The following is a 115,343-nucleotide window of genomic DNA, read 5'->3' as shown; positions in this document are numbered from 1 at the left end:
TGTTTCGGCCGGCCGTAGATATCCGCTTTGATGTTTTCACCCTGCATGGCCCGGCGCAGGTTCCCGACGAAATCGTCGATGTACTGCTCGCGGTCGATGCGGCGTTCATGCAGCAGTTTGGCGATGCGTTTGTATTCGTCCGGGTGCAGGTAGCGGAAGCAGAAATCCTCCAGCTCCCACTTCAGCTGGCCGATGCCGAGGCGGTTGGCGAGCGGCGCATAGATATTGGTACACTCTTTGGCCGCCAGCACGCGCTCATCTTCCGGCGCGTCTTTGACTTCACGCAGGTGGGCGATGCGCTCTGCCAGTTTCAGCACCACGCAGCGGAAATCTTCCACCATCGCCAGCAGCATCCGGCGCACGTTATCGACCTGCTCTGAGGCCATCGAATCATTTTGCGTGGCTTTCAGCTGGCGGATGGCATCCATGTCGATCACGCCGTGCACCAGCGAGGTGATGCCCTGGCCGAACGCGGCGGTCAGGGTCGCTTCGTCAACGATGCCCTCATTGACCAGCGGGAACAGCAGCGCGGCGCGCATACTGTCGTTGTCCATGCTGAGGGTCGACAGGATCTCCACCATCTCCAGGCCGCGCCATAACAGCAGCGACGCCTGCGGGTGGCCCTGGGTTTGCTGTTCGCAATATCGCCAGGTTTCGGCCAGACGCTCACCTGACTGGGGGCTGGACAAGCCTAAACTTTCGATCCACGCATCCAGCGCAAATTCGCCCGCCGTATTCAAATGCGCACTTCTTACCGCAACCATATCGACTCCCTACTTGTCCGCTCGCGCAGACCGGTTGATAAACAGACCCTCAGTGCCGGATGCCCGGCCTTTTCGCCTCTGCCGGCGGATTGCCTGTTTCCAGCAAACCTGGTGTCCCACCCCAGCGGGCGGCTACAGCACAGATAGACACTTCACGGCGGGGAAAGTTTGGCGTGATGAGGCACCCCCCCTGCCCGCGCGCCGGGCGGCACCCTGTGATTCCTTGTGCCGCGCCGGCCCCGGTAAAAACCGGGAAATATTCAGTGAATTTATAGGTGCATTATATTGCCCATTCGCCACCAGCGTGGCAATACCTTCCACGCCCGCGCCGCGTCTGCCTGCAACGCGGGTTTTGCCGGGTCGTCACACGGCGCTTTGCAAGGTAGAATCAGGGCTTGTTGCCGGGGTCACTGATGTTGACCACGCGGTTCTGCGGCCAATTCTCCCACAGTGGAATCTCATGACCAAATATAGCCTTCGCGCCCGGATGATGGTGTTAATCCTGGCCCCCACATTGTTGATCGGCCTGTTGCTCAGCACATTTTTTGTGGTGCACCGCTACAACGAATTGCAGGATCAGCTGGTGGATTCCGGTGCCAGCATCATTGAGCCGCTGGCGATCGCCAGTGAATACGGCATGACCTTCCACCACCGCGAGTCGGTGCGCCAGCTGGTGAGCCTGCTGCACCGCCGCCATTCCGATATTGTGCGATCCATCACGGTGTTTGACCGCGATAACCGGCTGTTCGTCACCTCCAATTACCACCGCAACTACAGCCAGCTGCAAATCAGCCAGGGTGAGCCGATGCCCACCGAGCTGATGCTGAGCCGCTACGGCAATGAGCTGATCCTGCGTACGCCTATCACCTCGGAAGAGAACGCCCCGGATGAAACCGACAGCATCCCGGCGCTGAAACCAGACAACCTCGGCTACATCGCCATTGAGCTTGACCTCAATTCCGTGCGCCTCCAGCAATACAAAGAGGTGTTTGTCGCGACCCTGCTGCTGGTGCTGAGCCTCTGCATCGCCATCCTGTTCGCCTACCGGCTGATGCGTGACGTCACCGGGCCTATCCGCAACATGGTGAATACCGTGGACCGCATCCGCCGCGGCCAGCTCGACAGCCGGGTGGAGGGCTATATGCTCGGCGAGCTGGACATGCTGAAAAACGGCATCAACTCGATGGCGATGTCACTGACCGCCTACCATGAGGAGATGCAGCAGAACATCGACCAGGCGACCTCTGACCTGCGCGAAACGCTGGAGCAGATGGAGATCCAGAACGTTGAGCTGGATCTGGCGAAGAAGCGGGCGCAGGAGGCGGCGCGCATCAAGTCGGAGTTCCTGGCGAATATGTCCCACGAGCTGCGCACCCCGCTTAACGGCGTGATCGGCTTTACCCGCCAGACGCTGAAAACCCCGCTGACGCCGACCCAGAGCGACTACCTGCAAACCATTGAGCGCTCCGCCAACAACCTGCTGACCATCATCAATGACGTGCTCGACTTCTCCAAGCTGGAGGCGGGCAAACTGGTGCTGGAGCATATCCCGTTCGCCCTGCGGGAAACCCTGGATGAAGTGGTAGTGTTGCTGGCGCATACCGCCCATGAGAAGGGGCTGGAGCTGACGCTGAATGTGCAAAACAACGTGCCGGAACAGGTCATCGGCGACCCGCTGCGCCTGCAACAGGTGGTCACCAACCTGCTCGGCAACGCCGTGAAATTCACCGAAAGCGGCAATATCGACATCAATGTGGAGCTGCGCTCGCACGACAACATGAAAGCGGAGCTGGAGGTGCAGATCCACGATACCGGCATCGGCATTTCCGAGCGCCAGCAGTCGCAGCTGTTCCAGGCATTCCGCCAGGCGGACGCCAGTATTTCGCGCCGCCACGGCGGCACCGGGCTGGGGCTGGTGATCACCCAGAAGCTGGTCAAGGAGATGGGCGGCGACATCAGCTTCTACAGCCAGCTCAACCGCGGCTCGACCTTCTGGTTCCACATCAATATTGAACTCAACGATCATTTCCTGCCGAGCGCCCAGCCGATGGACGCGCTCCAGGGCAAACGGCTGGCCTATATCGAAGCCAACGACGCGGCCGCCAAGGCCACGCTGGAAATTCTGGCCACCACGCCGTTGCAGGTGACGCACGGCACCCAGCTTGCGCAACTGCCGGAGGAGCATTTTGACATCCTGCTGATTGGCGTGCCGCTGAACAAACGCCATATGCTCGAAGAGTACAAAACGCGGATGCCGGGCATTCTGGCGCTGGCAGACCGCGTCATTATGGCGGTGCCTTCCCAGTTGCAGATTGACGCCGAAGCGCTGAAAAAGCTCGGGGTCCAGGGCTGCCTGATCAAGCCTATCTCCAGCGTGCGTTTGCTGCCGCTGCTGCTGGATGACAGCCAGGCCGGGCTGCTGGGCCACAAGCCCCACCGCCCGCCGCGCCTGCCGCTGACGGTGATGGCAGTGGATGACAACCCGGCCAACCTGAAACTTATCGGCACCCTGCTGGAGGAGCTGGTCGAGCACACGCTGCTGTGCGAAAGCGGTGCGGATGCCCTGGCGCTGGCACGCGAACAGGACCTGGATGTGATCCTGATGGATATTCAGATGCCGCACATTGACGGCATCCGCGCCGCCGAGCTGATTCACCAGTTGCCGCACCATGCCCGCACGCCGATCATCGCGGTGACGGCCCATTCGCTCTCCGGCGAACGTGAACACCTGCTGAAAGCCGGCATGGACGATTATCTGGCAAAACCGATTGATGAGGCGATGCTGAAACGGGTGCTGACGCGCCACCACGCCCCGGCCTGCGCCGAGCCGGACGTGCCGCCGCCGATGGTCAGCCCGGCGTCCGGGGAGCCGCTGCCTTCGCTGGACTGGTCACTGGCGTTGCGCCAGTCGGCCAACAAAGAGGATCTGGCCGGCGACCTGTTACAGATGCTGATCGACTTCCTGCCGCAGGTCAGCGAGCGGGTGCAGGCGATCGTTGACGGGGCCAATGACGACGCGATCCTCGCGCTTATCCACAAGCTGCACGGCAGTTGCAGTTACAGCGGCGTGCCGCGCCTGAAGCAGCTCTGTGGCTATCTGGAACACCAGTTGCGGCAGAATGTCAGCCTCCATGCGCTGGAGCCGGAGTGGCTGGAGCTGCTGGACGAGATTGAAAATGTCACCAATGCGGCGAAGATCCACCTGCGGGGCGGCTGATCGCCCCGTTGTTTAACGATCGTCATCCAGTTGCAGCGCCACATAGAGCAGCAAACGATCGTCAAAATTCCCAAGGTTAAGGCCGGTCAGCTCTGAAATCCGGTTCAGCCGGTATTCCAGCGTATTGCGGTGGATATAGAGCGCCCTGGCGGTGGCGGTGGGCTGCACATTATGGGCAAACCAGGCGGTCAATGTGCGGCGCAACAGGCCGTTGTTGTCCATGGTTTTCAGCCGCGCCAGCGGGCGCACCAGCTCGTTGGCCTGCCAGCCGCCGCGCAGGCTGTCGAGCAGCACCGGCAGCATCAGATCCTGGTAAAAATAGCTGCGCTGATCGGGCATCCGCTGTTTGCCGACGCTCATGGTGGTGCGGGCGGTACGGTAGGATCGGGCAATGCCGCCCGGCCCCGGAAAATAGTTGCCCAGCGCCAGCCGGATGCGCAAACGGCCGCGCTCCGTCATCCGCGCCAGCAGGTTATCAATGCGCGTGCGGTGTGCGTCGGCGTCCCAGCGGCCGTGGTTATTGAGCGCCGGTTTCAGCACCACCATTTCCGTCAGCGAGACAATGGCGATCAGGTTGTCACGCTCCGGCGAGGTGAGCAGCGTCTGTAGCTGCTGCAACTCCGCCATCGCGCTGTCCACCCCCAACTGGCCGCTGTCCACTTCCACCACCGCCACCACGCGCGGCAGGCTGAGATCGATGCCGAGCCGCTGCGCCCATTCGCCCAGCGCCGGGGAGAGGCTCTCCGCGCGGATCAGGTTCAGCACCAGCTCCTCACGCAGGCGGCTGTCCTGCGCCAGCATATGCAGCAGCCGCGCCTGCTCCAGCATCATTTCGGCGGTCATCCCCACCAGCTGCCCATACTGGCGCAAATCGGTGGGGTTGCCGGTCAGGCCGATGACGCCGACGATATCGCCGTCGAGCCGCAACGGCAGGTTCACACCGGGCCGCACGCCGTGCAGATGGCGCGCCACCGCGTCATCGATGTCCACCACCCGGCCCTGGGAGATCGCCAGCAGCGCCCCTTCGTGCAACTCCCCCAGCCGCTCCCGGTCACCGCTGCCGATAATCCTGCCGCGCCCATCCATCACGTTGACATTGCTGTCAATAATGCGCATGGTACGGGCCACGATATCCTGTGCCAGTCTGGCATCCAGATGATATGCTGCCATTCCTTTCCTTCTCCGCCTGACGGTTGACCCTCTCTTCCTCAGCATACTGAGCGCGCCCTACTCCTGCATTGTGCAAACGCACAAAGCACCGGGATATGCCCAAAAGCTGTGGCAGCTATCACAGATTTTTTGCAACGCAACAGAATGAAAGAACGCCTGCCCGGCCTGGAAGAGGTGGTAAAAATAGTGGCCGGGGCGGAAACGGGCGGATCGCGGCCATAAAAAAAGGCACGGTTTCCCGTGCCTTCCAGCGTATTGCCGGGAAAGCGATCCCGGCAGAAGAGACTATTACTGCATCAACAGATAGAGTGAGCTGTCGCCGCGCTGGATCGACAGCGCCAGCACCGACGGTTTGGTGTCGAGGATCTTGCGCAGCTCGCCGAGGTTGGCCACCGGCTGCTGGTTGACGCCCAGGATCACGTCGCCTTTTTTCAGGCCAATGCGCGCCGCGGCTGAGCCGGGTTTCACATTGTCCACTTTCACCCCTTTGTGGCCGTTCAGGTCGGTGTTGCTCAGCTCCGCCCCCTCAATGCCGGTGTAAATGGTGCCGGAATCCACCTGCGCCTGCTGGCTCTGCTCCAGCGTGACCTCAACGGTGACCGGTTTGCCGTCACGTTGCAGGCCCAGCGTCAGTTTGGAGCCGATCGGCAGGGTGCCGATCTCTGCCCGGAACGCGGCGAAGCTGGAGATCGCTTTGCCGTTCATGGTCAGGATCACATCCCCGGCCTTGATCCCGGCTTTGGCTGCGGCAGACTTCGGCATCACCTGGCTGACGAACGCCCCGCGCTGGGCGTCGACTTTCATCGCTTTCGCCAGCTCAGAGTTCAGTTCGGTACCCATAATGCCCAGTTCGCCGCGTTTCACCTGGCCGAATTCGATCATCTGCGCGGTCAGGTTTTTCACCATGTTGCTTGGGATGGCGAAGCCGATGCCGATGTTGCCGCCGTCCGGTGCCAGGATCGCGGTGTTAATACCGATCAGTTCACCGTTCAGGTTCACCAGCGCGCCGCCGGAGTTACCCCGGTTGATCGCGGCGTCGGTCTGAATAAAGTTCTCGTAGTTCTCGATGTTCAGGCCGCTGCGGCCAAGTGCGGAGACGATACCGGAGGTGGCGGTTTCACCCAGGCCGTATGGGTTGCCGATCGCCACGGTGTAGTCACCGACGCGCAGGGATTCGGAATCCGCCATTTTCACCGCGGTCAGGTTTTTCGCGTCCTTGATCTGCAACAGGGCGATGTCAGAACGCGGATCTTTGCCGATCACTTTGGCCTCAAATTTACGGCCGTCGTTGAGCTGCACCACGATTTTGGTGGCGTTGTCGACCACGTGGTTGTTCGTCACCACATAACCTTTGCCTGCGTCGATGATCACGCCGGAGCCGAGTGCCTGGAAGGCCTGTTTCGGCTGTGGCGCAACGTTGCCGCCGTCACTGCCGTCACCACCGCCCTGGCACAGCGGGGATTGCTGGAACGGGGAACCGTCCTGGCAGAAAGGCGAGTTGTCCCCGAAGAATTGCTGGAAGTTCTGCCCCATGCGCGGGGTATTGATGGCGGCGCTGCCTTCCACGTTAATGCTGACCACCGAAGGCATGACTTTTTCCAGCATCGGGGCCAGGCTGGGCAGCTGGGCGCTGCTGGAGGAGGCGGTTTCCGCCGCGTTAGCCGTCGAAACCGGGCCAAGGGCCATTCCAATACTTAGCGCCAGGGCGCTCAGGAACAAAGATGATTTTTTCATTTGTCTGTATCTCTTTAATTTATTGATGCGACAAGAACAATACTGACGGTGTAGCCGTGCTGAATAAGATGTACTAAATCACCTTAAGTTCACCGGCGTCGATTCAGCAATGGTAAAAAAGTGTGCGATGTCTTTACAAAAGGCCATTTTCTCATCACCCCCGGACGGCGGCCCCCGGCCCTGCCGCCCTACTCCGCCGCCGCCAGCCGCCGGTACTCATCATAGGCGTGCAGATCGGTCATGCCGCTGATGTAATCCTGAATCAGCCGGGCGCGGAAGTAGTATTCCCAGATCGGCTGCTCGGCCGCCGGTAAGGTCGCGATGTCGCTGACCGCCTGGGTGTAGGCGAGCCGGTATTTGCCGGAAAGCTTATGGAACAACCGCGTCTCGATCGGGTAGCGCCGGTGGGTATCCTGCTCATTAAGCTTCTGGAAATCCTCCGGCGGCATCTCCAGAAGCGGGCTGTAAATGTCCAGCAACCCGCTGATCACCCGGTAGCCCTGCAACTCCAGCTCCTCGACCTCGTGGTGGTTGAACACCCGCCGGAACGCGACATTCTTGAAGATCTCCAGCAGCCGGTTGGCCTGGCTCTGATCCTCCAGCAACGCCTGGTTCAGCGTGCCCTCGTAGATCTGCGGCAGGTTATCAATAAAGCGTTGCGCCGCATGGGGCACCAGCCGTTTCACCGTCTGCACCCGCAGTTCCATAAAGAAATAGTCGATCGGGTGGCGGTAACTCTGCGCCGCCATCATTTTTTTATAGGCGGTGCCTGCCACCAGATCAAACAGATCGCCGGGCTGCGCACTGCCCCACTCCTGTTGCAGATGGTGGTAAAGCTGCTCAACGGTGAAAATTTTCTTCTCCACCGCGTCTTCCAGATCGGCGATACAGTAAGAGATGTCGTCGGCCGCCTCCATGATGTAAGTCAGCGGGAAGCGCTGGAATTCGCCGAGCTGTAATTTTTCGCGCAACTGGGCGATCAGCGGCTCCTCCGCCAGGTAGTAACCCGGCTTTTTCATCAGGTAGCTGTACGCCGGCGGCACCGGCCCGGCCCAGTACGCCGGGCGGGTATATTTCAAAATGCAGGCTACCTGGGTATGGGTCAGGTTGAGGCGCAACAGGTTGAACACCAGCCGGATCGCCTGCGCATTGCCTTCAAAATGGCTGAGGTCGTGGCGGATGCGGCAACGCAGGGCGTTCAGCTTCTCCTCCCCGGCGCGCAGTTGCAGCAGCGGCACCCGGCATGCATCCTGTTCCGGCAGCGGCTCCCCGGCATCCCTCCTCGCCATACGCCGCCCGAACCAGTCATTGATCGCGGATTCGCCAAAGTGGCCGAAAGGCGGGTTGCCGATGTCATGCATCAGGCAGGCCATCTCCACCACGCTCTCAAACGGGGCCAGCAGTGCCGCCAGGCCGAGCGCCTCCAGTTGCCCCTGCCGGCCGAGCTTGTGCAGGATCTCCTTGGCAATATGCCGCCCCACCTGCTGCACCTCCAGCGAGTGGGTCAGGCGGCTGCGCACCGCGGCGTTGCGCTCCAGCGGGAACACCTGGGTTTTCTGTTGCAGGCGGCGGATGGCCGCAGAGTTGATAATGCGCCCGCGATCGCTCTCAAACTGGCGCACAATGTCATAGGCATCGAGCCCGGCCAGATCATCGCGCGGCGGGCTGAAAGGGCGTTCTATGCTGAATTTTTTTCTGAAATCGATTTCCGACATGCTGCATCCTCCGCCGGTCGCAGTCTATTACCGTTAGCGCTCGCCAGTAGCCATGATAGACTATTCGCCTTTATAAACATGTCGCCTTTATAAACATGTTGTCTTTATAAACACGTTGTCTTTAATAAACATGCCCGTCCGCATCAACCTGCGGGCCACGCATCCTCATCTGCGAGTCTCCCTATGAAAGTTGGCATCATTGGCGCAATGGAGCAGGAAGTCACCCTGCTGCGCGACAAGATTGAAAACCGTGAAACCCTGCAACGCGCCGGGTGTGAAATTTATACCGGCACGCTGCACGGCGTCGAGGTGGCGTTGCTGAAATCCGGGATTGGTAAAGTCTCCGCGGCGATGGGCACCACCCTGCTGCTGGAGCACTGCCGCCCGGACGTGGTGATCAACACCGGTTCCGCCGGTGGGCTGGCCGCCACCCTGAACGTCGGTGACATTGTGGTCTCCGATGAAGTGCGCTACCACGACGCCGATGTCACCGCCTTTGGCTATGCACCGGGCCAGATGGCCGGTTGCCCGGCCGCGTTCACGGCAGACGCCGCGCTGATCGACCTGGCGGCACGCTGCATCAGCGACCTCGGCCTCAATGCCGTGCGCGGGCTGGTGTGCAGCGGCGATGCCTTCATTAATGGTGCCGAGCCGCTGGCCCGTATCCGCGCCACCTTCCCGCAGGTGGCGGCGGTGGAGATGGAAGCGGCGGCTGTCGGCCATGTCTGCTACCTGTTCGGCACCCCGTTTGTGGTGGTGCGCGCCATTTCTGACGTGGCAGACCAGGCTTCCCACCTGAGCTTTGAGGAGTTCCTGGTGGTGGCGGCCGAGCAATCCACCCGCATGGTGGATGCGATGGTGCAGGCGCTGGCGCAGCGCGGCTGATGATGCACCTGTTGCGTACCCTGAAGGCACTGCTGTTGGCAGTGCCTTTTTTTGTCGTGGGTGTGGCGGCAGCCCAGCCTGCCCAGCGGGTCATCGCCCTGGCACCGAACCTCACGGAGCTGGCCTATGCCGCCGGGCTGGGGCCGCAGATGGTGGCCGCCAGTGAGTATGCTGACTACCCACCCGCCGCAGAAAAGCTGGAGCGGGTCGCCAACTGGCAGGGGATCAACCTGGAGCGGATCGTGGCGCTGAAGCCGGACCTGGTGCTGGCGTGGCGCGGCGGCAACCCGCAGCGGTCGCTGGATCAACTGCGCGCGCTCGGGGTGCCGGTGATCACCCTCGATCCGCAGAGTATTGATCAGGTGGCGGCAGCGTTGGATCAGCTGGCGGGCTACAGCGCCGCCCCGGATACCGCGCACCAGGCGGCACAACAGTTGCGCGCGGATCGCGATGCCTTACAACAGCAGTATGCGCGCGCCGCGCCGCTGCCGGTGCTGTTGCAGTTCGGCACCCGGCCACTGTTCACCGCCTCGGGGCAGACGCTGCAAAGCGAAGTGCTGCGGCTTTGCGGCGCGCAGAACCTGTTTGCTGACAGCCGCGTGCCGTGGCCGCAGGTGAGCCGCGAACAGGTGCTGATGCGCCGCCCGGCGGCGATTGTCACCCCCGGCGATCGCGCGGCGCAACAGGCGGTGGCGGCGTGGTGGCAGCCGCAGTTAAACGTGCCGGTGATCGCCCTTAATTCAGACTGGTTCAGCCGGGCCGGGCCGCGTATTATGCTGGCCGCGCGGCAACTCTGCCCGCAGTTGGCGGCGCTGCCCGCCTCCCCTTCCCCGGCACGGAACGATCGTTGATATGCTGCTCTACATTCTGGATATTTTAGGCACGGCGGTGTTTGCCATTTCCGGCGTCTTGCTGGCGGGCAAATTGCGCATGGACCCGTTTGGCGTGTTGGTGCTGGGCGTGGTCACGGCGATTGGCGGCGGCACCATCCGCGATATGGCGCTGGACCACGGCCCGGTATTCTGGGTGCGTGACCCGACCGATCTGGTGGTGGCCATGGTGACCTGTATGCTGACCATCGGGCTGGTGCGCCAGCCGCGGCGGCTGCCGAAATGGGTGCTGCCGGTGCTGGACGCCGTCGGGCTGGCGGTGTTTGTCGGCATAGGCGTCAACAAGGCGCTGGCCGCCGGCACCGGCCCGCTGGTGGCGGTCTGCATGGGGGTGATCACCGGCGTAGGCGGCGGCATTATCCGCGATATTCTGGCGCGCGAAATCCCGATGATCCTGCGTACCGAGATCTACGCCACGGCCTGTATTGCCGGCGGCATTGTGCATACCGTCGCTTACGCCTTAGGGATGCCGCTGTCGCAGGCGACGCTGCTGGGCATGGCGATCACGCTGGTGATCCGGCTGGCGGCGATCCGCTGGCATCTGAAACTGCCGACCTTTGTGCTGGAAAATAATGGCGGATAATTACCCATTAACAGTTCTTATTTGCTTAACTGATATTTAACCCGATATCGATTAAAAAGCATTCACCAAACTGATCGATTCTGTTATATTCATTCGCATTGAGAAGCGGCCCTTCACTGTTTCGCTTCTCAATACCCCTTCTGTCGCCCTCCTGATTCCCTTTTTGTGACTCATGACGGCGCAGAAAACGATGCATCAGTAAACCGGTTTACTTGAGGGATGCCCAGATCGGCTAAAGCCGGCACCGTCCCGTGCCGATAGTAAGGTAACTGATGCGTTGAGCACCTTTTCAACACCAGGATCATGACCTATGCGACAACACCTTTTCAGCGCGCTGTTTGCGTTGTGGGTATTGCCGGCGGCGGCCATCGGAAGTCAGGGCGTGGGTGCCCAGGGCGTGATAAATGTTCGCATGGTGATTGTGCCGACGTGCGCAGTGACCGTGACCAACGCCACACCCACGGCAGAATGCGGCAGCGATGCACGCTATCAGCCGGTTATCCGCACCCAGGCACTGAGCCAAGAGGCCCATCTGGCGGGCAACGTGGCACAACAGACGCAGCTTATTACCGTTGAATGGTGAGGCTGCGGCGGGGTTCCACACTACACACAGCTATGCGTTTTACCCAAAATCAGTGTTATCACTGCAATAAAAAAAATAATCCTAATAAAAAACCCGTCTGCCACCGGCACACGGGTTTTTTTCTGCCTGGCGTTTGCTGCGTCAGATACTGAAGGACGACCCGCACCCGCAGGTGGTTTTGGCATTCGGGTTGGTCACGATAAAGCGCGACCCTTCCAGCCCTTCGGTATAGTCCACGGAGCCGCCCACCAGGTATTGCAGGCTCATCGGGTCTACCACCAGCGCCACGCCGGCTTTCTCAATGGTCATGTCACCGTCGTTGATCTGATCGTCAAAGGTGAAGCCATACTGGAAACCGCTGCAACCGCCGCCGGTAATATAGACCCGCAGTTTCAGGTTCGGATTCTCTTCGTCCGCAATCAGGTTTTTCACTTTGTGTGCGGCTGCTTCAGTAAATTGCAGGGGCAGTGCTACGACGTCATCACTCATTTTTATACTCCAACCGGTTTTACTTCAGGGTGCACCAATAGCCGCCTGAATAATACCCTGATTATCTAATACCTGAGTAGTCTGTTCAAGTATTCGCCGCAGGGGGGCGGTTTCCCTGAGGATTGTCAGCCGTGTGCGGCGCGTTCGCCGCCTGTTCACGACCCTGACGTTCTAACGTGCGGGCCAGCAGGGTGGAATACAAGGGCTTGCCGCCGAGAAATTGCGCCACCAGCGTCGCGCCCAGGCAGGTGATGATCATCGGCAGAATCAGCTGGTAGTTGTCCGTCATCTCCAGCACCAGCACGATGCCGGTCAACGGCGCGCGCACCGTGGCGGCGAACAGCGCGCCCATCCCGGCAATGGCGAAGGTGCCTGCCTGCAAGCCGTAATGCGGGAACAGCGTACCGCAGGCCAGGCCGAACGCGGTGCCGCCCAGCGTGCCCAGCGCCAGCATCGGCGCGAAAATCCCCCCCGGCGCACCGGAACAGAAACAGAGCAGCGTGGTGACAATACGGCTGAAAAAGAGGGCCAGCAGCATCCCCAGCGAGTAGTGCCCGAGCGCCGCCTGCGGAATCAGCCCAAAGCCGCCGCCCGCGGCCGCCGGCATCACCAGCCCCAGCACACCGCACAGCCCGCCCAGCAGCCCGCCTGTCAGCAGGATCTTGCGTAACCGGCCGCCATGCAGCCGCAGGAACAGATCCTGGGTGCGGAAGATCAGCGCGTTAAACACCACACCAACCAGCCCGAACAGCATCCCCAGCAGCAGATAGAGCCACAGCGTGTTCATGGCCGCTGCCTGCAATTTGCCTATCTGAATCACCGTCGCGCTGCCGTTGAACGCCTGGTACACCACACTGGAGGCGATAACGCCGATGAACACGGCCTTAATGGAGATCAGGCTGTAGCGGAACTGTAACCGCATCTCCTCGATAATAAACAGGATACCGGCCAGCGGCGCGTTGAACGCGGCAGACAGCCCGGCCGCCGCGCCGGTGGCCAGCAGCGAGTGGCGCGCCTCCGCACTTTTCAGGCGGAACAGATCCACCAGCATTTTGCCGACGTTGCCGCCAATCTGCACCGTCGGCCCCTCGCGCCCCAGCACCATCCCGGCCCCCAGCGTGCCCATGCCGCCGATGAATTTCACCGGGATCACCCGCCACCAGCGCACCGGCCGCAGCTCCTCCAGCGCGCCCTCAATCTCCGGGATGCCGGAGCCGCCCGCTTCCGGCGCATAGTGGCGCACCAGCAGGTAGCCGACCATCGCCAGCAAGGCGGAGAGCACAAACGCCAGCGGCCACAGCAGCCACGCCTGCCCCGCCACCGTTTGCAGCGCACCAAGCCGTTGCTGCGTCACCCAGCCGACCGCCCGCTCAAACCCCACGCCGAGCAGGCCGGTCACGCCGCCCACCAGCGCCGCCACCACCAGGATAGCCACCGGGGTTTTGTCACGCCGCAGGAAGTGCCGCAACAGGTCACTGCGCCGCAGGCGGAGGGGGGAAAGCGGGCGGGTCTGGTCTTGGGTTATCATCCGGATTCTTCCAATAAGGATTAAGGAAAACAACGCGCCGCGGCGGCACGTCCCACACAGCAGCGCCGGTTATCCTACCCTGCCGCGCCGCGCCTGCAACAAAATGGCACGTTTTTCTCGCGGCCAGAGGCCGTCCACCGCCCGGCAACGATTTCATAACGCGCCCCACTTCACTAGAATAACGGGGTTATCCTCTGCATCCCTGTGATGCGAACCTTTTCAGGAGCCGATTCATGAGCCAACACAGCAAGTCCGAAAGCCTGTTCACCAAGGCGCAGAAACTGATCCCCGGCGGCGTCAACTCGCCGGTACGTGCCTTTACCGGCGTCGGCGGCGTGCCGCTGTTCGTCGAACATGCGGACGGGGCTTACCTGTTTGATGCCGACGGCAAAGCCTATATCGATTATGTCGGCTCCTGGGGGCCGATGGTGCTCGGCCACAATAACGCCGCCATCCGCGAGGCGGTGATTGAAGCCGCATCCCGTGGCCTGAGCTTCGGCGCGCCTACCGAAATGGAAGTGACCATGGCGGAGCTGGTCACTGAGCTGGTGCCGACCATGGACATGGTGCGGATGGTGAACTCCGGCACCGAGGCGACCATGAGCGCCATCCGTCTGGCGCGCGGCTTCACCCACCGCGACAAAATCATCAAGTTTGAAGGCTGCTACCACGGCCATGCCGACCACCTGCTGGTGAAAGCCGGTTCCGGCGCGCTGACCCTAGGCCAGCCGAACTCGCCGGGCGTCCCGGCTGATTTCGCCAAACACACCCTGACCTGCACCTATAACGATCTGGCCTCAGTGCGCACCGCGTTCGAACAGTACCCGGATGACATCGCCTGCATCATCGTGGAGCCGGTGGCCGGTAACATGAACTGCGTGCCGCCGCTGCCGGAGTTCCTGCCGGGGCTGCGCGCGCTGTGTGACGAGTTCGGCGCGCTGCTGATCATCGATGAAGTGATGACCGGCTTCCGGGTGGCGCTGGCCGGTGCGCAGGCGCACTACGGCGTGGTGCCTGACCTCACCTGCCTCGGCAAAATCATCGGCGGCGGGATGCCGGTAGGTGCGTTTGGCGGCCGCAGTGATGTGATGTCCGCACTGGCACCGACCGGGCCGGTATACCAGGCCGGGACGCTCTCCGGCAACCCGATCGCGATGGCCGCCGGCTACGCCTGCCTGACGCAGATCGCCCAGCCGGGCACCCATGAAACGCTGACCGAGCTCACCGAAAACCTCGCCACCGGCCTGCTGGCAGCGGCAAAAGAGGAGAACATCCCGCTGGTGGTGAACCGTGTCGGCGGCATGTTCGGCATCTTCTTCACCGATGCGGAGCGCATCACCTGCTATCAGGATGTGATGGGCTGCGACGTGGAACGCTTTAAACGCTTCTTCCACCTGATGCTGGAAGAGGGCGTCTACCTGGCACCGTCTGCCTTCGAGGCCGGGTTTATGTCCCTGGCACACACCCAGGAAGACATCCAGCGCACCATTGATGCCGCGCGCCGCTGCTTCGCGCAGCTCTGAATGCCACTCCTGTAAAAAAGGGGCCATCTGGCCCCTTTTTGTTTTTGTGTCCTGCTGTCCGGCTACCCTGCCCTACGCGGCCTGCTTGCGCAGCAGGTAGATAAAGTACGGCGCGCCGATAAAGGTCGCCAGCAGCCCGGCCGGGATCTGGTTCGGGAACAGCAGCATCCGCCCGCCCCAGTCCGCCAGCATCATCAGCATCCCGCCCAGCAGCGAAGCCATCACCAGTTGCGGCAGCGCCCGTCGGAAGCCCATCATGCGCGCCATGTGCGGCGCCATCAGCCCAACGAAGCTCAACGGCCCGATGGTCAGCGTCGCCACTGCCGTCATGACCGCGGCCAGCAGCAAAATCACCAGCCGTGTCGGGGCCAGCGCCAGCCCCACCGAGCGCGAGGTGGCACTGCCGAGCGGCAGGATCACCAGCCAGCGGCGGCAGAACGGTGCCAGCGCCAGCAGGAGCACGCCCATCAGCGCGCTGTGCCACGCCTGCTCCGGCGTCACCGAGTAGGTCGAGCCGGAAATCCAGGTCAGCAGGCGGCCCATGCGCGGGTCGCCGCTTGCCATCAGCAGGGTAATCAGCGTGGTGAACGCGGTGCTGAGGCCAATCCCTGCCAGCAGCATCCGCGCCGGGGAGAAATTGCCGCGCGCCGCCACCAGCATAATGATCAGCAGTGTCCCTGCCGCGCCGAGGCTGCCCGCCGGCAGCAGCCAGCCGAACGCGTCACCCGGCACCAGGAACAGCATCAGCACCACGCCGAATGCCGCGCCGGAACTGATGCCCAGCACTTCCGGGCTGGCCATCGGGTTGCCGGTGAGCTTCTGCATCAGGGTGCCTGCCGCGCCCAGCATCACGCCGGCCGCCAGTGCCGCCATCACCCGCGGCATCCGCCACGGCAGGAGTTGTGTGAAGAGGTCGCCGTGCGCCCAGACCCAGCCGTTCATGTCGCGGCCAAAGGCCAGCGCCACCCACAGCCCGGCCAGCAGGCAAAGCAGCCCGCCGGCTATCCAGCGCGACAGGTGGCGGCGCTCTGCCGGCACGCTGCCGCCCTGGGCCATCGGCGGCGGCGCGGCGCGGTGGCGCAGGCGCGGCAGCAGCCATAACAGCAGCGGCGCGCCGACCAGCGCCGTCGCGGCCCCGGTCGGCACATCCTGCCAGACGTGGCTGAGCCACAGCATAATCTGGTCGGTCAGCCACAGCAGCAGCGCCCCCAGCAGCGGGGCCAGCAGCACACGGCTCACCAGGCGGCGGGCGCCGAGCAGTGTCGCCAGCAGCGGCGAGAACAGCCCGACAAAACCGATCACGCCGACGGCATTGACGATCTGCGCGCTGAGCACAATCGCCACGCCAAGCGCGCCGAGCCGCGCGGCAGACAGCCCCAGCCCGAGGTTACGGGCGATGCCGTCATCCAGCCCCAGCAGCGTCATCGGCCGCAACAGCAGCAGCGCCAGCACCAAAGCCAGCACCAGCCGCGGCCACAGGAAACCGGCGATATGCCAGTCCTGTTGGTTGAGCGCGCCGCTGCTCCAGAGGAACAGGCTCTGCAACTGGTCGTAATTGAACAGCGCCAGCAGGCCGTTGACCGCCCCGCAGTAGAGGCTGAGCACCAGCCCGGCGAGGATCAGCGTCACCGGCGACATGCGTTTGCCCCAGGCGACGCCGAACACCAGCACGCCGACCAGCAGCGCCCCGGCCATCGCCGCGAATTGCTGCGTCAGGGTACCGCCCGGCATTGGCCACAGGGTGACAATCGCCAGCCCGAGCTGCGCCCCGGCGGAGACGCCCAGCGTCGCCGGTTCCGCCAGCGGGTTACGCAGCACCTGCTGGAACAGCACCCCGGCCAGCGCCAGCCCGGCCCCGGCCAGCAACGCCACCACGATGCGCGGCAGCAGGCTGTAATGGAACACCATCTGGCGGACGTCATCCACATCCGGGTGCAGGAAGCCCTCCGGCCAGAGCGGGAGCGGCAGTTGCCAGCGCAGGTTATAGCCGCTGAGCGCCAGGCAGGCCGCGATCAGCAGGCCGAAGGTCAGCAGGGCCACGGCAGGGAAACGGCGGCTCATGGGCGGCCTCCCAGCACCTGCGGCAACATACGGCAGAAGCGCATGGCCGAGTAGGTGGAGCCGTAGAACCAGATGGCCGGCATCTCAGTGACCACGCCGTCACGCGCCAGCGGCAGTGACTGCCAGAGCGGCGTGGCGGTGATCTCATCACGCAGGCGGTGGTCGCCGTGGTCAAAACAGAGCGCATGGGCCGGTTTCACCGCGGCAAGTTGTTCAATCCCCACGATGGCGCTGCCCCAGAAGTTGGTTTCGCCGGGCCAGGCATTGGGGATCCCCAGTTCATCCAGAACATTCATAAACAGGCTGCCTTTGCCGAACACCAGCACATGGCGGGCGTCAAGGAATGAGAATAACAGTACCGGCCGGCGGGCGGCGGCGGGCAGCTGCGCGCGCGTCTGCGCCATCAGCGCATCAAACTGCGCCAGGTGGCGGTCAGCGGCAGGCCGCAAATCGAGCCGTTCCGCCAGTTGGTGCAACGCACGGCGCGCCAGTTGCAGCGGCGGCTGTTGGCCGTCGTAAAAGGCGAAGCCCATCGACGGCGCAATGCGTTGCAACGCCTCCGGTGACGGGCCATACCCGGCGGAGAGCATCAGCAGCGACGGCCGCAACTGTTGCAGCATCTCCAGGTTTGGCTCGGTGCGGGTGCCGACGTCCACGACGTTTGGCGGCAGCGCCGGTTCTTTCACCCACAGGCGGTAGTTGTAGACATCTGCCACGCCCAGCGGCGCGACACCCAGCGCGAGCAGCAGCTCGGTCGGCGACCACTCCAGCGTCACGATCCGGGTGAGGTCCGGCCGGGCGGCCGCCAGTGACGGCCAGGCCGGGAGCAGCGGCGAAAGCGCCATCGCCTGCAACAGGCGGCGGCGGGTGGTGTCAGGTTGATTACATTTCATCAGCAGACAAAGCTCACCGGGGCACCGCCGCCGGGGTGCGGCAGCACGCCCATCGGGATACCGTAAATTTTCTCCAGCACCGGCCCCTGCATGATGTCCAGCGGGCTGCCTTCGGCGATCATCTGCCCTTCACGCAGGGCGATCAGGTGATCGCAGTAGCGCGCCGCCACGTTGATGTCATGCAGTACCGCGATCACCGTCAGCCCGCGTTCGGCGGTCAGCCGTTTGATCAGCGCCAGCACCTCGACCTGATGCGCGATGTCGAGCGCGGAAGTCGGCTCATCCAGCAGCAGGCAGCGCGTCTCCTGCGCCATCATCATCGCCAGCCAGGCGCGCTGGCGCTCGCCGCCGGAGAGGCTGTCCACCAGCCGGTGGGCGAACGCGTTGAGGCCGACCAGCGCAATTGCCCGGTCTACCGCCTCGCGGTCATGATGGCGGAAACGCCCCAGCGCGCCGTGCCACGGGTAGCGGCCAATCGCCACCAGCTCCTGTACCGTCATCCCTTCGGCGGGCGGCAGTTGCTGCGGCATATAGGCCACTTCCCGCGCGAACGCTTTGCTGTCCCAGTTTTCCAGCGGTTTGTCGTTCAGCAGCAGTGCGCCACCGGAGGGCGGCTGGTGACGGCCGAGCATTTTCAGCAGGGTGGATTTACCCGAGCCGTTGTGGCCAATCAGGCCGCAGAATTTTCCCTGGGGAAAGGTCAACGTCAGAGGGGCAAGCAGCGTACGGCCGGGAACGGAGAAGCTGACCTGTTGCAGGCACAGCGTGGCATGGGGAGCTTCAGCGGACGGGCCGCCGACGGGGTGAGTGTTGTTATCCTGCATAATTCCCTGTCTTGAAAACGGGCACGGCATGCCGTGCCCGAAGGTCAGTGTGATATGTCAGGGCGGCACCGGGTTCATCATGAACGCAAGGCTGTCCTTTAGTTAGAAGCGGAAGGTGGCCGTCGCCACCACCTGGCGATCGCTGCCCCAGTAGCAGGCGTAGTCGCGGTAGCAACTGGAGACATATTCGCGGTCAAACAGGTTGTTGATGTTCAGCCCTACCGTGGAACCCGGCAGGCCGACGCGCGCCAGATCGTATTTCACGGTGGCATCCACCAGGGTATAGGCCGCCACGTTGTATTGCTGGTTAGCGGCGTCAATGGTGTTGGTCGCGCCCACATAGCGCACACCGCTGCCGAGGGTCAGGCCGCTGAGCGCCGTCTCATGGAAGGTGTAATCCGCCCACAGCGACGCCATGTTACGCGGCACTTCCACCGGGCGCTGGCCCTTCAGGTTGGTGTCTTTGGTGTATTCCGCGTCGGTGAAGGTGTAAGACGCCGTCAGGTTGACGTTGGCATTGACTGCGGCTTTCGCTTCCAGCTCGATGCCGCGTGAGCGGATTTCGCCGGACTGCACGCTGAAGCTGCTGTTAGTCGGGTCGGCCGTCAGGTTGTTGTCTTTGGTCAGCTGGTAAACCGCCGCCGTCAGGCTGATCGGCTGGTCTTGCGGGATATATTTCACCCCGGCTTCATACTGCTTGCCGTGGGACGGGTCGAACGATTTACCGCTTTGGGTGGCACCGCTGACCGGCTCAAAGGATTCGCTGTAGCTGAAGTACGGCGAAATCCCGTTGTCGAACAGGTAGTTCAGGCCGCCGCGCCAGGTGAACTGCTCATCGCGGTCTTTGTCGGTGGCACCGCTGCTGCGGGTCAGCACCGTGCTTTTGGCGAAGTCATAACGGCCGCCCAGGGTCAGCAGCCAGTGGTTCCACTCTGCCTGATCCTGCACGTAGAGGCCGGTCTGCTCCTGGCGGTTCAGGATGTTGTAACGGAAGTAGACATCGTAGTCATCATTGCCGTACTGCGGTGCGGTCATATTGATGCTGCTGGTGGACGCGTAGTCCGCGTTGATGTCGTTACGCATCCGCATGTAGTCCACGCCCATCAGCAGGGTGTGGTCAACCTGGCCGGTGCCGAATTTGGCCTGCGCCTGGGTGTCCACGTCGAAGTTACTCAGCTTCTCGCTGGAGTCGACAAAGGCACGCTGGATGGTCGCCGGGGCGACATAGCCGTTACCGTAGTGGCCGATGTAGTGGGTGCTCAGCATGGTGTAGCGCAGGTTCTGGCGCACCGTCCAGGTGTCGTTGAACGCGTGCTCGGCGCTGTAACCCACCATCTTCTGGTTGCGGGAGAACTTGTCCTCCTGCTCGCCTTCGGTGTAGTTCACCGGCAGTTTGCGCTGGTTGCCGTTGGCATCGGTGTACGGCACCACGGTGCCTTGCAGCGGCAGCCAGCCGTAGTAGCCCGCTTCCGGATCGTTCTGGAAGTTGCTCAGGAAGGTGAAGGTGGTGTTGTCATCCGGGTGCCAGGTAAAGGACGGCGCGATGGCGTAACGCTTCTCCTGGGACATCTCCTGCTGGGCATCCTGGCTGCGCGCCAGCCCGGTCAGGCGGTAGCTGTAAACGCCGTTGTCATCGATGGCACCGCCGAAATCAAACCCGGTCTGGTAGAGGTTGTCAGTACCCATCGAGAACTGCACTTCACGCAGGGTCTCGGTGGTCGGGCGTTTGCTGACCATAGAGACCAGGCCGCCGGGGTTGCTTTTGCCGTACAGCACGGAGGACGGGCCGCGCAGCACTTCCACCCGCTCGAGGAAGTACGGGTCCATCGACACTTCGGAATAGTTATCGCCCTGGAGTTTAATGCCGTCCAGGTACTGGTTGGTGTTGGTATTGGTAAAGCCGCGGATGGACACCGCATCAAGAATGTCGGAGCTGCCGCGGCTGGCGAACACGCCCGGCGTGTAGCTCAGCGCCTCTTTTACCGTGTCCGGCTGGCGCATTTCCAGCTCGTCACTGGTCACGACAGAGACGGACTGCGGTGTTTTCACCAGCGGTGTATCGGTTTTGGTGCCGGTAGCACTCCGCTTGGCCGCCACGGTCGCGGCCGGCCCCCATGCGCTTTCCTGCGCCACATCCGGCCCGCTGCCGACGACGGTAATGGTATCACCCGTTTGCGCCGGGTCGCCCTCTGCCGCCGTAGCGGGTAATACGAACGTGCCTAACGTAACCGCAATGGCAAGGGTCACTTTCCCAAGAGGAAAGGCCGCCGGGATCATGGTGCCTGAGTGTGTGCGCATGGTCGCTTCTCTGATGATGGTAAACAGGAATGTAAACGAGAATTATTATTATGAAGGCAGAATCATATTCGGATGAAATTTTAAACTCAAGCAGAAATAGAGTGTCCCCGGCGGATATGCTGAAGAAATGGCCTCATGAAATACGAGGCTATTTTTTATTAACCTATTTGTCGCACATAAATAAAAACCCGTAACTTTATGGTTACGGGTTTCACGATTAATAAATAGCGTGCGTATTATTTTTTAAATCCCTGCAACATTAATATCGGCGGGTTGGGGCTTTCGGCTGAACTGAAGGCGTACGCATGGCCCTTACGTTCGCCGCCAATGCAGAAAGAGATGGTGGTTTGTTTGTTTTTAATCGCCTCTTTGACGGCGGCATCCACCGGAATATAACGGTAAGACTGTTTGTTATTGGCATACAGCGATCCGGCGGCATTGCCATTACAGGCCGGGCGGCTGTTCCAGGTGGTGGTGTGCTCGTCCCATTCATTGGTGGTGCCGTAGAGATAAATAGTTCGGGCATTGGCATCAGAGACATTGCCGCCAAACAGCCGGATTTTATACGTGAACTCCGTGTTGTTATTGATATCCAGCTCCGGCGGCCAGGCCGGGATCGTGAACTGGATAAGCCCAATCTCCTCTTTGTTCCGGCTGCGGGTGCCCTGCCAGTTATCCTGCACGTGCAGCGTCTCTTCCCCGGCAAAATTTTTGTCTGCCTGATCAAGGTTGCTGATTGTGACGTCCTGCAACGCCATCTCGTAGGCAAACGGGATGTTGGTGTCGCAGGAGAGGCCGAGGTTCATGCAGTGGTTCGCCATAAAATCCGCGCCCTGCGTCGTCCAGCCATTCATAAAATCGCCGTGGGCGCTGTAGATAGAGCCCCACTGTTCAACCACCTTGCCGTTCACGATCACCGGGTCCAGCGACAGCTCGACTTTGGTCATGTCTATCGGCGTCGAGTTGGGGATCAGGTAAGCGATGTTCATGTTCACCATCGGGATCTTGACCGGGTACGCCGCCGGGCAGACATCATTTACCGCATAATCGGCATTTTTTACCCCGATGGCGGGGTGAAGGTTGACGCCGTCCCAGCAGTTGGGGAACTTCAGCGCAATGTTCATCTGCACCGTGCCGTTAGGCTGCGGCGGGCAGCTGCTTTTGGGAATGTCCGAGTAGCCCAGCCCCTGGCAGAAATAGTCCACCGCGAGCTTGTTCGGGCTGGTGCCGTTGTGGGTGCCGGCCAGCAGTTGCAGCCCGGCCGGGAACGGCTGGATCGGGTACTTCTCTATCTGGCTCGCCTGGTAGTAGGTTTTCTGGTACGCCGGGCGTACCACCGTGCCGTCAGGCAGCCGCAGCGACGGCGCCCAGTAGGCGGAGTGATCAGAACTGTTGTTGCAGGTGGTGGAGAAATCCGTCAACAGTTGTTCATTGGTGGTGTAGGCGTTGGCATGGGTGTTGCCGAAGAAATCATGCGACATCGCCATGCCGGGCATCCCCGGCATCATGATGGCATCGTCCGGCAGGGTATGGCTGTAGTCACACTCGACGTTGGTCTGCCCGTTGAGTGCCTGGCTGTGAAACGGCACCAGCGCGGCGAGGCCAAGGAGGGTACAGGGAAAAAAGGGGCGCATAGGGAACTCCTTATTGTGCTGTTGGGAATCGCACAGACAGAAATACCCACGCCACGGGCGCGTCAGCCAATCATCAACTCACATCGTCCGTCATTGATAAGGCTGATAAAAAAAGGGTGCGATGCGTGGTTATCACGCATCACACCCGTTTATCAGTGACGGCGCAGCCCGTTACTGGCCGAACATCTCTTTCAGCCAGCCGGCCATGCCGTTGCCCTCTTTCTGCTCATCCTGCGGCGCTTGCTGCTGTTGCTGTTGCTGCTGCATCTGCTGTTGCTGCATCTGCTGCTGTTGCAATTGCATCTGCTGTTGCTGCGCCGCCAGGCTGGCCTGGCAGAGGCTGTCCGGGTCACTGGTCCAGACCGGCATACTGCGCACCACGCCGCCGGTCAGCCCACCGGTCAGGCCGCCGCCACAGACGAAGTTGCCCGCGGAATCCACACGCATTTCGGTGATGTCTTCCGGTGCCTGCAAGTCCAGCGGCTGCGGCGTTTCGTTGGCCAGGTAGCGGCTGTAGAGCGCCATCGCACCGGTAGAGCCCCAGAGTTTGGACGGGCCGTTATTGTCGCGGCCGACCCAGGTGATCGCCACCTGATCGCCGTCCACCCCGGCAAACCAGCTGTCACGCAGGTCGTTGGAGGTGCCGGTTTTCGCCGCCAGGTGCAGGTTGGGGAATTTCACCGCCAGCGCCCGTGACGTCCCTTCGTTAACCACCTGCTGCATCGCGTAGAGCGTCAGGTACGCGGCCTGTGCCGGGACGGCGCGTTCCGCCTGCGGGAAGCTCTGGTAGAGCACCGAACCATCTTCAGCGATCACCGAGCGCACCGCCGACAGCGGCGCTTTGTTGCCGCCGCTGGCGATGGTCTGGAACTCCTGCGCCACTTCCATCGGCGTCAGCGCAATCGCGCCGAGCAGCATTGACGGCACCGGGTTCAGCACGTTTTCCGGCACGCCCAGCGCCACCAGCGTTTTGGTTATCTCATCCAGCCCGACCGCCATGCCGAGGTTGACCGTCGGCACGTTCATGGAACGCGCCAGCGCATCCACCAGCAGCATCTGGCCGCGGAACTGGTGATCGTCGTTCTGCGGTTTCCAGGTCTGGCCGTTGGAGAGCTTCAGCGCCAGCGGCTGGTCTGCCAGCAGGGTGTTAAGGCGGTATTTGTCCGGCTGCGCCAGGGCCGTCAGGTAGGTGGCCGGTTTCGCCAGCGAGCCGACCTGGCGGCGTGCCTGCATGGCGCGGTTAAACCCGGCGAACTGCGTCTCCGCGCCGCCGACCATCGCCCGCACCTCACCGGTGAAGCGATCCACCACCACCATCGCGGTTTCAATGTCTTTCAGGCCGCTCTTTTTGCGCAGTTGCGGCACGCCCTCCTCCACCGCCTGCTCGGCGGCGTCCTGCGACACCGGGTCGAGGGTGGTGAAGATTTTCACGCCGGACATCTCATTGACCTTGTCGCCGAGGCGCTGTTGCAGCTCCTGGCGCACCATCTGCATAAAGGCCGGTTGCGGTGAAATCACCCCGCCCTTCGGCTGCACGCCCAATGGGCGGGCGCTCAGCATGGTGTACAGCTCGTTATCAATGATCTTCTGTTTTTCCAGCAGCTTCAGCACCACATTACGGCGCTCCAGCGCCAGTTTCGGGTTGCGCCACGGGTTATACAGCGACGCCCCTTTCACCATGCCCACCAGCAGCGCCTGCTGGTCGAGGCTCAGCTCATCCACCGGGCGGCCGAAATAGTAGAGGCTGGCCAGCGGGAAGCCGCGGATCTGGTCGTTGCCGCTCTGGCCGAGGTAAACCTCGTTCAGGTACAGCTCAAGGATGCGATCCTTGCTGTAGCGGCTGTCCACCAGCAGCGCCATGTAGGCTTCGTTGATTTTACGCCAGTAGGTGCGCTCGTTGGTGAGGAACAGGTTCTTCACCAGCTGTTGCGTCAGGGTACTCGCCCCCTGCACCGTGTGGCCCGCCGTCAGGTTCGCCAGCACTGCGCGGCCAATCGAGTAGAAGCTGATGCCGTCATGCTCGTAGAAATGGCGGTCTTCGGTCGCCAGCAGCGTATCCACCAGCAGATCGGGGAAACCGGCACGCGGCACAAACAGCCGCTGCTCGCCGTTAGGCGACTGCAACATGGTGATCAGGCGCGGGTCGAGGCGGAAGAAGCCGAAATTGCGCTGGTTATCCATGTTCTGGATCTGCGTCAGCCGGTCGCCCTTGAACGTCAGCTGGGCGTGGATCTGCCCCTCTTTACCGTCCGGGAATTCAAACGGGCGGCGCAGCAGCTCAATGCTGTTGGCGTGCACGGTGAACTCGCCCGGCCGGGTGATGCGCGTGACTTCGCGGTATTGCGTGCCTTCCAGCAGCGCCACCATCTCTTTCTTGCTGTAGTTCATGCCCGGCTCGAGGTTGACCATCCGGCCATACACCGCGGCAGGCAATTGCCACACTTTGCCGTCAATGCGGCTGCGGATCTGGCCGTCGAGGTAGAAGCCGTAAATGGCCATCCCCACTGCCAGCACAATCCCTATTTTAACCAGCAGGCCCAACCAGCCGCGCTTTTTACGCGGTTTGCCCGCCTTTACCTTACGTGGCATACGTTGCTTACCTTTATTCACATTGTCCTGTTCAGCCATACCGGCTTCAACATCGTCCTCAATCTCTTCAACATCCTCATCCCGGCGATTACGCGGCCGCTGCCGTAAGGGCTTGCGGACGGGAGGCGGCGTTTTCCCCTTACGCCCGATGGGTTCGCGGTCATCACCTGACATTGTCGTTCTCCACGCTACTGTTTTCTTTCATCATTTACATTTCCAGAGAAAAGTCGCGGCGTCCTGCGGTGGCTTTTCAGATTGCTGTGCTTATCGACGGGGCCGGGAAAGGCGCTACTCTGTTATCCGCCGCCCGGCCCGGCCAGCGGAAACATCTGAAAATAAGGGGTCACGGTGACCGGTCAGGGCTGATATTTCTTGGTGCGCCGCGTCGGCAATGCCTGCGCCGGGTCATCCGGCCAGGGGTGCTTCGGGTAGCGCCCTTTCATCTCTTTCTGTACCTCGCGGTATGCGCCGCGCCAGAACGCCGCCAGATCGGCGGTGATTTGCAGCGGCCGGTGCGCCGGGGAGAGCAGCTCCAGCACCACCGCCACCCGCCCTTCGGCGACGCGCGGGCTGGCTTCTTCGCCGAACATCTCCTGCAACCGCACCGCCAGCACCGGCGGTTTTTCCGCATCATAGCGCAGCGGCAGGCGGCTGCCGGTCGGCACAGTGTAATGGCTCGGCAGCGCACTATCCAGCCGTTGCCGCTGCGGCCAGGTCAGCAAGCGGCCCAGCGCCTCGCTCAGGTTGACCTGCCGCAGCGCGCGCAGGTCACGCACCTTGCCCAGCGACGGCAACAGCCACGTTTCAAGGTTCGCCAGCAGGTCGGCCTCCTCTGCCGGCGGCCAGTCGCCTTCCGGCAGCCAGCGCCGGGCGCAGCGCAACCGCAGCAACAGCTGTTCTGCCGCCGGTTCCCAGTTCAGCACGCTTAACCCCTGCTGGCGTATCCAGCCGATCAGCGCCTGTTGCAGTTCGTCATCCGAGGGTTTCGCCAGCACCCGGGCGCTCAGCACCAGCCGGCCGATCATCTCACGCTGCCAGGCGCGCAGCGTGCCTTTTTCCTCGTCCCACTCCACGGCCGCCCGCCGTTCCACCAGCGCAGGCAGGCGGGCGGCCAGCGCCTCGATGGCGACCGGCAGCGCCAGCAGGATGCGGGCATCGGGGCTGTTGCTGTTTTGCAACAGGGAGGGGGCCACCAGCCAGCCGTGGCGGGTCAGCGCCTCGTCCTGCGGCAGTGACGCGCCCAGCCCGTTGGCCAGCAGGTAGCGCCCGTCGTCACCGCGCCGCTGGGCGATGCGGTCCGGGAACGCCTGCGCCAGCAGCCAGCCCGCCTCGTCCGGCGACGGCTGCCCGGCCGTGCGGCCGCTGCGTTTCGCCAGCAGCGCAGCGCGGCGTTGCCAGTGCGGTTGCGGGCGGCTCAGCCAGTCACTGAGATCCGGCGAGCCGCTGCGCGGCGGTTCTTCCAGGATCGCCGCCAGCAGGGCCGCCGTCGCCAGTGCGTCCGCGCTGTGGGTTGCCCCGGCCACCAGCATCGCCGCCAGCCGCGGCTCCACGCCGAGCGCAGCCATACGCTGCCCGATGGCGGAGAGCCGCCCCTGGTCGTCCAGCGCGCCGAGGCGCCGCAACAGATCCTGCGCGGCGGCCAGCGCCGGGGCCGGGGGCGCATCCAGCCAGGTGAGATCGTCCGGTGAACGGCAACCCCACTGCACCAGCTCCAGCCACAGGCTGCTGAGGTCGCTTTGCAGGATCTCCGGCTCGCCCTGTTCGGCGGCGCGCTCCGCCTGCTCGCGGCTGAACAGGTGCAGGCAGATCCCCGGCGACAGCCGCCCGGCACGGCCTGCCCGCTGGGTCATTGATGCCTGGCTGATGCGCTGGGTCACCAGCCGGGTGACGCCGGTGCGCGGGTCAAAACGGGTGCTGCGCTCCAGCCCGCTGTCTACCACCAGGCGGATGCCCTCAATCGTCAGGCTGGTTTCCGCGATGTTGGTCGCCAGCACCACTTTGCGCCGCCCGGCGGCCGCCGGCTGGATCGCCTGCTGCTGCGCCGCCAGCGGCAGTGCGCCGTAAAGCGGGCAGAGATCCGTGTCGGTGGGGAGGTTTTCCGCCAGCCGCGTCTGTACCCGGTGGATCTCCGCCACGCCGGGCAAAAACAGCAGCAGCGAGCCGTGTTCGCCTTGCAACAGCCGCCGCACCGCCCCGGCCACGCCCTCCTCCAGCCGTTCATGGCCGGCGAGCGGCTGGTAACGCCGCTCCACCGGGAAGGTGCGCCCCTGCGAGACAATCACCGGCGCACCCGGCAACCGTTCTGCCAGCCGGGCATTGTCGAGGGTGGCGGACATCACCAGCAGTTTCAGGTCATCCCGCAGGCCTTGCTGCACATCCAGCAGCAGCGCCAGCGCGGTGTCGGCCTGCAGGCTGCGTTCGTGGAACTCATCCAGGATAACCAGCGAGACGCCGGAGAGTTCCGGGTCCTGCTGCACCATGCGGGTCAGGATACCTTCAGTCACCACTTCCAGCCGGGTGGCGGCGCTGGTTTTGCTCTCGGCGCGCATCCGGTAGCCAACCTGCTGCCCCGGCACTTCGCCCAGTTGCTGCGCCAGCCGGTGCGCGACGTTTTTCGCCGCCAGCCGCCGTGGTTCCAGCATGATGATGCGGCCCGGCAGCCCGGCGCGCGCCAGGATCGCCAGCGGCAGCCAGGTGGATTTACCCGCACCGGTCGGCGCATTCAGCAGCACCTGCGGGGACGCCGCCAGGGCCGCCAGCACGTCATCCACCACCTCGCTGACCGGCAGCGCCGCCTGCGCGCCCTGTGTCACCGCACCCATACCTTTCCCCTCACATCGGTTAACTTTCTCAGCCGCGCATTGTAGCATTGCGCCCGATCCCCTTTGGACAATTCATTCAGGAGCGCTTATGCCCGACTCACGCCGCCTCTTTTTCGGCCTGCCGCTGCCGGATGCCCTGCAACAGGCGGTGATCGCCTGGCGCGCCACGGCGTTCCCGGCGGAGGCCGGGCGGCCGGTTGCCGCAGCGAACCTGCACCTGACGCTGGCGTTTCTGGGTGAGGTCAGTGACCGCAAGGCGGAGGTACTGGCCGCGCTGGCGGGCAATATTGTGCAGCCGGGCTTTCCGCTGACGCTGGATGACCTCGGCCACTGGCCGCGCCCCGGCGTGGTGTGGCTCGGCACCCGCCGCGCGCCGCGCGGGCTGTTGCAGCTGGCGGCCCTGTTGCGTGCGCAGGCGGCGCGTAACGGCTGCCCGCAGAGCGCCCAGCCGTTCCACCCGCATATCACCCTGTTACGCGGCGCGGTGCACCCGGTCGCGCTGCCGCCTGCCACGCCGGGCTGGACGCTGGACGCCACCCATTTCTGTCTGTACGAATCCCGCACTGAACGCGGGCGCACCCGTTATCACGTGCTTCAGAGCTGGCCGTTTACCTGAAGCCGGGCAAGGAGAGTCATGTTATTTACCCCCCCACTGCAACACGCCACCCTGATTAAGCGTTACAAACGTTTTCTGGCCGATGTGATCACCCCTGACGGCACCCTGCTGACGCTGCACTGCGCCAATACCGGCGCGATGACCGGCTGCGCGACGCCGGGTGATACCGTCTGGTACTCCACCTCACCCAACCTGAAACGCAAATACGCCCACACCTGGGAGTTATCTGAAACGCAACAGGGGCACTGGATTTGCGTGAATACTCAACGGGCTAACGGGCTGGTGCGCGAAGCGGTTGAACAGGGGCGCATCCCTGAATTATCCGGTTACAGTCGCGTGCAGAGTGAAATAAAATATGGTGGCGAAAACAGCCGTATCGACCTGTTATTACAGGCGGAAAACCAACCCGACTGCTATATTGAGGTGAAGTCTGTAACGTTATTGCAACATGATCGTGGTTACTTTCCTGATGCCGTGACAGTACGCGGCCAGAAGCACCTGCGGGAGTTGCAACACATGGTGGCCGAAGGCCGGCGGGCGGTGCTGTTTTTCGCGGTGCTGCACTCCGGCATTCAGGAGGTGGCTGCCGCCCGCCATATCGACCCGCGTTACGCCGGCTTGCTGGCAGAGGCGCAAAATCAGGGGGTTGAGGTGATTAGCTATGGAGCGCAGCTTTCACCGGCCGGCATTGCCCTGATGCAACCCATTCCGTTGGTATGCGAATAAAAAGCCTAAGGCCGGACACCCCACAGCGAGGCTGATGTGTGTCACGCGGCGAAGCCAAAAACGCCGCGGCTCACAGGGTTGTCAAGCAGGTGAGAGGAATAATTGCCATCTACCTTCCCATCTGTTATTTATAGCGGCCTGATTTTTCCCCACGTTGGGGATCGATAGTGCGTGTTATGAGGAGAAGCAACATGCAAGAAGGGCAAACCCGTAAAACATCCTCCTTGAGCATTCTCGCCATCGCTGGGGTGGAGCCGTATCAAGAGAAGCCAGGCGAAGAGTATATGAACGACGCCCAGCTCACTCACTTCAAGCGTATTCTTGAAGCGTGGCGCAATCAGCTCAGGGATGAAGTCGACCGTACTGTGTCTCATATGCAGGACGAAGCCGCTAATTTCCCCGATCCGGTAGACCGTGCTGCCCAGGAAGAAGAGTTCAGCCTGGAACTGCGTAACCGCGATCGCGAGCGTAAGTTGATTAAGAAGATCGAGAAAACGCTGAAGAAAGTAGAAGACGAAGATTTCGGCTTCTGCGAGTCCTGTGGTGTTGAAATTGGTATTCGCCGCCTTGAAGCGCGTCCGACTGCTGATTTGTGTATTGACTGCAAAACCCTGGCTGAAATCCGCGAAAAGCAGATGGCCGGTTAAGCAAGCCTGTCACGACGACGGCCGCGGTGCCCCGGCACCGCGCTGTCGTCGCCACTCTTATTATGCCTGACGCCCTGACGCCCCCCTCCCCTTATATTGGCCGCTTTGCGCCGTCGCCTTCCGGTGAGCTTCACTTTGGTTCGCTTATCGCTGCGCTGGGCAGTTATCTGCGCGCCCGTGCCTGCGGTGGCCGCTGGCTGGTGCGTATCGAAGACATCGACCCGCCGCGTGAAGTGCCGGGTGCTGCCGCGCGTATCCTGAATCAGCTGGAACAGTATGGTTTGTTATGGGACGGCGAGGTGCTCTACCAGTCAGATCGCCATGACGCCTACCGCGCCGTGCTGGGGCAGCTTATCGCCCGCGGGCAGGCCTATTACTGCACCTGCACCCGCAGCCGCATCCAGTCCCTCGGCGGGTTTTATGACGGCCATTGCCGCTTGCTGCACCACGGGCCGGAGAATGCCGCCCTGCGCCTGCACCAGACGGCACCGGTCTACGGGTTTGAGGATGGCCTGCGCGGCTGGCTGGCCGCCGATGCGCGCATGGCGGAAGAGGATTTCATCATCCACCGGCGTGACGGGCTGTTTGCCTATAATCTGGCGGTGGTGGTGGATGACCACTATCAGGGCGTGACGGAAATTGTGCGCGGCGCGGATCTGATCGAGCCGACGGTGCGCCAGATGGCGCTTTATCAGCAGCTGGGCTGGCAGCCACCGCACTATATTCACCTGCCGCTGGCGGTCAACGAACACGGCGACAAGCTCTCCAAGCAGAACCACGCCCCGCCGTTGCCGCCGGGCGACCCGCGCCCGACCCTGGTGGCGGCGCTGGCCTTCCTGCACCTGCCGGTGCCGGAGGACTGGCAGGATCTCAGCCTGCCGCAATTGCTGGCCTCTGCCGTTGCCCATTGGCAAGTGGCGGATATCATGCCATAAACGCCCGGCAACCCGCAGAAACCGCGGCAACCGGGCATTGACAGCTGTATAACATTATTCTCAAACCCCCCGGCATGAGCTATGATTAGCCGCTGTTTTTTGCTCTGTCCATTTTAGTCACTATCGAGGTGTCCCATTTTTACCCGAGTAGCCAATTTTTGCCGAAAGGTACTGGCCCGCGAAAACGACGTTCCTGACACGGTTGAACCCGTGCCGGCGCCTTTGCCGACTGTCACCATTATTCCGCGCGATCAGCATGCGATCTCCCGCCGGGATATCAGTGAAAATGCCCTGAAGGTGTTGTACCGTCTGAACAAATCAGGTTTTGAGGCCTATCTGGTCGGCGGCGGCGTGCGTGACTTACTGCTCGGTAAGAAGCCCAAAGATTTTGACGTGACCACCAACGCCACCCCGGAGCAGGTGCGCAAGCTGTTCCGCAACTGCCGTCTGGTCGGGCGTCGTTTCCGCCTGGCGCATGTGATGTTCGGCCCGGAAATCATCGAAGTGGCGACCTTCCGCGGCCACCATGAGCAGGAACAGGAGCAGTCCGACAAGAACGCCTCCCAGCAGGGCCGGAACGGTATGCTGCTGCGCGACAACATTTTCGGCTCGATTGAGGAAGACGCGCAACGCCGTGACTTCACCATCAACAGCCTTTATTACAGCGTGGCCGATTTCTCGGTGCGCGATTACGCCGGTGGCCTGCGTGACCTGGATGACGGCATTATCCGCCTGATTGGTGACCCGGAAACCCGCTACCGTGAAGACCCGGTGCGGATGCTGCGCGCCGTGCGTTTCGCTGCCAAGCTGGATATGGAACTCAGTGCGGAAACCGCCGAGCCGATCCCGCGCCTGGCCCCGCTGCTGCATGAGATCCCGCCGGCGCGGCTGTTTGAGGAATCCCTGAAGCTGCTGCAGGCCGGCTACGGTTACCCGACCTGGCGCCTGCTGTGTGAATACCAGCTGTTCCAGCCGCTGTTCCCGCTGATTGCCCGCCAGTTCACCGAAAGCGGCGACAGCCCGATGGAGCGCATCCTCGAGCAGGTGCTGAGGAATACCGACCACCGCATCCAGACTGACATGCGCGTCAACCCGGCGTTCCTGTTTGCTGCGATGCTCTGGTACCCGCTGATTGAACACGCGCAGAAGCTGGCGCAGGAGAGCGGGCTGGCCTATTTCGACGCCTTCGCGCTGGCGATGAATGATGTGCTGGACGAGCAGTGCCGCTCACTGGCGATCCCGAAACGCATCACCACGCTGGTGCGTGACATCTGGGCGCTGCAACTGCGCCTGTCACGCCGCCAGGGCAAACGCGCCCACAAGCTGATGGAGCACCCGAAATTCCGGGCCGCCTTCGATCTGCTGGCGCTGCGTGCTGAAGCGGAAAACAGCCGCGACCTGCAACAGCTGACCCAATGGTGGAGCGAATTCCAGGAAGCCACCCCGATGCGCCAGAAAGGGATGCTGACCAACCTGGGTGACGATGCCGCCCCGCGCCGCAGCCGTGCCCGCCGCCCGCGCAAACGCGCGCCGCGCCGCGATAACAACGTATGATCCGCGTCTACCTTGCGCTGGGCAGCAACCTTGCCCAGCCGCTCGATCAGGTCAACGCGGCGCTGGCAGCGCTGGACGCCCTGCCGCAGACGCGGCGGGTGGCCTGCTCCTCGTTCTACCGCAGCACACCCCTCGGCCCGCAAGATCAGCCCGATTACCTGAATGCCGTGGTGGCGCTCGACACCACGCTGTTGCCGGAAACCCTGCTGGACGCCACTCAGGCTATCGAGCAGCAACAGGGGCGGGTACGCAAGGCGGAGCGCTGGGGGCCGCGCACGCTGGACCTCGACATGCTGTTGTATGGTGACCAGGTGATCAACACCCCGCGCCTGACCGTGCCGCACTACGACATGATGAACCGCGAATTCATGCTCTACCCGCTCGCGGAGATCGCCCCGGATCTGGTGTTCCCGGACGGCACGGTGCTGCAACAGCACCTGGCCGGGGTCGATCGCAACGGCCTCACCCGCTGGTAATGCCTCAGGCGGTGATCACCACCGCCAGCCCCCCGGCGGGCCGGTTTTCCACCCGCAATGCCAGGCCATGCAGCGCCGCGATGCGCAGCGCAATCGACAACCCCAGCCCGCTTCCGTTCTCCTGCTGCCCCGGCGGCCGGTAAAACCGTTCGCCCAGCCGGGCAAGGTGTTCTGCCGTCATGCCCGGCCCCTGATCCTCGACCCGGATTTCCGGCCCCAGTGTCACCGTGACGGTAGTGCCGCCCGGCGAGTAACGCACCGCATTATCCAGCAGGTTACGCAGCATCAGTGACAACAGCAGCGCCTGCCCGTGCGTCACCGGCGGCGTGCCGGTGTTGTGCAGATGCAGCCGGATCTGTCTGGCGCGCGCCGCAGGTTCCACCTCTGCCAGCGCCTGTTGCACCAGCCCCGCCCACGCCACCGGCTCACGCGCTTCCGGCCCGCTGAGCGCTTCCAGCCGCGAGAGCGTCAGCAACTGATCCACCAGCCGGGTGGCGCGGTCAATGCCCTCGGTCAGGTTCGAGAGCGCGTGAGTGCGCATCGTCTCATCATCCCCCGCCAGTTGCGCCACTTCGGTCTGCACCCGCAATGCTGCCAGCGGGCTGCGCAGTTCATGGGCGGCATCCGAGGTAAAACGCCGCTCACGCACCAGCATCGATGAGACGCGCCCAAACAGCGCATTCAGCGCTGCCGCCAGCGGCAGCACTTCCGCCGGCAGCCGTTGGGTCGCCAATGGGCGGCCATCTTCCGGCGCACGTTGCCGCAGCTCCGCCGCCACCTGCCGCAGCGGCGCGAGCTCACGGCCGGTAAGCCAGGCCATCAGCAGCACCAGCAGCGGCAGTGACACCAGCCACGGCAGAAACTGCCCGGACACCACCGCCCACGCCATATCCTCGCGGTACTCCACCTCCTGCCCCACCGCGATGCGATCACCGCCCGGCGTGGTCAGCCAGAGCAGCCGCCAGCGGTCATCATCCCCGGCGAGCGTGGTGTCCATAAACCCCTGCGCGCGCGCCTCAAAGCGGATCTTCCGGCCGTTTTCCCCGTCATTCAGCCGCATCCCGCCGTGCGGGTCGAAAATGGCGAACGCCAGCGCATCATCTTCCAGCTCCCCCCGGCTGCCGTGGCGCACCAGCGTGCTGGTTTTCGGCAACCGCACCGCCTCCCCACCGGCGATGTCCCCTACCCCGGAGGTGGCCAGCCGTTTGGCGAACAGCATCTGCTGGGTGTCGAACAGCTCGTTAATCGTATGCTGGGTACGCACCCACGCCAGCGTGCTGGCGACGCTCCAGACCAGCAGGGCGACCACGCTGAACAGCAGGATCAGCCGGGCGCGCAGGCTCAGTGACGTCATGCTTCCTCCCCCAGTGTATAACCGACGCCGTGCACGGTGCGGATAAGCGCATTGCCCAGCTTGCGCCGCAGGTGGTGAATATGCACTTCCACCGCATTGCTGCTGACCTCCTCGTCCCAGCTGTAGAGCTTGTCCTGAATCAGTGAGCGCGGCAGCACCCGGCCTTTGTGGCTGAGCAGCAGCTCCAGCACCGCCAGCTCTTTGGGCGTCAGCGTGACCGGTTCGCCCGCCAGCGTGACGCTGCGCGCCGCCGGGTCGAACGCCAGGGCGCCGTGCGTCAGGTGCGGGGTCAGGTGGCCGTGGCGGCGGCGGATCAACGCCTGCAACCGCGCGGCCACCTCGACCAGCGCGAACGGCTTGCAGAGGTAATCGTCCGCGCCCGCCTGCAACCCGGCCACCCGCTGGTCGAGCGCATCGCGCGCCGTCAGGATCAGCACCGGCGTGTCCTGCCCGGCGGCACGCCACTCACGCAGCAGCGCCATGCCGTCCAGCCCCGGCAGGCTTAAATCCAGGATCACCGCGTCATAGGGCGCGGCCCGCAGCGCGTCGCGGCCGGTCGGGCCGTCGGTGAACCAGTCCAGGCTGAACCCCAGTTTGCCCAGCCCGGCGCGGATGCCGTCGCCAATCAGCCGGTCATCCTCAATCAACAAAATGCGCATCGTCACTCCCTTTCATCTGCGGTTAGCTTTACAGTTAAGCACGATCTTCTTAACAGGATCTTAAGGCGGCTACCCAGGTGAGGTGCTTATCATTAGAATGACCCACCAGGTGAATACCACTATAAAGACGTCTAAGAGGTTATTATGAAATCCACCACAGTCAGCCATTTACGGCAGTGGAAACAGCAGCAGCGCAAATTTGCGACCATCACCGCCTATGATGCCAGCTTCGCCCAACTGTTTGAGCAGCAGGGCATCAGCGTGATGCTGATTGGCGACTCCCTGGGGATGGTGGTGCAGGGGCACGATTCTACCCTGCCGGTCACGGTAGAGGAGATTGCCTACCACACCCGCTGCGTGCGCCGGGGTGCACCACACAGCCTGCTGATGGCGGATCTGCCGTTTATGAGCTGTAACACGCCGGAACAGGCCTGTGAAAATGCCGCCACGCTGATGCGCGCCGGGGCCAACATGGTAAAGCTGGAAGGCGGGAGCTGGCTGTGTGACACCGTGAAAAAGCTGACCGAGCGCGCGGTGCCGGTCTGCGGCCACCTCGGCCTGACGCCGCAGTCGGTGAACATTTTCGGCGGCTATAAAGTCCAGGGGCGCGATGACGCGGCGGCCGACCGGCTGTTGCAGGACGCGCTCAACCTCGAGCAGGCAGGCGCGCAACTGATGGTGCTGGAGTGTGTGCCGGTGGCGCTGGCGGAGCGCGTCACCCGCGCGTTGCAGATCCCGGTGATCGGCATCGGGGCCGGTAACGTGACCGACGGCCAGATTCTGGTGATGCATGACGCCTTCGGCATCACCGGCGGCCACGTGCCGAAATTTGCCAAGAACTTCCTGGCGGAAGCGGGTGACCTGCGCAGCGCGGTGCAGGCGTATGTGGATCAGGTGGCGTCCGGCGCTTACCCGGCCCCGGAACACACCTTCAACTAATGATGCCGCAAGGCACAGACTCAAGGAGATGTAACGTGGTAATCATTGAAACGTTGCCGCTGCTGCGCCGTCAGATCCGCCGCTGGCGGCAGGACGGCCAGCGCATTGCGCTGGTGCCGACGATGGGTAACCTGCATGAAGGCCATATGACCCTGGTGGACGAGGCCAAAGCCCGTGCCGATGTGGTGGTGGTGAGCATCTTTGTCAACCCGATGCAGTTCAATAACGCCGACGATCTGGCGCGTTACCCGCGTACCTTGCAGGAAGACAGCGAACTGCTGAAGCGCCGCGGGGCGGATCTGGTGTTCGCCCCGGCAGCGGCCGACCTCTACCCGCAAGGGCTGGAGGCACAGACCTTCGTCGAGGTGCCCGGCCTCTCCGCCATGCTGGAAGGTGCCAGCCGCCCCGGCCACTTCCGCGGCGTCTCCACCATCGTCAGCAAACTGTTTAACCTGGTACAGCCGGATCTGGCCTGTTTCGGCGAGAAGGATTACCAGCAGCTGGCGCTGATCCGCAAAATGGTGGCGGACATGGGCTACGACATCGAGATTGTCGGCGTGCCTACGGTACGCGCCAAAGATGGGCTGGCCCTCAGTTCGCGCAACGGTTACCTTACCGCCGACGAACGCAAGCTCGCCCCGGCGCTGAGCCGGGTGATGAATGGCCTGGCGGAACAGCTGTTGCAGGGCGAGCGCCACGTAGAAGAATTGCTGGAACAGGCCGCCGCGCAGTTGCGTGAGGCCGGTTTCACGCCGGATGAGCTATTCATCCGGGACGCCGACACCCTGCAACCGCTGACCGTCTCCAGCACCCGCGCGGTGATCCTGATGGCGGCGTGGCTCGGCAAGGCACGCTTGATCGACAACCAGCAGGTTGACCTGCTGGTCTGATCCGCCCTACCGCTGAACGCAGGACGCACCCAGCAAGAGACCGGCCGCTTTACCGGCCGGGCGTATAACCCACTGTTTTCTTTTTGGCTATTAAGGTAACAACGTTATGGTACGCACCATGCTGCAAGGCAAGCTTCACCGGGTCAAGGTTACGCAGGCTGACCTGCACTACGAAGGCTCTTGCGCGATCGATCAGGATTTCCTCGATGCCTCCGGCATCCTGGAATATGAAGCCATTGATATCTACAACGTCGACAACGGCCAGCGTTTCTCGACCTATGCGATTGCCGCCGAGCGCGGCTCCCGCATTATCTCGGTCAACGGCGCGGCCGCCCGCCTCGCCTGCGTCGGTGACAAGCTGATCATCTGCTCCTATGTGCAGATGGCGGAGGCCGAGGCCCGCACGCACAAGCCGAAAGTGGCCTACTTTGAAGGTGACAACCAGTTACAGCGCCAGGCAAACGCCATTCCGGTGCAGGTGGCCTGACGCCGCCTGCCGTGACAGAGGGGGAGCCGGAAGGCTCCCTTTTTTGTGATTATTAATCAACAAATTGCAATTAAGCAGTTATCCTTATTTTCCAGATGTTCTGCGTGTATAGCTCTTCATTCTTCTGCTGCGGATGTCACTTCTAGCCAACATTATTTCCTGGATAAATGAAAATGGCAGATCTGGGTTGTCTTCAACAATGCGGCCAATTTTTACCCAGTATTCGAGTTGTTTCGCTACACTGCGGCCCGATGCCGCTGCATGTTTTTTGACGTCATCAACAAATGTTTCATTCAAACTTACATTCATTGTCATGGTGATCTCCCCGGTTATCGCCTGTGACATCATTAAAAAGCGTTATCCCGATGTTTTGCAAATCAGGACGTATTTCACCCATAAAAAAACCGCCCGCAGGCGGTTTGATGATGTGAGTCTGGCCCCTTACGAGCGCAGCCCGCGGCCGCGCTGGATCAGGTACCAGGCGAGCAGGTAGAACACCACGATGAAGGCCACCAGCACCGCCATGGTGAACGCCAGCGGCACGTCGCTGATGCCGAGGAAACCGTAACGGAAGCCGCTGATCATGTAGACGATCGGGTTCAGCTTCGATACCGCCTGCCAGAACGGCGGCAGCAGCGTCAGTGAGTAGAACACGCCGCCCAGATAGGTCAGCGGTGTCAGCACAAAGGTCGGGATCAGGCTGATGTCATCAAAGGTGGTGGCAAACACCGCGTTCAGCAGCCCGGCCAGCGAGAACAGGATCGCCGTCAGCAGCAGCGTCGCGGCAATCACCCACCAGGCGTGGACATGCAGCGGCACAAAGAACAGGGAGACCACCGTCACCAGCACCCCGACGCAGATGCCGCGCGCCACGCCGCCGCCGACATAGCCGGCGATCACCACGTGGGTCGGCACCGGGGCCACCAGCAGCTCCTCAATGTTGCGCTGGAATTTGGCGCTGAAGAACGACGACGCCACGTTGGCGTAGGAGTTGGTGATCACCGCCATCATGATAAGCCCCGGCACGATAAACTGCATATAATCAAAGCCGTGCATCTCCCCAATGCGTGAGCCGATCAGGTTGCCGAAAATGATGAAGTAGAGCGTCATGGTGATCACCGGCGGCACCAGCGTCTGGATCCAGATGCGGCCGAAGCGGTTAATCTCTTTGTACCAGATACTTTGTAGTGCCACCCAATAAAGACGGGTCATACGTTTTCTCCCTCGTTGCCGTTCACCAGGTTAACGAACAGCTCTTCCAGCCGGTTGGCTTTGTTACGCATACTGAGCACCTGGATGCCCTGCTTGCTCAGCTGGCTGAACAACCCGTTCAGCCCCTGCTCGCGCATCACGTCCACTTCCAGGGTGGAGGTGTCCACCAGTTTGCTCTTATACCCTTCCAGCTTCGGCAGCGGGCTTTTCGCCGCTAAGTCCAGCACGAAGGTCTCTGATTTCTGCGTCGCCAGCAGCGCTTTCATGCTGGTGTTTTCCACCAGTTCGCCGTTCTGGATGATGCCGATGTTGCGGCACAGCATCTCCGCCTCTTCCAGGTAGTGCGTGGTGAGGATAATGGTGGTGCCCTGCGCGTTGAGGTCTTTCAAAAAGCCCCACATGGAGCGGCGCAGTTCAATGTCCACCCCGGCGGTCGGCTCATCGAGGATCAGCAGTTTCGGCTCGTGCATCAGTGCGCGCGCAATCATCAGCCGGCGCTTCATGCCGCCGGAAAGCATCCGCGCCCGCTCGTCACGCTTGCCCCATAAATCGAGCTGCGTCAGGTATTTCTCCGCCCGTTCCAGCGCCTCACGGCGTTTTACGCCGTAATAGCCGGCCTGGTTGACCACAATCTGCATCACGGTCTCAAACGGGTTGAAGTTGAATTCCTGCGGCACCAGCCCAAGCTGGCGTTTGGCGTTGACGATATCGTGGTCAATGTCATAGCCAAACACCCGCACCTTACCGGCCGTTTTGTTGACCAGTGAGCTGATGATGCCGATGGTGGTGGATTTCCCGGCGCCGTTCGGCCCAAGGAGGGCATAAAAATCACCGGCCTCGACCTTCAGGTCAATGCCGCGCAGCGCCTGTATCCCACCTGCGTAGGTTTTGGTCAGCTGCGTGAGTTCCAGTGCATATGTCATAAACGTTAAATCACCTTGTGCTGTTGTTTCTCTGATCCCGCCGTCAGGATCAGATTTCAAATTCGTGATGTATGTCCTATATTAAAGCTGCAATCTGCGCGTTACAGATTGTTCACACTTCATATGAGATTGATGATATCCCATGAAAGAAATCGAAAGGCTTATTGCCAACAACCGCGCCTGGTCTGAAACCATCACCCAAGATGATCCTGCTTTCTTTGAGCGTCTGGCCCAGGCCCAGAAGCCGCGCTTCCTGTGGATTGGTTGCTCTGACAGCCGGGTACCGGCGGAACGCCTGACCGGCATGGAACCGGGCGAGCTGTTTGTACACCGCAACGTGGCCAACCTGGTTATCCATACCGATCTCAACTGCCTCTCCGTGGTGCAGTACGCCATTGACGTCCTGCAGGTGGAACACGTGATTGTCTGCGGCCACTACGGCTGCGGCGGTGTCGCGGCGGCGGTCGAGAACCCGGAACTGGGCCTGATCAACAACTGGCTGCTGCACATCCGCGACCTGTGGTACAAGCATAGCGCGTTACTCAGCGAACTCCCGCCTGATGAGCGCCTGAATACCCTGTGCGAGATCAACGTGGTAGAGCAGGTGTATAACCTCGGCCACTCCACCATTATGCAGGGTGCCTGGAAACGCGGGCAGAAAGTGATGCTGCACGGCTGGGTTTACGGCTTGCAGAACGGTCAGCTTAATGACCTGAACGTCACCACGGCCAACCGTGAAAATCTGGAAATGAACTACCACAACGCCATTGCCAAGCTGTTGCCGGGCGTCTGACCGGCAAGCACGGAGCATAGCCAATACCGCAGCGTAAAAATTAGCTTTCCAAGCGCTTTTACCCTGCGGTTTTTCAGGATGAAACAAGGGCGTAAAGGGGGTTACTCCGCAGCCGGCACCACATTGCCGATGTAGGGCAGGTGGCGGTAACGCTGGGCGTAATCGATTCCGTACCCGACCACAAATTTGTCCGGGATCGAGAAACCGACATACTCCACCGTCACGCTGACTTCCCGGCGTGACGGTTTATCCAACAGGGTGCAGATGGCCAGCGATTTTGGCTCACGCAGCGCCAGGATTTCGCGCACCTTGCTCAGGGTGTTGCCGGAATCGATGATATCTTCCACGATCAGCACATCCTTGCCCCGGATATCCTCATCCAGATCTTTCAGGATTTTCACGTCGCGGCTGCTGGACATGCTGTTGCCGTAACTGGAGGCGGTCATGAAATCGACTTCATGCGGCACCTCAATCTGGCGGCAGAGATCGGCCATAAACATGAACGAACCGCGCAACAGCCCAACCAGTACCATATCGCTGCCGCTGTCGCGGTAGTCATGGGTGATTTGCCGGCCCAGCTCAATGATGCGCTGCCTGACTTCCTGCTCGGAAATCATGATTTCTACGGTGTGTTTCATAAATAATTTGTCTGTTACCTGTACGGGGTATCAGAGTTTAACATAGCCCCTGCGGCGGATCGACGCGGCGGCTTTTCAGACTCCCGGCCTGCGGGTTATCGCCCGGAGCCGCTATACTCAAGGTATCTTTCCGCTCCAGACCCCCCTTTCCCGGCACGACCGCCGGGCGCGCAATAAATTTGGTGCGTGAATAAGTAAGTGTGATAACGTCTGCTAACCATGAATAAGTCACTGATGGCAATGAAACGAACGACACTGATGATGCTGCTGCTGGGGCTGCTGGGCTTCTCCTCTGCCAGCCAGGCACTGAGCGACACCGAAGCGGAAGACCTTGCCGATTTGACGGCGGTGTTTGTCTACCTGAAAAATAATTGCGGCTACCATGACCTGCCGAACAACCAGATCAAGCAGGCGATTGTCTATTTCGCCCAACAGAACAGCTGGGATCTCAGCAACTACAACACCTTTAACATGCGCAAGCTGGGCGAAGAGAGCTACCGCGACCTGAGCGGCATCGCTATCTCCACGCCAAACAAGTGCAAAGCCCTGGCCAGGGATTCTCTGGGCCTGCTGGCTTACGCACAGTAACCCGCCGGTTGCCCGTTACGCGGGCACTTATTCCTTTTTTCACACCACGCCCCCGGTCTTTTTCAGCATAAACTCCTGCGGCGGGCCGCCCTGCCCTGCGCCTTGATGGGGTGCGTTGCCCGCCTCTCCTGCGCCTGCCGCTGCCAGCGCAAGGGATTACAATTTTTTCCAGCGTTTATGCAACCGGTTTACTAAAACAGTGTTTCTTATTGGTCGATTAGCGCAAAAAGAACCACTTATTTCTTGTTAAATATTTGTTGATTTAAGTTGGTTATTTTCTGGGGAAGTTAAGTTTTAAATGCTTGTGCCCGGCGTTAAATCAGGATAGGTTATTACTAACTATTTATTAACACTTAACCGGCCTTAAGTTAAATTTATTTTTCTTCCTGTTAACGTTATTTCTTTTAATTAAGTCAAATTTATTTCCCCCTCTCAGCCCGCGATCTTTGCAGTAAGTTAAATTAACAGCGTATTGCAGATGCCCTAAGTCAATTAATCAGCCATATGGCCGGTTTATTTGCGTTACAGCCATTGTTAAGCGACTGTTTTTATTGATTTTAAATTAAGCTATTTATCCCGCCTTATTCTGCCGTTAGCATTCCCGCTCTTTTTTTACACTCACCGCTCCCGTTAATTACTCTAAAGAATGCTAATGATGAAAACATCCTTTTGCACTGCGTTTGCCGCCACCTTCGTGACGACCGGCGTATTGCTTTCTGGCGTCGCCAACGCCGGGGAAAATCCGTTCAGTGCCTCTACCCGTAATTACGCCAGCGCCGGCGTGGAATATTTCAAATGGGATGAAACCGTCGATAATCTCGACCGGAAATATGTGCAGGAGCACGGCCCGCGTTTCCGGGTGAATACCGGTGCGAATAACTACGTGGATGCCCGCAGGGGCCTGTTGAAAGGCTGGGAAATGAGCCTGATGGCCGGGGCAGTCAGCTACCGCGGCGGCGCGCTCGACCCGAAATACAATCTGCCGCCCGGCTCACTGAAAGGCACCACCTGGTACACCGGTTACAGCGCAGACATGACCCGCGGCTACCGGTTCCGCGCCTCAGACAGCGTCTCATTTGACCTGAAAGGGTCGCTGGGTGCCCAGGCGTGGCTGCGTAACATTCATTCGGACGAGGTCTATGTGGCGTCTGAGCAGCGTACCCGTCGCTTTAGTGCGGTAGAGGTCTCGCTTCAGCCTTACGCCAAAGCCGGTGCCGGAATGAACTGGCAGATGACACCGTCAACGCAGGTGAGCCTGGAAGGCGGCGCGCTTTACCCGATCAAGACCTGGACCCACAGCAACGCCGGGGATGTCTGGTTGCAGCCGAAATCACGCCTGTCACCGTACGCAGCCCTGACCTGGAACGTGACGCGCGATGTGTTTGTGAAAGCCTATTACGTGCACCAGAAATTTGGGAAGTCGGATAGCGAACGCGGCATGTTGGGCGACAAAGCGGTAAACTTCTACCAACCTGCCACCACCAGTTCGTCAGCAGGCCTGGAGTTTGGCTTCTACTACTAAGGAATCACAGGTCATGGATGCCGGACACCGCCGGCCAGTTACTGGCCGGCCCCTTCAGCGCCCGCTGATGAAAGCACGGTATTTCGCCACCACCTCCAGAAAGTCCTCCAGGCCACACAGCGACAGGCTCTCCTCGTTGTAGTAACTCATCCCCTCTTCCATCTCGTCGCCTTCAAACTCCAGCAGATTGGCACGCACCATCACCTCTTCCCCATCCAGCCAGAGCGTATACTCGCGCCCTTCACGCTGCCACTGGCGCTCGGTGCCTTTGACGTTGGCCGCCTGCTTCTCCACCTCGTCCAGCAAGGCCAGATCGCCTTTTACCTCTTCATTGAACCAATGGCCCACCACTTCGTGGCCCATTGAGAACCGCACCTGCACCTGGCCGGTGATATCCCGTAAAAATTCGTAGTCCATGATGTTCTCTCCCCGGTTGATCCGCTAAGTGTAACCCGTTGCTGCCCGGCAAAGCGCTGTACCGCGCCCATTTCCGTGCAGGGCAACGCGGCTGCCCCGTAAACATAGCGCATAAAAAAAGGAGGCCCAGGTGGGCCTCCTTGTTGCGTCGCGCACTATAGCGGCTTACACCGCGGTTTGGAAGATAACGCCATCCGCTTTTTCGGTGTACTGGTTCAGCTGGTCAAAGTTCAGGTAGCGGTAGGTATCCACTGCCGTCTTATCGACCTGCGCCATGTACGCCTGGTACTCCTGCGGGGTCGGCAGGCGGCCCAGCAGTGAAGCGACTGCCGCCAGCTCAGCGGACGCCAGGTAGACGTCAGCACCGTTGCCCAGGCGGTTCGGGAAGTTACGCGTGGAGGTGGAGACCACCGTCGCGCCGTCCGCGACCCGCGCCTGGTTACCCATGCAGAGCGAGCACCCAGGGATCTCGATGCGCGCACCGCTCTTACCGAAGACGCTGTAGTAGCCCTCTTCCGTCAGCTGTGCGGCGTCCATCTTGGTCGGCGGGGCGACCCACAGGCGGGTCGGCAACTGGCCTTTGTGCTGGTCCAGCAGTTTACCGGCCGCACGGAAGTGGCCGATGTTGGTCATGCAGGAGCCGATGAACACCTCGTCAATGTGGCTGTTGGCCACGGTGGAGAGCAGGCGCGCGTCGTCCGGGTCGTTCGGCGCACACAGGATCGGCTCTTTGACGTCGGCCAGATCGATCTCGATCACCGCCGCGTATTCGGCGTCGGCATCCGCTTCCAGCAGTTGCGGGTCAGCCAGCCACTTCTCCATGCCCTGGATGCGGCGCTCCAGCGTACGGCGGTCGCCGTAGCCTTCGGCAATCATCCACTTCAGCAGCACGATGTTGGAGGTCAGGTATTCGATGATCGGCGCTTTGTCCAGCTTGATGGTACAGCCGGCCGCAGAACGCTCTGCGGAGGCGTCCGCCAGTTCGAAGGCTTGCTCTACCTTCAGCTCCGGCAGGCCTTCGATCTCCAGAATACGGCCGGAGAAGATGTTCTTCTTACCCTTCTTCTCCACGGTCAGCAGGCCCTGCTGGATCGCGTAGTAAGGGATGGCGTGCACCAGGTCACGCAGGGTGATGCCCGGCTGCATTTTGCCTTTGAAGCGCACCAGCACGGATTCCGGCATATCCAGCGGCATGACGCCGGTCGCCGCGGCAAACGCCACCAGACCGGAACCGGCCGGGAACGACAGCCCGATCGGGAAGCGGGTGTGGGAGTCACCGCCGGTGCCGACGGTGTCCGGCAGCAGCATACGGTTCAGCCAGGAGTGGATGATGCCGTCACCTGGGCGCAGCGACACGCCGCCACGGTTCATAATGAAGTCCGGCAGCGTGTGGTGGGTGGTCACGTCCACCGGCTTCGGATAGGCCGCGGTGTGGCAGAAGGACTGCATCACCAGGTCTGCGGAGAAGCCGAGGCAGGCCAGGTCTTTCAGCTCGTCACGGGTCATCGGGCCGGTGGTGTCCTGCGAGCCGACGGAGGTCATTTTCGGTTCGCAATATTCACCAGGGCGCACACCGGCAACGCCGCAGGCGCGGCCCACCATTTTCTGCGCCAGGGAGAAGCCTTTGTCACTGGCCGCTACCGGGCGGGCGCTGCGGAACACGTCGCTGTGCGGCAGGCCGAGCGATTCGCGCGCACGCGAGGTCAGGCCACGGCCGACGATCAGCGGGATACGGCCGCCGGCGCGGACTTCATCCAGCAGCACGTCGGTTTTCAGCGCAAAGGTGGCGATCAGTTCATTGGTGTCGTGGTTGCGCACTTCCCCTTTGTACGGGTAAATGTCGATCACATCACCCATATTCAGGTTAGAGACGTCCAGCTCGATCGGCAGTGCGCCCGCATCTTCCATGGTGTTGAAGAAGATCGGGGCGATTTTGCCGCCCAGCACCACGCCGCCGCCGCGTTTGTTCGGCACGAACGGGATGTCGTCACCCATAAACCACAGCACCGAGTTGGTGGCGGATTTACGGGACGAACCGGTACCGACCACGTCACCGACGTAGGCCAGCGGGAAACCTTTCTGGCTCAGCGCCTCGATCTGTTTGATCGGGCCGACGCTGCCCGGCTGGTCCGGCTCAATGCCTTCGCGCACGTTTTTCAGCATCGCCAGCGCATGCAGCGGGATGTCCGGACGCGACCAGGCGTCCTGCGCCGGGGAGAGGTCATCGGTGTTGGTTTCACCGGTAACTTTGAACACGGTAACGGTGAGTTTGTCCGCCAGTTGCGGGCGGCTCAGGTACCATTCGGCTTCCGCCCAGGATTTCATCACCTGCTGCGCATACACGTTACCGGCCTGCGCTTTCTCTTCCACGTCATAGAAGTTGTCGAACATCAGCAGCGTGTGGGACAGGGCCTTGGCCGCGATCGGGGCCAGTTGCTCATGGTCCAGGGCTTCAATCAGGGGCTGGATGTTATAGCCGCCCTGCATGGTGCCCAGCAGTTCGATGGCTTTTTCCGGGGTAATCAGGGGAGAATGGGTGTCGCCTTTAGCGACCGCGGCCAGGAAGCCGGCTTTTACGTAGGCAGCTTCATCAACGCCCGGCGGTACACGGTTAATCAACAGGTCTAACAGGACTTCTTCTTCGCCCGCGGGCGGATTCTTCAGTGACTCAACCAGCGCGGCCATTTGGGAAGCATCTAATGGCTTGGGGGCAATGCCCTCTGCAGCACGCTCGGCTACGTGCTTACGGTATTCTTCTAGCACGACTCTCTCCTCGCTCTCATTGTCATTTATTGTGCCTGGCTATCCATATTCATACCGGTGTAAAACCTGCCGCCCTGCGCACAGGGTTTTTCGCCTGATGAGATTCTTTGCCTTTTCAACGCTCGACTTCATGAAACGCCACAGCACTGCGGTCAATCACCTGGGCTGTTAAGGGTACAGCGCCCGGTTCCGCCCAGCCAGCATATCAGGATTTGAATCGGTTGTTAATTCGTTCACATAAAAGCAACATTAAATCTTTGCTGAATCGTTGACCACAGGGGAATCCTCTGCGGCACAGGCGGGCGGGGGAAACGATGAATAAAGCTACAGCGGACAGAGACAAAAAAACCGCCATAACGGCGGTTTTTTTATTCCCTTCGGTGTTAGCAGGCACCTCAGGGAAACTTATATCACTATACGATACAAGCGCTACAGAGCAGCCGGATCATGCGCTATTTTCAGTCGGATTGCAATCTGAAACCGGCGATAAATGCAACATTAACCCTTCATTTTGTGTACCATTGCGCGGGGCTGTTCCGCCTGTTTAGCAGCGGGTCGCCAGGCTCTGGGAACAGATCTGTTCTGCCGCGATACAAGTGCTACAGAGCGCTTGTTTCGCCCCTTTTTTCCTGGTGGAAAATGGGCGGTCGTGGTCCTGTAAGGAACACGCAATGAGAAGGAGTTCGCTTTATCTCCTGATTGTTGTACTGGGAATGGCGTTAGGTGCAGGGAATGGCGGATGGTCAATATCTGACATTTCTTTCTCGGTTAACGTTATTCATCAGAGCAAGTAAGCTACCGGCCACGCTTCGGCGTGGCCTTTTTTATCCATAAAAAAACGGCGCCTTTCGGCACCGTTTTTACCATGCTGAACCGCGGCGGGAATTACTTCTTCTTCGCTTTCGGGTTCGGCAGGTCAGTGATGCTGCCTTCGAAGATCTCAGCAGCCAGACCCACGGATTCGTGCAGGGTCGGGTGAGCGTGGATGGTCAGCGCGATGTCTTCCGCATCACAGCCCATCTCGATCGCCAGGCCGATTTCGCCCAGCAGCTCGCCGCCGTTGGTGCCGACGACCGCACCACCGATCACGCGGTGAGTCTCTTTGTCGAAGATAAGCTTGGTCATGCCGTCTGCACAGTCAGAGGCGATGGCACGGCCGGAGGCCGCCCACGGGAAGGTGGCGGTTTCGTAGCTGATGCCCTTCTCTTTCGCTTCTTTCTCGGTCAGGCCGACCCATGCCACTTCCGGCTCGGTGTAAGCGATGGACGGGATCACTTTCGGGTCGAAGTAGTGTTTCTTACCGGAGATCACTTCCGCCGCCACGTGGCCTTCATGCACGCCTTTGTGTGCCAGCATCGGCTGGCCGACGATGTCACCGATGGCGAAGATGTGCGGCACGTTGGTACGCATCTGCTTGTCCACATGGATGAAGCCGCGGTCGTCCACTTCCACGCCCGCTTTGCCGGCATCCATGAGTTTGCCGTTCGGCACACGGCCGATCGCCACCAGCACGGCGTCGTAACGCTGTGGTTCAGCCGGGGCTTTCTTACCTTCCATCGTGACGTAGATGCCGTCTTCTTTGGCTTCTACCGCCGTGACTTTGGTTTCCAGCATCAGGTTGAACTGCTTGCTGATACGTTTGGTGAAGACTTTCACCACATCTTTGTCCGCCGCCGGGATGACCTGGTCAAACATCTCAACCACGTCAATTTTGGAACCCAGTGCGTGGTAAACGGTGCCCATTTCCAGGCCGATGATACCACCGCCCATGACCAGCAGGCGCTCAGGCACTTCTTTCAGTTCCAGGGCAGACGTTGAATCCCACACGCGCGGGTCGTCGTGCGGAATGAATGGCAATTGGATCGGACGGGAACCCGCCGCGATGATGGCATTGTCGAAGGTGATGGTGGTTGCACCATTTTCGCCTTCAACCTGCAGGGTGTTGGCACCGGTGAATTTACCGAAACCGTTCACCACTTTAACCTTACGCTGTTTGGCCATGCCGGAGAGGCCGCCGGTCAGCTGGTTAATGACTTTCTCTTTCCAGGTACGGATTTTGGTGATGTCTGTTCTCGGCTCACCGAACACCACGCCATGTTCCGCCAGTGCTTTGGCTTCTTCAATGACTTTGGCGACGTGCAGCAGCGCCTTGGAAGGGATACAGCCCACGTTCAGGCAAACCCCGCCCAGCGTGGAATAGCGTTCAACCAGAACCGTTTCAAGACCTAAATCAGCGCAACGAAAAGCCGCAGAGTAACCTGCAGGGCCTGCCCCAAGTACCACAACCTGGGTTTTGATTTCTGTACTCATCATGACCTCTTAATTGATTGTCCGGCGGGTCAGACGTCAGTTTTGTCGCTTGTAGAATTCATAACGCCCTTCATCCACCGGGACGCTTACACCGCGAGCAGTTTACAGAATTGTTAACAACCTGCAAAGCAAGTTCGAGTGTTCAGTGTCTTAGCGATCGGGTTACACCAGGTGAGACACCTGCTGAAACCGGCGGCGACCATGCCGATGCCAAAAAATTCAGGCCAGCCCGAAGGCCGGCCTGTGTGCTTACATCACCAGACGGCGAATGTCAGACAGCATGTTATTGATGATGGTGATGAAACGTGCCCCATCCGCCCCGTCAATCACCCGGTGGTCGAAGGAGAGTGACATCGGCATCATCAGACGCGGTGTGAACTCTTTGCCGTTCCAGACCGGCTCCATCGCGGATTTGGATACCCCGAGGATCGCCACTTCCGGTGCGTTAACGATCGGCGCGAAGTGCGTCGTCCCGATACCGCCCAGGCTGGAGATGGTGAAGCAACCGCCCTGCATTTCGCCGGCCGTCAGCTTACCGTCACGCGCTTTTTTGGAGATGGTCATCAGCTCGCGGGACAGCTCCGTGATGCCCTTCTTGTTCACGTCTTTGAACACCGGTACTACCAGGCCATTCGGGGTATCCACGGCCACACCGATGTTGATGTATTTCTTCAGCGTCAGCTTCTGGCCATCTTCGGACAGGGAGCTGTTGAAGCGCGGCATCTGCTCCAGGGCAGCGGCTACGGCTTTCATGATGAAGACCACCGGGGTGAATTTCACGTCCAGCTTGCGCTTCTCGGCTTCGGCGTTCTGCTGTTTACGGAACGCTTCCAGCTCGGTGATGTCGGTTTTGTCGAAGTGCGTGACGTGCGGGATCATCACCCAGTTACGGCTCAGGTTAGCACCGGAGATTTTCTGGATGCGGCCCAGCTCGACTTCTTCAATCTCACCGAACTTGCTGAAGTCCACTTTCGGCCACGGCAGCATACCCGGCAGGCCACCACCGGTTGCCGCAGCGGCAGCCGGGGCAGACTCGGCACGTTTCACCGCGTCTTTCACATAGCTCTGGACGTCTTCGCGCAGGATGCGGCCTTTACGGCCGGTGCCTTTCACTTTGCCCAGGTTAACGCCGAACTCACGCGCCAGGCGGCGGATCACCGGGGTGGCGTGGACGTAGGCATCATTTTCCGCGAACTCGCCTTTGGCTTCCGGCTTGCTCTCGGCTTTCGCCGGGGTCGCTTTCGGCACGTTGGAATCCTGCTCAGCTTTCGCCGGTGCCGCGGTTTCCTGCTGCTTCGCGCCGCTCTGTGCGGCCGGGGCTGCGCCTTCGACCTCGAAGATCATGATCAGGGTGCCGGTTTTCACTTTGTCGCCGGACGCGATCTTGATCTCTTTGACCGTACCCGCGAACGGGGCCGGGACTTCCATGGAAGCTTTGTCGCCTTCCACGGTGATCAGGGACTGCTCAGCCGCCACCTTGTCGCCGACCTTGACCATCACTTCAGTGACTTCCACTTCATCACCGCCGATGTCCGGCACGCTGACTTCTTTGCTGGCAGAACCGCCCTGCGCTTTTGCAGGCTCGGTTTCACCGGCAGGTTTCGGCGCGCTCTGCGGCTGCTCTGCCGCGCCCGCGACCTCGAACACCATGATCAGGGAGCCGGTGCTGACTTTGTCACCGGTCGCAATCTTGATCTCTTTCACGGTACCGGCGAACGGTGCCGGCACTTCCATGGAGGCTTTGTCACCTTCCACGGCGATAAGCGACTGGTCGGCTTCTACTTTGTCACCGACTTTCACCATCACCTCGGTCACTTCCACTTCATCGGAACCGATGTCAGGAACGTTAACCTCTTTGCTGGCGCCAGCGGCGGCGGCGGCCGGTTTCTCGTCGGCTTTCGCCTCAGAGGCCGGGGCTGCTGCCGGGGCTTTCTCTTCAGAGGCCGCACCGGCCTCTTCAAAGGTCATGATCAGTTTGCCGGTTTCGACTTTGTCGCCCACGGAGACTTTGATCTCTTTCACCACACCCGCCTGCGGGGAGGGCACTTCCATTGAGGCTTTGTCACCCTCAACGGCGATCAGCGATTGTTCAACCTCAACCTTATCGCCAACCTTCACCATCACTTCGGTGACTTCAACTTCATCTGCACCGATGTCCGGTACGTTGATTTCGATAGCCATCTCTTCTTTACCCTCTTATGCCAGACGCGGGTTAACTTTGTCAGCATCGATGCCGAATTTGGTAATCGCTTCTGCCACTACCTTGGTGTCGATGTCGCCACGTTTTGCCAGTTCACCCAGTGCAGCCACCACCACGTAGGAGGCATCCACTTCGAAGTGGTGACGCAGGTTTTCGCGGCTGTCGGAACGGCCGAAACCGTCGGTACCCAGAACGCGGAACTCGCTGGCCGGGATGAAGCTGCGCACCTGCTCGGCAAACAGTTTCATGTAGTCGGTAGAGGCCACGGCCGGGGCATCGCTCATCACCTGGGCGATGTACGGCACACGCGGTTCTTCAGACGGGTGCAGCATGTTCCAGCGCTCACAGTCCTGGCCGTCACGGGCCAGTTCGGTGAAGGAGGTGACGCTGTAAACGTCAGAGCCCACGCCGTACTCTTTCGACAGGATCTCTGCCGCTTCACGCACATGGCGCAGGATGGCACCGGAGCCGAGCAGCTGCACTTTGCCTTTGCTGCCTTCCAGGGTGTCGAGTTTGTAGATCCCTTTACGGATCCCCTCTTCCGCACCTTCCGGCATGGCCGGCATGTGGTAGTTCTCGTTCAGCGTGGTGATGTAGTAGTAAACGTTCTCTTGCGCTTCACCGTACATACGCTCCAGGCCGTCATGCATGATCACCGCCACTTCATAGGCGTAGGCCGGGTCGTAGGAGATGCAGTTCGGGATGGTCAGCGACTGGATGTGGCTGTGGCCATCTTCGTGCTGCAGGCCTTCGCCGTTAAGCGTGGTACGGCCGGAGGTGCCGCCGACCAGGAAGCCGCGCGCCTGTTGGTCGCCCGCCAGCCAGCAGAGGTCACCGATGCGCTGGAAGCCGAACATCGAGTAGTAGATGTAGAACGGGATCATCGGCAGGTCGTTGGTGCTGTACGACGTGGCCGCAGCCAGCCAGGAGGAGGCAGCGCCCAGTTCGTTGATCCCTTCCTGCAGGATCTGGCCCTTCTCGTCTTCGCGGTAGTAGGCAACCTGCTCGCGGTCCTGCGGGGTGTATTGCTGGCCGTTCGGGCTGTAGATCCCGATCTGGCGGAACAGCCCTTCCATCCCGAAGGTACGCGCTTCGTCAGCGATGATCGGCACCAGACGATCCTTGATGGAGTCGTTTTTCAGCATCACGTTCAGTGCACGCACGAAGGCGATGGTGGTGGAGATCTCTTTCTTCTGCTCTTCCAGCAGGGCGGAGAAATCTTCCAGTGCCGGCAGTTGCAGCGACTGGGTAAATTTCGGCAGACGGGTCGGCACATAGCCTTGCAGGGCCTGGCGGCGCTCATGCAGGTATTTGTGTTCTTCCGATCCTTCTTCGAATTTGATGAACGGCAGGCTTTCGATGTTTTCGTCAGTGACGGTGACATTGAAGCGATCGCGGAAGTAACGCACGCCTTCCATGTTCATTTTCTTCACCTGGTGGGCAATGTTCATGCCTTCCGCGGTGACACCCATGCCGTAACCTTTCACGGTGTGGGCCAGGATCACAACCGGCTTGCCTTTGGTGTCCTGGGCTTTTTTCAGTGCAGCGAAGATTTTCTTCGGATCGTGGCCGCCACGGTTCAGTGCCCAGATCTCGTCGTCGCTCAGATCTTTCACCAGCGCGGCGGTTTCCGGGTATTTGCCGAAGAAGTGCTCACGCACGTAAGCGCCGTTTTTGGACTTGAAGGTCTGGTAGTCGCCGTCCACGGTTTCGTTCATCAGCTGGATAAGCTTGCCGCTGGTGTCTTTACGCAGCAGCTCGTCCCAACGGGAACCCCAGATGACTTTGATCACTTCCCAGCCGGCGCCGCCGAAGATGCCTTCCAGCTCGTTGATGATCTTGCCGTTACCGGTCACCGGGCCATCGAGGCGCTGCAGGTTACAGTTGATCACGAACACCAGGTTGTCCAGCTTCTCACGGGTGGCGATGGTGATCGCGCCCTTGGATTCCGGCTCGTCCATTTCGCCGTCACCCAGGAAGGCGTACACGGTCTGCTCGGAGGTGTCTTTCAGGCCGCGGTGCTCCAGGTATTTCAGGAACTTCGCCTGGTAGATGGCGCTGATCGGCCCAAGGCCCATCGACACGGTCGGGAACTGCCAGAATTCCGGCATCAGTTTCGGGTGCGGGTAAGAAGACAAGCCCTTGCCGTGCACTTCCTGGCGGAAGTTGTTCATCTGCTCTTCGGTCAGGCGGCCTTCCAGGAAGGCACGTGCGTAAACGCCTGGGGAGATGTGGCCCTGGAAGTAGACCAGGTCGCCGCCATCTTTCTCATTGCGTGCACGGAAGAAGTGGTTGAAGCAGACTTCATAGAAGGTCGCGGAAGACTGGAAGGACGCCATGTGGCCGCCCAGCTCGAGGTCTTTTTTCGACGCGCGCAATACGGTCATCACGGCGTTCCAGCGGATGGCGGAACGGATGCGGCGCTCCAGTTCCAGGTTGCCGGGATACTCCGGCTGGTCTTCCACGTTGATGGTGTTGACGTAGTTGCGTGCGGCAGCACCGGCAGCGACCTGAACGCCGCCTTTACGTGCCTCTCCCAAAACCTGATCAATCAGGAACTGAGCACGCTCAACACCCTCTTCACGGATGACCGATTCGATCGCCTGTACCCAGTCGCGGGTTTCGATCGGATCCACGTCATTATTTACACGTTCTGACATGGTGGGATTCCTTATCTTCTCTATACGTTGGTGTAATGGAGCCTGTCTTCCTGTGCTCTGGGGCAGAACACACGAAGACAGGCCCGTTATGGGTTGCCGCTATCAGTGCTTTAACTAAGCGCTTAATCCCTGCGTTGCTGGAGACGGCGCAGCGAACGCTCTCGCCGGCTGTGTTCTCTGCTGAGATCCAGCAAAATTTCCTCAATAAAGGCCAGGTGCCGGTGCGAGGCCTCGCGCGCCTTTTCCGGCTCGCGGGCCACAATCGCCTCAAAAATCCCGGCACGGTGGCTGCTTACTTTCGCCAGCATTTCGCGGCGCGAGTAGAGCAATTCAAAGTTCTGCCGGACGTTCTTTTCCAGCATCGGGCCCATACAGCGTAACAGGTGCAACAGCACCACGTTATGCGCCGCCTCGGTGACCGCCACCTGGTACTGCATCACTGCGTCTGCCTCGGCATCCAGATCGCCGCTGTCCTGCGCCTGCTGGATAACCAGATGGCAGTCGCGGATGCGCAGCAAATCTTCCTCCGTCCCGCGCAGGGCCGCGTAGTATGCGGCGATCCCCTCCAGCGCGTGGCGGGTTTCCAACAGGTCGAATTGTGATTCAGGGTGGTCGGCCAGCAGTTCAGCAAGCGGGTCGCTGAAGCTTTGCCACAGATTTTTTTGGACGAAGGTGCCGCCGCCCTGACGCCGCAGGAGCAGGCCCTTGGCCTCCAGACGCTGGATGGCTTCTCTGAGAGAAGGACGCGACACATCAAACTGTTTCGCCAGCTCACGCTCCGGGGGCAATTTCTCGCCGGGGCGCAGCGTCCCTTCCAGAATCAGATACTCCAGTTGCTGCTCTATCACATCCGATAATTTGGGCTGGCGGATTTTGCTGTAGGCCATGTTATTCTTCTCACCGGCAAGCGCGTAGTAAATTGGTAATACCAATTTATAAAACGTGCCCGTAAACTAACAAAGTATTCACCTTCTGTCCATATCGCACGAATGAAAAGCGCCTTGCTCGCACAATTTAACAAAGATTTTACCTAACCCGATCAAAGCCCCCGCCAACGCTTGGTATGACCAATTTTGATGCAGATCAATTTTTAACGTTTACGAAACAATTAAGCCCCGCTGCTGAAACGTAACAACCTGCATAACCCCGCCTGAATCCGCCGAAATTACGCATAATCATGCAATGGTCATGTTGGGGGGCAAAATCACGGATACCGGGGCCCGCAAAAAAGCGGTCATACCATTAATAAACTTTAAGCGGATTATTCATGCGGGTGATGAACATTCGATGACCGCTGCCCTGTCGCAGGCGGTTTTTCCGGCGGCGGTACTAACCGGTCGCTAATTAGGCAGTTACATTCAGAAACCAGGTGCAAACTTTTTCGCTTACCACTATTCTGGCCGCAACGGTAGCGTACGGCGTCTCTTCCTTATTTCCGCTCCGTAAACCTATTAATACAATAACTGTAACTATCTTCTTACAAGTGGCGGGTCACGCCCCCTGTAAGACGTTTGCCCCAAGTGACAGAGGACAGTAAATGGTTGATAAACAGCATGGTGATGAGCTGAAACGTGGGCTGAAAAACCGCCACATTCAGCTTATTGCCCTGGGTGGTGCAATTGGTACCGGGCTTTTCCTGGGCATCGCACAGACAATTAAAATGGCAGGCCCTTCCGTGCTGCTGGGGTACGCGGTCGCGGGCTTTATCGCCTTCCTGATCATGCGTCAATTAGGGGAAATGGTGGTTGAGGAGCCGGTCGCCGGGTCGTTCAGCCATTTCGCCTATAAATACTGGGGTAACTTTGCAGGCTTTGCCTCCGGCTGGAACTACTGGGTGCTGTATGTGCTGGTGGCGATGGCAGAGCTTTCCGCCGTCGGTATCTATATCCAGTACTGGTGGCCGGAGATCCCGACCTGGGTCACCGCCGCGGTGTTCTTTGTGCTAATCAACGCCATTAACCTGACCAACGTCAAAATCTATGGCGAGATGGAGTTCTGGTTCGCCATTATTAAAGTCGTGGCGATTGTCGGCATGATCGTGTTTGGCGGCTGGCTGCTGCTGAGCGGAAACGGCGGCCCGGAAGCCACCGTGACCAACCTCTGGGCGCAGGGCGGCTTCTTCCCGAACGGTATCGGCGGGCTGGTGATGGCGATGGCGGTGATCATGTTCTCCTTCGGCGGGCTGGAGCTTATCGGCATCACGGCGGCGGAAGCGGATAACCCGGACGTCACCATCCCGAAAGCCACCAACCAGGTGATTTACCGTATCCTGATTTTCTATATCGGCTCGCTGGCGATCCTGCTGTCACTCTACCCGTGGGGCAAAGTGGTGGAAGGCGGCAGCCCGTTCGTGCTGATCTTCCACGCGCTGAACAGCAATGTGGTGGCGACGGTGCTGAACATCGTGGTACTGACGGCGGCGCTGTCGGTGTACAACAGCTGCGTCTACTCCAACAGCCGGATGCTGTACGGCCTGGCGAAACAGGGCAACGCCCCGAAAGCGCTGATGAGCGTGGACCGCCGTGGCGTGCCGGTGGCCGCGATTGGTATCTCCGCGCTGGCCACCGCACTCTGTGTGCTGATCAACTACCTGATGCCGGGCAAAGCGTTCGAATTGCTGATGGCGCTGGTGGTGTCCGCGCTGGTGATTAACTGGGCGATGATAAGCCTCGCGCACCTGAAGTTCCGCAAGGTGAAACGCCTGCAAGGCATTGAGCCGAAGTTCAAGGCGTTCTGGTACCCGTTCAGCAACTACCTCTGCCTGGTCTTTATGGCCGCGATTCTGGTGATCATGTACCTGACGCCGGGCATCCGTATCTCGGTGATGCTGATCCCAGTCTGGCTGGTTGTTCTCGGCATCGGCTTTATGTTTACCCGTAAACGCGGTTAACACCCCCCTGTTTGACAGCCCGGCTCCGGCCGGGCTTTTTTATGCCCGTTTTCTTCTGTCGCCGGTTAACCCTGTTAATAAATAACCAAGTTTGTTGTTAACTTGCTAACAATCTCACACTTTCACCAGCGTGACTGATTTGTCCATCTCTATAACCATCGGCTTCTGCATAGTGTGCGGCAGAGGGCGCAATAATCGTCGCCTGACGCAGTTTTTATCCATCACGGAGAAAAGATCCATGAAAGGTGGGGCGCTTTCGATTAAAGAGAAGATTGGCTATGGGATGGGCGACGCCGGCTGCAACATGATTGGCGGCGCCATCATGCTCTTTCTCAACTATTTTTATACCGATGTGTTTGGCCTGGCACCGGCGCTGGTGGGCGTATTGCTGCTCTCCGTGCGGGTTATCGATGCCGTCACAGACCCGATTATGGGGGCGATTGCTGACCGCACCGAAAGCCGTTGGGGGCGTTTCCGCCCTTACCTGCTTTGGATTTCCGTGCCCTATGTGCTGTTCAGTGTGCTGATGTTTACCACCCCGGAGTGGAGCTACAACAGCAAGGTGATCTATGCCTTTGTCACCTATTTCCTGATGTCTCTGACCTATACCGCCATCAATATTCCTTACTGTTCACTGGGCGGGGTGATCACCGCTGACCCGCATGAGCGCGTCTCCTGCCAGTCCTACCGCTTCTTTATGGTCGGCATCGCCACCCTGATCCTCTCCTCTACCCTGCTGCCGATGGCAGAGTTTTTTGGCGGTGATGACCGGGCGCGCGGCTACCAGATGTCGATGGGCGTGATGGCAGTGATTGCGCTGTTTATGTTCCTGTTCTGCTTTGCCACGGTGCGTGAGCGCATTCAGCCGGCGGTGCCGAGCCGTGATGCGCTGAAATCAGACATGAAAGATGTGTGGAAAAATGACCAGTGGGTGCGCATTCTGCTGCTGACGCTGTGCAACGTCTGCCCCGGCTTTATCCGCATGGCGGCCACCATGTACTACGTCACCTGGGTGATGGGGCAATCCGCCTCCTTCGCCAGCTTCTTTATCAGCCTGGGCGTGGTCGGCATGATGATTGGCGCCGCGCTGGCCAAGCCGCTGACCGACAAGTTCTGCAAGCTGAAAGTCTTCTTCTGGACCAACATCGTGCTGGCGATCTTCTCCAGCGGCTTTTACTTCCTTGACCCGCACCTCACCCCGTTGATTCTGGTCGCCTATTTTGTGCTGAACATCCTGCACCAGATCCCGTCCCCGCTGCACTGGTCACTGATGGCTGACGTGGATGATTACGGCGAGTGGAAAACCGGCAAACGCATCACCGGCATCAGCTTCTCCGGTAACCTGTTCTTCCTGAAAGTCGGGCTGGCGATTGCCGGGGCGATGGTGGGCTTCCTGCTCTCGTTCTATGGTTATGATGCCGGGGCGAAACAACAGAGCGCGTCTGCCGTGAACGGCATTGTGCTGCTGTTCACCGTGATCCCGGGGGTGGGTTACCTGATCACCGCCGGGGTGGTTCGCCTGCTGAAAGTTGACCGCAGCCTGATGGCACAGATTCAGCTTGATTTGGAAAAACGCCGCCAGAACTACCGTGAGCTGGCGCAGTACAAGGGCAGCAAGCACCCTGGGGGTGCCGCCCTGATTGCCGCAGATAAGGAGCCGCAGGCATGACCGTAACACGTTACCCTAACCCGCTGATTACCCAGCGTGCCGACCCGTTTATCTATCGCCATGATGACGGACACTACTACTTTATTGCCTCGGTGCCGGAATATGACCGGCTGGAGCTGCGCCGTGCGCCTTCACTGGAGGCGCTGGCGACCGCCGAGCCGTACATTGTCTGGCGCAAGCCGGAAAACGGCCCGATGAGTGCGCTTATCTGGGCACCGGAACTGCACCGGGTCGACGGCAAATGGATCATCTACTTTGCCGCTGCGCCGTCAAAAACCATCGTTGCCGGCCTGTTCCAGCACCGGATGTATGCACTGGAGTGCGCGGAGGATGACCCGCTGCGCGGCCGTTGGATTGAGCGCGGGCGCATCTATACCCAGTTCGACAGCTTTTCACTGGATGCCACCACCTTTGAGCACCAGGGGAAACGTTACTATCTGTGGGCGCAGAAAGACCCGGCGATCCGCGGCAACTCCAACCTCTACCTGTGTGAAATGGAGAATGCCTGGCGGCTGAAAGGCACTCCGGTCATGCTGAGCAAACCGGAGCTGGAGTGGGAAACGCGCGGCTTCTGGGTGAATGAGGGGCCGGCGGTCATTGTGCATGGCGAACGGATTTTCATCAGTTATTCCGCCAGCGCCACCGACGAGAACTACTGCATCGGCCTGCTCTGGGCGGATATTCACAGTAACCTGATGAACCCGGCCAGCTGGCAGAAATCCCCCACGCCGGTCTTTACCACCAGCTGGGAAAACCGCCAGTTCGGGCCGGGGCATAACAGCTTTACCGTGAATGCGCAGGGTGGTGATGTGCTGGTTTACCATGCCCGTAACTACACCGAGATTGAAGGCGATCCGCTTTACGATCCTAACCGCCACACCCGCATTAAAGATCTCGAGTGGGACAAACAAGGGATGCCGGTATTCGGCGTGCCGCCTGCGGATAACCGCTGACGGCGCACGGCGTCGCATCAGTGAAATGAGCAGACTGATGCAACGCCCCCGCATCCTGAGAAGGCCGGTTAACGCCGGCCACAAAAAAGCACGGCGCGCCGTGCTTTTTTATTTGTTGCCCGTTACCTGCTGCCCGGTTCCGCCGTCAGGTCAGGTCAGGTCAGGTCAGGTCAGGTCAGGTTAATGTGCCGTAGATGGTCAGCAGCGCCACCACGACTACGATGATCATGGTCACCTTTTTCGCCATCGCTACCGCCGCACGTGGGGTCTGAATCGGGTCCAGATGCGGCTCACGCGCCAGCGAGAACTGGGCCAGCCCGGTCAGCACGGTATATTGCGACGTACGACGATCCCAGATTGAGGCAAACCACGCCGGCAGCGCCCGTTCACCGTGCCCCAGCAGCGCATAGGCAACCCCGGCCAGCCGCACCGGCACCCAGTCCAACAGATGCAAAAGCGCATCAATGCCGGATTGCGCCCGCAGCAGCGGCGAGCCGTAGCGCGCCAACCAGCTCTGGTAAGCGCGCAGGAAAGCGTACCCGGCCAGCGCCACGGGCCCGTAAGGCCCGCACAGCACAAACCAGAACAGCGGGGCCAGGTAGTAGCGGAAGTTAATCCACAGCAGCGCATTTTGCAGTTCACGCAACCGCAGCTCCTGGGAGCAATCCACCGGCAAGCCGTGGATCAGCGCCAGCTCACCTGCCAGATTTTCACAGGCACGGGCATCCCCCTGCCGGGCGGCTTTCAGGTACGCGCGGTAGTGGCGGCGTTTACTGCCGGCACCAATGCACAGCAGGCCAATCAATACCCACAGCAGCAGCGTCAGCACACCGAAGAATAACCCGTGCACCACCCATAAAATGCCCCACACCACACCGAGCCAGCACAACAGCATCAGCACCGTTTTCGGCCATGACGCGCCCCGGCTGCGCTGGAAAACCCGCTCCAGCCGGTGATCGAGCTGCCAGTGTTCGCCCAGTTTAAACAGGCGCTCCCATGCTAAAACCAGCAATAAAGTAAAAAGCGTCATCTGCCGAAGTATCCCCTTATTTCACGCGTATCCAACCGGGTGCCTTATGGCTGCACGGCACTGAGTCGCTGACGATAACCCGCCCAGTCAAATGCCGGGCCGGGGTCGGTCTTGCGCCCTGGCGCCACATCACTGTGGCCGGTAATGTTTTCTACAGTAATAGGATACGCGCTAATTAACAATTCGCTGACATCAGTCAGGCTCCGGTATTGTGCCTCGGTAAACGGCAGCGTGTCGGTGCCTTCCAGCTCAATACCGATGGAGAAATCGTTGCAGCGCTCACGCCCCTGCCACTGTGACACCCCCGCGTGCCAGGCACGATCGTTGAAAGAGACATACTGCACGATCTCGCCATCACGCCGGATCAGGCAGTGGGCAGCGACCCGCAGGGTATGGATCTCTGCAAAGAACGGGTCCGCCTGCGGATCCAGCGTGCCGGTAAACAGCTGGTCAATATACGGGCCGCCAAACCGGCCGGGCGGCAGGCTGATATTATGAATAATCAACAGGCTCGGCACGGTATCCGCCGGGCGTTGATCATAATGCGGCGACACCACTTTTCTGACCCCGGTCAGCCACCCTTTTTCCAGTTCCATCCTCTCCCCTCCCCGTGGCCGGGTATTGCCTGTGGCCGGTACGCGTCACGGCCCGATATGGTACTTATCCGGGCAACAGGGTAGCATGTTTCCCCTACCCCCTAATCCGCCATTTCGGAGATTTTCATGCCAACCCGCAGCTACAGTGCCGAGAGCCGCCGGACTGAATTACTCAACCGTATCCAACATGATATTCCATACCTGGTTGCACAGGCGTTACGCGAAGATCTCGGCGGCGATGTGGATGCCGGCCGTGATCTGACTGCGCAATTACTGCCGGCAGACAAGCAGGCAGAGGCCACGATCATCACCCGCGAGGCAGGTATTTTTTGTGGTGCGCGCTGGCTGAATGAGGTGTTTATCCAGCTCGATAATCAGGTGCACGTCACCTGGCATGTCAAAGACGGCGACCAGGTCACGCCTGACCAGCTCCTGTGTGAACTCAGCGGCCCTGCCCGCCTGTTGCTGACCGGTGAGCGCACCGCCCTTAACTTTGTCCAGACCCTTTCCGGCGCGGCCACGGAAGTCAGCCGTTATGTCGCGCTGCTGGAAGGCACCCGTACCCAGTTGCTCGACACCCGCAAAACGCTGCCCGGCCTGCGCACCGCGCTGAAATATGCCGTGCTGTGCGGTGGCGGCGGCAACCACCGCCTCGGCCTCTCTGATGCGTTCCTGATCAAGGAAAACCACATCATCGCTTCCGGCTCCATCAAACAGGCCGTGGAAAAGGCATTCTGGATGCATGCGGACGTGCCGATCGAGGTCGAAGTCGAAACCCTCGATGAGCTGCGTCAGGCTCTGGATGCCGAGGCAGACATCATCATGCTGGACAACTTCAGCCTGGAGATGATGCGCGAGGCCGTCGCCCTGGCCCAGGGGCGCGCCAAGCTGGAAGTCTCCGGCAATGTCACTGATGCCACCCTGCGCCAGTTTGCCGAAACCGGGGTAGATTACATCTCCGTCGGTGCGCTGACCAAACACCTCCGGGCGATGGATCTCTCCATGCGTTTCCGCTGAGTGACCGGCTCCCGGCCGCCATACCGGGAGCTGTTGCGCTGTTATACGCCTCTTTTTCTCCTGCGGTTTTCCATTCCTCACAGCCTGCGATCCTGATTCCACTCTTTTTTGTAACCCGCTGAATACCGGTTTTTTATTCCGGGCCACGCCGAACACTGAAGCCTTGCCGCTGGCACCCCGCAGCCCGGATGCTTACCGTGGCGGCACCTTAATCCAGCGGAGTGAACATATGCATTACCAACAAGGGTTTACCCTGATCGAGTTGATGGTGGTGATTGCCATCATCGCAATCCTGAGTGCCGTCGGCATACCGGCCTACCAGAGTTACATCCAGAAAGCCGCCCTGACCGACATGCTGCAGGCGATGACCCCTTACAAAATGGCGACGGAACTTTGCGCCATTGAACAGGGGGCGTTAACCGGCTGCAACCTCGGCACAGCGGGGATCCCAGCCAGTAAATCCACTCACTATGTCAGCGGTGTGACGGTGACTAACGGCGTTATTACCCTGACCGGGCAGGCCGCATTGAATGGCCTGAGTGTGACCATGACCCCGGTGCCGGACGCGCAGGCCGGCGGGCTGGTATGGCAGCGCCGGTGTGCGGCAACGGGTGAGTTGCAAACGCTGTGCGAAGAGGTATTCCGGTTTGAGGCGGGGAATGCATGATGCCGGTCACCGAAGAACAAACGGCCGCGCTGCGCCGGATTTGCGCTCGGTATCAGGCGGTGATTATCCGCCATGATGCGCAGCATCTGCATGTCGCGGCGCAGGCTGACGTGCTGGACGCGCTCAGCGAAGCCCTGCGCTTTGCCTGCCCACAGGCGTTGCACACGGAGTGCTGGCCTGCGGCACGCCTGGAACAGGCCCGGCAGACAGCACCTGAGACGACGGCAGCGTCGCCTGGCCCCTTTCATGCTCCGGCAGATGCCGCACCGACGGATGACAATACCCCGGCAGCCCTCTTTATCCGGGAGATGTTGCTGCTGGCGTTGCAGCGACGAGCCTCAGACATTCACCTTGAGCCGTATGCCGGGCATTATCGCCTGCGGCTGCGGATTGACGGCGTCTTACAGGAGAGCGCCCCGCCACCGGCTGAGTTGGGCAACCAGATCATTGCGCGCCTTAAAGTAATGGGCAAGCTGGATATTGCCGAGCGACGCCTGCCGCAGGATGGGCAGTGTACCGTGCAGTGCGGTGGGCAGCCGCTCGCCCTGCGTCTCTCTTCTTTACCGACCCTGTACGGTGAAAAATTGGTGTTGCGCCTGCAACAAGGGCCGCAACAGGCACCGGATATAGCGCAGTTAGGCATGACGCCGGAGGCGCTGGCCTGTTTCCGGCGCGTGCTGGCGCAGCCACAGGGGCTGGTTCTGGTCACCGGCCCGACCGGCAGCGGCAAAACCGTCACGCTCTACAGTGGGCTGAAGCAGCTCAACAGCCCGGCGCATAACCTCTGTAGTGTGGAAGATCCGGTCGAGATTCCGGTGGAGGGCATCAACCAGACGCAGGTCAACCCGAAAGCAGAACTGAGCTTTGCGCGCATTCTGCGGGCGCTGCTGCGCCAGGACCCGGACATCATCATGGTGGGTGAAATCCGTGATGCGGAAACCGCAGAGATTGCGGTGAATGCCGCGCAGACCGGGCATCTGGTGCTGTCGACGCTGCATACCAACTCAACAACTGAGACGCTGGTGCGGCTGAACCAGATGGGCATTGAGGGCTACCTTATCGCCTCCTGCCTGAAGCTGGTGATCGCCCAGCGACTGGTGCGCCGCCTCTGCCCCTATTGCCGCACCCGCAGCCCTGACCCGTCGCCCCTGCCGCCGGGAAGCACCGGCGGGCCGCTGTTTCCCTGGCGGGCGGCAGGCTGTGACCACTGTTGTGCCGGGTACTATGGCCGTACCGGTTTATATGAAATGCTGGTGGTCACCCCGGAAATTCAACAGGCGTTAACCCGGCAGGCCACGGTACAGGAGCTGGCAGAGATTGCCCGGCATCAGGGCCAGGCCTCGTTATTGGATGTGGGCCTGGCCCTGGCGGCAGAGGGCACCACGTCACTGGAGGAAGTGTACCGGGTGGTGGGGGCACAAGATGGCTGACCTTTGCCTGTTCCGGTGGCAAGCCATAGACCTTCAGGGGCAGTTTCAACAGGGCGATCTGCTGGCTGCCGGTAAGCAGGCGGTGCTTGAACAGATTATCGATCAGGGGCTGCAACCGCTGCGGATCGTGTCTCTGGGCCGGTTACGTAAACGCGACTGGACACCTACGGAGCGCACTGCGCTGTTTCAGCAACTGGCTACCCTGCTGCAAGCCGGGCTGCCGCTGATGGAGAGCCTCACCCTGCTGGCGGAGGGGCACCCCAGGCCGGGCTGGCGCTGTGTTTTGCAGGACGTGGCGGCCCGGATTGCAGACGGCCTGCCGCTCTCAGTGGGGCTGGCACGTTACCCCGCGGTGTTTCCGGCTATCTGTCTCCAGATGATGGAAGTCGGTGAGCTGACAGGCAATATCGATCACTGCTGCCAGCAATTTTCTCAGCTGGAGGAGCGGGCCCAGCGGTTGCGCCAAAGGATCAGCAAGGCGGTACGTTACCCGCTGATTGTCAGTGCAATTGCGCTGTTGGTTTGCATCCTGATGCTGACGCTGGTGCTGCCGGCTTTTGCAGCGATTTACCAGAGCTTTAATACCCCGCTGCCGTGGTTTACCCAGGTGCTGATAAGCTGTTCTCACTGGCTTATCACACAAGGACCGTGGCTGCTTATGCTGCTGGTGATGGCAGCACTGGGGTATGGTTTCCGGCTCCATCCCCAGCCGCGCTGGCAACAACGGGAACAGCAACTGCTGTTGCGCCTGCCCCTGATGGCCGGGCTGATTCAGGGCGGCAGCATTGCCCAGATTTTTTCGACGCTGGCCCTGACCCAGCGGGCCGGGCTGGACTTGCTTACCGGTTTGCAGGCGGCAGCCAGAGCCGTTCCCAATCTCTGTTACCAGCAGGCCGTGATGCGGGTTCAGCAACAGGTGAGCCAGGGTGTGCCTCTGCACCAGGCGATTGCCGCAGAGCCGCTGTTTACCCCACTGTGCCGGCAGCTTACCCGGGTCGGTGAGGAGTCCGGCTCACTGGACACCCTGCTGGCAAGGCTGGCGCAATGGTACGAACAGCAAACCATGCAACAGGCTGAGGGGCTGGCGCAAACGCTGGAGCCGCTGATGATGGTGGTGATGGGCTGCATCGTGGGTGGGCTGGTGATCGCCATGTACCTGCCGATTTTCCAGCTGGGCAGTGTGATGGGCAATGGGTAAATGAAGTGAGTAGTGGGTAAATGCAATGATAGCGGTTACCAAACGCGTACACAGCGCAGGAATCAGGGTGCCGGGCGCAGGAATCAGCGATTAAACATCAGGAACCAGTGAGAGGAGACATCGGCAGCCGGGCGTTGCCTTCCGGCTGCCGATGCAAAGAGGCGTTACTGCCCGAACAGACGGTTTTCCTGCTCGGCCACCCGGATAAAGGTGGTGCGCTTGGTCAGCTCTTTCAGCCGCTCAGCCCCGACATAAGTGCACGCGGAGCGCAGCCCGCCCAGAATGTCACGGACGGTATGGTCAACCGGCCCGCGCAGGGGCAGTTTTACCGTTTTGCCTTCAGCAGCGCGGTACTCTGCCACGCCGCCGACGTGGCGTTTCATGGCGGACTCAGAACTCATGCCGTAGAACAGCATAAACTCCTGGCCGTTCTCTTCCACGATGGTGCCTTCGCATTCATTATGGCCGGCCAGCATCCCGCCGAGCATGACGAAATCCGCGCCGCCGCCAAATGCTTTGGCCACATCACCCGGTACGGCGCAGCCCCCGTCACTGACAATCTGCCCGCCCAGCCCGTGGGCAGCATCCGCACATTCGATAACGGCGGAGAGTTGTGGGTAGCCTACGCCGGTTTTTACCCGCGTGGTGCAAACAGAACCGGGGCCAATACCGACTTTGACAATGTCAGCCCCGGAGAGGATCAGCTCCTCCACCATTTCACCGGTAACCACATTCCCGGCACAGATCACTTTATCCGGACAGGCTTCGCGCGCCCGTTGCAGGAAGGCAACAAAATGCTCGGAATAGCCGTTAGCCACATCGATGCAGATGAATTTTAATGCCGGGGAGAGTGCCAGAATCTGCTTCATTTTAACAAAGTCAGCTTCTGAGGTGCCGGTAGACACCATCACATGGTTCAGCACCTCGTCTGTTGCCCCTTCAATAAAGGTGCGCCACTGCTCAACGCTGTAGTGTTTATGCACAGCCGTTAACAGATCAAATGAGGCCAGAACGGTTGCCATACGGAAGGTGCCGACCGTGTCCATATTGGCGGCAATAATCGGTACGCCCGACCAGGCGGCACCGGCATGTTTAAAGGTGAAGCGGCGTTGCAGGTCAACGTCAGAGCGGCTTTTCAGCGTAGAGCGTTTCGGGCGGATCAAGACATCTTTAAAGCCGAGTTTTACATCTTCTTCAATACGCATAGTGACGGTTTCCTGGTCGTAGGCGACGGATCGCAAAAAGGTGATCGGGCAGAAAGGTGCGCGAAAAGTCGTGCTGCCATTCCCAGTGACGTCATCATACGCCGGAATAATCGCCGAACAAGTCTGCGAATTTGACTTTATTTACGCTACAATCACAGAAATTTAACTAGATAAATCCGGCGTGACACTGCTCACGATTATTACTGTACGGCAGTCCAAAAAAACGCCCTGTGCACACTGCCGCAGTAAAAGGTTCCATTAGGTATCATGATGTTTCGTCTATCCTTCTTAGTGAGAGCATGACCATGAGCTACCTTGTTGCACTGACAGGCGGCATCGGCAGTGGCAAAAGTACCGTGGCAAATGCGTTTTCCCGCTTAGGTGTAACGGTGATTGACGCTGATGTGATTGCCCGTCAGGTCGTGGAACCGGGAACGCCGGCCCTCGCCGCCATTGCGGCGCATTTCGGTGAGGCGTTGCTGCACCCTGACGGCAGCCTTAACCGCGCCCGCCTGCGCGAGCTCATCTTTGCCGATCCCACGGAAAAAACGTGGCTGAACAACTTGCTGCATCCGCTGATCCAGCAAGAGACACAACGCTGTATTCAGCAGGCCACCACGCCCTATGTGCTGTGGGTGGTGCCGTTGCTGATCGAAAATGGCCTCCAGACCCGCGCTGACCGGGTGCTGGTGATCGATGTTGACCGTGAGACGCAGCTGGCCCGGACCACTGCGCGCGACGGGGTAACACGCCGGCAGGCCGAAAATATTCTTGCCGCACAGGTGACACGCGAACAACGCCTGGCCTGTGCCGACGATGTGATTGATAACAGCGGCGATCCCTCAGCGATCGAACCGCGCGTTGCTGCCCTTCACCAGTATTACCTGCAACTGGCGGCGGCAACCCAACAGGATTAATAGACATGAGTGACCTTTCCCCCAGCGTTCTGTTTGAACACCCCCTGAATGAGAAAATGCGCACCTGGCTGCGTATTGAGTTTTTACTGCAACAACTGCATCAGTACCCGGTGTTGCGTGATATTGCTACCGCCCTCGCCTTCTTCCGTACCATCTCTGACCTGCTGGACGTTCTGGAGCGCGGTGAAGTCCGCACCGAGCTGGTCAAAGAGCTGGAACGTCAACAGCAGAAGTTACGGGTATGGGCAGACGTGCCGGGCGTGGATATGAGCCGGGTTGAAGCCTTGCGCCAGCAACTGAAACAACGCTCTACCGCCCTGATGGCTGCCCCGCGGCTGGGGCAGTCACTGCGTGAGGATCGGTTAATCAGCCTGGTTAAACAGCGGTTGAGCATTCCCGGCGGCTGTTGCAGTTTTGACTTGCCAACGCTGCATATGTGGCTGCATCTGGATCAGGAAGCGCGTAACAGCCAGGTAAACAGCTGGCTGGCGACCCTTGCGCCATTGAGCGACGCACTGACGATTATCCTGGATTTGATCCGCCAGTCCGGCCCCTTCAAAAACCAGATCAGCCTGAACGGCTTCTTCCAGGATAATGCGGAAGATGCAGACCTGTTGCGGTTACGGGTGGCGTTGGAGCACCAGATTTACCCACAGATTTCAGGCCACAAAACCCGTTACGCCATTCGCTTTTTATCACTGGATAGCGAACGCGGACAGGTACCGGCGCGCCTTTCCTTCACCCTTGCCTGCTGCTAGGTGCTGCCCGGTTTATTTTTAGGAGAACACATGGATACCGAACAGACTATCGTCAACTGCCCGACCTGCCAGAAACCGGTGGTCTGGGGTGAAGAGAGCCCCTACCGCCCATTTTGCAGCAAGCGCTGTCAGTTAATTGACCTCGGTGAATGGGCAGACGAAGAGAAACGAATCCCCAGCCAGACCGACATCAATGATTCTGAAAAGTGGAGTGAAGAGGACGAGCGCTGAGGCCGGCTGACGGCGCTGCCCGACAGGGCGCGCCGGACAGGATAATCAGGCTTTCAGTAAGGCGATGATGGCCGCATTGGCCGGGGGGAAATCCTCTTCCCGTAATGCGTGCTGCGGGACCCAGCGCATCGGTTGCCCTTCACGGCCATAGGGTTCGCCCTGCCACGCCTCGACAAGAAAGAAATGGAGGGTGACGCGGCGATCGTCAAACGCGTGCTCCACGCTTTTCAGCGGCTGCACTGAAACCGGCACAATGCCGGTCTCTTCGTCCAGCTCACGTATCAGGGCCTGTTCCGGCGTCTCACCGGCTTCAACTTTGCCGCCGGGGAACTCCCAAAAGCCTGCCATATGGGAACCGGCATCACGCTGGGTAATAAAGATTTCATGGCGAGGGTTACGGATGATACCGACGGCAATCGTCAGGTGTTTTAATGTCACACGCGTCTCCTTTTGTTGTGAGCGCCAGCCTTGTCTGGCCACCGCTCTTCTCTGAACACCAAGCAAAAAAACAGGGGCTCAGCGCGCTGAACCCCTGTGTCTTAGCGGTTGTGCCGCCCCTTTGCGGGGCGGCGCAGTCATCAACGCCGCCTTATTTTTGCAGGCGCCCGTGACACTGTTTGTATTTTTTCCCTGAACCGCATGGGCACGGGTCGTTACGGCCGACTTTGCGCTCACCCACGGCGCCGCTGCGTGCGGCTTCCGCTTCGATCGCGGCGTCAGTCTGGTGGCTCAGTTGCTGTTGCTGGGCCAGACGCTCTGCCTCTTCACGACGCTGTTGCTCCAGCGCTTCGACTTCTTCCGGCAAACGCACCTGCACCTTGCTCAGGGTACTGATGACTTCATATTTCAGTGATTCCAGCATCGCCGCAAACATGGCAAAGGACTCACGCTTATATTCCTGCTTCGGATCTTTCTGCGCATAACCACGCAGGTGGATGCCCTGGCGCAGGTAATCCATAGCCGCCAGGTGCTCTTTCCACAGGGAGTCCAGCGTTTGCAGCATCACGCCTTTCTCGAAGTTGCGCATCATCTCGATGCCGACCACTTCCTCTTTACGCTGGTAAACCTCAATCGCATTTTGCAGGATGCGCTCGCGCAGGGTTTCTTCGTGCAGTTGCGGTTCTTTGTCCAGCCAGTCGGCGATCGGCAGGTCGAGATCAAAGTCCGTTTTCAGGCGCTGTTGCAGGCCGGGGATGTCCCACATCTCTTCCAGGGATTGCGGCGGGATGTAGCCGTCGAGCGTAGCCTTGAAGACATCTTCACGGATGCTGGCAATGGTTTCGCTGACGTCAGACACATCCAGCAGCTCATTACGCTGGGTGTAGATCGCGCGGCGCTGATCGTTGGCGACATCATCATACTCAAGCAGCTGTTTACGGATGTCGAAGTTACGGCTTTCCACTTTGCGTTGGGCATTGGCAATCGCTTTGGTCACCCACGGGTGCTCAATCGCTTCACCTGGTTTCATGCCCAGTTTACGCATCATGTTGGACACACGGTCGGAGGCGAAAATACGCATCAGCGCATCTTCCATCGACAGGTAGAAGCGGGAAGAACCTGCGTCACCCTGACGACCGGCACGGCCGCGCAACTGGTTGTCGATACGGCGGGATTCATGGCGCTCAGTCCCGATGATATGCAGGCCGCCGGACGCCAGTACCGCGTCATGGCGTTTCTGCCAGGCGGCTTTAATGGCGTCAATCTGTTCCTGGGTTGGGTTTTCCAACTCTTCGACTTCGGCATGCCAGCTGCCGCCCAGCATAATGTCCGTACCACGGCCCGCCATGTTGGTGGCAATGGTGACGGCACCCGGCTGACCGGCCTGTGCCACGATTTCCGCTTCGCGGGCGTGGAACTTGGCGTTCAGCACGTTGTGCTTGATACCGGCTTTCGTCAGCTCATTGGAAACCACTTCCGATTTCTCAATGGAGATAGTCCCCACCAGCACCGGCTGCCCGTTGGCGGTACGCTCACGGATGTCTTCGATGATCGCGCCAATCTTTTCCTGCTCGGTCATGTAGACCAGATCCGGCAGATCTTTACGGATCATCGGGCGGTTGGTCGGCACGACAATGGTGTCCAGCTTATAGATGGAGCTGAATTCGAACGCTTCGGTGTCAGCCGTACCGGTCATCCCGGCCAGTTTTTCATACAGGCGGAAGTAGTTCTGGAAGGTGATGGAGGCCAGGGTCTGGTTCTCGTTCTGGATCTCCACGCCCTCTTTGGCTTCCACTGCCTGATGCAGGCCATCAGACCAGCGGCGGCCCTGCATGGTACGGCCGGTGTGTTCGTCAACGATGATGACTTCGCCATCTTTGACGATGTAATCAACGTCACGCGTGAACAGCACATGGGCACGCAGGGCAGCGGTCACGTGGTGCATCAGCATGATGTTGGTCGGGGAGTAGAGTGACTCGCCCTCTTCCATGATGCCGGCGTCCATCAGCAATTCTTCAATCAGAATCAGGCCGCGTTCAGTGAGATGCACCTGGCGGGCTTTTTCATCCACGGAGAAGTGGCCTTCGCCCTGGAAGGTGTCTGAGTCCTCTTTTTCCTGACGAATCAGTTTTGGAATCAGCTTGTTAACCTTGATGTACATTTCCGAACTGTCTTCAGCCGGGCCGGAGATAATCAGCGGAGTACGCGCTTCATCGATGAGGATGGAGTCCACCTCATCCACCAGCGCATAGTGCAGTTTACGCTGCACGCGCTCTTCCGGGCTGAAGGCCATGTTGTCGCGCAGGTAGTCAAAACCGTATTCGTTGTTGGTGCCGTAGGTGATGTCAGCGGCGTATGCGGCGCGTTTGGCCGGCGCAGGCATACCCGGCAGGTTGATCCCGATGGACAGGCCGAGGAATTCAAACAGGGCGCGGTTGTTTTCGGCGTCACGCTGGGCCAGATAGTCGTTGACGGTAATGACGTGCACGCCCTTGCCGCTCAGCGCATTCAGGTACGCCGGCAGGGTAGCGGTCAGGGTTTTACCTTCACCGGTACGCATTTCAGCGATGCAACGATCGTTCAGTACCATGCCGCCCAGCAGCTGGACGTCAAAGTGACGCATACCAAAGACACGTTTACTGGCTTCACGCACAACGGCGAACGCTTCCGGGATCAGGCTTTCCAGCACTTCCCCTTTTGCCAGGCGGGCGCGGAACTCGTCCGTTTTCGCCTTCAGCGCGTCATCGGAAAGCTTTTCCATTTCCGGCTCAAGACGGTTAATTTGCTCTACCGCTTTACGCATACGGCGCAGGGTGCGGTCGTTGCGGCTGCCAAATACTTTGGTCAATAATTTGATTAACATAATTCTTAATATCTCTCAGCTGGCTAATTATTAGCCACTACTTTATTGATTTATCAATTGTTTTAAAGGTATTGGGGGAATTATGCAATCGGACCGGCACGAATACCTTGCACCTGCGCCAGCCACAAGCCCGCCTGGTAGCGGATGACCGCCATAAAAAGACGGGCAGAGGTGAAGCGGATAATCGTCGGTGGTTTGGGTTCATGCGTCAGTAAAGCATTGAGCGTGACCAGCAAAGCGAGGCGCTGTGCCTGTAACGGCTCGGCCTGAATGGATTCAGCATCGGTAGCGGTCTGGTAGACAGCGGCCGGTGCCAATGCAAAGGAAAGGTGACGGATAACCGTACGGATGGCATGCTGGTGCCAGTAGTCGACACTGAAGGAAGGGCGGCGATGCGCCTCTTGCAACAACATCAGGCGCGTAAAGGCTGTACTGGCGCTGTTCTGACGGTTTAAGCTGGACGACGGGTTAGGCAGCGCGGATTGATCAGAAGAGCTGGTTAACCCTGACGACACGCCAAAGCTCGCCGCGACCATCCCCAGCAGAAGATGCGGCCAGAAATAACGTCTGCCAAATTGTCGCCAACGATTTAGAATACCGATCACGAGTTTAGATCCGCCGGAGCCCCGCCATGCGTGATAGCCGCCCACAATTATTAGATGTCCTGTTCGACGATGCCTCGGCAGGAGGGAAAAGCCCGCTGCAAAGCGTACAACAACGCGCTACCGCGCTGTTAAAGCTTAACCGTGCAGTGAAAGGTCTGTTGCCTGTTCAGTTGCATCCCTGGTGCCGTGTCGCTAACTACCGACAGGGTATTTTAGTGCTTGAAACGGCGAATGCCAGTTGGATGATGCGATTACGCTACGAACAGTCCAATCTTCTCTCTGCACTACGAGCGCAAATATTACCATCATTGTCCGCGATCGACATCAGGATTAATCCGTCGTTAATGGCAAAAGCGGAAGCTGCTGCGCAAAAACCGCAGAATGCAGAGACGAGCGAGGTTTACCGGCAATTAAGCCCGCAGAGTGCGGATGCGTTACGCGGTGTCGCGGATCGCAGCCCGGAAAAATTGAAAAAGGCGTTAGAACGGCTGGCTGCCCTGGCCGGAGAGAGTACCAGTGCAACCAGTCGTGATAAGAAAAACTAAGCTAAGGTCAGGCCCACACAGCAGACGGCGCTTTGAATGCCAGCGGCATTTCCGCTTCGTCCTGGAAGGTCACATATTCCCACGCTTCCTGTTTCGCCAGCACAGCCTGCAGCAGTTTATTGTTCAGCGCATGGCCTGACTTGTACGCCGTCAGGGAGCCAATGATGTTATGGCCGCACATGAACAGGTCACCGATGGCATCCAGCATTTTATGACGCACGAATTCGTCTTCAAAACGCAGGCCGTCTTCGTTCAGGACGCGATAGTCATCGACGACAATCGCGCAGTCGAAGCTGCCGCCCAGGCACAGGCCACGGGACTGCAGGTATTCGATGTCACGCATGAAACCGAAAGTACGTGCCCGGCTGATTTGGCGCACAAACGCGTCGGCCGAGAAATCCATACGATAACGCTGTGAACTGCTGTTAATCGCCGGGTGATTAAAATCGATGGTGAAGTCGAGGCTGAAACCATTATGCGGTCGCAGTTCGGCCCACTTGTCACCCTCTTCCACACGGACAGTCTCTTTAATCCGCAGGAATTTCTTGGCTGCATTCAGCTCTTCGATACCGGCATCCAGCAGCAGGTAGACGAAAGGCGCGGCGCTGCCGTCCATGATCGGAACTTCCGGCGCATCGACCTCAATCACAATGTTGTCGATGCCCAGACCGGCCAGGGCAGCATTCAGGTGCTCAACCGTAGAAATACGTACGTCATGCTCATTGACCAGGCAAGTACAGAGCATGGTATCACGCACGGATTTGGCATCTGCCGGGAAATCTACCGGTGGATTCAAGTCAGTGCGACGATAGATGACCCCGGTATTGGCCGGTGCAGGGCGCAGAGTCAGCGTGACCTTCTTACCGGTATGCAAACCGACGCCTGTCGCCTGAACAATACGTTTTAATGTGCGTTGTTTGATCATCGTTTTATCTCGCAATGTTATCCATCCTACCAACCCCAGCTTATACCAGGATCGGCGGGACAGTTTAGCACAAAGAGCGGAGATGCTAAAGCAGCGACAATTAATCAGCCTGCTTACGCAGGAAAGCCGGAATATCTAAGTAATCAGGCTCTTTGTTCGACTGCGTATTCTGCTCGTTGACCACTTTGGCGGCAGGTTTGTTCTCCTGCTGCTGCGGCAGCGGCGACAGACCATGCTGCTGGTAACGGTGATCCATAACCGGCTGCTGTTGGGTCTGCTGCTTGTTGGTCACCAGCGTAATTTCCGGACGTTTGTCCATGCCGATGCCGGTTGCCACTACGGTGACGCGCAGTTCGTCATTCATCTCCGGGTCAAGGGACGTACCGATAACCACGGTCGCGTTATCCGAGGCGAAGGCGCGGATCGTGTTACCCACGGTTTCGAACTCATCCAGACGCAGGTCGAAGCCGGCAGTGATGTTGACCAGCACGCCGCGCGCACCGGAAAGGTCGATGTCTTCCAGCAGCGGGCTGGAGATCGCCATTTCGGCTGCTTCTTCTGCACGGTCTTCCCCGCAAGCCACGCCGGAACCCATCATGGCGTAACCCATTTCGGACATCACGGTGCGCACGTCGGCAAAGTCGACGTTCATCAGGCCCGGGCGGGTGATCAGCTCAGCGATGCCCTGTACCGCGCCTTTCAGCACGTCATTGGCTGCGCCGAAGGCGTCCAGCAGGGAGATACCGCGGCCCAGGACTTTCAGCAGCTTGTCGTTCGGGATAGTGATCAGGGAGTCAACGTGCTTGGACAGCTCAGCAATCCCCTGCTCGGCGAAGGCCATACGTTTCTTGCCTTCAAAATTGAAAGGCTTGGTCACAACGGCCACGGTCAGAATACCCAGATCTTTTGCCACTTCAGCGACAACAGGCGCAGCACCGGTACCGGTACCGCCGCCCATGCCGGCCGCGATGAAGACCATATCGGCGCCTTCCAGGGCCGTACGCAATGCCTCGCGGTCCTCTTCGGCAGAGTTGCGGCCCACTTCCGGGTTGGCGCCTGCGCCCAGCCCTTTGGTGATCCCGCTGCCGATCTGGATGGTTTGGCCCACCGCCGTCTTACGCAGCGCCTGGGCGTCTGTGTTTACGGCGAAGAATTCAACACCTTCGATGCGTTCACGCACCATATGTTCAACGGCATTACCGCCGCCACCGCCGACGCCGATGACTTTAATCACCGCGTCATTGGTTAATTCCATAGGTTCAAACATAATTTCTCTCCGTTTTGTGCCTGTCGCTTCGAGATCAAAAAAAGAGGATCAGCTTGATCTCTTGTTAAACATTAAAATTCTTTTCTCAGCCAGCTGTTGATTCGTTTGAACCAGTTGCCCACTGAGGCGCGTTTTTCCACTTCCGCCTCACCGCTCAGGTGAGACTCTTTTCCGTAGTGCAGTAACCCTACCGCTGTGGAGTAGTAAGGCTCCTGCGCATAATCCGTCAGTCCGGTAATATTCAGCGGCTGGCCGATGCGGACCTGGGTGTGAAACACCCGTTGGGCACAGGCTGCCAGACCATCGATTTGTGCCGCGCCGCCGGTCAGGACAATGCCGGCGGCCAGATGATGCTTAACGCCCTGCTGGCGCAGCTGCTCCTGCAGTTGCAGGATCTCATCGTTGACCAGGTTCAGCAGCTCGGTATAACGCGGCTCGATCACCTCAGCCAGTGTCTGGCGTTGCAGGCTGCGCGGCGGACGACCGCCTACGCTCGGCACCTCAACGCTCTCATCCTTACTGACGATGGAACCCAGCGCACATCCGTGGCGCACTTTAATGGCTTCAGCATCGGTCGGCGGCGTACCAAAGGCATACGCAATGTCACTGGTCACCACATTGCCGGCGTAAGGGATCACCTTGGTATGGCGCAATGCCCCACCGGTATACACGGCGATATCCATCGTGCCGCCGCCGATATCCACGACGCACACGCCCAGTTCACGTTCATCTTCTGTCAGCACCGCATAGCTGGCTGCCAGACCGGCAAAAATCAGTTGGTCAACTTTCAGGCCGCAACGTTCCACGGCTTTAACAATATTCTTTGCCATGTCGTTATGGCAGGTAATCAGATGCACTTTTGCCTGCATCCGCACGCCGGACAACCCCACCGGGTTTTTAATCCCTTCCTGGTAGTCGATGGCGTATTCCTGCGGGATCACGTGCAAAATGCGGTGTTCATCACGTACACGTACCGATTTAGCGGTATGTACCACATTTTCCACATCTTCCTGCGTGACTTCCTCTTCCGAAATAGGAACCATCCCGATTTCGTTCTGGCAACTGATGTGTTTGCCGGATAACGCCAGGTAGACTGACGATATCTGGCAATCTGCCATCAGTTCGGCCTGATCGATGGCGCGTTGCACGCATTTTACCACCGACTCAAGATCGTTGACGCCACCTTTATCCATACCGCGGGACGGGCAACTGCCCACCCCAATAATGTTGACCATGCCATCGGGCAGAACTTCCCCTACCAATGCCGCAACCTTTGCCGTACCGATTTCCAGTCCAACTACCAGTTTTCTGTCCGTCGACTTGATCATTGTTGTTTTGCCTGTGCCTGATTTTGTTGCTGATTACTGTTTTGCTGCTCAACGAATGCCGGAGCCCAGCCCACTGCCGCACCGGTGTCATAACGCAGATCGACATAGCTGACGCGCTTGTTGTCGGTCTGTGCCTGCTGCTGCAATACCGGGAACAGCTCAATAAAGCGCTGCAAGCGTCCTGCACGGTCATCACGGCCCAGATCAATACGGATATCGTTATCCAGCGCCAGTTGCCAGGAGTGCCGCGCGGTCATAGAGACCATCTTCAGCGTAAACTTACCGGCAGCCAGCGTCTGGCTCATCGTTCTGTAACCTTGCAAAACATCCTGTTCACTGCCTTCCGGCCCGTAGAGCAACGGCATCTTCTGGTTGCTCATCCGTTCCGACGGCACGCTGAAGGCTTTTCCTTCAGCATCGACCATATGCAGGTCGTTCCAGCGGGCAACGGGCACATACTCCACCACATGGATCTTCAGTTCATCCGGCCACTGCTTGCGGACACTGGCCTGTTTGATCCACGGCAACCGCTCAATCTGCTGCTGGATGACGTTCACATCCTGCGTCATAAACGTGCCCGGCGACCCCAGGGCCATAATGGCCTGCCGGATGTCGTCATTGGTGGTGAAATGGCGTTCACCCGTCACCACCAGTTTGGAGAGCGGCAGCCGGTTGGCATCTTTCATCCACCCCAGCACTGCCCAGCCGCTCCAGCCGATGGTCCCCAGTACCATCAGCAGGAAAAGAATACCTGCCAGCTGAGTACCGTTACTGCGGCGCAGGCTACGGCTGACCGTAGGCTCATCGCGCTCGCGTGAATTCAAGGCCGCCTGCGACATATCAGTCAGCAAGCTCCAGAATGCGCGCCGTCAGCTGGGCGAAACTCAGGCCATGCTGACGGGCGGCCATCGGCACCAGGCTGTGGCTGGTCATCCCCGGCGATGTATTCACCTCCAGCAGGCAGAAACCACCGTCACTGTCCTGCATGATGTCCACCCGGCCCCAGCCGCGGCAATCCAGCGCGCGGTAAGCGCGCAACGCCAGGGCCGCCAGATACGCCTCATCAGCCTCACTGACGCCGCTTGGGCAGAAATACTGTGTCTCATCTGACAGGTATTTCGCCTCATAATCGTAAAATACGCCGGCCGGCTGGATACGGATGGACGGCAGAACCTCGTCCCCCAGAATCGCCACCGTGAACTCCGGCCCGCTCAGCCACTTCTCCACCAGCACGTCATCGTCATGGCGGAACGCCTCTTCCAGCGCCGGCTGCAACTGCTCAATGCTGTCTACTTTGCTCATCCCGACGCTGGAGCCTTCGCGGCTCGGCTTCACAATCAACGGGAAGCCCAGCGCTGCCAGGGTCGTGGCATCTTCGCCCAGCTCACCGGATGCAAACTGCGTACGGTTCAGCGCCACAAACGGCGCGACCGGCAGGCCCATCGCCTGCCAGATGCGTTTGGTACGCAGCTTGTCCATCGTCAGGGCAGAGGCCATGACGCCGCTGCCGGTATAAGGCAGGCCAAGGTGCTCCAGCACCCCCTGCAACGTTCCGTCTTCCCCGCCGCGGCCATGCAGCGCGATAAACACCTTAGTAAAGCCCAGCGCTTTCAGCTCAGTGACCGGCGTCTCTTTTGGGTCAACCGCGTAAGCCTCAATGCCTGATTCACGCAGGCCGGCCAGTACCGCCTGCCCGGACTGCAACGACACTTCGCGTTCGGCGGACGTCCCGCCCAGTAATACCGCGACTTTATCAGCCATGCTGCTCTTCACCTTTTCTTACGGGCTGAAACTTCTGCTCAGCCAATTTACGGGCAACCTTGCCAACATTACCGGCGCCCTGAACCAGAACCAGGTCATCATTCTCCAGGATCTGGGCCAGATTTTCCGGCACGGTGTCCACATCGGAAACCAAAATAGGATCAATCTTACCGCGCCCGCGGATAGTCCGGCAGAGTGAGCGGCTGTCGGCACCCGGAATCGGCGCTTCACCTGCGGCATACACATCCAGCATCAGCAGCACATCCACCTGCGACAGCACATTGGCAAAATCGTCATACAGGTCACGGGTGCGGGTATAGCGGTGCGGCTGGAAAATCATCACCAGCCGTTTGTCCGGCCAGCCGGCGCGCGCGGCTTTGATGGTCGCATCCACTTCTGTCGGGTGGTGGCCGTAATCATCCACCAGCATCGCAGCACCCGTTTTGCTGTTCACCGGGGCCAGCGGGAACTCACCGAGGAAATCAAAACGGCGGCCGGTGCCCTGGAAGCCGGCCAGCGCGCTGAGGATCGCCGCATCGGCAATGCCTTCTTCGGTAGCAACCGCCACCGCCGCCGCCGCATTCAGCGCGTTATGGCGGCCCGGCGCATTCAGCGTGACGGTCATCAACGTCTTATCCTGGCGGCTCAGCGTAAAGTGCCCCTGAGCGCCCTGCTGGTGATAGCTTTCAATACGGACATCCGCATCTTCGCTGAAACCATACGTGGTGATATGGCGGCCGACGCGCGGCAGCAACTCACGCACTACCGGGTCATCAATACACATCACGGCACGGCCATAGAACGGCAGGTTGTGCAGGAAGTTGATAAACGTCTGTTTCAGGTTTTCAAAGTCGCCCTGATAGGTATCCATGTGATCCGCTTCGATGTTGGTCACAATCGCCACCATCGGTTGCAGATGCAGGAACGAGGCGTCACTTTCATCCGCCTCGGCAATCAGGTAACGGCTGGTGCCCAGCCGCGCGTGGGTGCCGGCCGCTTTCACCAGCCCACCGTTCACAAAGGTCGGATCCAGCCCGGCCTCGGCATAAATACTGCTGACCATTGCCGTCGTCGTGGTTTTGCCGTGCGTACCGGCCACCGCAATGCCGTGGCGGAAACGCATCAGCTCTGCCAGCATCTCCGCGCGGCGGATCACCGGGATACGCGCGTCACGTGCGGCCACAATTTCCGGGTTGTCCTGGCTGATGGCCGAAGACACCACCACCACGCTGGCATCCAGCACGTTTTCTGCACGATGGTGGTAGTAAATTTGTGCGCCCAGTGCCGTCAGATGTTGCGTCACCGGGTTTGGCGCCAGATCAGACCCGCTGATCTGGTAGCCTTCATTAGCCAACACTTCGGCGATACCCCCCATGCCGGCGCCACCGATGCCGACAAAGTGGATGTGCCGGACGCGATGCATCTCGGGCACGAAGGTTCTCAGTTTCGCCAATTGTTGTGTATTCACGTTATTCTTCACTTTTCATCGTTACTGATTGACGACCGCGCGCGGCGCAGATCGTTCATAGTCAATGTGCGCAACCGCACATACCTCGGCGGCCACCCGTTCGGTGGCATCCGGAATGGCTGCCGCCCTGGCGCGTTGCGCCATCTCAGCCAACACCGGGCGGTTCCATTGTGTCAGCAACCCGCACACCGCCTCAGCGGTGAAATCCGGCTGCTCAAGAATTTTTGCGGCCCCGGCCTGCTCCAGCGGCAGGGCATTCCAGTACTGCTGGCGATCTTTATGCTGGAACGGCACGAAAATCGCGGGCAGCCCGGCGGCGGCAATTTCGCTCACGGTGAGGGCGCCGGAGCGGCAGACCACCACATCCGCCCAGGCGTAGGCCGCGGCCATATCATCGATAAACTCGGTGATCTTGTGCTGGGCCTGGCCGACGTGCTGATACGCCTGCGTCACCTCATCCAGCGCGCCTTTGCCGACCTGGTGCCACAGGGTGATGCGGTCACCCAATGAGGCTGCCACGGCAGGCATCGTCTGGTTCAGAATGCGTGCGCCCTGGCTGCCGCCGACCACCAGCACGCGCACCGGACCTTCACGCCCCGCCAGACGCACACCGGGTAACGGCAGGGCCAGCACATCGGTACGCACCGGGTTGCCGACCACGTCAGCCTGCGGAAACGCACCGGGAAACGCCTGCAATACTTTTTTGGCAATCTTCGACAGCCAGCGGTTCGTCAGCCCGGCAATGCCGTTCTGCTCATGCAGTACCACCGGCACACCGTTCAGCCAGGCGGCCAGCCCGCCGGGGCCGGAGACATAACCGCCCATGCCCAGCACCACGTCCGGCTGGTAAGCGCGCATAATGGCTCTGGCCTGACGCACGGCGCGCCAAATGCGCACCGGGGCCATCAGCTGAGCTTTCAGCCCTTTGCCGCGCAGCCCCGAAATGCGGATGAAGTCGATCTCGATACCGTGTTTCGGCACCAGATCGGCCTCCATCCGGTCGGCAGTTCCCAGCCAGCGTACCTGCCAGCCCTGCGCCATCAGATGATGGGCCACGGCGAGGCCGGGGAACACATGCCCGCCTGTGCCGCCTGCCATCACCAGTAAACGCTTGGTCTTGCCACTCATCATTAACCCCTTACAAACGCCTGCGCTTTCGTCATCCGCGTTTCAAAATCGATCCGCAGCAACAGAACGATTGCCGTGGACATAATCAACAAGCTGGAACCGCCGTAACTGATCAGCGGCAGCGTCAGGCCTTTGGTCGGCAGCATACCGGCCGCCGCGCCCACATTAACCAGCGCCTGGAAGCTGAACCATACGCCGATGGAGCACGCCAGGAAGCCGGAAAAACGCTGGTCAATCTCCAATGCCTTGCGCCCGATGGACATCGCGCGAAAAGCGACGAAGAATACCATTAACAAGGCCAAAACCACACCGAAATACCCCAGCTCCTCACCGAGAATAGAGAAAATAAAGTCGGTGTGTGCTTCTGGTAAATATTCCAGTTTTTGTACAGAGTTACCGAGCCCCTGCCCCCAGAATTCACCACGGCCGAATGCCATCAGTGACTGGGTCAGCTGGTAGCCGCTGCCGAACGGATCGGCCCACGGGTTCCAGAACGAGGTTACGCGGCGCATACGGTAGGGTTCTGCAATAATCAGCAGCACCACCGCAAAGGCCCCTGACCCGATAATCGCCAGGAATTGCCACATTTTTGCGCCGGCCAGGAACAGCATCGCCAGGGTGGTGATAAACAGCACCACCACCGTACCGAGGTCTGGCTGAGCCAGCAGCAGCACGGCCAGAATCACCATCACGCCCATCGGTTTGCAGAAGCCCCAGAAGTTACTGCGCACTTCTTCTACTTTGCGCACCAGATAGCTGGCGAGGTAACAGAACAGCGACAACTTGGAGAACTCGGCCGGCTGAATACGCAGCGGGCCGAGGGCGATCCAGCGGGACGCACCGTTTACCGAGCTGCCGACTACCAGTACGATCAGCAACATCACCAGCGACACCAGCAGCATCACGTTGCTGTAACGCTGCCAGACGGCCATCGGCACCCGCAGCGTCACTAGGGACAACACAAAGGCCAGCCCGAGGTAAAGCGCGTCACGCTTGGCAAACAGGAACGGGTCGTCTGCCAGCCGCTGACCAATCGGCATCGAGGCGGAGGTCACCATCACAAAGCCGATAATCGCCAGGCCGAACGTGAGCCACAGCAGCGTGCGGTCATACAGCACCATGCTGGTGTTGTCGCTTTCGCGCGCGCCCATCACCCAGTCATTGAGTTTGCCAAACAAATTGCCGGAAACACGGCCGGCCAGCATCAGCCCTGGGATTTTCATCAGCCCAGCTCCTTAGCCAGCCGGGCGAATTCGTCACCGCGCTGCTCAAAGTTACGGAATTGGTCCAGGCTGGCGCAGGCCGGGGAGAGCAACACCATATCGCCGGGTTGCAGTGCCGGGGCCAGGGCGCGCATCGCCTCTTCCAGGGTGCCGGTCAGCAGCGACACCTCAGGGCGTAACTGCGCCAGCGCCTCGCCGTCACGGCCGAAGCAGTAAATGCGGATGGCGTCCCGTTGCAGGTAAGGCGTCAGCGGGGAAAAATCCGCTGATTTGCCGTCCCCGCCCAACAGCAGGTGCAGCGTGCCGTCAACCTGTAAGCCTTTCAGCGCTGCTTCGGTGCTGCCGACGTTGGTGGCTTTGGAGTCATTGATCCAGCGCACGCCGTTATGCTGATGCACCAGCTGGAAGCGGTGTGCCAGGCCACCAAAGGTCGTCAGCGCCTTCAGGCTGGAGGCGCGCGGCAAGCCCACGGCATCGGCCAGCGCCAGTGCCGCCAGGGCATTGGTGTAATTATGCTGACCGGTCAACGCCATCTCGTTGGTATTCAGGACTTTCTCGCCACGGACCCGCAGCCAGATTTCGCCCATCTGGCGGTTGAGGTGGTAATCCCCCACATCCGCCCCAAAACTCACGCAGCGCGTATCCGCCCCGCGCACCGGCATCGTCAGGGCGTCATCGGCATTGACCACGCACACCGCCGCGTTTTCATAAATGCGCAGTTTGGCCGCGCGGTACTGCTGAAGGCCGAACGGATAGCGATCCATATGATCATCCGTCACGTTCAGAATGGTGGCCGCCGCGGCTTTCAGGCTGGAGGTGGTTTCCAGCTGGAAGCTGGAGAGTTCCAGCACATAGAGCTGGCAGGGCGTGCTGAGCAAGGAGAGCACCGGCAAACCGATATTGCCGCCTACGCCCACCTGCCAACCGGCGGCTTTCGCCATTTCACCCACCAGCGTGGTGACGGTACTTTTGCCGTTTGAGCCGGTGATGGCGACGATCGGCGCCTGTGCCTCGCGGCAGAAGAGTTCGACGTCACCCACAATCTCGACACCGGCGTCTGCCGCGGCGCTCAGGGCCGGGTGCGCCAGCGCCATGCCGGGGCTGGCGACAATCAGATCCGCCGCCAGCAGCCACGCCTCATTCAACGAGCCGACATGGCATTCCACACCGGCCGGTAATTTATCGCGCCCCGGCGGATTGACACGGGTATCCATGACGCGCGGCGTAACGCCCCGTGCCATGAAGAAATCAACACAAGAGAGGCCGGTCAGCCCCAACCCGATGATGACAACCTGCTTACCCTGATAGTCAATCATGATTACCGCACCTTCAGCGTCGCCAGGCCAATCAGCACCAGCATCAGCGAAATAATCCAGAAGCGCACAATCACGCGCGGTTCCGGCCAGCCTTTCAATTCATAGTGGTGGTGAATCGGCGCCATCCGGAAGATGCGCTGGCCGCGCAGCTTGAAAGAACCGACCTGCAGGATAACGGACAGGGTTTCCACCACGAATACCCCACCCATAATCACCAGCAGGAACTCCTGACGCAGCAGCACGGCGATGGTGCCGAGCGCGCCGCCCAGCGCCAGTGAGCCGACGTCACCCATAAAGACCTGCGCCGGGTAGGTGTTAAACCACAGGAAACCCAGCCCCGCGCCGACAATCGCCGTACAGACAATCACCAGTTCACCGGCATGGCGCAGATAAGGAATATGCAGGTAACCGGCAAAATTCATGTTCCCGGTCGCCCAGGAGACCAGCGCCAGCCCGGCCGCGACAAACACAGTCGGCATAATCGCGAGGCCGTCAAGGCCATCGGTCAGGTTGACAGCGTTGCTGGTGCCGACAATCACAAAGTACGACAGCAGAATATAAAGCAGGCCCAGCTGCGGCATGATGTCTTTAAAGAACGGCACCACCAGCTGCGTCGCCGGGGTATCTTTGCCGATGGCATACAGCGCAAACGCCACCACCAGCGCAATCACCGACTGCCAGAAATATTTCCAGCGGGCAATCAGCCCTTTGGTGTTTTTGCGCACCACTTTGCGGTAGTCATCCACAAAGCCCACAATGCCGTAACCCACCAGCACAAACAGCACGCACCAGACATAGGGGTTAGAAGGATAGGCCCACATCAGCACCGAAATGGTGATAGAGGTGAGGATCATAATCCCGCCCATTGTCGGGGTGCCGCGTTTGCTGAAATGCGACTCCGGGCCGTCATTACGCACGACCTGGCCAATCTGCAGCTTTTGCAGATAGGCGATCAGGCGCGGGCCCATCCACAGAGAGATAAACAGCGCAGTAAGCAGGCTGACAATGGCGCGGAACGTCAGGTAAGAAAAGACGTTGAAGCCGGAATAATACTTGACCAGATGCTCGGCCAGCCAAACTAACATGTTGCATTCTCCTGTAACGCGCGTACTACCTGCTCCATTGCGGCACTACGTGAACCTTTAACCAAAACGGTAATTACCGCATGTTCAGACAGTAAGCTCGTTAACCGGGCTGCCACTGCTGTCTTATCCTGAAGATGTTCGCCACAGCCGCTGGCCTCACTCACCAGCCGGCTCTCGCGCCCAACGCTCAATACTTTATCAATCCCGGCGGCTTTCGCGGCCTCGCCCACCTGACGGTGGCACGCCTCGCTCTCTGCGCCGAGTTCCGCCATATCGCCCACGACCATCACGCGGTAGCCCGGCATTTCTGCCAGCACCTGCGCTGCGGCCGTCATCGAGCCAACGTTGGCGTTGTAGCTGTCATCAAGCAGCAACCTGCCCTGCCCCAGCGTAATCGGGAACAAACGCCCCGGTACCGCCTGAAGCTGTGACAGCCCGCGGCGCACGGCCTCTAATGAGGCACCGACGGACATCGCCATCGCGGTGGCCGCCAGCGCATTCGCCACGTTATGACGCCCCGGCAGAGGTAAGCGAACACTTACTTCACCAAACGGCGAATGCAGGGTAAACGCCGTGCCCTGCTGGTCTATCACGATGTCACTGGCGAAAAAGTCCACGCCTGCGGCAGCCTGCGGCGCAAAACGCCAGACCGTTTTGCCGGCCAGCTTCGCCTGCCAGTGCGGCCAGTCATGGCTGTCCGCATTCAGGATCGCCACGCCCTGGGGCGGCAGCCCGTCAAAAATTTCACCTTTGGCCTGCGCCACGCCCGCCAATGAGCCGAAGCCCTCCAGGTGCGCGGCAGCGAGGTTATTCACCAGCGCGGTTTCCGGCTGCACCAGCGCGGTGGTGTAGGCAATTTCACCGATATGGTTTGCGCCCATCTCCACCACGGCAAAATCATGCTGCGGCTCAAGGCGTAACAGCGTCAGCGGCACGCCGATGTCATTGTTAAAATTACCCTGGGTAAACAGCACATTGCCGCATTCACGCAGAATGGTGGCAGTCATCTCTTTCACAGAGGTTTTCCCGGAGGAACCGGTCAGCGCCACCACGCGCGCCGGCACCTGCCGGCGAACCCAGGCCCCTAACTGGCCGAGCGCAATGCGGGTATCCGCCACGCAGAGTTGCGGCACATCGGCGTCTACCCGGCGGCTGACCAGCAGCGCGGCCGCACCGGCAGCCACGGCATTGTCAGCAAACGTATGGGCGTCAAAATTTTCGCCTTTCAGCGCCACAAACAGGCTGCCGACGCTCAGCTTACGCGTATCGGTGGCCACGGCGTCAATCAGGACATCCTCGCCAATCAGCTCGGCGTCCAGCACCTCTGCCAGGGTGTGCAGGGAGACTGCGATCATGCCATCACCCCCAGCAGCCGCGCGACCGTCAGACGGTCGGAATAGTCAAGGCGGCGGTTGCCCACCAGTTGGTAATCCTCATGCCCTTTACCGGCAATCAGCACCAGATCGTCTGGTTTCGCCTGCATAATCGTGTTGGTCACTGCCTCAGCACGGCCATGAATGGCCTGCGCCCGCCCGGCGTCCAGCATGCCGCGCAGGATGTCTGCGACAATCGCCTGAGGTTCTTCACTGCGCGGGTTGTCGTCCGTTACCACGACGCGATCGGCATACTGTTCGGCAATGCCGCCCATCAGCGGACGTTTGCCTTTGTCGCGATCGCCGCCGCAGCCAAACACGCACCAGAGTTTGCCGGTGCAGTGCAGGCGCGCCGCCGCCAGGGCTTTTTCCAGGGCGTCCGGTGTGTGGGCATAATCCACCACGACAGTGGGTTTGCCCGGTGCGCTGAAGACTTCCATCCGGCCACTGACCGGCTGAAGCTGCGGTGCAGCGTCCAGCAGGGCCGCCAGCGGGTAACCCAGTGCCAGCAAGGTCGCCAGCGCCATCAGTAAGTTGCTGACGTTGAACGCGCCGATCAGCCGCGCTTCCAGTACGCCATTGCCCCAGCTGGAGCTAAACTCCACCCGGACGCCGTTATCGTGGTACTGCACGGCATGGGCGGTGAGCGAATGACCGCCCCACCCTGCCGGCACCTTGCCGTCGACAGAGACCGCTACCGCATCCGGCAGTTGTTGCAACCAGCGCAGGCCGACCTCATCGTCAGCATTGATAATTTTTTGCCCCACCTGATGGGTGGAGAACAGCAGCCATTTCGCCGCCTCATAGGCGGCCATATCACCGTGGTAATCCAGGTGATCGCGGCTCAGGTTGGTAAACAGCGCGGCGGCAAACGGCAACGCCGCAACCCGGTGCTGCACCAGACCGTGCGAGGAGACTTCCATCGCGGCGAAGGTCGCTCCTTTTTCCGTCAGTTGGTGCAGCGCCTGCTGCACATCCACGGCGGAGCCGGTGGTATTTTCTGCCGGAACCACCTGGCCCAGCAGGCCGTTACCGATGGTGCCCATGACCGCGCTGGTATCGCCCAGCGCCTGGCTCCACTGCGCCAGCAACTGGCTGGTGGTGGTTTTCCCGTTGGTGCCGGTAACGCCAACCAGGCGCAGTTTTTCGCCCGGTTGCTGATAGAAGCGGCCTGCCAGCGCGGAAAGCTGCTGGTGCAGGCCGTGGATAGCGATAACCGGTACGCCATGCAGGATGGTCAGCGTGCCGTGCTCAGCCGGGCTGTCTGCATCGGCCACGACGGCAGCCACACCCTGGGCAATGGCTTGCGGGATATAGCGGCGCCCATCTGCCTGATGGCCTTTAATCGCCACAAACAGATCCCCGGCAGCCGCCACGCGGCTGTCCAGTGTCATTTCCCGCAGCGCGCACTCAGGGGCATCGGACACCCAAGGAGCGAGTAAGTCGCGCAAATTACGATCGGCCACCTGAACCCTCATTTTTGTTATTTACCAAATCATTTTTCTCGCCGGTTGGCGGGGTCGTCAACGCATCCGGCTCCACATTCATGGTGCGCAGCACGCCGCCCATGATGGCACCGAATACCGGTGCCGAGACCGCACCGCCGTAGTATTTACCGGCTTGTGGATCATTAATGACCACCACCAGCGCAAAGCGCGGGTTACTGGCCGGAGCAACACCGGCGGTATAGGCGATATATTTATTCACGTACCTGCCGTCCGGGCCGACTTTCTTCGCCGTACCGGTCTTGATGGCGATGCGGTAACCCTTGATGGCGGCTTTGGTGCCGCCGCCGCCCGGCAGGGCGACGCTTTCCATCATGTGCACAACCGTGCGCACCAGTTGTTCCGGGAAGACGCGCTCCCCGGAGACCGGCGGGTCAACCTTGGTGATCGACAGCGGGCGGTAAATGCCCAGGCTGCCGATGGTGGCGTAAACACGTGCTAACTGTAACGGCGTTACCATCAGCCCGTAGCCGAATGAGAAGGTGGCCCTCTCTATGTCAGACCACCGTTGTTTATGGGGATATAAGCCACTGCTCTCTCCGACCAACCCCAAATTGGTCGCTTTTCCCAACCCGAAGCGCGAGTAAGTTTCTACCAGCGCCGAGGAGGGCATCGCTAACGCCAGCTTTGACACACCGACGTTACTCGATTTTTGCAGAACCCCGGTCAGGGTCAGCTCGTTATAGCGCGCCACGTCTTTGATCTCGTGGCCATTTACCCGGTAGGGCAACGTATTGAGCACGGTGTTTTCACGCACCACGCCATGTTGCAGCGCCGTCATCACCACCATCGGTTTGACGGTGGAACCCGGCTCAAAGATGTCCGTGATGGCGCGGTTACGCATCGCTTCCTGCGGGGTGCCGCTCAAATTGTTCGGGTTATAGGACGGGCTGTTGGCCATCGCCAGCACTTCGCCGGTGTTCACATCCACCAGTACCGCGGTGCCTGACTCCGCTTTGTTGAACGCCACGGCGTTGTTCAGCTCACGGTAGACCAGCGCCTGTAACCGCTCATCAATGCTGAGCGCCAGGTTATGTGCCGCCTGGCTGTCTACGGAGGAGATGTCTTCAATCACCCGGCCGTAGCGGTCTTTACGCACCGTACGTTCGCCCGGCTGGCCGGTCAGCCAGCGGTTGAAGCTGCTTTCCACGCCCTCAATGCCTTTGCCGTCAATGTTGGTCACGCCGATTACATGCGCCGTCACCTGGCCGGCCGGATAGTAGCGGCGTGACTCCTGACGCAGAAAAATCCCCGGCAGTTTCAGTTTATGGATGTACTCGCCGATAGCCGGGTTCACCTGGCGTGCCAGGTAAACAAAGCGCCCTTTCGGGTTGGCGTTGATGCGGGCGGAGAGCTGGTCGAGCGGGATGGAGAGCGCATCGGAGAGCGCTTTCCAGCGGGTATCCAGCGTAATGCCGCCATGCTCGTTCAGCTCTTTCGGATCGGCCCAGATGGCGTTGACCGGCACACTCACCGCCAGCGGCCGCCCGGCCCGGTCACTGATCATGCCGCGTGAGGTCGGGATTTGCTGCACCCGCAGCGAACGCATATCCCCTTCCCTCACCAGCCGGTCAGGGTTAATCACCTGCAGATACGCCACCCGCAACATCAGCCCTACCAGCGCCAGCAAAATGCAGCCACACAGCAACGCAAAACGCCAGCTGACAAAGCTGGCTTGATCTTCCTGGCGTTTTAACTTCACTCCACGTGTGGCTTTGGCTTTCATGCGCGACTTATCGGCTCCGGTAATTATTGTTTAACCACGATATTTTCCTGTGCAGGATCGACATGCTGCATCTGCAGCTTCTGCGTGGCGATCTGCTCAACCCGGCTGTGATCGCCCAGGGCATTCTCTTCCAGAATCAGGTTGCGCCATTCGATATCCAGCGCGTCCCGTTCCAGGACCAGTTGTTCACGTTCTGCTGTTAACAGGCGGGTACGGTGAGCGGTGGTCACCACCAGAATGGCGGAGACCAGCACGGCGATCAGTAAGATCACCGGGATTTTGCCGTGGCGCAGCAGATCACCGCCGATAACGCCGACCAGGCCATGCCGCTCAGTGCCGATCACGCGCCGGTCCTCTCAGCAAAGCGCAGCACGGAACTGCGCGCGCGCGGGTTCTCGGCCACTTCCGGTTCTGACGGCATCATTTTGCCGACCACTTTCAGCGACCGGCCGCCCAGCTCACTTAACTGCTGTTCGGTCATCGGCAGCCCGGCCGGCACTTGCGGGCCACGGCTGTGCTGGCGCATAAAGCGCTTCACGATGCGATCCTCCAGGGAGTGGAAGCTGATGACGGAAAGGCGGCCGCCGGGGGCCAGCACCTCCAGCGCGCCGTCGAGCGCACGCTCAATCTCTTCCAGCTCGCTGTTGATATAGATGCGGATAGCCTGGAAGCTGCGGGTCGCCGGGTGCTTGTGTTTGTCACGGATGGGCGTGGCGGCGGCAATCAGCTCAGCCAGCTCTTTGGTACGTGTCATCGGAAGTTCACGGTTACGCTCCACAATGGCACGGGCAATACGTTTGGCAAAACGCTCCTCGCCAAAGGTTTTGAGCACCCAGGCGATGTCCTCGGCCTCGGCCTTCTGCAGCCATTCCGCAGCCGACAGGCCACGGGACGGGTCCATGCGCATGTCCAGCGGGCCATCACGCATAAAGGAGAAACCGCGCTCCGGGTCGTCCAGTTGAGGGGAAGAGACGCCAAGGTCGAGCAAAATACCGTCGATCTTCCCTTCCAGGCCGCGTTCGCGCACATAGTGCGACAACTCGGAAAACGGGCCGTGTACGATAGTGAACCGGGGATCGGTGATAGACTGGGCAGCCTGGATGGCCTGAGGGTCACGGTCAATCGCCAGCAGTTGCCCGTCCGGCCCGAGCTGGGACAGAATCAGGCGAGAGTGGCCGCCGCGACCAAAAGTACCGTCGATGTAAATGCCGTCGCCGCGGATGTTCAGGCCGTTAACGGCCTCATCAAGCAACACGGTCTTATGCTTATAATTTTCCAACATGCTTATAATGACAAATCCTGTAACCGGTCAGACAAGGGCTCCTGACTCGATTGCTCAGCGTCAATATCTTCCTTAACTTGTTGATACCAGGTCTGTTCATCCCACAGCTCAAACTTGTTGAGCTGCCCGACCAGCATCACTTCTTTGGTGAGCCCGGCGTGCTGGCGCAGCGTACCGGCAATCAGCAACCGCCCGGCGTTATCCATCTGACACTCACTGGCATGGCCCAGAAGCAGGCGCTGTACGCGGCGCTCGGCGGGGTTCATGCTCGACAGACGGGACAATTTTCGTTCTATGACTTCCCATTCCGGGAGGGGATAAAGCAGTAAGCAGGGCTGGTGAAGGTCAATGGTACAAACCAGTTGGCCTTGGGAACCCTCGGTCAGCATTTCCCGGTATCGGGTTGGTACGGCGAGCCGCCCTTTACTGTCGAGGTTAACGAGCGTCGCCCCTCGGAACATGGCTGAATTACCCCTTGATAACCATTTTCACCACTTTCCCCCACAAATTCCCACCCAAAAGAGTTTACGGAGGGTATGAAAACCTTGTCAAGCCAGCGCGGAGGCGGTTTCGCAATATTTCTGAGGGGTTAGCAGAGCGGAATTCACTGCCCTGCTAAACTTTCGTCGCGTTATAAATAATAACGTTATGATTAGCTGAGGAAAATTTTCTAATCACTGCCGGATAGATTAAAAAAAAAGCAAATTGAACAATAAATAGCTTCTTATATTCTTCTGTTATCAATATCCCATTTTTAACAGGCTTTTGACGGTGCCTCACTGCCGGGCAACGCCGCGCAGGGGCCGGGGTTGAAAGCCGCAGGCTGCACCAGCCCGGTGTTTACATAATGATTAACCTGCTGAACATAAAGGAGATTGATTAAAGGCCAGGTAATTTTCGGCATTTATTTCTCTTTTCTTTTATTAAACTGCTGCCGGGCGCAGCAAATAAGCGAAGCCTGTTATTAGATGACAGCATGTTATATAACAGCCGTTATTATTAAGATTCATCTTAATTGGCCGCCGACAACGTTGAATTAAATTCTTACATAAATTATTTCGATTCCTTTCGCTTTTTCCCTGCCGCCCTTTATTGCACGTAAAAATGTGTAAAGAATGCAAATGCGCGGCCGATAAAGGTCGGAATAATTGCGGTGCAACCTTGTTGCACCGGCATTTTATTTACGGTTTAACGCGCCGCGGCGATAAAGATTACGGCGGATGCGGGTCAGCCCCGGTTTAGGTTTCAGCGGCTCATCCAGGCTGGCCAGCACCAGCTCCAGTACCCGTTCGGCCACGTCCCGGTGGCGTTGAGCCACGGCCAGCACCGGGCATTGCAGGAAGTCGAGTAACTCATTGTCGCCGAAGGTCGCGATAATCAGATCGGTCGGCAAATGGCCCTGTTGCGCCAGTGCCACATCCATCACCCCCTGCAACAGCGGAAAAGAGGTGGTAAACAACGCCTGCGGCATCGGGTTGCTTTTCAACCATTTACGGAACAGCTCACCGGCGGCAGCGCGCTCAAAACTGTTGGCATAGAGATAGCTGATAGGCCGCGTATCCCCTTCCCACGCCTCACGGAACCCCTGCTCCCGCAGGAAACTCACTGACAGCTCCGGCAGCGCGCCCAGGTAAAGGATGGATTCCGCCGGGAAGCTGCGCAGCTCGTTGGCCAGCATCCGCGCATCCTCCTGATCGGCCCCGACCACACTGACGAAGTTTTCACGGTCCAGCGCCCGGTCCAGGGCAATAATCGGGAAGGGATCATTTGCCCAGCGTTGGTAGAACGGGTGCTCAGGCGGCAGCGACGTCGAGACGATAATCGCATCGACCTGGCGCTGCAACAGATGCTCCACACAGCGCATTTCGTTATCCGGCTGGTCTTCCGAACAGGCGATCAACAACTGGTAGCCGCGCTGGCGGGCCTGGCGTTCCAGGTAGTTGGCGATACGGGTATAGCTGGTATTTTCCAGATCGGGGATAACCAGCCCGATGGAGCGCGTCCGGCCGGCACGCAACCCGGCCGCCACGGCATTAGGGTGGTAGTTATGCTGTCTGACGACCGTCATGACTTTCTCAACGGTTTTATCGCTGACACGGTACTGCTTCGCTTTGCCATTAATGACGTAACTGGCCGTAGTACGCGAAACACCGGCTAACCGCGCGATTTCATCCAGTTTCACGACGTCCTCTCATTGCTTAAAGTGATATTCCGCCGGTTCCATGCAGGGTACAGGAACGGCGCACAGCCAATATTTCCCGGCTGATTATCGTTATAAGCAGGTGAATCAGGCAGCCGGGATAAATAACCTGTATTTATCTAACCCCAATCGCCTGAGTGGAGCAAGGTGTTTTGCCGAAAGGTATCAGCGGGCCCGCAAAAAAAGGGCCGGACATATTCTGCCCGGCCCTTCCGGCTAATTAAGCCTGTTGTTTTACGTGGTTAGCGCATGATTTTATCGCCGCGCGACACCCCGACCACGCCGGAGCGGGCCACTTCCATGATCTCAGCCACATCGCGCACCGCGCTCAAAAATGCATCAAGCTTATCGCTGGTTCCGGCCAGCTGAACGGTGTAAAGCGTGGCCGTCACATCCACGATCTGGCCGCGGAAAATATCCGCACAGCGCTTCACCTCTTCACGCCCGTAGCCGCTGGCCTGCACTTTCACCAGCATGATCTCGCGCTCGACGTGCGCGCCCTGCGCCAGTTCGGTGACGCGCAGCACGTCCACCAGCTTATGCAGCTGCTTTTCGATCTGCTCAATCACCTTCTCGTCCCCCACCGTCTGGATAGTCATGCGGGAGAGCGTCGGGTCATCGGTCGGGGCGACCGTCAGGCTTTCGATATTGTAGCCACGCTGGGAGAACAGGCCGACCACGCGGGACAGTGCGCCCGATTCGTTTTCCAGTAATACCGATAAAATCCGGCGCATGATCAGGTCCTCTCCGTTTTGCTTAACCACATTTCATCCATCCCGCCACCGCGAATCTGCATCGGGTAGACGTGCTCCGTCTCATCCGTGGTGATGTCCACAAACACCAGGCGGGTCTTCAGGGCCAGCGCTTCCGCCAGCTTGCTCTCCAGTTCTTCCGGCGTGCGGATGGCGATCCCGACGTGGCCGTAGGCTTCCGCCAGTTTCACGAAGTCCGGCAGCGACTCCATATAGGACTGGGAGTGGCGGCCGGAGTAGATCATATCCTGCCACTGCTTCACCATGCCCAGATAGCGGTTGTTCAGGTTGACCACCACCACCGGCAGGCCATATTGCAGCGCGGTCGACAGCTCCTGGATGTTCATCTGGATGCTGCCGTCACCGGTCACGCAGACCACGGTCTCTTCCGGCAGCGCCAGTTTCACCCCGAGGGCCGCCGGCAGGCCAAAGCCCATGGTGCCGAGGCCACCGGAGTTAATCCAGCGGCGCGGTTTGTCATATTTATAGTAAAGCGCGGCGAACATCTGGTGCTGGCCGACATCGGAGGTGACATAGGCGTCGCCGTTGGTCAGGCGGTAGAGCGTTTCGATCACCGCCTGCGGCTTGATGGTCTTGCCGCCTTTCTCATAGGCCAGGCACTGCCGGGCGCGCCACTGTTCAATCTCCTGCCACCAGCTTTGCAGCGCGGCGCCGTCCTGCTCCCCACTCCCCTGCGCCAGCAGTTCCAGCATCTGGGTCAGCACCTGGCGCGCATCGCCGACAATCGGGATATCGGCGTTAACGGTCTTGGAAATCGACGTCGGGTCGATGTCGATGTGCAGCACGGTGGCATTTGGGCAGTACTTCATCAGATTGTTGGTGGTGCGGTCATCAAAGCGTGCGCCGACAGCAAAAATCAGGTCAGTGTGGTGCATCACCATATTGGCCTCAAAGGTGCCGTGCATCCCGAGCATCCCCAGGCTCTGGCGGTGCGAGCCGGGGAACGCGCCCAGCCCCATCAGCGAACTGGTCACCGGCAGGTTCAGGCTTTCCGCCAGTTGCAGCAGTTCCGCCTCACAGGCCGCGGTGATCGCCCCGCCGCCCACATACAGCACCGGTTTTTTCGCCGCCAGCAGCGTTTGCAACCCACGTTTGATCTGCCCGCGGTGCCCCTGCACTGTCGGGTTGTAGGAGCGCATGGCGATCTGCTCCGGGTAGGTGTACGGCAGTTTTACCGCCGGGCTCACCACATCTTTCGGCAGGTCGATCACCACCGGGCCGGGGCGGCCGGTGGATGCCAGATAAAACGCTTTTTTCAGGATGGTGGGAATATCTTCGGCGCGCTTCACCAGGAAGCTGTGTTTGACCACCGGGCGGGAGATCCCCACCATGTCGCATTCCTGGAAGGCGTCATAGCCGATGAGGGAGCTGGGAACCTGCCCGGAGAGCACCACCATCGGGATGGAATCCATGTAGGCGGTGGCGATGCCGGTAATGGCATTGGTCGCGCCGGGGCCGGAGGTGACCAGCACCACGCCGACTTCGCCGGTCGCGCGGGCGTACCCGTCCGCCATATGCACTGCGCCCTGTTCGTGGCGCACCAGAATGTGATCAATCCCGCCTACGGTATGCAACGCATCGTAGATATCAAGCACCGCCCCGCCGGGGTAACCAAACACATGCTTGACGCCCTGATCGATTAACGACCGGACAACCATCTCGGCTCCTGACAACATCTCCATGACTCGCCTCCAGGCTTCTGTTTTCATTACTGAATGGGGAGACTCCTTCCCCGCCATTCTGTGGATATCGGGCGTGGCCCAGTTATTATTATTGTTCGGATATAACGGATTACCTTAACGTCAGAATTTGGGCCAGGCAAACAGCAAAAAAGCCCGGCGAAGGCCGCTGAATTAATCCCGCCCTGCCAATGTGTGCGGAAAAGAGATTATTCACTGGAGAACCGGCATTACGCTCAGAAAATATAGTGCAGCGGGGAATAAACACAGAAGTAAATGATGCAGCAAAATAACGCCCGGCCGGTGCGCAGTGATGCGGCCCTGAAAAAGGGCAACCTGCACCGGGAAATGCGCAGCGGCCGCACAGCCGGGGCTGCCGTCATTTTCTGGCTGCGTTATTTTGGTGAAACCGGGGAAAGGCACCCGGCAGAAAGGGGATTTTTTGCGGACTGCGTCACAGGATAATCGTTTGCTCAGTGCGGCACGCCCAGCATCAATGGTGCGCGGCCGAGGGGGACCGCCAATGCAGCGGGCCGGCGGGTATTTCCCTGACCGGCCCGCCATAAAAGGCGTTATAACGAGGATTTAGACTGGTTCAACAGGTTGCGCAACCATTGGTGGGCACGATCTTTATCTGCGGCCTTATGCCAGCTCAGATAACATTTCATGGTGTTTTCCATCCAGGTAATCGGCAGCAAGGTAATGTTCAGCATCTGCATATATTCAGAGGCCAGCCAGCGCGGCGCGAGCGTAATCATCTCCGTTTGTGAGACAATATTCATGGCGCTGCTTAAATCATTGGCCTGATAAACAATCGCCCGGCGCGCTTCGGCGGTCGAATAAAATTCTGAGCTGAAAGAACCGGGCCGGGAGAAATCCACCACCGCATGGTGCTCTTTTAAATAATTTTCACGGTTGCTCAGCGTTTTAATATTCGGATGGGCAGAAGAACAGACCAGCACCACTTCATCCTTGAACAGCACATCACTGCAAAACATCTCGCTTTCAAACGTTTTATAACTGATAAAAAATTCCACGTCCTGATAACGCAGCTGATGCTCAATATTCTCATCAAAGCAGGAGGTCAGCCGTAATTGCACATTGGGCGCATGTTCAGCCACCACATTATAAATTTTAGGTGCCAGGCGGATATCCAGCGGGCTGCTGATCGAGAGCGAAATAAGGCGATCGCTGGTGGCCGGTTCAAAGCCGGCCCCCGGCAGCTCATTGAGCACCAGTTGCAGCGCCTGGCGTACCGGGCCGAACAGCTGGCGGGCGCGCACCGTGGGCTGAATGCCGCGGCCATAACGCACAAACAACTCATCATTAAACATCATTTTCAGCCGCGCCACGGCATTACTGACCGCCGGCTGAGACATCCCCAGGCTCTCTGCCGCACGGGTAATATTCTGCGCCTGCATCACGGCGTCAAATACCGTCAGTAAATTTAAATCAAAATCACGCAACTGAACTTCTTCAACTTCTTTTTCAATTTCATGTTCAATGTCTTGTTCCAACGTTAAAACAGTATCAGACATGGTTGACTCCATTAGGCCGGCAGACAGAAAAATAACTCAAAGGGATTTCCGTCCAGGGCAGGATCTTATTTAGTAGCCTCCACGCCGCCGGCTGTTATCAATACCACGGGGGAGAAGTCATCACGAAAAACAGGCGCGTGCTTGAGGGATAACCCATGGCTCCCGTCACTGCGCAGTATTTATAATTAACTGTCAGTTAACAGTGGCCACCAACTATCATGCCTGTTTATTTGTTGGGCTAATATGAACACATGCTCTTATGACAGACAACATGAGCAAAATAGAATAATAAATTCATTATCAATAAACTGTTTACTAACATCATGATATATCAATTATTTCTTTAAACCCTCCTCAATCCTCTCATCACAAATAACAATAGATAACAGGGAACGATAAATCTGTGTTAAAACCAGAAACCAAAACCCACGCCATGATAAAAATCAAATAAACCTGGTTTGCCCGCTTTCGGCAAATCATTTGCGGGATCTCTGACCGGCAACATATTCCGTCAGTAACGGTTTCAAGGGCAGTGTTTTATCCTGTGGCGGTGCGCCGGGCGCCGGAATGCTATTTCAGGAGGCAGGGTTGACAAGGCCATCCTGATAACGTATCAAATTAGGCAACGACTTTTTTACAAGATAACGGGACGCTGACACATCATGTTTATTATCACCCGCCTAACCAGCCTACTACTTCACGCATCTTATTTGCGCGGTATGGCGGTGGCCGGGATCCCAAACTGATTCAGCCCTCTCCCAGATGAAAACCCGCGCCATTGCGCGGGTTTTTTTTTACTCGCTGGGCGCGAAACGAGACAACTAAAAGGATTAACCCCATGAGCCAACAAGTGATTATTTTCGATACCACCCTGCGCGACGGTGAACAAGCCTTGCAAGCCAGCCTGAGCGTGAACGAAAAACTGCAGGTTGCGCTGGCACTGGAAAGAATGGGTGTTGATGTCATGGAAGTCGGCTTTCCTGTCTCCTCCCCCGGCGATTTTGAATCCGTGCAGACCATCGCCCGCCAGATCAAAAACAGCCGCGTCTGCGGGCTGGCGCGCTGTGTAGACCATGACATCGATGTCGCCGCCGAAGCACTGCGGGTGGCGGAAGCCTTCCGCATCCACGTGTTCCTGGCCACCTCCACGCTGCACATTGAATCCAAGCTGAAACGCACCTTTGATGATGTGATGGAGATGGCTGTCCGCTCGGTGAAGCGCGCCCGCAACTACACCAGCGACGTCGAATTCTCCTGTGAAGATGCCGGCCGCACGCCGATTGATAACCTGTGCCGGATTGTGGAAGCCGCTATCACCGCCGGGGCCACCACCATCAACATCCCGGACACCGTGGGCTACACCACGCCGCACCAGTTCAGCGGCATTATCTCCACCCTGTACAACCGCGTGCCGAACATTGATAAAGCGATCATCTCCGTACACTGCCATGACGACCTGGGCATGGCGGTCGGCAACTCCATCGCCGCCGTGCAGGCGGGGGCGCGCCAGGTTGAGGGCACGCTGAACGGTATCGGCGAGCGCGCCGGTAACACCGCGCTGGAAGAAGTCATCATGGCGATCAAAACCCGTGAAGACATCCTGAACGTGCACACCAACATCAACCATAAAGAGATCTACCGCACCAGCCAGATCGTCAGCCAGATCACCAACATGCCGATTCCGGGCAACAAAGCGATTGTCGGTTCCAACGCCTTCGCCCACTCCTCCGGCATCCACCAGGACGGCGTGCTGAAAAACCGCCAGAACTACGAAATCATGACGCCGGAATCCATCGGCCTGAACCAGGTGCAGCTGAACCTGACCTCCCGCTCCGGCCGCGCCGCGGTAAAACACCGTATGGAAGAGATGGGCTATAAGGAGAGCGACTTTAACCTGGACGCCCTCTACAGCGCCTTCCTGAAACTGGCTGACAAAAAAGGCCAGGTGTTTGATTACGACCTGGAAGCGCTGGTGTTTATCAACAAACAGCAGGAGGAGCCGGAGTTCTACCGTCTGGACAACTTCAACGTGCAGTCCGGTTCCAGCATCACCGCCACCGCCACCGTCAACCTGGGCTGCGGCGACGACGTGCAGACCGAAGCGGCGACCGGCAACGGCCCGGTGGACGCCGTCTACCAGGCGATCAACCGCATCACCGGCTACCAGATTGAACTGGTGAAATACCAGCTGACCGCCAAAGGCCACGGCCGCGACGCGCTGGGCCAGGTCGATATCGTGGTTTCCTTCGAGGGCCGCCGCTTCCACGGCGTGGGCCTGGCCACCGACATCGTCGAGTCCTCCGCCAAAGCGATGGTGCACGTGCTGAACTGCATCTGGCGCAGCAAGCAGGTAGAAAAAGAGAAACAGCGCCTGCAAACCACTTCACAACAAAATAATCAGGAAACGGTGTGAACATGAGCAAAACCCACCACATTGCCGTCTTACCCGGTGACGGCATCGGCCCGGAAGTGATGGCCCAGGCGTACAAAGTGATCGACGCAGTGCGTCAGCGTTTTAATCTCGCGATCACCACCCGCGAATATGATGTCGGCGGCGCGGCCATCGACAAACACGGCAGCCCGCTGCCGGCCGACACCGTGGCCGGGTGTGAGCAGGCAGACGCGATTCTGTTCGGCTCAGTGGGCGGCCCGAAATGGGAAAACCTGCCGCCGGACCAGCAACCGGAACGCGGCGCGCTGTTGCCGCTGCGCAAACACTTCAAACTGTTCAGCAACCTGCGTCCGGCGCGCCTTTACACCGGGCTGGAAGCCTTCTGCCCGTTGCGTGCCGACATCGCCGCGCGTGGCTTTGACATCCTGTGTGTGCGTGAGCTGACCGGCGGCATTTACTTCGGCCAGCCGAAAGGGCGTGAAGGCCAGGGGCCGCAGGAGAAAGCATTCGATACCGAGGTCTACCACCGTTTTGAGATTGAACGCATCGCGCGCATCGCGTTTGAATCGGCCCGCAAGCGCCGCAGCAAAGTCACCTCGATCGACAAAGCCAACGTGCTGCAAAGCTCGATCCTGTGGCGTGAGGTGGTTAACGGGGTCGCGAAGGATTACCCGGATGTGGCGCTGAGCCATATGTACATCGACAACGCCACCATGCAGCTGATTAAAGATCCCTCACAGTTTGATGTGCTGCTCTGCTCTAACTTATTTGGTGACATCCTCTCCGACGAGTGCGCGATGATCACCGGCTCAATGGGGATGCTGCCGTCTGCCAGCCTGAATGAAGCGGGCTTTGGGCTGTACGAGCCGGCGGGCGGTTCCGCGCCGGACATCGCCGGCAAAGGCATCGCCAACCCGATTGCCCAGATCCTCTCCCTGACGCTGTTGCTGCGTTACAGCCTGGGTGCGGATGACGCGGCCGACGCCATTGAGCGCGCCGTCAATCAGGCGTTGGAACAGGGTTTCCGTACCGCCGACCTGGCCGGAAACGGCAACGCCATTTCTACCGGTGACATGGGCGACATCATCGCCCGCTTTGTGAAAGAAGGGGCATAACATGGCCAAGACCTTATACCAGAAATTATTTGATGCCCATGTGGTCCACGAAGCGCCCAACGAGACGCCGCTGCTCTATATCGACCGCCACCTGGTGCATGAGGTGACGTCTCCGCAGGCGTTCGACGGCCTGCGTGCGATGGGCCGCCCGGTGCGCCAGCCGGGCAAAACCTTCGCCACCATGGACCACAACGTCTCGACCCAGACCAAAGACATCAATGCCTCCGGCGAAATGGCCCGCATCCAGATGCAGGAGCTTATCAAGAACTGTGCGGAGTTCGGCGTACAACTGTATGACCTGAACCACCCGTTTCAGGGCATCGTGCACGTTATCGGCCCGGAACAGGGCATGACGCTGCCGGGCATGACCATCGTCTGCGGCGACTCCCACACCGCCACCCACGGCGCGTTCGGCTCGCTGGCGTTCGGCATCGGCACCTCTGAGGTGGAGCACGTGCTGGCGACCCAGACCCTGAAACAGGGCCGCGCCAAAACCATGAAAATTGAAGTCAACGGCGACGCAGCTTCCGGCATCACCGCCAAAGACATCGTGCTGGCCGTCATCGGCAAAACCGGCAGCGCCGGCGGCACCGGCCATGTGGTGGAATTCTGTGGTTCGGCGATTGAAGCGCTGAGCATGGAAGGCCGCATGACCTTGTGCAACATGGCAATTGAGATGGGGGCCAAAGCGGGCCTGGTCGCGCCGGACGCCACCACTTTCGCCTACCTGAAAGGCCGCCAGTTTGCGCCGAAAGAGAGCGACTGGGACGCCGCCGTGGCCTACTGGTCAACGCTGAAATCGGATGAGGGCGCGCACTTTGACAGCGTCGTCACCCTGGACGCCGCCGACATCGCCCCGCAGGTGACCTGGGGCACCAACCCCGGCCAGGTGATCGCCGTGAATCAGGACATCCCGTTCCCGGACTCCTTCAGTGACCCGGTGGAGCGTGCCTCCGCCGAGAAAGCGCTGGCTTACATGGGCCTGAAGCCGGGCATCAAACTCACCGATGTGGCAATTGATAAAGTCTTTATCGGCTCCTGCACCAACTCACGCATTGAGGATCTGCGCGCTGCCGCCGCCATCGCCCGCGGGCGCAAAGTGGCCGCCGGGGTACAGGCGATTGTGGTGCCGGGCTCCGGCCCGGTGAAAGCGCAGGCGGAACAGGAAGGGCTGGACAAAGTCTTCCTGGAAGCCGGGTTTGAATGGCGTCTGCCGGGCTGCTCGATGTGCCTGGCGATGAACAATGACCGCCTGAACCCCGGCGAGCGTTGCGCGTCCACCAGCAACCGTAACTTTGAAGGCCGTCAGGGCCGTGGCGGCCGCACCCACCTGGTCAGCCCGGCAATGGCAGCCGCTGCGGCGGTCACCGGCCACTTTGCTGACATCCGCGAACTGAATTAAGGAGCATTTTCATGGCGAAATTTACCCAGCATACCGGTCTGGTTGTGCCGCTGGACGCGGCCAACGTCGACACCGATGCCATCATCCCGAAACAGTTCCTGCAAAAAGTGACGCGCACCGGCTTTGGCCAGCACCTGTTCAACGACTGGCGTTTTCTGGATGATGCCGGTCAGGTGCCGAACCCGGAGTTCATCCTGAACGCCCCGCGCTATCAGGGTGCGACAATTCTGCTGGCACGTGAAAACTTCGGTTGCGGCTCCTCACGTGAGCACGCCCCGTGGGCGCTGACCGATTACGGCTTTAAGGTGATCATCGCGCCGAGCTTTGCCGATATTTTCTACGGCAACGCGTTTAATAACCAGTTGTTGCCGGTGACCCTGAGCGAAGCGGATGTGGAGACGCTGTTCCGCCTGGTGGCGGAAAACGAGGGCATCACCTTCACCGTGGACCTGGAGCAGCAGCAGGTGATCGCAGGCGACCAGCGTTACCCGTTTGAGATTGACAGCTTCCGCCGCCACTGCATGATCAACGGGCTGGACAGCATCGGCCTGACGCTGCAACATGACGCCGAGATAAGCAACTACGAAGCAAAACAGCCGGCCTTTATGCGTTAACCCGCGCCGCGCCGACAAAAAAGCCCGCCGGTCTGGCGGGCTTTTTTTATCCTGGCCGGTTACACATCCCGTATCCGGCAGGTCAGCAGCAGGGCGGCGACCATCAGCGCCGCCGCCACACAGTAGACGGCATAGTGGTTGACGTGCTCGGCCACCACGCCCTGCAATACCCCGGCAACGATCACCCCGGTGGAGATGCTGTTGGTGAATAAGGTGGTGGCGGAACCGGGCCGCCCCGGCATCAGATCCTGGAAATAGAGCATCCCGATCCCGGCGACAATGCCGATAAAAATGGCGTTAAACAGCTGCAACAGCAGCAGCGCCGTTTTGCCCTGGAACAGCACCAGCCCGCCATAGAACAGCACCCCGGCCACCACTGCGCCAATCATCATTTTGCGCTTGCCGAACCGTTTGACGTAATAGCCCGCCAGCAGCATCGCCGGGATCTCAAGCCCTGCCGCCGTCCCCATCAGCAGCCCGGCCAGCCGGTCAGGCAGCCCGAGGTCGTGGCTGATGTAGAGCGGCATATCGATGATGTACATGGTGTTGCAGGTCCACATCAGCAGCGAGGCAAAAAACAGCGTGCGCACATTCACATCCTTCCAGGCGCTGGTGGACACCACCATCTTATCGACCGGCTGTTCGGCACGCGGCACCGACGGCAGCATCCACCAGACCATAAAGGCGCTGACCAGGAAGAACGCCGCGGCCAGGCTGAACATCAGGGTAAAGCCGTAGTTCAGCGCCAGCGTAAAGGAGAGCGGCGGCCCGATCACCCAGGCCAGCGAGAGCTGCGCCCGCATCATTGAGCTGAACATCACCACTTCGCGCGCCGAGTTATCGGCATATTCCCGCGCCAGCGCAAACAGCTGCGGCATGGCGGCGTTGGCAATCGCCGCCAGAAACACCCCGGCGGTGATCAGCGTCAGGTAGTGGCGGTTAAAGGCGAACAGCACACAGTTGCCCACCGCCATCAGCAGGCAGACCAGGATCAGGCTGCGCCGGTTGCCGCTGTGGTCAGAGCGTTTTGCCAGCAGGAAACTCACCACAATCCCGGCCACGGCGTTGATGGTGTAAAACAGCCCGACCCACAGCGGGCTGGCCTTGACCTCGGTGGTCAGAAACAAACTGAGCGTCGGTGCCTGGAGCGCACCGGCAATCCCGCTCAGGAACGTCACGGCGAGGAAAGCGACAAAAACAGGATTGAGCCGGCGGAAGGCGGTCAGCCGCTGAGTCATAAACCGGTTGGACATAACTGTGTATCCCTGCGAGTGAAAGCGGTTTTTAACCCGGTGAAACGTGGAGTGTAGACGGGTTTTGCCGCGGATACAGCAGCAAAAACCTGCAACCGCCCGCTTTTTTGGTTCAGTGAACGGCAATAAAAAAGCCAGCGGGAAACCCGGCTGGCTGGTGAAAAACACCATTACTCAGAAAAGTGGATGACCGGTGCGTCAGGTGTGTGAGTGGTATTGCTCGTCGGTCATAGCAGGCGTCTGCCACTGCATCAGCTGTTCGAGCAGCGTGATGCGGTGCTGGCAGGGGATCCAGGCAAGCCAGTCCCATTGCGGCGAGACGGCGTTGAAATAGCGCCGGTAAAACCGGCTGGTCAGCAGGCGTGTCATGTTCTCTTCTCCGGGCGGCAGTGTGGGTTGCTGAGAAGCAGTATCGGCGTAATATGGGGAAAGATAAATTGATGAAGTTCTCGCGCGGAGTTCCCCTTTTATGCCGACCTCACGTTTACAGCAGCAGTTCATCCGGCTTTGGCAGCACTTCCACGGCCAGCCTGCCGACACCACGCTTCAGGCGCTGGCGGACATCCTCTCCTGTTCGCGCCGCCACGTCCGCTCGCTGCTCACCACCATGCAGCAACAGGGCTGGCTGCACTGGCAGGCGGAGGCGGGGCGCGGGCGGCGCTCTACCCTCACCTTCCTGCGCACCGGGCTGGCGCTCCAGCAACAGCGCGCCGAGGAGCTGATCGAGCAAGGCAACGCTGACCAGCTGGTGCAACTGGTCGGGGACAAACAGGCTGCCCGCCAGATGCTGCTCGCCCAGCTCGGGCGCAGCTTCCGCCAGGGGCGGCACCTGTTGCGGGTGCTTTACTACCGTCCGATGTTTAACCTGCTACCCGGCTCGCCGATGCGCCGCTCGGAAACCCATCTGGCGCGCCAGATCTTCAGCGGCCTGACGCGGATAAATGAGGAAAACGGGGAACTGGAACCGGATCTGGCGCACCACTGGCAGGCGCTCTCCCCGCTGCACTGGCGCTTTTACCTGCGCCCTGCCATCCCGTTCCACCACGGGCGGCCGCTGGAGATGGAGGATGTGATCGCCTCGCTGACGCGCATCCGCACTTTGCCGCTCTTTTCCCACCTGCTGGCGATCACCTCGCCGACGCCGCATGTCATCGAGATCCGTCTCAGTATGCCGGACCACTGGCTGCCGTGGCTGCTCGGCAGCGTCCCGGCGATGATCCTGCCGCGCGAATGGCCGCAACTGCCGGACTTTGCCCGCCAGCCGATCGGCACCGGCCCCTACGCGATGGTGCACAACCGCCCGGCGCAACTGAAGATCCGCGCGTTTGATGACTACTTCGGCTACCGCGCGCTGATTGATGAGGTCAGCATCTGGGTGCAGCCGGAGCTGAGTGAGGAGCTGATCTTCGGCGGCGTACAGTTGCAGGCCGACGACACCGCCCACCGTGAACTGGAGAACCGGCTGGAAGAGGGCTGCTACTTCCTGCTGTTTGACCGGCGTTCTGCCCTCGCCGCCCGGCCGGAGGTGCGCGCCTGGCTCACTGACCTGCTGAACCCGCTGGCGCTGCTGCATCATGCCGATCGCCTCTACCAGCGCTACTGGTCACCGGCCTTTGGCCTGCTGCCGCGCTGGCACCACCGTACGTATGACGCCAGGCCCGCCCAGCCCGCCGGGCTGACGACGCTGACGCTGACCTGCTACCGCCACCACCCGGAGTTTCTGGCGATCGTCAATGCGTTACGGCCGTTGCTGGCGGCGCAGGGCGTCACGCTCGTGATGCAGGAGGTGAGCTATGAAACCTGGGTCAACGGTGACGCGCAGAGCGACCTGTGGCTCGGCAGCGTTAACTTCACCCAGCCGCTGGAGTTCTCCCTGTTCGCCGGGCTCTACGAACTGCCGCTGCTGCACCATTGCCTGGATGAGGATCTGCACCCGGCGGCCGCGCAGTGGCGTGACAACCACTTGCCGCTGGCGGAGTGGTGCCGGGCGCTGGTGAGCCGCCAACAGCTGCACCCGCTGTTCCACCACTGGCTACAGATCCAGGGCCAGCGCAGTATGCGCGGCGTGCGGATGAACAGCCTCGGCTGGTTTGACTTCAAATCTGCCTGGTTTGCGCCGCCGGAGGCCTAAGCCCGCCCTTTCGCCGGGCGGAGTAAGCCTTTACAATGGCGCGTTCTCAACGGGGTGCGACACCGCCTGCCCGGCCGTGATCGCTGAGAGAGTCCCGTCGAACCTGATCCGGTTAATACCGGCGGAGGGATTTGAGACTGCGCCACGCTTGCTCAAAATCCTTTGCCACCCTTTTCCTGAGGAGCGCAAAGTGTCACGAAAGATCCTGCCTTATCTGTGTGTTGTCTCTGCCGTTATCTTGTCTGCCCCGGCGCTGGCCGCCAAACCGCTGCTGACGGTGTATACCTATGACTCGTTCGCCGCGGACTGGGGCCCCGGCCCGGCGGTGAAAAAAGCCTTTGAGGCAGAGTGCGGCTGTGAGCTGAAATTTGTGGCGCTGGAAGATGGCGTCTCGCTGCTCAACCGCCTGCGGATGGAGGGCAAGAACAGCCCGGCCGACGTGGTGCTGGGGCTGGACAACAACCTGTTGCAGGCGGCGGCGCAAACCGGCCTGTTCGCCCCGTCGGGCCTTGACACCGCCGCGCTGAAGGTGCCGGGCGGCTGGCAGGATAAAACCTTTGTGCCTTATGACTACGGCTATTTTGCCTTCGTCTATAACAAAGAAAAACTCAAAAACCCGCCCACCAGCCTGCGCGATCTGGTCGAGAGTGACCGCCCGCTGAAAGTCATTTATGAAGACCCGCGCACCAGCACGCCGGGCCTCGGCCTGCTGCTCTGGATGCAGAAAGTCTACGGCGACAACGCAGCCGACGCCTGGCAGAAACTGGCAAAGAAAACCGTCACCGTGACCAAAGGCTGGAGCGAAGCTTACGGCCTGTTCCTCAAGGGCGAAAGTGACCTGGTGCTGAGCTACACCACCTCCCCGGCATATCACCTGATTGAAGAGAAAAAGGCGAATTATGCCGCTGCCACCTTCAGCGAAGGCCACTATTTACAGGTGGAAGTCGCCGGGAAACTGGCCGCCAGCCGCCAGCCGGCACTGGCGCAAAAGTTTATGCAGTTTATGGTGACGCCCGCCTTCCAGAACACCATCCCGACCGGCAACTGGATGTACCCGGTGACGCCGGTGGCCCTGCCTGCCGGGTTTGAGCGCCTGGCTGTACCGCAAACCGCGCTGAGCTACAGCGCCGCTGAGGTCGCTGCCCAACGCGCCGCCTGGATCCGCACATGGCAAACCGCCGTCAGCCGCTGATGTCCGGCTGGCAACTGCCCGGCCTGCTGGCGGGCGCGCTGCTGCTCGGCGTCGCCGGGCTGGCGTTCGGCGCGATCGTCTTCCACGCCCCGGCGCTGGCGTGGCGCACCCTGGCCGATGACGCCTATCTCTGGCATGTGGTGCGCTTCACCTTTTTGCAGGCGCTGCTGTCGGCCGTCTGCTCGGTGGTGCCTGCGCTGTGGCTGTCGCGTGCGCTGTTCCGCCGCCGCTTCCCCGGCCGGGCGCTGCTGCTGCGGCTCTGCGCCATGACGCTGGTGCTGCCGGTGCTGGTGGCGGTGTTTGGCCTGCTGAGCGTGTATGGCCGGCAGGGCTGGCTGGCGCAGATCTGCGGCGGGCTCGGTGTGCCTTACACCTTCTCGCCCTATGGCTTGCAGGGCATTTTGCTGGCGCATGTGTTCTTCAACCTGCCGCTGGCTGCCCGCCTGCTGTTGCAGTCACTGGAGAATATCCCGGTGGAACAGCGCCAATTGGCGGCGCAGCTCGGCATGAACGGCTGGCAGCAGTGGCGCTTTGTGGAGTGGCCCGCCGTGCGGCGGCAACTGCTGCCCGCCGCGGCGCTGATCTTTATGCTCTGCTTCGCCAGCTTTGCCACCGTGCTCTCCCTCGGCGGCGGGCCGCAGGCCACCACCATCGAATTGGCTATCTATCAGGCGCTGAGTTACGACTACGATCTCAGCCGCGCGGCGATGCTGGCGCTGATCCAGCTCGGCTGCTGCCTGGGGCTGGTGCTGCTGAGCCAGCGCTTCAGCCAGGCGCTGCCCAGCGGGCATACGCAGGCCGCGCAGTGGCGTAACCCGCAGGACAGCGCTTTTTCCCGGCTGTCGGACGGCGTGGTGATTACGCTGGCGCTCTTGCTTATCCTGCCGCCGCTGCTGGCAGTGGTGGCGGACGGTGCCAACCGCGCGCTGCTGGGCGTGCTGCAACAGCCGGTGCTGTGGCAGGCGCTCACTACCTCGCTGCGGATTGCGCTGGGTGCCGGGCTGCTCTGCGTGGTGCTGACCATGATGCTGCTCTGGAGCAGCCGGGAGTGGCGGTTGCGTCAGCAGCGCGGCCGGGCGCAGGCGCTGGAGCTGTGCGGCATGGTGATTCTGGCGATGCCGGGCATCGTGCTGGCGACCGGCTTCTTCCTGCTGCTGAGCGCCACCGGCGGCCTGCCTGCTTCCCCGTGGGCGCTGGTTATCCTGACCAATGCGCTGATGGCGGTGCCCTACGCGCTCAAAGTGCTGGACAACCCGATGCGTGACCTGGCGGAGCGCTATACCCCGCTCTGCCGGGCGCTGGGCATGGGCGGCTGGCAGCGCGTGCGCTGGGTGGAGCTGAGCGCGTTGCGCCTGCCGCTGGCGCAGGCGATGGCCTTTGCCAGCGTGCTGTCGATGGGGGATTTCGGGGTGGTGGCGCTGTTCGGCAATGAGCAGTTCCGCACCCTGCCGTTTTATCTTTATCAACAGATGGGCGCCTACCGCAGCCAGGACGGCGCCGTCACCGCGCTGCTCCTGTTGCTGCTCTGCTTCCTGCTTTTCACCCTGATTGAACGTTTACCGGAGCGCCGGAACCATGCCCGAACCGATATTGACGCTGGATAAGCTGACCTACCTTTACCACCACCTGCCGATGCGCTTTGACCTGGCGGTACAGCCCGGCGAACGCGTGGCGGTGCTGGGGCCGAGCGGCGCGGGCAAGAGCACCCTGCTCAGCCTGATCGCCGGTTTCCTCCCTGCCAGCAGCGGCACCTTACAGATCGCCGGGGCGGATCACCGCGACACGCCGCCGGCGAAGCGCCCGGTGTCGATGCTGTTTCAGGAGAACAACCTGTTTGCCCACCTGACGGTGCGGCAGAACCTCGGGCTGGGGCTGCACTCCGGCCTGAAACTCACGGCCGCCCAGCGGCAGGCGCTGGCGGAGATCGCCGCGCAGGTCGGGCTGGAGGAATGCCTGGAACGGCTGCCGTCGCAGCTCTCCGGCGGGCAGCGGCAGCGGGTGGCGCTGGCGCGCTGTTTGTTGCGCAGCCAGCCATTGTTGCTGCTGGATGAGCCGTTCTCGGCACTTGACCCGGCCCTGCGCAGCGACATGCTGGCGCTGCTGGACGAGGTATGCCGCCGCCGCGCACTGACGCTGCTAATGGTGTCGCATAATCTGGATGACGCGGCACGGATTGCGCCGCGCACGCTGCTGGTGGTGGACGGGCGGATCTACTATGACGGCCCGACCGCCGCACTGATTGACGGCAGCGCCGCCGAGGCACGCATCCTCGGCGTGGCGCGCCCCTGACTCAGAACGCCATCACCTGCCACAGCAACCGGCGGTAGACCGGCATCAGCGGGTGGCTGAACAGCATCACCAGGCAGGCGACCGCCACCACGGTGACCAGCCCGCACACCCAGCGCAGCCGCGCCAGCGGCAAACGGCGTGACAGCCAGTCCTCACTGCGTTTGCCGTCGCGGAACCAGCGCCAGCCCAGCCAGGCCGCCAGCCAGACGGCCACAAACGTCGCCAGCAGCAGCCAGCGGAAATGCGCGACGTCCGCCCCGGCCGGAATACCGATCGCCACCCCGGCCAGAATGCCCGGCAGGAAATAGACCGGTGGCCAGGTCAGGCAGCCCACCACATTCGGCACGGCGAACGTCAGCGGTTTCAGGTCCAGCATCCCGGCCACCAGCGGCACCAGCGGGCGGGTCGGGCCGATAAAGCGCCCTACCAGCACGGTGGCGAAACTGTGCTTGTGCAGCGCGTGGCGGGTTTTGCTCATCAGGGATTTATGCTTCTTCAGGAATGACCAGCGTTGCAGCGGCCCTTTGAAGCGGTGGCCGATGTAGTAGGAGATCCAGTCACCGGCGAAACAGCCGATGCTCCCGACCACCCAGGCTTCATAAAAGTTCACCCGCCCACTGCCGATCAACGCGCCGAGGGTGGCCATCATCACCGTGCCCGGCAGCAGCAGCCCCACCAGCGCCAGTGATTCCAGAAATGCCACCAGGCCCACCGCCAACAGTGAAAAGGCCACAGACTGGGTAATCAGATGTTCAAGGTAAGATTCCATAAATTCCAACGAGGTTGCGGCGTAAATTCATCATTTTTCCGCTGAATTGTTAACGTGGTTATTCACGCAGTCAATCAATGAATTGTATGTGAATTGTATGTGCCGTTGGCAGAGGCCGCCGGTGTTGGACATCCCCTGTATAAAAAACCATACTACGCGCATCCGTTCCCTTCACCCGACAGGCAGCACCATGACCCCAGCCCGCCAGGGATTTATCCTGACCCGCCACTGGCGTGATACGCCCACCGGCACAGAGATCACGTTCTGGCTGGCGACCGATGATGGCCCGCAGAAAGTCTGCCTGCCGCCCCAGCAGGCGGTGGCGTTTCTGCCTGCGGAACAGCGCGCGCTGGCGGAGCCGGTGTTGCGCGGTGAAAGCGGCGCCGTGCTGCGTGAGGTGGCGCTGTGTGATTTCCGCCACCGGCCGCAACTGGCGCTCTATTGCCGCCAGCAGCGCCAGCTCTCCCGGCTGGAGCGGGCGCTGAAGGATCAGGGCGTGGCGCTGTATGAGGCGGACATCCGCCCACCGGAGCGTTTCCTGATGGAGCGCTACATCACTGCGCCGGTCTGGTTCAGCGGTGAGCCGGGTGCAGAGGACACGCTGTTCAATACCCGGATGAAACCGGCCGAAGGCTATCGCCCGCCGCTGAAACTCGCCTCGATTGACATCGAAACCAGCGGCAGCGGCGAGCTGTACTGCATCGGCATTGAGGGGTGCGGCCAGCGGCAGGTTTACATGCTGGGGCCGGAGAACGGCACGCCGCAGCGTGAGGATTTCGCGCTGGAGTATGTCGCCTCACGCCCGCTGCTGCTGGAGAAGCTCAACCAGTGGCTGGCTGAGCATGACCCGGATGTGATCATCGGCTGGAACGTAATCCAGTTCGACCTGCGGGTGTTGCAGAAACACGCCGAGCGCTACGGCATCCCGCTGCGGCTGGGGCGCGGCGGCGCAGTGCTGGAGTGGCGCGAGCACGGTTTCCGCCAAGGGCATTTCTTCGCCTCGGCCGCCGGGCGGCTGATTATTGACGGTATCGAGGCGCTGAAATCGGCGTTCTGGAATTTCCCGTCCTTCAGCCTGGAAGCGGTGTCGCAAACACTGCTGGGCGAAGGCAAGGCTATTGACAACCCCTACCAGCGGCTGGCGGAGATTGAACAGCGCTTTCGTGAAGACAAACCGGCGCTGGCGCGCTACAACCTGAAAGATTGCGAACTGGTGACGCGCATTTTCTCCAAAACCGATCTGCTGGCGTTCCTGCTGGAGCGTGCCAGCGTCACCGGGCTGGAGGCGGACCGCAACGGCGGCTCGGTAGCCGCATTCAGCCACCTCTATTTCCCGCGTATGCACCGCGCCGGCTTTGTCGCGCCGAACCGGGGCGATGTGGAGGAGCAGGCCAGCCCCGGCGGTTTTGTGATGGATTCGCGCCCCGGCCTGTATGATTCGGTGCTGGTACTGGATTACAAAAGCCTCTACCCGTCAATTATCCGCACCTTCCTGATTGATCCGGTGGGGCTGGTGGCCGGGCTGCACGACCCGGATGAGCAGGCCTCTGTTGAGGGCTTCCGCGGTGCGCGCTTCTCCCGCACCACCCACTGCCTGCCGGAGATTGTGCGCCAGATCTGGCAGGGGCGCGAGGCGGCCAAACAGCAGCAGAACGCCCCGCTGTCACAGGCGCTGAAAATCATCATGAATGCGCTGTATGGCGTGCTCGGCACCAGTGCCTGCCGCTTTTACGACCCGCGCCTCGCCTCCTCTATTACCCTGCGCGGCCACGCGATCATGCACCAGACCCGCGCACTGATTGAGGCCGAAGGCTATCAGGTGATATACGGCGACACCGACTCCACCTTTGTCTGGCTGAAACAGCCGCACGACGAGGCCGCCGCGCAGCAGATCGGCCGGGCGCTGGTGGCGAAGGTGAACCAGTTCTGGCAGCAGCATCTGCGCGAAGAGATGGGGCTGGAGAGCGCGCTGGAGCTGGAGTTCGAAACCCACTTCTGCCGCTTCCTGATGCCCACCATCCGCGGTGCCGGGGTGGAGCAAGGCAGCAAAAAACGTTATGCCGGGCTGGTGCGCCGCGACGGTGAAGAGAAGATGATCTACAAAGGGCTGGAGACGGTGCGCACCGACTGGACGGCGCTGGCGCAGATTTTCCAGCAGGAGCTTTACCGGCGTATTTTCCACCGCCAGCCCTACCAGGAGTATGTGCGTGATTATGTAGCGCGCACCCGCGCCGGGGAGTTTGATGACCGGCTGGTCTACCGCAAACAGGTGCGCCGCCCGCTGGCGGAATACCAGCGCAATGTACCGCCCCATGCACGCGCCGCACGGCTGGCGGATGAGGCCAACCGCGCGCAGGGGCGGCCGTTGCAGTACCAGAAAGGCGGCTGGATACGCTACGTGATGACCACCGCCGGGCCGGAACCGCTGGAAGCACGCCATGCGCCGATTGACTACGAGCACTATATTGAGCGGCAGCTGGAGCCGGTGGCGGACGGCATTTTGCCTTTCCTTCAGGACGATTTTGCTACACTGATTACCGGGCAAATGGGATTGTTCTGACGCAAACGGTTTAAGACAAATAACGGCGTTTGGCAGGTGACGAAACCGCGACCATCCATTACCATAGCGCCCTTTCCCATTTTTGCACCTCTCCCAGAGACTCCGCGCCCCGGCATGGCAGCGTTGCTATTGCCCGGATAACGCACGCAAAGCAGTAAAAAAACGCACGGCCCGATACATCAACACAGAGAGTAACTATGCCCTTTAAACTTGGTCAACGCTGGATAAGCGACACGGAAAGCGAATTAGGATTAGGCACTGTAGTCGCGCTCGACACGCGTATGGTGACACTGCTTTTCCCCGCGACGGGTGAGAACCGCCTCTATGCCAGAAATGACTCACCGATCACCCGCGTGATGTTCAATCCGGGTGACACCATCAACAGCCACGAAGGCTGGCAGTTGAAAGTTGACGAGGTTAAAGAGGAGAACGGCCTGCTGACCTACATCGGCACCCGTCTGGACACCGACGAGGCCGCCGTTGCCCTGCGTGAGGTGCTGCTCGACAGCAAACTCACCTTCAGCAAGCCGCAGGATCGGCTGTTCGCCGGGCAGATCGACCGGATGGACCGCTTTGCGCTGCGCCTGCGGGCGCGCAAATACCAGCGTGAGCAGTTCCGCCTGCGCTGGAGCGGCCTGCGCGGGATGCGCGCCAGCCTGATCCCGCACCAGTTGCACATTGCCCATGAAGTGGGCCAGCGCCATGCGCCGCGCGTACTGCTGGCGGACGAAGTGGGCCTGGGTAAAACCATCGAAGCGGGGATGATAATCCATCAGCAACTGCTCTCCGGCCGTGCCGAGCGCGTGCTGATCGTGGTGCCGGAAACCCTCCAGCACCAGTGGCTGGTGGAGATGCTGCGCCGCTTCAACCTGCGTTTCTCCCTGTTTGATGATGAGCGTTATGCCGAATCGCTGCACGACGCCACCAACCCGTTTGAGAGTGAGCAACTGGTTATCTGCTCGCTGGATTTCGTGCGCCGCAACAAAAGCCGCCTGGAGCAGATGGCCGATGCCGCCTGGGACTTGCTGGTGGTCGATGAAGCGCACCACCTGGCCTGGAGCGAAGAGGCACCAAGCCGTGAATACCAGGTGATTGAGCAACTGGCGGAACACACCGCCGGTGTCCTGCTGCTGACCGCCACGCCGGAGCAGCTCGGCCCGCAGAGCCACTTTGCGCGCCTGCGCCTGCTCGACCCGAACCGCTTCCACGACTATCAGGAGTTCGTGGCCGAGCAGCAACAGTACCGCCCGGTAGCGGACGCCGTGACGCTGCTGCTGAGCGGCGATCGCCTCTCCAACGATGAACAGAACCTGCTGGGCGACATGGTCGCAGAACAGGACATCGAACCGCTGCTGGCCGCGGCCAACAGTGACGGCGAAGAGAGCGAAGCCGCGCGCCGCGAGCTGATTGCCCTGCTGATGGATCGCCACGGCACCAGCCGCGTGCTGTTCCGCAACACCCGTAACGGCGTGAAAGGCTTCCCGCACCGCGTGCTGCATGAGATCCGCCTGCCGCTGCCGGCCCAGTACCAGACGGCGATCAAAGTCTCCGGCATCATGGGGGCGAAAAAGAGCACCGAAGATCGCGCGCGTGACATGCTCTACCCGGAGCGCATCTATCAGGAGTTCGAAGGCGAGAACGGCACCTGGTGGAACTTCGACCCGCGCGTCGAGTGGCTGATGGGCTTTTTGACCAGCAACCGCGACGAAAAAGTGCTGGTGATCTGCGCCAAAGCAGAAACTGCGCTGCAACTGGAGCAGGTGCTGCGTGAGCGTGAAGGCATCCGCGCCGGGGTATTCCACGAAGGGCTGTCGATTATCGAACGTGACCGCGCCGCGGCCTATTTCGCCTCCGCCGAAGAAGGCGCGCAGGTGCTGCTCTGCTCGGAGATTGGCTCTGAAGGGCGTAACTTCCAGTTCGCCAGCCATCTGGTGATGTTCGATCTGCCGTTCAACCCGGACCTGCTGGAGCAGCGCATCGGCCGTCTGGATCGTATCGGCCAGCAGCGTGACATCCAGATCATGGTGCCGTACCTGGAGCAGACCGCGCAGGCGGTGCTGATCCGCTGGTATCACGACGGGCTGGACGCGTTCGAGCACACCTGCCCGACCGGCCGCGCGATTTATGACAAGCACTACGAGCAGCTGATCGGCTACCTTGCCACCCCGTCCGAGCAGGAAGGGTTGCCGGAATTTGTGCACCAGTGCCGCCTCGAGCACGATGCCCTGCGCCGCCAGCTTGAGCAGGGGCGTGACCGCCTGCTGGAGCAGCACTCCAACGGCGGTGAGGCCGCGCAGGCGCTGGCTGAGGCGATCGCCGAAGGTGATAATGACGTCAACCTGGTAAACTTTGCGCTTAACCTGTTCGATATTGTCGGCATCAACCAGGATGACCGCAGCGACAACCTGATTGTGCTGACGCCGTCTGATCACATGCTGGTACCGGATTTCCCCGGCCTGCCGCAGGATGGCTGCACCGTGACCTTCGACCGTGAGCAGGCGCTGTCACGCGAGGACACGCAGTTCATCACCTGGGAGCACCCGCTGATCCGCAACGGGCTGGATCTGATCCTCTCCGGTGACACCGGCAGCTGTGCCGTGTCGCTGTTGAAGAACAAGGCGCTGCCGGTCGGCACCCTGCTCACTGAGCTGGTGTATGTGGTGGAAGCGCAGGCACCGAAGCACCTGCAACTGACGCGCTTCCTGCCGCCGACGCCAATCCGTATGCTGATGGACCGCAAAGGCACCAACCTCGCCAAACAGGTGGAGTTTGAGAGCTTCAACCGCCAGCTGAACGCGGTGAACCGCCATACCTCCAGCAAGCTGGTGAATGCGGTGCAGCAGGATGTGCACGCGATGCTGCAACACGCGGAAGCCCTGGTGGCCGACGAGGCGCGGGCGCTGATCGAGGCGGCGAAAATCGAAGCCGACGAGCAGACCAGCGCCGAACTCGCCCGCCTGGAAGCGCTGCGCGCGGTGAACCCGAACATCCGTGACGACGAAGTCGAAGCGCTGGAGTTCAACCGTAAGCAGGTGCTGGCGAACCTCAACGACGCCACCTGGCGGCTGGATGCCATCCGTCTGGTGGTGGTGAGCCACCAGTAACCCCGGTCCGGGCGCACACCGCGCCCGGCTGTTTTCCCCTCTACAGTGACCCAACACCATGAGCGACCATACCGCGTCACAGACACCGCCGCTGGAAGGCTATAACCCGCCGCAAGAGCCGTGGCTACAGATTCTCTATCAGGATTATCACATCATGGTCGTGAACAAGCCGAGCGGCCTGCTGTCGGTGCCCGGCCGTGCCGAAGAGCATCAGGACAGCGTGATCACGCGCGTGCAGCGGGATTTCCCGCTGGCGGAATCGGCGCACCGGCTGGATATGTCCACCAGCGGCGTGCTGGCGGTGGCGCTGACCAAACCGGCAGAGCGGGAGCTGAAGCGGCAATTCCGCGAACGCGAACCGAAAAAAAGCTACCTGGCACGGGTCTGGGGGCATGTGGCAGAGGATGAAGGGTTGATTGACC

The 115,343-nt window shown here is 60.2% G+C and carries 94 protein-coding genes and 1 riboswitch (2 of these 95 running past the window's edge); of the genes, 40 read left to right on the top strand and 54 right to left on the bottom strand.

The genetic code is table 11. From position 1 onward, the window contains the following. On the bottom strand, positions 1 to 764 hold the 5' end (the start) of the coding sequence (relA, locus tag JK232_RS08585) for a GTP diphosphokinase (protein WP_072928955.1). 1,477 nt of this gene lie to the left of the window's left edge; the window shows 764 of its 2,241 coding nt (coding positions 1-764); it begins with the start codon at positions 762 to 764; the stop codon falls past the left edge of the window. A 460-nt stretch (positions 765 to 1,224) separates the two neighbouring features. Here relA and barA point away from each other — a divergent pair, with 460 nt between their 5' ends. Then, the gene (gene barA, locus JK232_RS08580; RefSeq protein WP_212589063.1) at positions 1,225 to 3,981 is read left to right on the top strand and encodes a two-component sensor histidine kinase BarA; all 2,757 of its coding nucleotides are present in this window, start codon (positions 1,225 to 1,227) and stop codon (positions 3,979 to 3,981) included. A 12-nt stretch (positions 3,982 to 3,993) separates the two neighbouring features. Here the strand turns inward: barA and JK232_RS08575 are convergent, their stop codons facing one another. From JK232_RS08575 to dgt, 3 genes are all read right to left on the bottom strand, one after another. Next, positions 3,994 to 5,151, bottom strand: coding sequence for a CdaR family transcriptional regulator (locus JK232_RS08575; protein ID WP_072928953.1), 1,158 nt, complete (start codon positions 5,149 to 5,151; stop codon positions 3,994 to 3,996). Between the two features lie 288 nt (positions 5,152 to 5,439). Next, positions 5,440 to 6,885, bottom strand: a complete 1,446-nt coding sequence (gene degP / locus JK232_RS08570) for a serine endoprotease DegP (protein ID WP_072928951.1) — start codon at positions 6,883 to 6,885, stop codon at positions 5,440 to 5,442. A gap of 188 nt (positions 6,886 to 7,073) precedes the next feature. After that, positions 7,074 to 8,600: a dGTPase gene (gene dgt, locus JK232_RS08565; protein WP_212589062.1), complete on the bottom strand. Its 1,527-nt coding sequence runs from the start codon at positions 8,598 to 8,600 to the stop codon at positions 7,074 to 7,076. Positions 8,601 to 8,783: 183 nt separating this feature from the next. Between dgt and mtnN the strand changes: the two genes are divergently transcribed. The 4 genes from mtnN (at position 8,784) to JK232_RS08545 (ending at position 11,541) form a co-directional block, all read left to right on the top strand. Continuing rightward, positions 8,784 to 9,485: a 5'-methylthioadenosine/S-adenosylhomocysteine nucleosidase gene (gene mtnN / locus JK232_RS08560; RefSeq protein WP_101857982.1), complete on the top strand. Its 702-nt coding sequence runs from the start codon at positions 8,784 to 8,786 to the stop codon at positions 9,483 to 9,485. Then, complete coding sequence (gene btuF, locus JK232_RS08555; protein ID WP_072928944.1) at positions 9,485 to 10,336, top strand: vitamin B12 ABC transporter substrate-binding protein BtuF; 852 nt, start codon at positions 9,485 to 9,487, stop codon at positions 10,334 to 10,336. The genes mtnN and btuF overlap by 1 nt, the downstream gene beginning before the upstream one ends. A 1-nt stretch (position 10,337) precedes the next feature. Then, positions 10,338 to 10,958: a TRIC cation channel family protein gene (locus tag JK232_RS08550; protein ID WP_072928942.1), complete on the top strand. Its 621-nt coding sequence runs from the start codon at positions 10,338 to 10,340 to the stop codon at positions 10,956 to 10,958. A gap of 310 nt (positions 10,959 to 11,268) precedes the next feature. After that, positions 11,269 to 11,541, top strand: coding sequence for a hypothetical protein (locus JK232_RS08545; protein WP_072928940.1), 273 nt, complete (start codon positions 11,269 to 11,271; stop codon positions 11,539 to 11,541). Positions 11,542 to 11,682: 141 nt separating this feature from the next. Here JK232_RS08545 and erpA read toward each other — a convergent pair whose 3' ends face one another. Both erpA and clcA read right to left on the bottom strand, forming a co-directional pair. Continuing rightward, positions 11,683 to 12,030, bottom strand: a complete 348-nt coding sequence (gene erpA, locus JK232_RS08540; RefSeq protein ID WP_072928938.1) for an iron-sulfur cluster insertion protein ErpA — start codon at positions 12,028 to 12,030, stop codon at positions 11,683 to 11,685. A gap of 85 nt (positions 12,031 to 12,115) precedes the next feature. Beyond that, complete coding sequence (clcA, locus tag JK232_RS08535; RefSeq protein WP_072928936.1) at positions 12,116 to 13,558, bottom strand: H(+)/Cl(-) exchange transporter ClcA; 1,443 nt, start codon at positions 13,556 to 13,558, stop codon at positions 12,116 to 12,118. A gap of 233 nt (positions 13,559 to 13,791) precedes the next feature. Here clcA and hemL point away from each other — a divergent pair, with 233 nt between their 5' ends. Beyond that, positions 13,792 to 15,081 (top strand): glutamate-1-semialdehyde 2,1-aminomutase, encoded by a 1,290-nt coding sequence (gene hemL, locus JK232_RS08530; RefSeq protein WP_072928935.1) that lies wholly within the window; start codon positions 13,792 to 13,794, stop codon positions 15,079 to 15,081. A gap of 72 nt (positions 15,082 to 15,153) precedes the next feature. On the opposite strand, the gene fhuB is transcribed toward hemL, so the two are convergent. From fhuB to hrpB, 7 genes are all read right to left on the bottom strand, one after another. Continuing rightward, complete coding sequence (fhuB, locus tag JK232_RS08525; protein WP_072928933.1) at positions 15,154 to 17,142, bottom strand: Fe(3+)-hydroxamate ABC transporter permease FhuB; 1,989 nt, start codon at positions 17,140 to 17,142, stop codon at positions 15,154 to 15,156. Continuing rightward, the gene (gene fhuD / locus JK232_RS08520; RefSeq protein ID WP_072928931.1) at positions 17,139 to 18,035 is read right to left on the bottom strand and encodes a Fe(3+)-hydroxamate ABC transporter substrate-binding protein FhuD; all 897 of its coding nucleotides are present in this window, start codon (positions 18,033 to 18,035) and stop codon (positions 17,139 to 17,141) included. Before fhuD ends, fhuB begins: the two co-directional genes overlap by 4 nt. Further along, entirely contained in the window at positions 18,035 to 18,859 is an 825-nt protein-coding gene (gene fhuC, locus JK232_RS08515) for a Fe3+-hydroxamate ABC transporter ATP-binding protein FhuC (protein ID WP_079205238.1), read from the bottom strand. Before fhuC ends, fhuD begins: the two co-directional genes overlap by 1 nt. Before the next feature lie 102 nt (positions 18,860 to 18,961). Further along, positions 18,962 to 21,157, bottom strand: a complete 2,196-nt coding sequence (gene fhuA / locus JK232_RS08510; RefSeq protein ID WP_241522417.1) for a ferrichrome porin FhuA — start codon at positions 21,155 to 21,157, stop codon at positions 18,962 to 18,964. A gap of 236 nt (positions 21,158 to 21,393) precedes the next feature. Then, positions 21,394 to 22,791, bottom strand: coding sequence for a CBM96 family carbohydrate-binding protein (locus JK232_RS08505; RefSeq protein ID WP_101828775.1), 1,398 nt, complete (start codon positions 22,789 to 22,791; stop codon positions 21,394 to 21,396). Positions 22,792 to 22,962: 171 nt separating this feature from the next. Next, positions 22,963 to 25,554, bottom strand: a complete 2,592-nt coding sequence (gene mrcB / locus JK232_RS08500; RefSeq protein WP_101835535.1) for a bifunctional glycosyl transferase/transpeptidase — start codon at positions 25,552 to 25,554, stop codon at positions 22,963 to 22,965. A gap of 182 nt (positions 25,555 to 25,736) precedes the next feature. After that, positions 25,737 to 28,202, bottom strand: a complete 2,466-nt coding sequence (gene hrpB, locus JK232_RS08495; protein ID WP_212589061.1) for an ATP-dependent helicase HrpB — start codon at positions 28,200 to 28,202, stop codon at positions 25,737 to 25,739. An 88-nt stretch (positions 28,203 to 28,290) separates the two neighbouring features. Here hrpB and thpR point away from each other — a divergent pair, with 88 nt between their 5' ends. From thpR to folK, 6 genes are all read left to right on the top strand, one after another. Beyond that, positions 28,291 to 28,818, top strand: coding sequence for an RNA 2',3'-cyclic phosphodiesterase (gene thpR, locus JK232_RS08490; protein WP_072928921.1), 528 nt, complete (start codon positions 28,291 to 28,293; stop codon positions 28,816 to 28,818). A gap of 18 nt (positions 28,819 to 28,836) precedes the next feature. After that, the gene (sfsA, locus tag JK232_RS08485) at positions 28,837 to 29,544 is read left to right on the top strand and encodes a DNA/RNA nuclease SfsA (RefSeq protein ID WP_072928919.1); all 708 of its coding nucleotides are present in this window, start codon (positions 28,837 to 28,839) and stop codon (positions 29,542 to 29,544) included. A gap of 191 nt (positions 29,545 to 29,735) precedes the next feature. Further along, positions 29,736 to 30,191: an RNA polymerase-binding protein DksA gene (dksA, locus tag JK232_RS08480; RefSeq protein WP_072928917.1), complete on the top strand. Its 456-nt coding sequence runs from the start codon at positions 29,736 to 29,738 to the stop codon at positions 30,189 to 30,191. A 62-nt stretch (positions 30,192 to 30,253) separates the two neighbouring features. Then, positions 30,254 to 31,126, top strand: a complete 873-nt coding sequence (gene gluQRS / locus JK232_RS08475) for a tRNA glutamyl-Q(34) synthetase GluQRS (protein WP_212589060.1) — start codon at positions 30,254 to 30,256, stop codon at positions 31,124 to 31,126. Positions 31,127 to 31,261: 135 nt separating this feature from the next. Then, positions 31,262 to 32,680: a polynucleotide adenylyltransferase PcnB gene (gene pcnB, locus JK232_RS08470; protein WP_072928912.1), complete on the top strand. Its 1,419-nt coding sequence runs from the start codon at positions 31,262 to 31,264 to the stop codon at positions 32,678 to 32,680. Beyond that, a complete protein-coding gene (gene folK / locus JK232_RS08465; protein ID WP_101828777.1) occupies positions 32,677 to 33,156 on the top strand; it encodes a 2-amino-4-hydroxy-6-hydroxymethyldihydropteridine diphosphokinase in 480 nt (159 codons plus the stop codon). Before pcnB ends, folK begins: the two co-directional genes overlap by 4 nt. Positions 33,157 to 33,160: 4 nt before the next feature. On the opposite strand, the gene qseC is transcribed toward folK, so the two are convergent. Continuing rightward, positions 33,161 to 34,510 carry a quorum sensing histidine kinase QseC gene (gene qseC / locus JK232_RS08460; protein WP_212589059.1) on the bottom strand — a complete coding sequence of 450 codons (1,350 nt, stop codon included), beginning with the start codon at positions 34,508 to 34,510 and terminating at the stop codon, positions 33,161 to 33,163. Continuing rightward, entirely contained in the window at positions 34,507 to 35,169 is a 663-nt protein-coding gene (gene qseB / locus JK232_RS08455) for a quorum sensing response regulator transcription factor QseB (RefSeq protein WP_072928906.1), read from the bottom strand. Before qseB ends, qseC begins: the two co-directional genes overlap by 4 nt. Before the next feature lie 144 nt (positions 35,170 to 35,313). Here qseB and panB point away from each other — a divergent pair, with 144 nt between their 5' ends. The 3 genes from panB (at position 35,314) to panD (ending at position 37,485) form a co-directional block, all read left to right on the top strand. Beyond that, on the top strand, positions 35,314 to 36,108 hold the full coding sequence (gene panB, locus JK232_RS08450) for a 3-methyl-2-oxobutanoate hydroxymethyltransferase (protein ID WP_072928904.1): 795 nt from the start codon (positions 35,314 to 35,316) through the stop codon (positions 36,106 to 36,108). Between the two features lie 35 nt (positions 36,109 to 36,143). Next, positions 36,144 to 36,998, top strand: coding sequence for a pantoate--beta-alanine ligase (gene panC / locus JK232_RS08445; protein WP_212589058.1), 855 nt, complete (start codon positions 36,144 to 36,146; stop codon positions 36,996 to 36,998). A 106-nt stretch (positions 36,999 to 37,104) separates the two neighbouring features. After that, positions 37,105 to 37,485: an aspartate 1-decarboxylase gene (gene panD, locus JK232_RS08440; RefSeq protein ID WP_101835541.1), complete on the top strand. Its 381-nt coding sequence runs from the start codon at positions 37,105 to 37,107 to the stop codon at positions 37,483 to 37,485. Between the two features lie 84 nt (positions 37,486 to 37,569). On the opposite strand, the gene JK232_RS08435 is transcribed toward panD, so the two are convergent. The 3 genes from JK232_RS08435 to JK232_RS08425 all read right to left on the bottom strand — a co-directional run bounded on the left by JK232_RS08435 (position 37,570) and on the right by JK232_RS08425 (position 39,620). Beyond that, positions 37,570 to 37,800 carry a TA system antitoxin ParD family protein gene (locus tag JK232_RS08435; protein WP_101828784.1) on the bottom strand — a complete coding sequence of 77 codons (231 nt, stop codon included), beginning with the start codon at positions 37,798 to 37,800 and terminating at the stop codon, positions 37,570 to 37,572. 126 nt (positions 37,801 to 37,926) lie between these two features. Continuing rightward, the gene (locus tag JK232_RS08430) at positions 37,927 to 38,697 is read right to left on the bottom strand and encodes an ABC transporter permease (protein ID WP_072928898.1); all 771 of its coding nucleotides are present in this window, start codon (positions 38,695 to 38,697) and stop codon (positions 37,927 to 37,929) included. Then, on the bottom strand, positions 38,694 to 39,620 hold the full coding sequence (locus JK232_RS08425; RefSeq protein ID WP_101828780.1) for an ABC transporter ATP-binding protein: 927 nt from the start codon (positions 39,618 to 39,620) through the stop codon (positions 38,694 to 38,696). Before JK232_RS08425 ends, JK232_RS08430 begins: the two co-directional genes overlap by 4 nt. Positions 39,621 to 39,762: 142 nt before the next feature. Between JK232_RS08425 and can the strand changes: the two genes are divergently transcribed. Further along, positions 39,763 to 40,413, top strand: a complete 651-nt coding sequence (can, locus tag JK232_RS08420; protein WP_072928893.1) for a carbonate dehydratase — start codon at positions 39,763 to 39,765, stop codon at positions 40,411 to 40,413. A 101-nt stretch (positions 40,414 to 40,514) separates the two neighbouring features. Here the strand turns inward: can and hpt are convergent, their stop codons facing one another. Next, the gene (gene hpt, locus JK232_RS08415) at positions 40,515 to 41,051 is read right to left on the bottom strand and encodes a hypoxanthine phosphoribosyltransferase (protein ID WP_072928891.1); all 537 of its coding nucleotides are present in this window, start codon (positions 41,049 to 41,051) and stop codon (positions 40,515 to 40,517) included. 240 nt (positions 41,052 to 41,291) lie between these two features. Here hpt and JK232_RS08410 point away from each other — a divergent pair, with 240 nt between their 5' ends. Together JK232_RS08410 and JK232_RS08405 are read left to right on the top strand one after the other, a co-directional pair. Further along, on the top strand, positions 41,292 to 41,639 hold the full coding sequence (locus tag JK232_RS08410; protein WP_072929109.1) for a YacC family pilotin-like protein: 348 nt from the start codon (positions 41,292 to 41,294) through the stop codon (positions 41,637 to 41,639). A gap of 652 nt (positions 41,640 to 42,291) precedes the next feature. Beyond that, the gene (locus tag JK232_RS08405) at positions 42,292 to 43,161 is read left to right on the top strand and encodes a hypothetical protein (protein ID WP_241506152.1); all 870 of its coding nucleotides are present in this window, start codon (positions 42,292 to 42,294) and stop codon (positions 43,159 to 43,161) included. A 54-nt stretch (positions 43,162 to 43,215) separates the two neighbouring features. On the opposite strand, the gene yacL is transcribed toward JK232_RS08405, so the two are convergent. From yacL to pdhR, 6 genes are all read right to left on the bottom strand, one after another. After that, positions 43,216 to 43,578 carry a protein YacL gene (yacL, locus tag JK232_RS08400; RefSeq protein WP_072928889.1) on the bottom strand — a complete coding sequence of 121 codons (363 nt, stop codon included), beginning with the start codon at positions 43,576 to 43,578 and terminating at the stop codon, positions 43,216 to 43,218. 165 nt (positions 43,579 to 43,743) lie between these two features. Continuing rightward, the gene (gene acnB, locus JK232_RS08395) at positions 43,744 to 46,341 is read right to left on the bottom strand and encodes a bifunctional aconitate hydratase 2/2-methylisocitrate dehydratase (RefSeq protein WP_072928887.1); all 2,598 of its coding nucleotides are present in this window, start codon (positions 46,339 to 46,341) and stop codon (positions 43,744 to 43,746) included. 885 nt (positions 46,342 to 47,226) lie between these two features. Continuing rightward, positions 47,227 to 48,651: a dihydrolipoyl dehydrogenase gene (gene lpdA, locus JK232_RS08390; protein WP_101814792.1), complete on the bottom strand. Its 1,425-nt coding sequence runs from the start codon at positions 48,649 to 48,651 to the stop codon at positions 47,227 to 47,229. Between the two features lie 249 nt (positions 48,652 to 48,900). Then, on the bottom strand, positions 48,901 to 50,832 hold the full coding sequence (gene aceF / locus JK232_RS08385) for a pyruvate dehydrogenase complex dihydrolipoyllysine-residue acetyltransferase (RefSeq protein WP_072928883.1): 1,932 nt from the start codon (positions 50,830 to 50,832) through the stop codon (positions 48,901 to 48,903). Positions 50,833 to 50,847: 15 nt separating this feature from the next. After that, positions 50,848 to 53,511 (bottom strand): pyruvate dehydrogenase (acetyl-transferring), homodimeric type, encoded by a 2,664-nt coding sequence (aceE, locus tag JK232_RS08380; RefSeq protein WP_072928881.1) that lies wholly within the window; start codon positions 53,509 to 53,511, stop codon positions 50,848 to 50,850. A 122-nt stretch (positions 53,512 to 53,633) separates the two neighbouring features. Then, complete coding sequence (gene pdhR, locus JK232_RS08375) at positions 53,634 to 54,398, bottom strand: pyruvate dehydrogenase complex transcriptional repressor PdhR (protein WP_072928879.1); 765 nt, start codon at positions 54,396 to 54,398, stop codon at positions 53,634 to 53,636. Between the two features lie 650 nt (positions 54,399 to 55,048). Here pdhR and JK232_RS08370 point away from each other — a divergent pair. The 3 genes from JK232_RS08370 (at position 55,049) to JK232_RS08360 (ending at position 59,023) form a co-directional block, all read left to right on the top strand. Further along, positions 55,049 to 56,401, top strand: a complete 1,353-nt coding sequence (locus tag JK232_RS08370) for an amino acid permease (RefSeq protein WP_072928877.1) — start codon at positions 55,049 to 55,051, stop codon at positions 56,399 to 56,401. A 238-nt stretch (positions 56,402 to 56,639) separates the two neighbouring features. Further along, positions 56,640 to 58,070: a glycoside-pentoside-hexuronide (GPH):cation symporter gene (locus JK232_RS08365; RefSeq protein WP_212589057.1), complete on the top strand. Its 1,431-nt coding sequence runs from the start codon at positions 56,640 to 56,642 to the stop codon at positions 58,068 to 58,070. Beyond that, complete coding sequence (locus JK232_RS08360) at positions 58,067 to 59,023, top strand: glycoside hydrolase family 43 protein (protein WP_212589056.1); 957 nt, start codon at positions 58,067 to 58,069, stop codon at positions 59,021 to 59,023. The genes JK232_RS08365 and JK232_RS08360 overlap by 4 nt, the downstream gene beginning before the upstream one ends. Before the next feature lie 175 nt (positions 59,024 to 59,198). On the opposite strand, the gene ampE is transcribed toward JK232_RS08360, so the two are convergent. Together ampE and ampD are read right to left on the bottom strand one after the other, a co-directional pair. Then, positions 59,199 to 60,053, bottom strand: coding sequence for a beta-lactamase regulator AmpE (gene ampE, locus JK232_RS08355; protein WP_072928871.1), 855 nt, complete (start codon positions 60,051 to 60,053; stop codon positions 59,199 to 59,201). 44 nt (positions 60,054 to 60,097) lie between these two features. After that, positions 60,098 to 60,649 carry a 1,6-anhydro-N-acetylmuramyl-L-alanine amidase AmpD gene (gene ampD, locus JK232_RS08350; protein WP_072928869.1) on the bottom strand — a complete coding sequence of 184 codons (552 nt, stop codon included), beginning with the start codon at positions 60,647 to 60,649 and terminating at the stop codon, positions 60,098 to 60,100. A gap of 126 nt (positions 60,650 to 60,775) precedes the next feature. Between ampD and nadC the strand changes: the two genes are divergently transcribed. From nadC to hofC, 4 genes are all read left to right on the top strand, one after another. Next, positions 60,776 to 61,666, top strand: a complete 891-nt coding sequence (gene nadC, locus JK232_RS08345; protein ID WP_072928867.1) for a carboxylating nicotinate-nucleotide diphosphorylase — start codon at positions 60,776 to 60,778, stop codon at positions 61,664 to 61,666. 229 nt (positions 61,667 to 61,895) lie between these two features. Further along, positions 61,896 to 62,333, top strand: coding sequence for a prepilin peptidase-dependent pilin (gene ppdD / locus JK232_RS08340; protein ID WP_101834047.1), 438 nt, complete (start codon positions 61,896 to 61,898; stop codon positions 62,331 to 62,333). After that, the gene (gene gspE / locus JK232_RS08335) at positions 62,333 to 63,763 is read left to right on the top strand and encodes a type II secretion system protein GspE (RefSeq protein ID WP_212589082.1); all 1,431 of its coding nucleotides are present in this window, start codon (positions 62,333 to 62,335) and stop codon (positions 63,761 to 63,763) included. The genes ppdD and gspE overlap by 1 nt, the downstream gene beginning before the upstream one ends. Next, complete coding sequence (gene hofC, locus JK232_RS08330; RefSeq protein ID WP_212589055.1) at positions 63,756 to 64,961, top strand: protein transport protein HofC; 1,206 nt, start codon at positions 63,756 to 63,758, stop codon at positions 64,959 to 64,961. Before gspE ends, hofC begins: the two co-directional genes overlap by 8 nt. Before the next feature lie 164 nt (positions 64,962 to 65,125). Here the strand turns inward: hofC and JK232_RS08325 are convergent, their stop codons facing one another. Beyond that, positions 65,126 to 66,166, bottom strand: coding sequence for a GMP reductase (locus JK232_RS08325; protein ID WP_072928862.1), 1,041 nt, complete (start codon positions 66,164 to 66,166; stop codon positions 65,126 to 65,128). 305 nt (positions 66,167 to 66,471) lie between these two features. Here JK232_RS08325 and coaE point away from each other — a divergent pair, with 305 nt between their 5' ends. The 3 genes from coaE to yacG are packed head-to-tail and all read left to right on the top strand — an operon-like array spanning position 66,472 to position 68,072. Then, positions 66,472 to 67,083: a dephospho-CoA kinase gene (gene coaE / locus JK232_RS08320; RefSeq protein ID WP_072929091.1), complete on the top strand. Its 612-nt coding sequence runs from the start codon at positions 66,472 to 66,474 to the stop codon at positions 67,081 to 67,083. Between the two features lie 5 nt (positions 67,084 to 67,088). Then, positions 67,089 to 67,841: a cell division protein ZapD gene (gene zapD / locus JK232_RS08315; RefSeq protein WP_101827969.1), complete on the top strand. Its 753-nt coding sequence runs from the start codon at positions 67,089 to 67,091 to the stop codon at positions 67,839 to 67,841. A 30-nt stretch (positions 67,842 to 67,871) separates the two neighbouring features. After that, positions 67,872 to 68,072, top strand: coding sequence for a DNA gyrase inhibitor YacG (gene yacG / locus JK232_RS08310; protein WP_072928858.1), 201 nt, complete (start codon positions 67,872 to 67,874; stop codon positions 68,070 to 68,072). A 45-nt stretch (positions 68,073 to 68,117) separates the two neighbouring features. Here yacG and mutT read toward each other — a convergent pair whose 3' ends face one another. From mutT to secM, 3 genes are all read right to left on the bottom strand, one after another. Next, positions 68,118 to 68,510: an 8-oxo-dGTP diphosphatase MutT gene (mutT, locus tag JK232_RS08305; RefSeq protein WP_072928856.1), complete on the bottom strand. Its 393-nt coding sequence runs from the start codon at positions 68,508 to 68,510 to the stop codon at positions 68,118 to 68,120. A 151-nt stretch (positions 68,511 to 68,661) separates the two neighbouring features. After that, the gene (secA, locus tag JK232_RS08300; protein WP_072928854.1) at positions 68,662 to 71,373 is read right to left on the bottom strand and encodes a preprotein translocase subunit SecA; all 2,712 of its coding nucleotides are present in this window, start codon (positions 71,371 to 71,373) and stop codon (positions 68,662 to 68,664) included. A gap of 80 nt (positions 71,374 to 71,453) precedes the next feature. Further along, the gene (gene secM, locus JK232_RS08295; protein WP_101834051.1) at positions 71,454 to 71,978 is read right to left on the bottom strand and encodes a secA translation cis-regulator SecM; all 525 of its coding nucleotides are present in this window, start codon (positions 71,976 to 71,978) and stop codon (positions 71,454 to 71,456) included. A 26-nt stretch (positions 71,979 to 72,004) separates the two neighbouring features. On the opposite strand from secM, the gene JK232_RS08290 reads away from it, so the two are divergent. Then, the gene (locus tag JK232_RS08290; protein ID WP_072928851.1) at positions 72,005 to 72,523 is read left to right on the top strand and encodes a DUF721 domain-containing protein; all 519 of its coding nucleotides are present in this window, start codon (positions 72,005 to 72,007) and stop codon (positions 72,521 to 72,523) included. 7 nt (positions 72,524 to 72,530) lie between these two features. Here the strand turns inward: JK232_RS08290 and lpxC are convergent, their stop codons facing one another. From lpxC to leuO, 20 genes are all read right to left on the bottom strand, one after another. Then, positions 72,531 to 73,448, bottom strand: a complete 918-nt coding sequence (gene lpxC / locus JK232_RS08285; RefSeq protein ID WP_072928848.1) for a UDP-3-O-acyl-N-acetylglucosamine deacetylase — start codon at positions 73,446 to 73,448, stop codon at positions 72,531 to 72,533. A gap of 100 nt (positions 73,449 to 73,548) precedes the next feature. Continuing rightward, positions 73,549 to 74,715 (bottom strand): cell division protein FtsZ, encoded by a 1,167-nt coding sequence (gene ftsZ / locus JK232_RS08280; RefSeq protein WP_072928846.1) that lies wholly within the window; start codon positions 74,713 to 74,715, stop codon positions 73,549 to 73,551. 71 nt (positions 74,716 to 74,786) lie between these two features. Beyond that, a complete protein-coding gene (gene ftsA / locus JK232_RS08275) occupies positions 74,787 to 76,043 on the bottom strand; it encodes a cell division protein FtsA (protein WP_072928843.1) in 1,257 nt (418 codons plus the stop codon). Then, positions 76,040 to 76,882, bottom strand: coding sequence for a cell division protein FtsQ (gene ftsQ, locus JK232_RS08270; RefSeq protein ID WP_072928841.1), 843 nt, complete (start codon positions 76,880 to 76,882; stop codon positions 76,040 to 76,042). The genes ftsA and ftsQ overlap by 4 nt, the downstream gene beginning before the upstream one ends. Before the next feature lies 1 nt (position 76,883). Continuing rightward, positions 76,884 to 77,804, bottom strand: a complete 921-nt coding sequence (locus JK232_RS08265) for a D-alanine--D-alanine ligase (RefSeq protein ID WP_212589054.1) — start codon at positions 77,802 to 77,804, stop codon at positions 76,884 to 76,886. Continuing rightward, positions 77,797 to 79,272 carry a UDP-N-acetylmuramate--L-alanine ligase gene (gene murC, locus JK232_RS08260; RefSeq protein ID WP_072929087.1) on the bottom strand — a complete coding sequence of 492 codons (1,476 nt, stop codon included), beginning with the start codon at positions 79,270 to 79,272 and terminating at the stop codon, positions 77,797 to 77,799. The genes JK232_RS08265 and murC overlap by 8 nt, the downstream gene beginning before the upstream one ends. Positions 79,273 to 79,293: 21 nt before the next feature. Continuing rightward, positions 79,294 to 80,400, bottom strand: a complete 1,107-nt coding sequence (gene murG, locus JK232_RS08255) for an undecaprenyldiphospho-muramoylpentapeptide beta-N-acetylglucosaminyltransferase (RefSeq protein WP_072928837.1) — start codon at positions 80,398 to 80,400, stop codon at positions 79,294 to 79,296. 2 nt (positions 80,401 to 80,402) lie between these two features. After that, positions 80,403 to 81,623 carry a cell division protein FtsW gene (gene ftsW, locus JK232_RS08250; protein WP_072928835.1) on the bottom strand — a complete coding sequence of 407 codons (1,221 nt, stop codon included), beginning with the start codon at positions 81,621 to 81,623 and terminating at the stop codon, positions 80,403 to 80,405. Beyond that, the gene (gene murD / locus JK232_RS08245) at positions 81,623 to 82,939 is read right to left on the bottom strand and encodes a UDP-N-acetylmuramoyl-L-alanine--D-glutamate ligase (RefSeq protein WP_212589053.1); all 1,317 of its coding nucleotides are present in this window, start codon (positions 82,937 to 82,939) and stop codon (positions 81,623 to 81,625) included. The genes ftsW and murD overlap by 1 nt, the downstream gene beginning before the upstream one ends. A 2-nt stretch (positions 82,940 to 82,941) precedes the next feature. Continuing rightward, the gene (gene mraY, locus JK232_RS08240) at positions 82,942 to 84,024 is read right to left on the bottom strand and encodes a phospho-N-acetylmuramoyl-pentapeptide-transferase (RefSeq protein WP_072928831.1); all 1,083 of its coding nucleotides are present in this window, start codon (positions 84,022 to 84,024) and stop codon (positions 82,942 to 82,944) included. Next, complete coding sequence (gene murF, locus JK232_RS08235) at positions 84,018 to 85,379, bottom strand: UDP-N-acetylmuramoyl-tripeptide--D-alanyl-D-alanine ligase (RefSeq protein ID WP_212589052.1); 1,362 nt, start codon at positions 85,377 to 85,379, stop codon at positions 84,018 to 84,020. The genes mraY and murF overlap by 7 nt, the downstream gene beginning before the upstream one ends. Next, a complete protein-coding gene (gene murE / locus JK232_RS08230) occupies positions 85,376 to 86,863 on the bottom strand; it encodes a UDP-N-acetylmuramoyl-L-alanyl-D-glutamate--2,6-diaminopimelate ligase (RefSeq protein ID WP_101827974.1) in 1,488 nt (495 codons plus the stop codon). Before murE ends, murF begins: the two co-directional genes overlap by 4 nt. Further along, positions 86,850 to 88,628: a peptidoglycan glycosyltransferase FtsI gene (locus JK232_RS08225; RefSeq protein WP_072928824.1), complete on the bottom strand. Its 1,779-nt coding sequence runs from the start codon at positions 88,626 to 88,628 to the stop codon at positions 86,850 to 86,852. The genes murE and JK232_RS08225 overlap by 14 nt, the downstream gene beginning before the upstream one ends. Before the next feature lie 23 nt (positions 88,629 to 88,651). Continuing rightward, positions 88,652 to 88,972, bottom strand: a complete 321-nt coding sequence (gene ftsL, locus JK232_RS08220) for a cell division protein FtsL (protein ID WP_072928822.1) — start codon at positions 88,970 to 88,972, stop codon at positions 88,652 to 88,654. Beyond that, complete coding sequence (gene rsmH, locus JK232_RS08215) at positions 88,969 to 89,910, bottom strand: 16S rRNA (cytosine(1402)-N(4))-methyltransferase RsmH (protein WP_072928820.1); 942 nt, start codon at positions 89,908 to 89,910, stop codon at positions 88,969 to 88,971. Before rsmH ends, ftsL begins: the two co-directional genes overlap by 4 nt. A 2-nt stretch (positions 89,911 to 89,912) precedes the next feature. Then, positions 89,913 to 90,371: a division/cell wall cluster transcriptional repressor MraZ gene (gene mraZ / locus JK232_RS08210; RefSeq protein WP_072928818.1), complete on the bottom strand. Its 459-nt coding sequence runs from the start codon at positions 90,369 to 90,371 to the stop codon at positions 89,913 to 89,915. Between the two features lie 716 nt (positions 90,372 to 91,087). Beyond that, a complete protein-coding gene (cra, locus tag JK232_RS08205; protein ID WP_212589051.1) occupies positions 91,088 to 92,092 on the bottom strand; it encodes a catabolite repressor/activator in 1,005 nt (334 codons plus the stop codon). Between the two features lie 260 nt (positions 92,093 to 92,352). Continuing rightward, positions 92,353 to 92,844 (bottom strand): acetolactate synthase small subunit, encoded by a 492-nt coding sequence (gene ilvN / locus JK232_RS08200; RefSeq protein ID WP_165698431.1) that lies wholly within the window; start codon positions 92,842 to 92,844, stop codon positions 92,353 to 92,355. 2 nt (positions 92,845 to 92,846) lie between these two features. After that, a complete protein-coding gene (gene ilvI, locus JK232_RS08195; RefSeq protein ID WP_072928814.1) occupies positions 92,847 to 94,565 on the bottom strand; it encodes an acetolactate synthase 3 large subunit in 1,719 nt (572 codons plus the stop codon). Between the two features lie 569 nt (positions 94,566 to 95,134). Continuing rightward, positions 95,135 to 96,100 (bottom strand): transcriptional regulator LeuO, encoded by a 966-nt coding sequence (leuO, locus tag JK232_RS08190; protein ID WP_101827976.1) that lies wholly within the window; start codon positions 96,098 to 96,100, stop codon positions 95,135 to 95,137. 838 nt (positions 96,101 to 96,938) lie between these two features. Here leuO and leuA point away from each other — a divergent pair. From leuA to leuD, 4 genes are read left to right on the top strand one after another with little or no spacing between them, the layout of a single operon-like run. Beyond that, entirely contained in the window at positions 96,939 to 98,513 is a 1,575-nt protein-coding gene (gene leuA, locus JK232_RS08185) for a 2-isopropylmalate synthase (protein ID WP_101827977.1), read from the top strand. A gap of 2 nt (positions 98,514 to 98,515) precedes the next feature. Next, entirely contained in the window at positions 98,516 to 99,607 is a 1,092-nt protein-coding gene (gene leuB, locus JK232_RS08180) for a 3-isopropylmalate dehydrogenase (protein ID WP_072928804.1), read from the top strand. Position 99,608: 1 nt separating this feature from the next. Then, positions 99,609 to 101,009 carry a 3-isopropylmalate dehydratase large subunit gene (leuC, locus tag JK232_RS08175; protein WP_072928802.1) on the top strand — a complete coding sequence of 467 codons (1,401 nt, stop codon included), beginning with the start codon at positions 99,609 to 99,611 and terminating at the stop codon, positions 101,007 to 101,009. An 11-nt stretch (positions 101,010 to 101,020) separates the two neighbouring features. Then, a complete protein-coding gene (gene leuD / locus JK232_RS08170; RefSeq protein WP_101833915.1) occupies positions 101,021 to 101,623 on the top strand; it encodes a 3-isopropylmalate dehydratase small subunit in 603 nt (200 codons plus the stop codon). A 59-nt stretch (positions 101,624 to 101,682) separates the two neighbouring features. Here leuD and JK232_RS08165 read toward each other — a convergent pair whose 3' ends face one another. Together JK232_RS08165 and sgrT are read right to left on the bottom strand one after the other, a co-directional pair. Beyond that, positions 101,683 to 102,861 carry an MFS transporter gene (locus tag JK232_RS08165; RefSeq protein WP_072929083.1) on the bottom strand — a complete coding sequence of 393 codons (1,179 nt, stop codon included), beginning with the start codon at positions 102,859 to 102,861 and terminating at the stop codon, positions 101,683 to 101,685. A 213-nt stretch (positions 102,862 to 103,074) separates the two neighbouring features. Then, entirely contained in the window at positions 103,075 to 103,245 is a 171-nt protein-coding gene (sgrT, locus tag JK232_RS08160; RefSeq protein WP_072928798.1) for a glucose uptake inhibitor SgrT, read from the bottom strand. Positions 103,246 to 103,345: 100 nt separating this feature from the next. On the opposite strand from sgrT, the gene sgrR reads away from it, so the two are divergent. The 4 genes from sgrR (at position 103,346) to thiQ (ending at position 108,488) form a co-directional block, all read left to right on the top strand. Continuing rightward, positions 103,346 to 105,007 carry an HTH-type transcriptional regulator SgrR gene (gene sgrR, locus JK232_RS08155; RefSeq protein ID WP_212589050.1) on the top strand — a complete coding sequence of 554 codons (1,662 nt, stop codon included), beginning with the start codon at positions 103,346 to 103,348 and terminating at the stop codon, positions 105,005 to 105,007. 40 nt (positions 105,008 to 105,047) lie between these two features. Beyond that, a riboswitch (TPP riboswitch) is annotated at positions 105,048 to 105,155 on the top strand. A 42-nt stretch (positions 105,156 to 105,197) separates the two neighbouring features. Further along, positions 105,198 to 106,199, top strand: coding sequence for a thiamine ABC transporter substrate binding subunit (thiB, locus tag JK232_RS08150; RefSeq protein ID WP_072928794.1), 1,002 nt, complete (start codon positions 105,198 to 105,200; stop codon positions 106,197 to 106,199). Continuing rightward, positions 106,175 to 107,803, top strand: coding sequence for a thiamine/thiamine pyrophosphate ABC transporter permease ThiP (gene thiP / locus JK232_RS08145; protein ID WP_212589049.1), 1,629 nt, complete (start codon positions 106,175 to 106,177; stop codon positions 107,801 to 107,803). Before thiB ends, thiP begins: the two co-directional genes overlap by 25 nt. Next, on the top strand, positions 107,787 to 108,488 hold the full coding sequence (gene thiQ, locus JK232_RS08140) for a thiamine ABC transporter ATP-binding protein ThiQ (protein ID WP_212589081.1): 702 nt from the start codon (positions 107,787 to 107,789) through the stop codon (positions 108,486 to 108,488). The genes thiP and thiQ overlap by 17 nt, the downstream gene beginning before the upstream one ends. Before the next feature lies 1 nt (position 108,489). Here the strand turns inward: thiQ and JK232_RS08135 are convergent, their stop codons facing one another. Further along, positions 108,490 to 109,257 carry a DedA family protein gene (locus JK232_RS08135; protein ID WP_072928789.1) on the bottom strand — a complete coding sequence of 256 codons (768 nt, stop codon included), beginning with the start codon at positions 109,255 to 109,257 and terminating at the stop codon, positions 108,490 to 108,492. A 190-nt stretch (positions 109,258 to 109,447) separates the two neighbouring features. On the opposite strand from JK232_RS08135, the gene JK232_RS08130 reads away from it, so the two are divergent. The 3 genes from JK232_RS08130 to rluA all read left to right on the top strand — a co-directional run. Further along, complete coding sequence (locus tag JK232_RS08130) at positions 109,448 to 111,817, top strand: DNA polymerase II (protein WP_212589048.1); 2,370 nt, start codon at positions 109,448 to 109,450, stop codon at positions 111,815 to 111,817. A 197-nt stretch (positions 111,818 to 112,014) separates the two neighbouring features. Continuing rightward, entirely contained in the window at positions 112,015 to 114,921 is a 2,907-nt protein-coding gene (gene rapA / locus JK232_RS08125) for an RNA polymerase-associated protein RapA (RefSeq protein WP_072928784.1), read from the top strand. Positions 114,922 to 114,979: 58 nt separating this feature from the next. After that, on the top strand, positions 114,980 to 115,343 hold the 5' portion of the coding sequence (gene rluA / locus JK232_RS08120; protein ID WP_101827983.1) for a bifunctional tRNA pseudouridine(32) synthase/23S rRNA pseudouridine(746) synthase RluA. Its footprint extends 323 nt past the window's final position; 364 of the gene's 687 nt are visible here — the first part of the coding sequence; it begins with the start codon at positions 114,980 to 114,982; its stop codon lies off the right edge, out of view.

Source organism: Nissabacter archeti, assembly GCF_018257325.1.
Taxonomy (GTDB): Bacteria; Pseudomonadota; Gammaproteobacteria; order Enterobacterales; family Enterobacteriaceae; genus Chimaeribacter; species Chimaeribacter arupi.
Note: the sequence above shows the minus strand (reverse complement) of the source record. Positions and strands in the feature narration are given on the sequence as shown.

Coding starts and splice junctions, on each gene's coding strand:
- degP (WP_072928951.1), bottom strand. CDS start 6,885: ATGAAAAAATCATCTTTGTTCCTGAGCGCCCTGGCGCTAAGTATTGGA.
- secA (WP_072928854.1), bottom strand. CDS start 71,373: ATGTTAATCAAATTATTGACCAAAGTATTTGGCAGCCGCAACGACCGC.
- JK232_RS08575 (WP_072928953.1), bottom strand. CDS start 5,151: ATGGCAGCATATCATCTGGATGCCAGACTGGCACAGGATATCGTGGCC.
- yacG (WP_072928858.1), top strand. CDS start 67,872: ATGGATACCGAACAGACTATCGTCAACTGCCCGACCTGCCAGAAACCG.
- can (WP_072928893.1), top strand. CDS start 39,763: ATGAAAGAAATCGAAAGGCTTATTGCCAACAACCGCGCCTGGTCTGAA.
- folK (WP_101828777.1), top strand. CDS start 32,677: ATGATCCGCGTCTACCTTGCGCTGGGCAGCAACCTTGCCCAGCCGCTC.
- JK232_RS08365 (WP_212589057.1), top strand. CDS start 56,640: ATGAAAGGTGGGGCGCTTTCGATTAAAGAGAAGATTGGCTATGGGATG.
- JK232_RS08165 (WP_072929083.1), bottom strand. CDS start 102,861: ATGACTCAGCGGCTGACCGCCTTCCGCCGGCTCAATCCTGTTTTTGTC.
- JK232_RS08435 (WP_101828784.1), bottom strand. CDS start 37,800: ATGACAATGAATGTAAGTTTGAATGAAACATTTGTTGATGACGTCAAA.
- hrpB (WP_212589061.1), bottom strand. CDS start 28,202: ATGGGTGCGGTGACACAGGGCGCGCAGGCGGCGCTGCCGGTCAGCGAG.
- JK232_RS08265 (WP_212589054.1), bottom strand. CDS start 77,804: ATGGCTGATAAAGTCGCGGTATTACTGGGCGGGACGTCCGCCGAACGC.
- leuD (WP_101833915.1), top strand. CDS start 101,021: ATGGCGAAATTTACCCAGCATACCGGTCTGGTTGTGCCGCTGGACGCG.
- qseC (WP_212589059.1), bottom strand. CDS start 34,510: ATGACGTCACTGAGCCTGCGCGCCCGGCTGATCCTGCTGTTCAGCGTG.
- JK232_RS08410 (WP_072929109.1), top strand. CDS start 41,292: ATGAAACGAACGACACTGATGATGCTGCTGCTGGGGCTGCTGGGCTTC.
- fhuC (WP_079205238.1), bottom strand. CDS start 18,859: ATGCAGGATAACAACACTCACCCCGTCGGCGGCCCGTCCGCTGAAGCT.
- JK232_RS08325 (WP_072928862.1), bottom strand. CDS start 66,166: ATGCGTATTGAAGAAGATGTAAAACTCGGCTTTAAAGATGTCTTGATC.
- leuO (WP_101827976.1), bottom strand. CDS start 96,100: ATGTCTGATACTGTTTTAACGTTGGAACAAGACATTGAACATGAAATT.
- dgt (WP_212589062.1), bottom strand. CDS start 8,600: ATGTCGGAAATCGATTTCAGAAAAAAATTCAGCATAGAACGCCCTTTC.
- JK232_RS08360 (WP_212589056.1), top strand. CDS start 58,067: ATGACCGTAACACGTTACCCTAACCCGCTGATTACCCAGCGTGCCGAC.
- leuC (WP_072928802.1), top strand. CDS start 99,609: ATGGCCAAGACCTTATACCAGAAATTATTTGATGCCCATGTGGTCCAC.
- JK232_RS08290 (WP_072928851.1), top strand. CDS start 72,005: ATGCGTGATAGCCGCCCACAATTATTAGATGTCCTGTTCGACGATGCC.
- dksA (WP_072928917.1), top strand. CDS start 29,736: ATGCAAGAAGGGCAAACCCGTAAAACATCCTCCTTGAGCATTCTCGCC.
- rapA (WP_072928784.1), top strand. CDS start 112,015: ATGCCCTTTAAACTTGGTCAACGCTGGATAAGCGACACGGAAAGCGAA.
- ftsW (WP_072928835.1), bottom strand. CDS start 81,623: ATGAAAATCCCAGGGCTGATGCTGGCCGGCCGTGTTTCCGGCAATTTG.
- lpdA (WP_101814792.1), bottom strand. CDS start 48,651: ATGAGTACAGAAATCAAAACCCAGGTTGTGGTACTTGGGGCAGGCCCT.
- ilvI (WP_072928814.1), bottom strand. CDS start 94,565: ATGGAGATGTTGTCAGGAGCCGAGATGGTTGTCCGGTCGTTAATCGAT.
- clcA (WP_072928936.1), bottom strand. CDS start 13,558: ATGATAACCCAAGACCAGACCCGCCCGCTTTCCCCCCTCCGCCTGCGG.
- hemL (WP_072928935.1), top strand. CDS start 13,792: ATGAGCCAACACAGCAAGTCCGAAAGCCTGTTCACCAAGGCGCAGAAA.
- ftsQ (WP_072928841.1), bottom strand. CDS start 76,882: ATGTCGCAGGCGGCCTTGAATTCACGCGAGCGCGATGAGCCTACGGTC.
- aceF (WP_072928883.1), bottom strand. CDS start 50,832: ATGGCTATCGAAATCAACGTACCGGACATCGGTGCAGATGAAGTTGAA.
- ampD (WP_072928869.1), bottom strand. CDS start 60,649: ATGGAACTGGAAAAAGGGTGGCTGACCGGGGTCAGAAAAGTGGTGTCG.
- hpt (WP_072928891.1), bottom strand. CDS start 41,051: ATGAAACACACCGTAGAAATCATGATTTCCGAGCAGGAAGTCAGGCAG.
- JK232_RS08545 (WP_072928940.1), top strand. CDS start 11,269: ATGCGACAACACCTTTTCAGCGCGCTGTTTGCGTTGTGGGTATTGCCG.
- sgrT (WP_072928798.1), bottom strand. CDS start 103,245: ATGACACGCCTGCTGACCAGCCGGTTTTACCGGCGCTATTTCAACGCC.
- ilvN (WP_165698431.1), bottom strand. CDS start 92,844: ATGCGCCGGATTTTATCGGTATTACTGGAAAACGAATCGGGCGCACTG.
- ampE (WP_072928871.1), bottom strand. CDS start 60,053: ATGACGCTTTTTACTTTATTGCTGGTTTTAGCATGGGAGCGCCTGTTT.
- sgrR (WP_212589050.1), top strand. CDS start 103,346: ATGCCGACCTCACGTTTACAGCAGCAGTTCATCCGGCTTTGGCAGCAC.
- mraZ (WP_072928818.1), bottom strand. CDS start 90,371: ATGTTCCGAGGGGCGACGCTCGTTAACCTCGACAGTAAAGGGCGGCTC.
- panB (WP_072928904.1), top strand. CDS start 35,314: ATGAAATCCACCACAGTCAGCCATTTACGGCAGTGGAAACAGCAGCAG.
- coaE (WP_072929091.1), top strand. CDS start 66,472: ATGAGCTACCTTGTTGCACTGACAGGCGGCATCGGCAGTGGCAAAAGT.
- ppdD (WP_101834047.1), top strand. CDS start 61,896: ATGCATTACCAACAAGGGTTTACCCTGATCGAGTTGATGGTGGTGATT.
- ftsZ (WP_072928846.1), bottom strand. CDS start 74,715: ATGTTTGAACCTATGGAATTAACCAATGACGCGGTGATTAAAGTCATC.
- ftsA (WP_072928843.1), bottom strand. CDS start 76,043: ATGATCAAGTCGACGGACAGAAAACTGGTAGTTGGACTGGAAATCGGT.
- panD (WP_101835541.1), top strand. CDS start 37,105: ATGGTACGCACCATGCTGCAAGGCAAGCTTCACCGGGTCAAGGTTACG.
- mrcB (WP_101835535.1), bottom strand. CDS start 25,554: ATGTCAGGTGATGACCGCGAACCCATCGGGCGTAAGGGGAAAACGCCG.
- barA (WP_212589063.1), top strand. CDS start 1,225: ATGACCAAATATAGCCTTCGCGCCCGGATGATGGTGTTAATCCTGGCC.
- sfsA (WP_072928919.1), top strand. CDS start 28,837: ATGTTATTTACCCCCCCACTGCAACACGCCACCCTGATTAAGCGTTAC.
- JK232_RS08405 (WP_241506152.1), top strand. CDS start 42,292: ATGATGAAAACATCCTTTTGCACTGCGTTTGCCGCCACCTTCGTGACG.
- btuF (WP_072928944.1), top strand. CDS start 9,485: ATGATGCACCTGTTGCGTACCCTGAAGGCACTGCTGTTGGCAGTGCCT.
- leuA (WP_101827977.1), top strand. CDS start 96,939: ATGAGCCAACAAGTGATTATTTTCGATACCACCCTGCGCGACGGTGAA.
- gluQRS (WP_212589060.1), top strand. CDS start 30,254: ATGCCTGACGCCCTGACGCCCCCCTCCCCTTATATTGGCCGCTTTGCG.
- murG (WP_072928837.1), bottom strand. CDS start 80,400: ATGAGTGGCAAGACCAAGCGTTTACTGGTGATGGCAGGCGGCACAGGC.
- fhuA (WP_241522417.1), bottom strand. CDS start 21,157: ATGCGCACACACTCAGGCACCATGATCCCGGCGGCCTTTCCTCTTGGG.
- JK232_RS08130 (WP_212589048.1), top strand. CDS start 109,448: ATGACCCCAGCCCGCCAGGGATTTATCCTGACCCGCCACTGGCGTGAT.
- leuB (WP_072928804.1), top strand. CDS start 98,516: ATGAGCAAAACCCACCACATTGCCGTCTTACCCGGTGACGGCATCGGC.
- JK232_RS08225 (WP_072928824.1), bottom strand. CDS start 88,628: ATGAAAGCCAAAGCCACACGTGGAGTGAAGTTAAAACGCCAGGAAGAT.
- murD (WP_212589053.1), bottom strand. CDS start 82,939: ATGATTGACTATCAGGGTAAGCAGGTTGTCATCATCGGGTTGGGGCTG.
- qseB (WP_072928906.1), bottom strand. CDS start 35,169: ATGCGCATTTTGTTGATTGAGGATGACCGGCTGATTGGCGACGGCATC.
- fhuD (WP_072928931.1), bottom strand. CDS start 18,035: ATGAAATGTAATCAACCTGACACCACCCGCCGCCGCCTGTTGCAGGCG.
- rsmH (WP_072928820.1), bottom strand. CDS start 89,910: ATGTTGGAAAATTATAAGCATAAGACCGTGTTGCTTGATGAGGCCGTT.
- lpxC (WP_072928848.1), bottom strand. CDS start 73,448: ATGATCAAACAACGCACATTAAAACGTATTGTTCAGGCGACAGGCGTC.
- JK232_RS08135 (WP_072928789.1), bottom strand. CDS start 109,257: ATGGAATCTTACCTTGAACATCTGATTACCCAGTCTGTGGCCTTTTCA.
- JK232_RS08370 (WP_072928877.1), top strand. CDS start 55,049: ATGGTTGATAAACAGCATGGTGATGAGCTGAAACGTGGGCTGAAAAAC.
- zapD (WP_101827969.1), top strand. CDS start 67,089: ATGAGTGACCTTTCCCCCAGCGTTCTGTTTGAACACCCCCTGAATGAG.
- pdhR (WP_072928879.1), bottom strand. CDS start 54,398: ATGGCCTACAGCAAAATCCGCCAGCCCAAATTATCGGATGTGATAGAG.
- murF (WP_212589052.1), bottom strand. CDS start 85,379: ATGATCGCAGTCTCCCTGCACACCCTGGCAGAGGTGCTGGACGCCGAG.
- JK232_RS08550 (WP_072928942.1), top strand. CDS start 10,338: ATGCTGCTCTACATTCTGGATATTTTAGGCACGGCGGTGTTTGCCATT.
- mraY (WP_072928831.1), bottom strand. CDS start 84,024: ATGTTAGTTTGGCTGGCCGAGCATCTGGTCAAGTATTATTCCGGCTTC.
- JK232_RS08430 (WP_072928898.1), bottom strand. CDS start 38,697: ATGACCCGTCTTTATTGGGTGGCACTACAAAGTATCTGGTACAAAGAG.
- thpR (WP_072928921.1), top strand. CDS start 28,291: ATGCCCGACTCACGCCGCCTCTTTTTCGGCCTGCCGCTGCCGGATGCC.
- aceE (WP_072928881.1), bottom strand. CDS start 53,511: ATGTCAGAACGTGTAAATAATGACGTGGATCCGATCGAAACCCGCGAC.
- hofC (WP_212589055.1), top strand. CDS start 63,756: ATGGCTGACCTTTGCCTGTTCCGGTGGCAAGCCATAGACCTTCAGGGG.
- JK232_RS08425 (WP_101828780.1), bottom strand. CDS start 39,620: ATGACATATGCACTGGAACTCACGCAGCTGACCAAAACCTACGCAGGT.
- thiP (WP_212589049.1), top strand. CDS start 106,175: ATGGCAAACCGCCGTCAGCCGCTGATGTCCGGCTGGCAACTGCCCGGC.
- fhuB (WP_072928933.1), bottom strand. CDS start 17,142: ATGAGCCGCCGTTTCCCTGCCGTGGCCCTGCTGACCTTCGGCCTGCTG.
- nadC (WP_072928867.1), top strand. CDS start 60,776: ATGCCAACCCGCAGCTACAGTGCCGAGAGCCGCCGGACTGAATTACTC.
- yacL (WP_072928889.1), bottom strand. CDS start 43,578: ATGGACTACGAATTTTTACGGGATATCACCGGCCAGGTGCAGGTGCGG.
- JK232_RS08505 (WP_101828775.1), bottom strand. CDS start 22,791: ATGCGCCCCTTTTTTCCCTGTACCCTCCTTGGCCTCGCCGCGCTGGTG.
- erpA (WP_072928938.1), bottom strand. CDS start 12,030: ATGAGTGATGACGTCGTAGCACTGCCCCTGCAATTTACTGAAGCAGCC.
- mtnN (WP_101857982.1), top strand. CDS start 8,784: ATGAAAGTTGGCATCATTGGCGCAATGGAGCAGGAAGTCACCCTGCTG.
- gspE (WP_212589082.1), top strand. CDS start 62,333: ATGCCGGTCACCGAAGAACAAACGGCCGCGCTGCGCCGGATTTGCGCT.